This window comes from Streptomyces sp. NPDC087901 (assembly GCF_044742205.1).
Classification (GTDB): Bacteria; Actinomycetota; Actinomycetes; order Streptomycetales; family Streptomycetaceae; genus Streptomyces.
The window spans coordinates 455,426-570,768 of record NZ_JBIUUC010000002.1; the positions used below are offsets into that span (position 1 = coordinate 455,426).

At 71.3% G+C, this 115,343-nt stretch carries 92 protein-coding genes, 1 tRNA gene and 2 pseudogenes (1 of these 95 cut by a window edge); 56 read left to right on the plus strand and 39 right to left on the minus strand.

The annotated features are described in order from the left end of the window. The first annotated feature begins 19 nt into the window (after window positions 1-19). From ACIOEW_RS07545 to ACIOEW_RS07575, 7 genes are all read left to right on the plus strand, one after another. A complete protein-coding gene (locus ACIOEW_RS07545; protein WP_401962232.1) occupies window positions 20-853 on the plus strand; it encodes a M55 family metallopeptidase in 834 nt (277 codons plus the stop codon). After that, entirely contained in the window at window positions 846-2,189 is a 1,344-nt protein-coding gene (locus ACIOEW_RS07550) for a M20/M25/M40 family metallo-hydrolase (protein ID WP_401962234.1), read from the plus strand. The genes ACIOEW_RS07545 and ACIOEW_RS07550 overlap by 8 nt, the downstream gene beginning before the upstream one ends. Before the next feature lie 19 nt (window positions 2,190-2,208). Next, window positions 2,209-4,194, plus strand: a complete 1,986-nt coding sequence (locus ACIOEW_RS07555; RefSeq protein WP_401962236.1) for a prolyl oligopeptidase family serine peptidase — start codon at window positions 2,209-2,211, stop codon at window positions 4,192-4,194. Between the two features lie 26 nt (window positions 4,195-4,220). Beyond that, on the plus strand, window positions 4,221-5,195 hold the full coding sequence (locus ACIOEW_RS07560) for an LD-carboxypeptidase (protein ID WP_401962238.1): 975 nt from the start codon (window positions 4,221-4,223) through the stop codon (window positions 5,193-5,195). Window positions 5,196-5,517: 322 nt separating this feature from the next. Further along, the gene (locus ACIOEW_RS07565; protein WP_401962240.1) at window positions 5,518-7,305 is read left to right on the plus strand and encodes a CocE/NonD family hydrolase; all 1,788 of its coding nucleotides are present in this window, start codon (window positions 5,518-5,520) and stop codon (window positions 7,303-7,305) included. 123 nt (window positions 7,306-7,428) lie between these two features. Then, entirely contained in the window at window positions 7,429-7,668 is a 240-nt protein-coding gene (locus ACIOEW_RS07570) for a LapA family protein (protein ID WP_362555887.1), read from the plus strand. Window positions 7,669-7,724: 56 nt separating this feature from the next. Continuing rightward, window positions 7,725-8,282, plus strand: coding sequence for a GNAT family N-acetyltransferase (locus ACIOEW_RS07575; RefSeq protein ID WP_401962243.1), 558 nt, complete (start codon window positions 7,725-7,727; stop codon window positions 8,280-8,282). A 128-nt stretch (window positions 8,283-8,410) separates the two neighbouring features. On the opposite strand, the gene ACIOEW_RS07580 is transcribed toward ACIOEW_RS07575, so the two are convergent. Further along, the gene (locus ACIOEW_RS07580) at window positions 8,411-9,367 is read right to left on the minus strand and encodes a MerR family transcriptional regulator (RefSeq protein ID WP_401962246.1); all 957 of its coding nucleotides are present in this window, start codon (window positions 9,365-9,367) and stop codon (window positions 8,411-8,413) included. A 101-nt stretch (window positions 9,368-9,468) separates the two neighbouring features. Here ACIOEW_RS07580 and ACIOEW_RS07585 point away from each other — a divergent pair, with 101 nt between their 5' ends. Together ACIOEW_RS07585 and ACIOEW_RS07590 are read left to right on the plus strand one after the other, a co-directional pair. Beyond that, window positions 9,469-10,995, plus strand: a complete 1,527-nt coding sequence (locus ACIOEW_RS07585) for an alpha/beta fold hydrolase (RefSeq protein ID WP_401962248.1) — start codon at window positions 9,469-9,471, stop codon at window positions 10,993-10,995. Window positions 10,996-11,113: 118 nt separating this feature from the next. Next, window positions 11,114-11,755, plus strand: coding sequence for an SMI1/KNR4 family protein (locus tag ACIOEW_RS07590; protein ID WP_401962250.1), 642 nt, complete (start codon window positions 11,114-11,116; stop codon window positions 11,753-11,755). 122 nt (window positions 11,756-11,877) lie between these two features. Here the strand turns inward: ACIOEW_RS07590 and ACIOEW_RS07595 are convergent, their stop codons facing one another. Beyond that, entirely contained in the window at window positions 11,878-12,312 is a 435-nt protein-coding gene (locus ACIOEW_RS07595) for a VOC family protein (RefSeq protein WP_401962252.1), read from the minus strand. Between the two features lie 163 nt (window positions 12,313-12,475). On the opposite strand from ACIOEW_RS07595, the gene ACIOEW_RS07600 reads away from it, so the two are divergent. From ACIOEW_RS07600 to ACIOEW_RS07615, 4 genes are all read left to right on the plus strand, one after another. After that, a complete protein-coding gene (locus ACIOEW_RS07600) occupies window positions 12,476-13,177 on the plus strand; it encodes a 2-phosphosulfolactate phosphatase (RefSeq protein ID WP_401962255.1) in 702 nt (233 codons plus the stop codon). A 1,012-nt stretch (window positions 13,178-14,189) separates the two neighbouring features. Then, window positions 14,190-14,537, plus strand: coding sequence for a trypco2 family protein (locus ACIOEW_RS07605; RefSeq protein WP_401962257.1), 348 nt, complete (start codon window positions 14,190-14,192; stop codon window positions 14,535-14,537). 12 nt (window positions 14,538-14,549) lie between these two features. After that, the gene (locus tag ACIOEW_RS07610) at window positions 14,550-16,799 is read left to right on the plus strand and encodes a trypsin-like serine protease (protein WP_401962259.1); all 2,250 of its coding nucleotides are present in this window, start codon (window positions 14,550-14,552) and stop codon (window positions 16,797-16,799) included. Between the two features lie 26 nt (window positions 16,800-16,825). Further along, window positions 16,826-19,411, plus strand: coding sequence for an ATP-dependent Clp protease ATP-binding subunit (locus tag ACIOEW_RS07615; protein WP_401962262.1), 2,586 nt, complete (start codon window positions 16,826-16,828; stop codon window positions 19,409-19,411). Between the two features lie 338 nt (window positions 19,412-19,749). On the opposite strand, the gene ACIOEW_RS07620 is transcribed toward ACIOEW_RS07615, so the two are convergent. Continuing rightward, on the minus strand, window positions 19,750-20,103 hold the full coding sequence (locus ACIOEW_RS07620; protein WP_362555346.1) for a DUF6204 family protein: 354 nt from the start codon (window positions 20,101-20,103) through the stop codon (window positions 19,750-19,752). A 72-nt stretch (window positions 20,104-20,175) separates the two neighbouring features. Between ACIOEW_RS07620 and ACIOEW_RS07625 the strand changes: the two genes are divergently transcribed. Continuing rightward, entirely contained in the window at window positions 20,176-21,072 is an 897-nt protein-coding gene (locus ACIOEW_RS07625; RefSeq protein ID WP_401962265.1) for an arginase family protein, read from the plus strand. A gap of 96 nt (window positions 21,073-21,168) precedes the next feature. Further along, window positions 21,169-23,148 (plus strand): DUF5107 domain-containing protein, encoded by a 1,980-nt coding sequence (locus tag ACIOEW_RS07630; RefSeq protein WP_401962268.1) that lies wholly within the window; start codon window positions 21,169-21,171, stop codon window positions 23,146-23,148. Window positions 23,149-23,175: 27 nt separating this feature from the next. On the opposite strand, the gene ACIOEW_RS07635 is transcribed toward ACIOEW_RS07630, so the two are convergent. The 3 genes from ACIOEW_RS07635 to ACIOEW_RS07645 all read right to left on the minus strand — a co-directional run bounded on the left by ACIOEW_RS07635 (window position 23,176) and on the right by ACIOEW_RS07645 (window position 26,147). Further along, window positions 23,176-23,529 (minus strand): VOC family protein, encoded by a 354-nt coding sequence (locus ACIOEW_RS07635; RefSeq protein WP_401962270.1) that lies wholly within the window; start codon window positions 23,527-23,529, stop codon window positions 23,176-23,178. Window positions 23,530-23,633: 104 nt separating this feature from the next. Next, the gene (locus ACIOEW_RS07640; RefSeq protein WP_401962272.1) at window positions 23,634-24,443 is read right to left on the minus strand and encodes a class I SAM-dependent methyltransferase; all 810 of its coding nucleotides are present in this window, start codon (window positions 24,441-24,443) and stop codon (window positions 23,634-23,636) included. 198 nt (window positions 24,444-24,641) lie between these two features. Beyond that, window positions 24,642-26,147: a bifunctional phosphatase PAP2/diacylglycerol kinase family protein gene (locus tag ACIOEW_RS07645; protein ID WP_401962275.1), complete on the minus strand. Its 1,506-nt coding sequence runs from the start codon at window positions 26,145-26,147 to the stop codon at window positions 24,642-24,644. Window positions 26,148-26,407: 260 nt separating this feature from the next. Here ACIOEW_RS07645 and ACIOEW_RS07650 point away from each other — a divergent pair, with 260 nt between their 5' ends. Both ACIOEW_RS07650 and ACIOEW_RS07655 read left to right on the plus strand, forming a co-directional pair. Next, window positions 26,408-27,181, plus strand: a complete 774-nt coding sequence (locus ACIOEW_RS07650) for an IclR family transcriptional regulator (RefSeq protein ID WP_362555356.1) — start codon at window positions 26,408-26,410, stop codon at window positions 27,179-27,181. Next, window positions 27,178-28,029 (plus strand): SMP-30/gluconolactonase/LRE family protein, encoded by an 852-nt coding sequence (locus tag ACIOEW_RS07655; protein WP_401962278.1) that lies wholly within the window; start codon window positions 27,178-27,180, stop codon window positions 28,027-28,029. Before ACIOEW_RS07650 ends, ACIOEW_RS07655 begins: the two co-directional genes overlap by 4 nt. Window positions 28,030-28,122: 93 nt before the next feature. Here the strand turns inward: ACIOEW_RS07655 and ACIOEW_RS07660 are convergent, their stop codons facing one another. The 3 genes from ACIOEW_RS07660 to ACIOEW_RS07670 form a co-directional block, all read right to left on the minus strand. Then, a complete protein-coding gene (locus ACIOEW_RS07660; protein ID WP_401962281.1) occupies window positions 28,123-29,106 on the minus strand; it encodes a hypothetical protein in 984 nt (327 codons plus the stop codon). 113 nt (window positions 29,107-29,219) lie between these two features. Next, complete coding sequence (locus ACIOEW_RS07665) at window positions 29,220-30,248, minus strand: zinc-binding dehydrogenase (RefSeq protein WP_401962283.1); 1,029 nt, start codon at window positions 30,246-30,248, stop codon at window positions 29,220-29,222. Beyond that, a complete protein-coding gene (locus tag ACIOEW_RS07670) occupies window positions 30,245-31,399 on the minus strand; it encodes a mandelate racemase/muconate lactonizing enzyme family protein (RefSeq protein WP_362555364.1) in 1,155 nt (384 codons plus the stop codon). The genes ACIOEW_RS07665 and ACIOEW_RS07670 overlap by 4 nt, the downstream gene beginning before the upstream one ends. Before the next feature lie 286 nt (window positions 31,400-31,685). Between ACIOEW_RS07670 and ACIOEW_RS07675 the strand changes: the two genes are divergently transcribed. After that, window positions 31,686-32,936, plus strand: coding sequence for an aminotransferase class I/II-fold pyridoxal phosphate-dependent enzyme (locus ACIOEW_RS07675; RefSeq protein ID WP_362555366.1), 1,251 nt, complete (start codon window positions 31,686-31,688; stop codon window positions 32,934-32,936). Between the two features lie 39 nt (window positions 32,937-32,975). Continuing rightward, window positions 32,976-34,040 (plus strand): MBL fold metallo-hydrolase, encoded by a 1,065-nt coding sequence (locus ACIOEW_RS07680; protein WP_401962286.1) that lies wholly within the window; start codon window positions 32,976-32,978, stop codon window positions 34,038-34,040. 47 nt (window positions 34,041-34,087) lie between these two features. Here the strand turns inward: ACIOEW_RS07680 and ACIOEW_RS07685 are convergent, their stop codons facing one another. The 3 genes from ACIOEW_RS07685 to ACIOEW_RS07695 are packed head-to-tail and all read right to left on the minus strand — an operon-like array spanning window position 34,088 to window position 37,002. Then, window positions 34,088-34,714, minus strand: a complete 627-nt coding sequence (locus tag ACIOEW_RS07685) for a DedA family protein (protein WP_401962970.1) — start codon at window positions 34,712-34,714, stop codon at window positions 34,088-34,090. Then, complete coding sequence (locus ACIOEW_RS07690; RefSeq protein WP_401962288.1) at window positions 34,714-35,496, minus strand: MBL fold metallo-hydrolase; 783 nt, start codon at window positions 35,494-35,496, stop codon at window positions 34,714-34,716. The genes ACIOEW_RS07685 and ACIOEW_RS07690 overlap by 1 nt, the downstream gene beginning before the upstream one ends. A gap of 54 nt (window positions 35,497-35,550) precedes the next feature. After that, window positions 35,551-37,002, minus strand: coding sequence for a PucR family transcriptional regulator (locus ACIOEW_RS07695; RefSeq protein WP_401962289.1), 1,452 nt, complete (start codon window positions 37,000-37,002; stop codon window positions 35,551-35,553). A gap of 113 nt (window positions 37,003-37,115) precedes the next feature. Here ACIOEW_RS07695 and ACIOEW_RS07700 point away from each other — a divergent pair, with 113 nt between their 5' ends. From ACIOEW_RS07700 to ACIOEW_RS07720, 5 genes are all read left to right on the plus strand, one after another. Continuing rightward, entirely contained in the window at window positions 37,116-38,651 is a 1,536-nt protein-coding gene (locus ACIOEW_RS07700; RefSeq protein ID WP_362555374.1) for a cytosine permease, read from the plus strand. A gap of 46 nt (window positions 38,652-38,697) precedes the next feature. After that, window positions 38,698-39,105 carry a nuclear transport factor 2 family protein gene (locus ACIOEW_RS07705; protein ID WP_362555376.1) on the plus strand — a complete coding sequence of 136 codons (408 nt, stop codon included), beginning with the start codon at window positions 38,698-38,700 and terminating at the stop codon, window positions 39,103-39,105. Window positions 39,106-39,211: 106 nt separating this feature from the next. After that, window positions 39,212-40,657 carry a gamma-aminobutyraldehyde dehydrogenase gene (locus ACIOEW_RS07710; protein WP_401962291.1) on the plus strand — a complete coding sequence of 482 codons (1,446 nt, stop codon included), beginning with the start codon at window positions 39,212-39,214 and terminating at the stop codon, window positions 40,655-40,657. 152 nt (window positions 40,658-40,809) lie between these two features. Beyond that, on the plus strand, window positions 40,810-41,214 hold the full coding sequence (locus ACIOEW_RS07715; protein WP_362555380.1) for a hypothetical protein: 405 nt from the start codon (window positions 40,810-40,812) through the stop codon (window positions 41,212-41,214). A gap of 159 nt (window positions 41,215-41,373) precedes the next feature. Then, the gene (locus ACIOEW_RS07720; protein ID WP_401962294.1) at window positions 41,374-43,503 is read left to right on the plus strand and encodes an alkaline phosphatase family protein; all 2,130 of its coding nucleotides are present in this window, start codon (window positions 41,374-41,376) and stop codon (window positions 43,501-43,503) included. 143 nt (window positions 43,504-43,646) lie between these two features. Here ACIOEW_RS07720 and ACIOEW_RS07725 read toward each other — a convergent pair whose 3' ends face one another. Next, entirely contained in the window at window positions 43,647-45,077 is a 1,431-nt protein-coding gene (locus tag ACIOEW_RS07725; protein WP_401962972.1) for an MFS transporter, read from the minus strand. 223 nt (window positions 45,078-45,300) lie between these two features. Here ACIOEW_RS07725 and ACIOEW_RS07730 point away from each other — a divergent pair, with 223 nt between their 5' ends. After that, window positions 45,301-45,936, plus strand: a complete 636-nt coding sequence (locus tag ACIOEW_RS07730; protein ID WP_401962297.1) for a TetR/AcrR family transcriptional regulator — start codon at window positions 45,301-45,303, stop codon at window positions 45,934-45,936. A 9-nt stretch (window positions 45,937-45,945) separates the two neighbouring features. Here ACIOEW_RS07730 and ACIOEW_RS07735 read toward each other — a convergent pair whose 3' ends face one another. The 4 genes from ACIOEW_RS07735 to ACIOEW_RS07750 all read right to left on the minus strand — a co-directional run bounded on the left by ACIOEW_RS07735 (window position 45,946) and on the right by ACIOEW_RS07750 (window position 49,074). Further along, on the minus strand, window positions 45,946-46,254 hold the full coding sequence (locus ACIOEW_RS07735) for a hypothetical protein (RefSeq protein ID WP_401962299.1): 309 nt from the start codon (window positions 46,252-46,254) through the stop codon (window positions 45,946-45,948). Between the two features lie 94 nt (window positions 46,255-46,348). Next, the gene (locus tag ACIOEW_RS07740) at window positions 46,349-47,401 is read right to left on the minus strand and encodes a LacI family DNA-binding transcriptional regulator (protein ID WP_362555389.1); all 1,053 of its coding nucleotides are present in this window, start codon (window positions 47,399-47,401) and stop codon (window positions 46,349-46,351) included. 74 nt (window positions 47,402-47,475) lie between these two features. Beyond that, window positions 47,476-48,057, minus strand: a complete 582-nt coding sequence (locus ACIOEW_RS07745) for a DUF305 domain-containing protein (protein WP_401962302.1) — start codon at window positions 48,055-48,057, stop codon at window positions 47,476-47,478. Between the two features lie 72 nt (window positions 48,058-48,129). Continuing rightward, window positions 48,130-49,074, minus strand: coding sequence for a DUF1996 domain-containing protein (locus ACIOEW_RS07750; RefSeq protein WP_401962304.1), 945 nt, complete (start codon window positions 49,072-49,074; stop codon window positions 48,130-48,132). A 287-nt stretch (window positions 49,075-49,361) separates the two neighbouring features. On the opposite strand from ACIOEW_RS07750, the gene ligA reads away from it, so the two are divergent. From ligA to ACIOEW_RS07775, 5 genes are all read left to right on the plus strand, one after another. Further along, window positions 49,362-51,455 carry an NAD-dependent DNA ligase LigA gene (ligA, locus tag ACIOEW_RS07755; protein WP_401962307.1) on the plus strand — a complete coding sequence of 698 codons (2,094 nt, stop codon included), beginning with the start codon at window positions 49,362-49,364 and terminating at the stop codon, window positions 51,453-51,455. Window positions 51,456-51,886: 431 nt separating this feature from the next. Continuing rightward, entirely contained in the window at window positions 51,887-52,726 is an 840-nt protein-coding gene (locus ACIOEW_RS07760; RefSeq protein WP_401962310.1) for a rod shape-determining protein MreC, read from the plus strand. Beyond that, a complete protein-coding gene (locus ACIOEW_RS07765) occupies window positions 52,723-53,373 on the plus strand; it encodes a hypothetical protein (RefSeq protein WP_401962312.1) in 651 nt (216 codons plus the stop codon). Before ACIOEW_RS07760 ends, ACIOEW_RS07765 begins: the two co-directional genes overlap by 4 nt. Before the next feature lie 51 nt (window positions 53,374-53,424). Then, window positions 53,425-55,704, plus strand: coding sequence for a protein translocase subunit SecD (gene secD, locus ACIOEW_RS07770; RefSeq protein WP_401962314.1), 2,280 nt, complete (start codon window positions 53,425-53,427; stop codon window positions 55,702-55,704). Window positions 55,705-55,936: 232 nt separating this feature from the next. Beyond that, entirely contained in the window at window positions 55,937-56,680 is a 744-nt protein-coding gene (locus ACIOEW_RS07775) for a YoaK family protein (protein WP_362555437.1), read from the plus strand. Here the strand turns inward: ACIOEW_RS07775 and ACIOEW_RS07780 are convergent. After that, on the minus strand, window positions 56,670-57,479 hold the full coding sequence (locus ACIOEW_RS07780) for a helix-turn-helix domain-containing protein (protein WP_401962316.1): 810 nt from the start codon (window positions 57,477-57,479) through the stop codon (window positions 56,670-56,672). The genes ACIOEW_RS07775 and ACIOEW_RS07780 overlap by 11 nt on opposite strands. Window positions 57,480-57,540: 61 nt before the next feature. Between ACIOEW_RS07780 and ACIOEW_RS07785 the strand changes: the two genes are divergently transcribed. Further along, window positions 57,541-57,846: a 4a-hydroxytetrahydrobiopterin dehydratase gene (locus ACIOEW_RS07785; RefSeq protein ID WP_350996471.1), complete on the plus strand. Its 306-nt coding sequence runs from the start codon at window positions 57,541-57,543 to the stop codon at window positions 57,844-57,846. Window positions 57,847-57,893: 47 nt separating this feature from the next. Here the strand turns inward: ACIOEW_RS07785 and ACIOEW_RS07790 are convergent, their stop codons facing one another. After that, a complete protein-coding gene (locus ACIOEW_RS07790) occupies window positions 57,894-58,856 on the minus strand; it encodes a LysR family transcriptional regulator (RefSeq protein ID WP_401962318.1) in 963 nt (320 codons plus the stop codon). Window positions 58,857-58,945: 89 nt separating this feature from the next. Between ACIOEW_RS07790 and ACIOEW_RS07795 the strand changes: the two genes are divergently transcribed. The 3 genes from ACIOEW_RS07795 (at window position 58,946) to ACIOEW_RS07805 (ending at window position 61,701) form a co-directional block, all read left to right on the plus strand. Further along, a complete protein-coding gene (locus ACIOEW_RS07795) occupies window positions 58,946-59,686 on the plus strand; it encodes a class I SAM-dependent methyltransferase (protein ID WP_401962320.1) in 741 nt (246 codons plus the stop codon). A gap of 71 nt (window positions 59,687-59,757) precedes the next feature. After that, a complete protein-coding gene (locus ACIOEW_RS07800) occupies window positions 59,758-60,693 on the plus strand; it encodes a class I SAM-dependent methyltransferase (protein WP_401962323.1) in 936 nt (311 codons plus the stop codon). A gap of 114 nt (window positions 60,694-60,807) precedes the next feature. Beyond that, entirely contained in the window at window positions 60,808-61,701 is an 894-nt protein-coding gene (locus ACIOEW_RS07805; RefSeq protein WP_401962326.1) for a hypothetical protein, read from the plus strand. A 12-nt stretch (window positions 61,702-61,713) separates the two neighbouring features. On the opposite strand, the gene ACIOEW_RS07810 is transcribed toward ACIOEW_RS07805, so the two are convergent. The 4 genes from ACIOEW_RS07810 to ACIOEW_RS07825 all read right to left on the minus strand — a co-directional run bounded on the left by ACIOEW_RS07810 (window position 61,714) and on the right by ACIOEW_RS07825 (window position 66,390). After that, window positions 61,714-62,190: an RICIN domain-containing protein gene (locus ACIOEW_RS07810; RefSeq protein ID WP_362555412.1), complete on the minus strand. Its 477-nt coding sequence runs from the start codon at window positions 62,188-62,190 to the stop codon at window positions 61,714-61,716. A 114-nt stretch (window positions 62,191-62,304) separates the two neighbouring features. Beyond that, window positions 62,305-63,141 carry an aldo/keto reductase gene (locus tag ACIOEW_RS07815; protein WP_401962329.1) on the minus strand — a complete coding sequence of 279 codons (837 nt, stop codon included), beginning with the start codon at window positions 63,139-63,141 and terminating at the stop codon, window positions 62,305-62,307. Between the two features lie 203 nt (window positions 63,142-63,344). Beyond that, the gene (locus ACIOEW_RS07820) at window positions 63,345-65,144 is read right to left on the minus strand and encodes an AMP-dependent synthetase/ligase (protein ID WP_401962974.1); all 1,800 of its coding nucleotides are present in this window, start codon (window positions 65,142-65,144) and stop codon (window positions 63,345-63,347) included. Window positions 65,145-65,487: 343 nt separating this feature from the next. Further along, window positions 65,488-66,390, minus strand: coding sequence for a LysR substrate-binding domain-containing protein (locus ACIOEW_RS07825; protein WP_401962332.1), 903 nt, complete (start codon window positions 66,388-66,390; stop codon window positions 65,488-65,490). 115 nt (window positions 66,391-66,505) lie between these two features. Here ACIOEW_RS07825 and ACIOEW_RS07830 point away from each other — a divergent pair, with 115 nt between their 5' ends. Then, window positions 66,506-67,534 (plus strand): bile acid:sodium symporter family protein, encoded by a 1,029-nt coding sequence (locus tag ACIOEW_RS07830; protein ID WP_401962334.1) that lies wholly within the window; start codon window positions 66,506-66,508, stop codon window positions 67,532-67,534. Between the two features lie 234 nt (window positions 67,535-67,768). On the opposite strand, the gene fdhD is transcribed toward ACIOEW_RS07830, so the two are convergent. The 3 genes and pseudogenes from fdhD to ACIOEW_RS07845 form a co-directional block, all read right to left on the minus strand. Then, on the minus strand, window positions 67,769-68,644 hold the full coding sequence (gene fdhD, locus ACIOEW_RS07835) for a formate dehydrogenase accessory sulfurtransferase FdhD (protein WP_401962336.1): 876 nt from the start codon (window positions 68,642-68,644) through the stop codon (window positions 67,769-67,771). Window positions 68,645-68,649: 5 nt separating this feature from the next. Continuing rightward, window positions 68,650-68,981: pseudogene (locus ACIOEW_RS07840) on the minus strand (Fe-S-binding domain-containing protein); the annotation flags it as partial. Continuing rightward, window positions 68,981-69,487 (minus strand): annotated as a pseudogene (locus tag ACIOEW_RS07845) (2-dehydropantoate 2-reductase); the annotation flags it as partial. The pseudogenes ACIOEW_RS07845 and ACIOEW_RS07840, both read right to left, overlap by 1 nt. A 209-nt stretch (window positions 69,488-69,696) precedes the next feature. On the opposite strand from ACIOEW_RS07845, the gene ACIOEW_RS07850 reads away from it, so the two are divergent. The 17 genes from ACIOEW_RS07850 (at window position 69,697) to ACIOEW_RS07930 (ending at window position 91,637) form a co-directional block, all read left to right on the plus strand. Further along, entirely contained in the window at window positions 69,697-70,647 is a 951-nt protein-coding gene (locus tag ACIOEW_RS07850) for a beta-ketoacyl-ACP synthase III (RefSeq protein ID WP_401962338.1), read from the plus strand. Window positions 70,648-70,711: 64 nt separating this feature from the next. Further along, complete coding sequence (locus ACIOEW_RS07855; RefSeq protein WP_362555422.1) at window positions 70,712-71,389, plus strand: GntR family transcriptional regulator; 678 nt, start codon at window positions 70,712-70,714, stop codon at window positions 71,387-71,389. A gap of 341 nt (window positions 71,390-71,730) precedes the next feature. Continuing rightward, window positions 71,731-72,912 carry an ROK family transcriptional regulator gene (locus ACIOEW_RS07860; RefSeq protein WP_362555424.1) on the plus strand — a complete coding sequence of 394 codons (1,182 nt, stop codon included), beginning with the start codon at window positions 71,731-71,733 and terminating at the stop codon, window positions 72,910-72,912. Window positions 72,913-73,120: 208 nt separating this feature from the next. Further along, entirely contained in the window at window positions 73,121-74,647 is a 1,527-nt protein-coding gene (locus ACIOEW_RS07865) for a sugar ABC transporter ATP-binding protein (protein ID WP_362555426.1), read from the plus strand. Beyond that, window positions 74,644-75,693 (plus strand): ABC transporter permease, encoded by a 1,050-nt coding sequence (locus tag ACIOEW_RS07870; protein ID WP_362555428.1) that lies wholly within the window; start codon window positions 74,644-74,646, stop codon window positions 75,691-75,693. The genes ACIOEW_RS07865 and ACIOEW_RS07870 overlap by 4 nt, the downstream gene beginning before the upstream one ends. Window positions 75,694-75,766: 73 nt before the next feature. Further along, a complete protein-coding gene (locus ACIOEW_RS07875) occupies window positions 75,767-76,807 on the plus strand; it encodes a substrate-binding domain-containing protein (RefSeq protein WP_362555430.1) in 1,041 nt (346 codons plus the stop codon). Window positions 76,808-76,875: 68 nt separating this feature from the next. Further along, window positions 76,876-78,114 (plus strand): Gfo/Idh/MocA family protein, encoded by a 1,239-nt coding sequence (locus ACIOEW_RS07880; protein WP_401962343.1) that lies wholly within the window; start codon window positions 76,876-76,878, stop codon window positions 78,112-78,114. 24 nt (window positions 78,115-78,138) lie between these two features. Further along, window positions 78,139-79,143 carry a sugar phosphate isomerase/epimerase family protein gene (locus tag ACIOEW_RS07885; RefSeq protein WP_401962346.1) on the plus strand — a complete coding sequence of 335 codons (1,005 nt, stop codon included), beginning with the start codon at window positions 78,139-78,141 and terminating at the stop codon, window positions 79,141-79,143. A gap of 467 nt (window positions 79,144-79,610) precedes the next feature. Next, a complete protein-coding gene (locus ACIOEW_RS07890; RefSeq protein WP_401962349.1) occupies window positions 79,611-83,327 on the plus strand; it encodes a ThuA domain-containing protein in 3,717 nt (1,238 codons plus the stop codon). A 114-nt stretch (window positions 83,328-83,441) separates the two neighbouring features. Beyond that, entirely contained in the window at window positions 83,442-84,560 is a 1,119-nt protein-coding gene (locus ACIOEW_RS07895; protein WP_362542165.1) for an inositol-3-phosphate synthase, read from the plus strand. Continuing rightward, the gene (locus tag ACIOEW_RS07900; RefSeq protein ID WP_401962352.1) at window positions 84,557-85,441 is read left to right on the plus strand and encodes an SCO3242 family prenyltransferase; all 885 of its coding nucleotides are present in this window, start codon (window positions 84,557-84,559) and stop codon (window positions 85,439-85,441) included. Before ACIOEW_RS07895 ends, ACIOEW_RS07900 begins: the two co-directional genes overlap by 4 nt. After that, window positions 85,438-86,343 (plus strand): sugar phosphate isomerase/epimerase family protein, encoded by a 906-nt coding sequence (locus ACIOEW_RS07905; protein ID WP_401962355.1) that lies wholly within the window; start codon window positions 85,438-85,440, stop codon window positions 86,341-86,343. Before ACIOEW_RS07900 ends, ACIOEW_RS07905 begins: the two co-directional genes overlap by 4 nt. After that, complete coding sequence (locus tag ACIOEW_RS07910; protein ID WP_401962357.1) at window positions 86,322-86,990, plus strand: EboA domain-containing protein; 669 nt, start codon at window positions 86,322-86,324, stop codon at window positions 86,988-86,990. The genes ACIOEW_RS07905 and ACIOEW_RS07910 overlap by 22 nt, the downstream gene beginning before the upstream one ends. Further along, window positions 86,990-87,838: a TatD family hydrolase gene (locus tag ACIOEW_RS07915; RefSeq protein ID WP_362542154.1), complete on the plus strand. Its 849-nt coding sequence runs from the start codon at window positions 86,990-86,992 to the stop codon at window positions 87,836-87,838. Before ACIOEW_RS07910 ends, ACIOEW_RS07915 begins: the two co-directional genes overlap by 1 nt. A 4-nt stretch (window positions 87,839-87,842) precedes the next feature. Beyond that, entirely contained in the window at window positions 87,843-89,018 is a 1,176-nt protein-coding gene (gene eboE / locus ACIOEW_RS07920; protein ID WP_401962359.1) for a metabolite traffic protein EboE, read from the plus strand. Next, window positions 89,015-90,412, plus strand: coding sequence for a nucleotide pyrophosphatase/phosphodiesterase family protein (locus ACIOEW_RS07925; RefSeq protein WP_401962361.1), 1,398 nt, complete (start codon window positions 89,015-89,017; stop codon window positions 90,410-90,412). Before eboE ends, ACIOEW_RS07925 begins: the two co-directional genes overlap by 4 nt. 49 nt (window positions 90,413-90,461) lie before the next feature. After that, window positions 90,462-91,637: a sugar phosphate isomerase/epimerase family protein gene (locus ACIOEW_RS07930; RefSeq protein WP_401962364.1), complete on the plus strand. Its 1,176-nt coding sequence runs from the start codon at window positions 90,462-90,464 to the stop codon at window positions 91,635-91,637. A gap of 68 nt (window positions 91,638-91,705) precedes the next feature. On the opposite strand, the gene ACIOEW_RS07935 is transcribed toward ACIOEW_RS07930, so the two are convergent. Further along, on the minus strand, window positions 91,706-93,010 hold the full coding sequence (locus ACIOEW_RS07935; protein ID WP_401962367.1) for a DUF2254 domain-containing protein: 1,305 nt from the start codon (window positions 93,008-93,010) through the stop codon (window positions 91,706-91,708). A 247-nt stretch (window positions 93,011-93,257) separates the two neighbouring features. Between ACIOEW_RS07935 and ACIOEW_RS07940 the strand changes: the two genes are divergently transcribed. Beyond that, window positions 93,258-93,342, plus strand: a tRNA-Leu gene (locus ACIOEW_RS07940). A gap of 91 nt (window positions 93,343-93,433) precedes the next feature. Here ACIOEW_RS07940 and ACIOEW_RS07945 read toward each other — a convergent pair. From ACIOEW_RS07945 to ACIOEW_RS07975, 7 genes are all read right to left on the minus strand, one after another. Continuing rightward, a complete protein-coding gene (locus ACIOEW_RS07945) occupies window positions 93,434-95,023 on the minus strand; it encodes a hypothetical protein (RefSeq protein ID WP_401962369.1) in 1,590 nt (529 codons plus the stop codon). Between the two features lie 103 nt (window positions 95,024-95,126). Continuing rightward, window positions 95,127-96,731 (minus strand): FAD-dependent monooxygenase, encoded by a 1,605-nt coding sequence (locus tag ACIOEW_RS07950; RefSeq protein ID WP_401962371.1) that lies wholly within the window; start codon window positions 96,729-96,731, stop codon window positions 95,127-95,129. 115 nt (window positions 96,732-96,846) lie between these two features. Next, complete coding sequence (sph, locus tag ACIOEW_RS07955) at window positions 96,847-97,830, minus strand: sphingomyelin phosphodiesterase (RefSeq protein WP_401962374.1); 984 nt, start codon at window positions 97,828-97,830, stop codon at window positions 96,847-96,849. A gap of 267 nt (window positions 97,831-98,097) precedes the next feature. After that, window positions 98,098-98,742, minus strand: coding sequence for a class F sortase (locus ACIOEW_RS07960; RefSeq protein WP_401962375.1), 645 nt, complete (start codon window positions 98,740-98,742; stop codon window positions 98,098-98,100). A gap of 89 nt (window positions 98,743-98,831) precedes the next feature. Further along, window positions 98,832-99,266: a sortase-dependent protein gene (locus tag ACIOEW_RS07965; protein ID WP_401962976.1), complete on the minus strand. Its 435-nt coding sequence runs from the start codon at window positions 99,264-99,266 to the stop codon at window positions 98,832-98,834. A gap of 125 nt (window positions 99,267-99,391) precedes the next feature. Next, window positions 99,392-101,410, minus strand: a complete 2,019-nt coding sequence (locus ACIOEW_RS07970; protein WP_362542090.1) for a HAMP domain-containing sensor histidine kinase — start codon at window positions 101,408-101,410, stop codon at window positions 99,392-99,394. A 70-nt stretch (window positions 101,411-101,480) separates the two neighbouring features. Further along, complete coding sequence (locus tag ACIOEW_RS07975; RefSeq protein ID WP_401962377.1) at window positions 101,481-102,215, minus strand: response regulator transcription factor; 735 nt, start codon at window positions 102,213-102,215, stop codon at window positions 101,481-101,483. A 169-nt stretch (window positions 102,216-102,384) separates the two neighbouring features. Between ACIOEW_RS07975 and ACIOEW_RS07980 the strand changes: the two genes are divergently transcribed. Beyond that, complete coding sequence (locus ACIOEW_RS07980) at window positions 102,385-103,224, plus strand: maleylpyruvate isomerase family mycothiol-dependent enzyme (RefSeq protein ID WP_401962379.1); 840 nt, start codon at window positions 102,385-102,387, stop codon at window positions 103,222-103,224. A gap of 197 nt (window positions 103,225-103,421) precedes the next feature. Here ACIOEW_RS07980 and ACIOEW_RS07985 read toward each other — a convergent pair whose 3' ends face one another. Further along, a complete protein-coding gene (locus tag ACIOEW_RS07985) occupies window positions 103,422-105,239 on the minus strand; it encodes an AAA family ATPase (RefSeq protein WP_401962381.1) in 1,818 nt (605 codons plus the stop codon). A 284-nt stretch (window positions 105,240-105,523) separates the two neighbouring features. On the opposite strand from ACIOEW_RS07985, the gene ACIOEW_RS07990 reads away from it, so the two are divergent. Continuing rightward, a complete protein-coding gene (locus ACIOEW_RS07990) occupies window positions 105,524-107,695 on the plus strand; it encodes a tetratricopeptide repeat protein (RefSeq protein WP_401962384.1) in 2,172 nt (723 codons plus the stop codon). 13 nt (window positions 107,696-107,708) lie between these two features. Here the strand turns inward: ACIOEW_RS07990 and ACIOEW_RS07995 are convergent, their stop codons facing one another. Then, complete coding sequence (locus ACIOEW_RS07995; RefSeq protein ID WP_401962386.1) at window positions 107,709-109,001, minus strand: hypothetical protein; 1,293 nt, start codon at window positions 108,999-109,001, stop codon at window positions 107,709-107,711. 583 nt (window positions 109,002-109,584) lie between these two features. After that, window positions 109,585-110,067: a hypothetical protein gene (locus tag ACIOEW_RS08000; RefSeq protein WP_401962389.1), complete on the minus strand. Its 483-nt coding sequence runs from the start codon at window positions 110,065-110,067 to the stop codon at window positions 109,585-109,587. 246 nt (window positions 110,068-110,313) lie between these two features. Here ACIOEW_RS08000 and ACIOEW_RS08005 point away from each other — a divergent pair, with 246 nt between their 5' ends. Continuing rightward, window positions 110,314-110,964: a hypothetical protein gene (locus ACIOEW_RS08005; RefSeq protein ID WP_401962392.1), complete on the plus strand. Its 651-nt coding sequence runs from the start codon at window positions 110,314-110,316 to the stop codon at window positions 110,962-110,964. A gap of 58 nt (window positions 110,965-111,022) precedes the next feature. On the opposite strand, the gene ACIOEW_RS08010 is transcribed toward ACIOEW_RS08005, so the two are convergent. Then, on the minus strand, window positions 111,023-113,164 hold the full coding sequence (locus ACIOEW_RS08010) for a UvrD-helicase domain-containing protein (RefSeq protein ID WP_401962394.1): 2,142 nt from the start codon (window positions 113,162-113,164) through the stop codon (window positions 111,023-111,025). A gap of 108 nt (window positions 113,165-113,272) precedes the next feature. After that, a protein-coding gene (locus ACIOEW_RS08015; RefSeq protein ID WP_401962395.1) for an AIPR family protein crosses the window boundary here: on the minus strand, window positions 113,273-115,343 show its 3' portion. 98 nt of this gene lie beyond the right edge of the window; 2,071 of the gene's 2,169 nt are visible here — the last part of the coding sequence; its start codon lies beyond the right edge, outside the window; it ends in the stop codon at window positions 113,273-113,275.

Consider the following 115,343-nt stretch of genomic DNA (forward strand, 5'->3'; position numbering starts at 1 on the left):
GCGCGTACCGTGTGTCGGCATGAAGATCCTCGTCAGCGCCGACATGGAAGGCGCCACCGGCGTGACCTGGCCGGCCGATGTGCTGCCCGGCACACCCCAGTGGGAGCGATGCCGCTCCCTGTTCACCTCCGACGTCAACGCGGCCGCCCTGGGCTTCTATGACGGGGGCGCCGACGAGGTGCTCGTCAACGAGGCCCACTGGACCATGCGCAACCTGCTGCTGGAGCAGCTCGACGACCGGGTCCAGATGATCACCGGCCGGCACAAGTCGCTCAGCATGGTGGAGGGCATTCAGCACGGCGACGTCGACGCCGTCGCCTTCATCGGCTACCACACGGGCGCCGGCACGGAGGGCGTCCTGGCCCACACCTTTCTGGCCAACTCCATCACCGGCGTGTGGGTGAACGGGGTCAGGGCCAGCGAAGGGCTGCTCAACGCCCATGTGGCCGCGGAGTACGGCGTCCCCGTCGTCCTCGTCACCGGCGACGACCTGACCTGTGTGGACGCCGAGGGCTACGCCCCCGACGCGCGGACGGTCGCCGTCAAGGACTACGTGTCGCGCTACGCCGCGGTCTGCCGCACCCCCACCCGAACTGCCGCAGACATCCGTGCGGCGGCCAAGGAGGCGGTTGCGCTCGCCGGTCGGTACACACCGGTCGACGGCGGCCCGTTCACCGTGGAGCTGGAGTTCGATGCCGAACACCTGGCCGCCGCGGCCACGGTCGTGCCCGGTGTGGCGCCCTCCGGCGAGAGGCGTGTCGCCTACACGAGCGCGACGATGTACGAAGGTATCCGCACGTTCAAGGCGGTGACGACCATCGTGTCGTCCGCCGTGGAGGAACAGTATGGCTGAGGCGAGCACCCCCAAGGACAGCGTCGACGCCCTCGCGCTCGACGAAGCGGTGACGTTCACCTCCGAACTGATCCGCATCGACACCACCAACCGGGGCGGCGGCGACTGCCGCGAACGCCCCGCCGCCGAGTACGTCGCCGAGCGGCTGGCCGCCGCCGGCCTCGAACCGACGCTCCTGGAGCGCACCCCCGGCCGCACGAATGTGGTTGCCCGGATCCCTGGCACCGACCCGTCCGCGGACGCGCTCCTGGTCCACGGCCACCTGGACGTGGTGCCCGCCGAAGCCGACGACTGGACCGTGCACCCCTTCTCCGGCGAGGTGCGCGACGGGGTCGTCTGGGGCCGCGGCGCCATCGACATGAAGAACATGGACGCGATGGTCCTCGCCGTCGTCCGGTTCTGGGCCAGGGCCGGCATCCGCCCCCGCCGCGACATCGTGATCGCGTACACCGCCGACGAGGAGGCCAGCGCCGACGACGGCTCCGGCTTCCTCGCCGACCGGCACGCCGCCCTCTTCGAGGGGTGTACGGAAGGCATCAGCGAGTCGGGCGCCTTCACCTTCCACGCCGGACCGAACCTGCCGCTCTACCCCATCGCGGCGGGCGAGCGCGGCACCGGCTGGCTCAAGCTCACCGCCCACGGCAAGGCGGGGCACGGCTCCAAGGTCAACCACGCGAACGCGGTCAGCATGCTCGCAGCAGCCGTCGCCCGGATCGGCACGCACGAGTGGCCGGTCCGCCTCACCCCCACGGTCCGCGCCGCACTCACCGAGATCGCCGCACTGCACGGCATCCGCCCCGACCTCGACGCCCCCGGCTTCGACGTGGATGAACTCCTCGGCAAGATCGGACCGGCCGCCGACCTCGTCGCGCCGACCATCCGCAACAGCTCCAACCCGACGATGCTGGAAGCCGGTTACAAGGTCAACGTGATCCCGGGTCACGCCACCGCCTTCATCGACGGCCGGATGGTGCCCGGCGGTGAGGACGAGTTCCGTGCCACCCTCGACCGGCTGACCGGCCCCTCGGTCGAGTGGGAGTTCCACCACCGCGAGGTGCCCCTCCAGGCGCCGGTCGACTCGCCCACCTACGCCAAACTCCGCGCCGCGGTGGAGCGGTTCGACCCGGACGGCCATGTCGTTCCGTACAGCATGTCCGGGGGAACCGACGCCAAGCAGTTCTCCCGGCTCGGCATCACCGGCTACGGCTTCTCACCGCTGAAGCTGCCCGTCGGCTTCGACTACCAGGCCCTCTTCCACGGCGTGGACGAGCGTGTCCCCGTGGAGGCGCTGCACTTCGGCGTCCGGGTCCTGGACCACTATCTGCGTACCGCCTGAACCCTCGGGGGAATTGATCATGGTATCCACTGAGGTCTACGGAAGCTGGCCGTCACCGATCGACGCCGCGCTGGCCGCCTCCCACGACGGCCGCCCCGAGTACGTCGGGGCGGTCGGCGACGAGCTGTGGTGGACGGAACCCCGCCCGGCCGAGGGCGGCCGGCGCGCCCTGGTCCGCCGGCTGGCGGACGGGACCACGGCGGAGCTGCCCGCGCCGTGGAACGCCCGCAGCCGTGTCATCGAGTACGGCGGAAGGCCCTGGGCCGGCACCGAACGTGCCGAGGGCGGCCCGCTGGTCGTGTTCGTCCACTTCGACGACCAGCGGCTGTACGCCTACGCACCCGACGGACCCCGTGAGCCGTGGCCGCTCACCCCCGTCTCCGCCGTCGGCGACGGACTGCGCTGGGCCGACCCGCGGCTGCACCCGGACCGGGGCGCGGCGGGCGAGGTCTGGTGCGTCCTTGAGGAGTTCACCGGTGAGGCGCCCACCGAACTGCGCCGGGTCATCGCCGCCGTGCCGCTGGACGGATCGGCGGCCGGCGACCGGTCAGCGGTACGCGAACTCTCCGACGACCGGCACCGGTTCGTCACCGGCCCCGAGGTCTCGCCCGACGGGCGGAGCGCAGCGTGGATCGCCTGGGACCATCCGCGGATGCCGTGGGACGGCACCGAGGTGATGCTCGCCGACATCGGTGAGGACGGCACGTTCCACGACGCCCGGAGCGTCGTGGGCGGCCCGGAGGAATCCGTACCGCAGGTCCGGTGGACCGCCGACGGGCAGCTGCTGTTCGCCGGCGACCGCAGTGGCTGGTGGAACCTCTACCGCGTCGATCCGCAGGGGGGCGTGGTCGAACTCTGCCCGCGCGAGGAGGAGTTCGCCGGACCGCTGTGGAAGATCGGGCTCAACTGGTTCTGCCCGCTGGACAACGGGCTGATCGCCGCACTCCACGGCAAGGGGTCCACCACGCTCGGCATCCTCGACCCGGAGACGGGCGAACTCGTCGACATCGCCGGGCCGTGGACCGAATGGGCCGAGACCCTCGCCGTGCAGGGCAGCCGGGTCATCGGTATCGCGGCGAGTCCGCACAGCGCGTACGAGATCGTGGAGCTGGACACGGCGACCGGGCACACCCGGATCATCGGTGCGCCGCATGAGGACGCGGTCGACCCGGCGTACTACCCCGAGCCCGTCGCCCGCACCTTCACCGGGCCCGGCGGCCGCGAGATCCACGCGCAGGTCTACCCGCCGCACAGCCCCGACCGCACCGGCCCGGACGACGAGCTGCCGCCCTACGTGATGTGGGCCCACGGCGGCCCGACCGGTCACGCCCCACTCGTACTGGACCTGGAGATCTCCTACTTCACCTCGCGCGGCATCGGCGTCGCCGAGGTCAACTACGGCGGCTCCACCGGCTACGGCCGGTCCTACCGCAACCGGCTGCGCGAGCAGTGGGGCGTCGTCGACGTGGAGGACTGCGCTGCCGTCGCCGGGGCGCTCGCCGCCGAGGGTACGGCCGACCCGCGCAGGCTCGCCATCCGCGGCGGCAGTGCCGGGGGATGGACCACCGCGGCCTCGCTGACCGGGACCGACGTCTACGCCTGCGGCACGATCATCTACCCCATCCTCGACCTGACCGGCTGGGGCACCGGCGAGACCCACGACTTCGAATCGCAGTACCTGGAGTCGCTGGTCGGCCCGATCGCCGAGGTCCCCGACCGCTACCGCGACAGGTCGCCGATCAACCGTACCGACGGGCTCACCACCCCCTTCCTGCTCCTCCAGGGGGAGGACGACCCGATCTGCCCGCCCGTGCAGTGCGAGCGGTTCCTGGCCACGGTCGAGGGGCGCGGCACTCCGCACGCCTATCTCACCTACCCGGGCGAGGGGCACGGATTCCGGCGCGCCGAGACCATGATCAGCGCGCTGGAGGCCGAACTCTCCCTGTACGTCCAGACCTTCGGTATCGACCGGACCGACGTGCCGCGGCTGGAGCTGAAGAAGTGACAGCCGAGGACCTGACGATCGAACCAGTGACAGCTGCACCAGCGAAGGGCGAACGGGCGCACCTCGCCCCGCTGACCCGGCCCGCCCGGCTGCGCGCGGGCTCCAGGGTCGCCGTGGTGTCCCCGAGCGGTCCGGTGCCCGCCGAGCGGCTGGAGCCCGGCCTCGACCTCCTGCGCGGCTGGGGGCTCGAACCGGTCGTGATGCCGCATGTGCTGGACGTACACCCGGAGCTGGACTACCTCGCCGGCGCGGACGAGGCGCGGGCCCGTGACCTCCAGGACGCCTGGTGCGATCCGTCCGTCGACGCGGTGATCTGCGCCCGCGGGGGATACGGGGTGCATCGCATGGTCGATCTGGTGGACTGGGCGGCCATGCGGGCCGCCGGGCCCAAGGTGTTCGTCGGCTACAGCGACATCACCGTGCTCCACGAGGCGTTCGCGCTGCGGACGGGGCTCGCGACGCTGCACGGGCCGATGGTGGGTACCGAGACCTTCCTGAAGGACCCGCGGACACAGGAGTCCCTGCGCGCCACCCTGTTCGAGCCCGAGACGGTGATGACGCTGGGGCTCGACGACGCGAGAGCGCTGGTGCCCGGGCGGGCCCGGGGCATCACGTACGGCGGCTGCGTGAGCCTGCTCGCCGCCGACCTCGCCACCCCGCACGCCCGCACGTCTGCCCGTGGCGGTCTGCTCGTCATCGAGGACACCACGGAGGACCCGTACGGCATCGACCGGATCCTCACCCAGCTGCTGCGGGCCGGGGCGTTCGACGGCGTAGCCGGAGTGGTCTGTGGTTCCTGGGCGGGATGCGGACCTTACGCGCAGGTACGGGCGGTGCTCGCCGACCGGCTCGGGCGGCTGGGCGTCCCCGTCGTCGAGGAGCTCGGCTTCGGGCACGGTCCCACCGGGCTGACGATTCCGCTCGGGGTGCCTGCCGTTCTGGACGCACCGGCGGACGGCAGCCCGGCTACGCTCACGGTCGAGGTGCCGGCGCTGGTCTGAACGGATGGAGCTCGGCGAAGGCCCCGGCAGCACGCCGGGGCCTTCGCCGTGTCCGCCTGGCGCGCGTGGGTGCGCCGGGTGCGCGGGGGTGTGGCCCGAACGGGTCCGTGATGCGGAGAAGCTGAACAACCTTCAGGAAACGCTGTCCTGGGCGTTGACACCGTTATGACCTGTGTCACAGCATGAGCGCGGCCCAATACTTACCGGTCGGTAAGGTGTCCTCGGTGTGGAGGTCCTCGTGTCGCGTGCTGTCTCCGGTTCCCGCTCCCGGTTCCGGTCGAAGTCGTCGGGTTCGTCGAGTTCGTCGGGTTCATCGCGTTCGTTGAAGTCACTGTCCCGCAGACCACTCGCCTTCGTCGCCGGGGTCGCGCTTGCCGCTCCCCTCGCGCTCGCCGGCACCGCACAGGCGGGAACGGCTGCCGCCGCATCCGAATACACCGTCACCCCGCTGAAGTTCACCGTGTCCGCGGGCGGCCGTTCCTGCACCGTGGACGCCGACCTCTACCGCCCCGCCGAGGCCGACGCGCGGCATCCGGTGCCTGCCGTCCTCGCCACCAACGGCTTCGGCGGCAGCAAGTCGGACGGTTCGACCGACGGCATCGGCAAGGCGTTCGCGTCGCGCGGCTACGCCGGACTCGTCTACTCCGGCCTGGGCTTCGGCAAGTCGGGCTGCCTGATCACCCTCGACGACCCGGAGACCGACGGCAGGGCGGCCGCCGCCCTCGTCGACTTTCTCGGCGGAACACGCGCCGCCGACGACGGCACCAAGGCCGACTTCGTCACCCAGGACGCCCCCGGGGACCCCACGGTCGGCATGATCGGCGGCTCGTACGGCGGGGCCATCCAGATGGCCACCGCGGCAGTCGACCCCCGCGTCGACGCCCTCGTCCCGCTCATCACCTGGAACGACCTCGGCTACGCGCTCGCTCCCAACAGCACCGGCGCGGCAGCGGGCGTCTCCTCCGACACCGCGGGCGTCTTCAAATGGCAGTGGACCAACGGCTTCTACCTGATGGGGGAGGGGCAGACGATCCTCAGCCCCAGCCTCGACCCGTCCCGCTTCGGCAGCCTGAACTGTCTCCACTTCGCGGCTCAGGCCTGCGACACCATCCGGCTGCTCAACTCCGGCCGCTACCCGGCCGACAGGACCGCAGCCATGCTCGACTACGCACGCAGCGTCTCGCCCGTCTCGTACCTGAACCACGTCAAGGCACCCACCCTCCTGATCCAGGGTCAGGCCGACAGTCTGTTCAACCTCAACGAGGCCACCGCCACCTACCGGACGCTCAAGGCACAGGGCACCACGGCCAAGATGATCTGGCAGGCCTGGGGTCACAGCGGTGGCCAGGCGGAGGGCGAACTCGACCTGGGGCAGGGCAATCTGGAGACCAGCTACGTCGGCGGGCGTATCCTCGCCTGGTTCGACCGCTACCTCCGCCACGAGGCGAAGAGGGACACCGGATCGGAGTTCGCCTACTACCGCGACTGGCAGAGCGGCTACGGCACCGCGGATGCCGTCCCCGGCCTGACACGGAAGATGTATCTGTCAGGCGACGGCAAGCTCGTCGACAACCGGGCCGAGGTCGCACGTGGCAGCCGTCAGTACACCAACTGGCTGGTGCCCACCAGCCACTCGGAGAGCTCACTCGCCGGTCTCATCGGGCTGCCCGATCCGAAGCCGTACGACACCAAGGGCACCTACCTCGGCTGGACCACAGCACCGCTCGCCTCGGCGGTCGATGTGGTCGGGGCCCCGAAGGCCACGCTGAAGGTCGTCTCGCCGAAGACGGAGCGCGTGCAGAACAGCGGAGACGCCGCCGACAAGCTCGTCCTGTTCGCCAAGGTGTACGACGTGGCACCGGACGGCAGCAGGACGCTGGTGAACCGGCTCGTCTCGCCGGTCCGCGTGCCGGACGTGACCCGGCCCTTCACCGTTCAGCTGCCCGGAATCGTCCACCGGTACGAAGCGGGGCACCGGCTGGAATTCGCGATCGCGGCCAGCGACAGCGCGTACTTCGGCAACCGTGGCATCAAGCCCGTCACGGTCGTCAGCGCGCCCGGGGACACCGGAGTGCTGGAGCTTCCGGTGGTCGGCGGCACGGCGGAGTGAGGCGGTAGCAGCGGCAGCGGCGTCACCCGAATGGCCGTACAGCACCGCCCCTCGGCAACCGGACGGAGTCATCCTGGTGCTCCGGGGGGCGGTGGGTACCGGAACCAGGGAAGGGGCCGCTTCATGAGCCCGAAGGACGTGTCGAGCGGCAGCAAGCGCAGCGCAGGTGCGTTCACACCGGCACGCATTCTCGTCATCATCATCGCGGTCCTGTCGATCGTGTTCATCGTCGAGAACACCGAAGAGGTCGAGGTCCGGCTCATCGTCCCGCTGGTGACCATGCCGCTCTACGTGTGGCTGATCGTGATGTTCCTGGCGGGCATGGCCTGCGGGGCGTACGTCTTCCGCAGACGGCCCAAGTAGGCGTCCGTCGCAGCCCGGCCCCGGTGGGCCGGGCTGCGACGATCTACGCTGGTCCGATGTCCGACACCACCTACCTGGCCGAGGGCCCGCGCACAGCGATCCGCCCCTTCACGCACGCCGACGCGGACGAGTTCACCGCCCGGGTCCGGGAGAGCAGGGAGCTGCACCGCCCCTGGCTGTTCCCGCCCGCCGACCCCGACGCGTACGCCGCCTACGCCGGCGTGCTCATGAAGGACCCGGCCAAGGCGGGATTCCTGGTGTGCGAGCGGCACGGCGCTGCCGGGAGCCCGGCCGACGGCGCGATCGCCGGGTTCATCAACATCAACAACATCGTCATCGGTGGATTCCGCTGCGGCGCGCTCGGCTACGGCGGCTTCGCCCACGCAACCGGGCGCGGCCTGATGAGCGAGGGGCTCGGCCTCGTCATCGGGCATGCCTTCGGACCGCTCGGCCTGCACCGGCTGGAGGCCAACATCCAGCCCGCCAACGCGGGCTCGATCGCCCTGGTGCGCCGGGCGGGATTCCGGCTGGAGGGCTTCTCGCCGGACTTCCTGTTCATCGACGGGGCCTGGCGCGATCACGAACGGTGGGCGATCACGGCGGAGATGCGCTGAGGCGCGGTCCGGGACGCCTGTCCCCGCCGTCGGGTCAGTCCGGAAAGCTCGTCCGGTCGTAGGAGACGGCCCGGCCCCTGTGCAGCAGCGTTCCTTCGGCACGGCCGGCACACAGACGCGGTCGGGACTCAGCCCGTCGCGGCGGTCTGCGCGTCCAGCGCCGCGAACAGCCAGTCGTGTGCGGTCCCGGGGGTCGGCTCCGGCGGACCGCCGGGTGCGGTGATCACGTCGGCCGTCAGCTCCCAGTACCGGTCGATCCTCGGGTCGGCGGCGAGCTGACCGGCCAGCAGGCCGCGGAAGGCCGGGGTGTCCCGGCTGCTGTACGCGCTGGCGTACGCGCCCACGAAACTGTCCAGCTCCTCGCCGGAGTGCGGCTCCGCGCCCCGGCGCAACTGCGTGCCGGCCAGGTCGTAGGCCTGCGCGAGGCCCGCGTACAGAACGGCGGACGTGTGCGCCCCCGCAGCCTTGTGCGCCTCGGGCTGGGGCCGCTCGGCGCCCGTGCACGGGCGGGTCACGAGCGCGTTCAGCCGCGCGAAGGCGAGCACCTGGGCCGGAGCCGGATCGTCGGGAGGCTGAGCCACCGCCACCTCCAGAAAGGCGGCTGTCGCCCGAGCCGGCATCCGCGGCGGCAGCCAGGCGCGCCAGAACCGGGCCAGCGGGGCCGTGTTCGGCGGGGTGGCCACCGCCCCGATCAGGCGCAACCGGTCGGCCCGCTCCGCGGGCGGGCACTCCAGTACCAGCCGCATCCCCGCCTCCCGCCAGCGCAGAGCCGTGAGCTGGGATCCGAGTTCGCGCAACTGCCCTGCGACGACGTCCTCCAGCACGCTTCCGGCCCCGGCCTCCGCCCCGTCCTCCTCCTCGTCGAGGACGCGGCGCACCTCGCGCACCGGCAGTCCGAGGGTGCGCAGGGAGCGGAGCATACGCAGCCGGCCGAGGGCGTCGGGGCCGTAGCGGCGATGCCCGCCCGCGCTGCGGGACGCCTCCGGCAGCAAGCCGTTGTCGGAGTAGAAGCGGACCGCCTTGACGGTGATGCCCGCGCGTTCGGCGAGCTCACCGATGCTGCACAGGCCGTCGTCGTGCGACATGAACACTTGAACCTCCCTCAGGGGGAGCTTCTACCGTACCGGCGAGGGCGGCCGGGCGGTCGTGGACGGCCCGCCGCCGACGGATCGCAGAGGAGAGGACCATGACCGAATTCATCCTGGTGCCGGGCATGTTCACCGGCGCACATGTATGGGACGACACCGCTGCGGCCTTGGCCTCGTCGGGAGCCAACGTGCACACGGTGGCCCTCACCGGCCTCGGCGGGTCCCGCGGAGCCGCGACGGACGACGCCGACCTGGATACGCACGTCGAGGACGTGCTCGCGCTGATCGACTCGGTGAGCGCCGAGGCCGGCCGGGACCAGGAGATCGTGCTGGTCGGGCATGACTACGGCGTCCACCCGGTGCTCGGCGCCGCCGACCGCCGCGCGGAGCGCATCGGCCGGATCGTCTGCCTGGACACGGGACCGGGCCAGGACGGAGTGCCCGCGCTGGCCGCCGTCGCGGACCCGTCCGCGCGCGAGAAGGTGGTCGAGCGAGCGGGAGCGGAAGGGGCCGGCCAGGTCCTGGAAGCCCCGGCCCGGGACGAGTGGCAGCGCTGGGGCAGCACCGCGGGCATCTCCGAGGCGGCACTGGACCGGCTCACCGCCCTGGCCTCCCCGCAGCCCCTGCGCACGCTGCTCCAGCCGCTGCGGCTGACCGGTGAGGTGGCCTCGGTGCCCGTCACCGGGGTGCTGTGCAACGCGAACGGTTCGAGCATCGAGATGGTCCAGCGGCGGGTGGACCTCGGTGACCCTGTCTTCCTGGCCCTGGCCGGCCCCCAGGTGTCGTTCTTCGAACTTCCCACCGGGCACTGGCCGATGCTGTCCGTGCCGGCCGAGCTGGCCGAGGTTCTGGTGCGGGCCGCCGCAGGCGAGGGACACCGACTGGTTCCGCCCGGCTCGGCGGAGCCGCCCGCGCACCTGCGTCCGTTCCTGCTGGACGTGCCGGAATGCCCGCGGGATCGGATCGGCAACGTCGATCTGTACGTCCCGGACACTGAGGGCCCCCGGCCGGCCGTGGTGTTCGTGCACGGCGGTCCGGTGCCCGCCGGGGTCCGGCCGACCCCACGGGACTGGCCGGCCCTCAAGGGATACGCCCGCCTGGCGGCCGCGGAGGGGGTGGTCGGCGTGACCCTCGATCATCGCCTGCACGACATGGCTGACTACCCGCGTGCCGCCGCGGACGTGGCAGCCGCGGTGGAGATGGTCCGGGCCGACCCACGGGTGGACGCGGACCGGATCGCGCTGTGGTTCCTCTCGGGAGGCGGCCTGCTCGCGGCGGACTGGCTGCGGAAACCGCCGGCCTGGCTGCGCTGTCTGGCCGCCTCCTACCCGATCCTGGTTCCGGTGCCCGGCTGGGGGCCGGTCGACAGCCGCTTCCACCCGGTGGAAGCGTTGCCGGGCGCGGGCACCCTGCCCTTCGTGCTCACCCGGGCGGGGCGCGAGATGCCCGAAATCGCCGTCACCGTAGAGGAGTTCCTCGCGGCGTCCGAAAGGTGCGGGGCGAACGTCGAGGTGGTCGACGTACCGAACGGCCGCCACGCCTTCGAGACCCTCGACCCGACGGACGAGTCACGTGAGGCCGTCCGCCGCGCGATGCGCTCGGTGCTGGGACATCTGCGGGCCTGAGCGGCGGGTCCGGCGCGCCGGAGCCGCCGTCCGGGTGGTGTCGGCCCCCGAGGTCCTTGCGGGACGCTCCCTCGCCACGACGGAGTTCCGGCGGATCGCTCGCGACTACGCTTCCCTTATGACCACCGATTGGATGGCGGAAGCCCGACGCACGGTCCGGGGGCGACGCTCCGACCAGCCCGGTTCCCCCGCGAGGCCGGGCGCCTGCCCGGCGCCGCCTCTGTCCGAGACGGAGATCTGCGAAGCGGAGGCGGAACTGGGCATCGCGTTCCCGGACCAGTACCGCACGTACTTGCTCAGTCGGAGCGCGGGCGGCGTGGACGGTGCGGGCAGTGCGATGAACCGTCTGCGCCGATCCGCGGCGGGCTGGGGCTGGCAGGGGGACACGGACACCAACTACGACCTGCTCACTACTGCCTTTCCGCATCCCGACTCCTACAGTGCCGCAGAGGAGGAGCTGAACGGGCGCGAGCCGCTGACGGACGGCTACCCGGACGGGAACGCCTACCGGACAGCATGGCAACACTGGGACGCCGAGTACGAGGTGTTCCAGGAGCGCAAGACGTCCGGCGCCGTGTACATCCAGGACAACGGCTGCGGCTTCGCGACGCTGCTCGTCGTCACCGGCCCTTTCCGCGGCTCACTGTGGTTCGACGGCCGGGCCACCTGCGACCGGATCCTCCCACTGCACCTGGACGGCCGGCCTGTCTCGTTCGAGGAATGGCTCGGCCGAGGTTCCATGGACCTGGTCGGCTGGTGAAGGCCGCACCTCCCGGGCCGGAATTCACCTGTATCCGTACGGTGATGTGGTCGCCGTCGGAGAGGAACCGCGCGGATCGGTCCCTTCGGATTCCGGACCTGCACCCGGCATGTCGCCGGCTCTCAGTCGAGACAGAACTCGTTGCCCTCGATGTCCTGCATCACGAGGCACGACTCGTTGTCGTCATCGGCGGGCAGGAGTCGCACGCGCACCGCGCCGAGGGGGATCAGCCGTGCACATTCGGCCTCGAGCGCGGCCAGGCGCTCTTCACCGACGAGCCCGGTGGCGACCCGCACGTCAAGGTGCAGCCGATTCTTGACGACCTTGCCTTCGGGGACGCGCTGGAAGTACAGGCGCGGCCCCACACCTGAGGGATCACTGCAGGTGAACTCCGCCCCCTGATCCTCGGGCGCCAGTGAGCGATTGAACGATTCCCACGTGGCAAAGCCCTCCGGCGGCGGGGGTACGACGTAGCCCAGCACCTCGCACCAGAAGCGAGCGACGCGCTCAGGTTCCGCGCAGTCGAAGGTGACCTGGAACTGCCTGATCGACGCCATCGGCCCACCATAGCGCCGGGTTCTTCCGCGGTCTCCAAGGTCCGTACCCGGCCTGAGAGTTCCCCTGCCCACTGACGGTATGAGGCGCTGCGCTCCTGGACCGCCGATGTGCTGCGCATGACTCACCGGGCACCTCGGCTCGGGCATGCGTGATCATGAGCGCATGGATACTGAATTCCTTGGCATCGCCGATCTGGCCGAAGTCCCGAGGGTGGCGGTCGTGGTCGACGTCATGCGTGCCTTCACCGTTGCCGCCTGGGCGTTCGGCCAGGGGGCGGAAGAGATCGTTCTTGCCGAGTCACTGGACGACGCGTTGGCACTCAAGGAGCGCCACCCCGACTGGGTGGCGCTCAAAGACGGTCCGCCCGCGCCCGGGTTCGACACCGTCAACTCGCCGGGCACGCTGCGCTCTCTCGACCTCTCCGGTCGGACCGTCGTGCAGAAGACCACGGCGGGTACGGTCGGCGCCCTTGCGGTCAAGGAGGCGCAACTGGTGTTGTGCGCCTCCTTCGTGGTGGCGGAGGCGACGGCCCAGCTCTTGCGGACACGCGAGAGCGGCAGCGTCACGTTCGTCGTCACCGGCGAGGACGGGCAGGCCGATGAAGACCTGGCGTGCGCTCAGTACATCGCACGGCGAGTCACCGGGGCCGGGACGGACGCTGCTGAGTTCCTCCGCCGCGCTGCCGAGTCACGCGCCGCCACCGAGCTGGCGGAGGGTGTCCGTCAAGGAGTCCACCCCGACGACATCGCACTCTGTCTTGAGCTCGACCGGTTTCCTTTTGCCATGGTGGCGACCCTGGAAGGCCCGCTCATGGTCCTGCGTCCACATGCGATGCCCTCGCTGACGGACGAGGACCCGGTCTGACAGCTCGGTGCGGCCTCGTGCGACTCTTCGCCGGCCCGCGCCGCGGGTCCTGGCTCAGGGCGTCCGGCGCTCGTCCGCCGTGCGCCCCGGACGACCGAAACCCGGCGCGGTTCGAGGCCGCCGGTGAAGTCGCTTCGCTGCGGGTGAGCGACGCTCCGCAAAGCGCCCCACAAGGGTGCCCCACAAGTGCGCCCCACGAGCCGGATGGGTCCTGGGGCGCACGTGAGAGGAAGCGGTTCCTCACCGCCTTCGGTGAGACCCCCAACCGATGGCGGCAAGGATCGCGACAGCGAAGCCGGCTGCTTCGGTCGTCGTAGCTGAGCTGGTGATGACGAGTGCGGCGCCGGCCGACGACACCGCGATCACCGGAACCAACGAGATCAGCTCCTGTCTGGAGCTGTTGCGTTGGGGCATGGCTGTCTTACGCTTGCGTGGCAAAGGACTGTTCCTCTCTCGGATACCCCCGAAGGGCACAGCGCCTCGGGTCCTCAGCCGCCACCGCCAAGTAGTCGGCTGGGGGCCCTTTTTGATGGGCGCTCGCCTATGAACTCAAACCTCGTCGGCGGATACAACCCCTTCCGGAAAGTTTTTTTTGATTCCTCAGTGTTGCTACCGTCACAGCCGCATATTCGCTGGCCTCTGAGCGTGCTGGCCTTCGAGTGCAAGGAATTGTGACTCTCTGACTCGCGTAATCACACGCCGTACATGGCGTGCGCCTGTGAACATTACGTACAGAGGCCGGTCAAGGTGGTCGCCTGACCCCTCGAGGGGGCGTCCTCGCCTTCGAATCCAAGGCAGAAGCTCGATGCGACAGGCGGGTCCGTGGACCGGAAACCTGCGGCTACGCCTCCTGGGGGTGCGAACCGCTCCTCGCAACTGCTCCTCGCTCAGGCAGGGATGGGCGGAAGGCTGCTGAGGAAGTTCGCCCTTTCTGGCCGGCGTGAGTGCGGTGGCCCCGGCAGTGGGGATCATCGGCATGCGGTAGATTCCACAGCTGGCTGCGGTGACTCTCGTGGGGGAGACGGTGGACGGGTCCAGAACAGAGTTGTCCCAGGCGATCGAGGCCGTGCGCGCGGGTCTGGCCGACGCGCAACGCGCAGGCAACGCAGCGGGCGGTCTGCGGTTCACCGTTGAGCAGGTGGAGTTGGAGTTCAGCGTCGAACTGCGCCGCTCGACGCGGGGCGACGGCGGAGTAAAGGCGATGGTCGTCTCCGCGAACGCTGCGCACGACCGCGCGCACGCGGAGTCCAACCGCGTCAAAGTGGTTCTGAACGTCGCCAACGGGGAACTCATCTCGGATGACGGCGGTGCCGTCCTGCCGCCCCGGCCGTCCCCGGGCAGCACGGGCCGGGACGGATAAAGGGGCGGGGGCGTGTTCGCCAGGGCCCGCGTGGTTGAGGTTGGCGCCGCGGGATGGTCGTCTTCCGGTGGGCGAGGCGGATCGGGTTACATCGTGGCGCCCGGTCTGGTGCTGACCGCGGCACACGTGATCGGGGGTGCTGCGGGGTGCACGATCCGTCCGATGGCCCCGGCGGATTCTCCAGGGACGTCGGCCGAACCTGTATGGGTTTCGGCGGAGTTGGACGCGGCTTTGCTGCGTTACGACGGTGCGTTGCCGGCGGACTTGCGGCATACGCGCTGGGGCAGGCTCACAGGCCAGGACTCCGCGGTGCCGGCGCACTGTTCGGTGGTGGGCTTTGTCCGGGCGGACGACGAGAATGGCGACTCGGCGCGGGACACACAAGGGCTGGCAGGTCGGATAAATCCGAATACGGGCGTATTCGACGGGCATTACGAGATCGAACTGGACCGTGTTCCGCCGCAGGTGGGCGGTCGCGGTCTCGGGCGCTGGCGCGGACTGTCCGGCTCAGCTGTCTTTTGCGGAGATGTGGTCGCCGGGTTGGTGACCCGGGCGCCCCGTCGATGGAGCAGCACCAGGCTGCAGGCCCTGCCGGTCTGGCGACTCCTCGAAGTCCCCGGGTTCCGGGACCTCTTGGCCGATGCGGCGGGCCGTCCGGTACCAACGTCGGAGTCCGTGGAGCTGCAGTCGCTCTACGAGCGCCCACCACACCCTCCCAGGTCGCCTTCCTATCTGCTGGACGCGAGGCAGGCGCTCACGCCGTTCCACGGCCGCGACGCGGAACTCTCGGAGCTGCTTGCTTGGTGTCTGGACCCGGAGTCTCGGGCGCAGCCGGTACAGCTGGTCACTGGCCCCGGGGGATGGGGGAAGACCCGGCTGGCGGTCGAGCTGATCCGCGTGCTGGGCAGCATGCGCACCGGGGAGGGCCCGTGGTCCCAGCCAGGGTGGATCACCGGGTTCCTCGCCGAGCATGGCCCGCAAGACCCCGAAGAGCACCGGAAATTCTTCACCGGGGCGTTCCCCACCCTGATCGTCGTCGACTACGCGGAGGCCCGCCAGGAACAGGTGCACGGCCTGCTGCGCACCTTCCTCGCACACCACGGCGACCCGCAGGTACGCATCCTGCTCCTTGCCCGATCGGCCGGTGCTTGGTGGGAGCAACTGCGTTCGGACATCGACCTGGCCCGCGTCGGGATATGCGCGCGACGCCCCTTGGAGCTCACCGAGCCACTGGGATCGGATTCCCATGGGCTCGAGGAGCGGTACGAAAGCGTCGCCGGCCCCCTGGCCGAACACCTGGCATCCCTCCCGGCAGGGCCGTCCCGCCGCTACACACCGCCGACCCTGAAGGTTGAAGCCCTGGCGGCGCTGGCAGCCCGGCCGCGTCCATGCCGCACCTATCTGGAACTGCATGTGAACGTACTCGGGGCGCTGCTCCGGTCGCTCGACGCACGCGGGAACACGGTGCCGGTCAGCGAGACGCCGGAAGACGTGGTCATCTGGCACGAATGGAAGTACTGGAAGGCAGCCTTGGACGAGGCCGAGCTGCACATCTCGCCCGCACGGATGCGGCAGGCAGTAGCCGTACAGGCACTGCTCTCGCCGACGACCGGAACCGAGGCCGTATCCACGCTCGCGCGCCTGTTGCGCTACCCCCTCCCCGTGCGCGACGGCGACGAGTGCCCGCGCCTGGAACGGGTGCTGGCTGACTTCTATCCCCCCAGCGATCTGGCGCGCTGGGGCAGCATGCATCCGCACGTGGTGACTGCGCGCCTCCTGGCCATCGTGGACCGCGAAGCACCAGGATTCCTTCACCGCGTTCTCACCGGGGAGTCCGACCGACAACGGCTGAGCGGTATCCGGAAGCTGCTGCGGGCCGGGGACAGCGAACCGCTGCTCGCGAACACTCTGCGGCACGGAGTGATCGGCCACCCGGACCTGTTGCTCGACCCGGTCCTGCATGCGGTCGGGGAAACAGGAGACCCCCAAAATTGGCTGACCTCCCTGGGTCAGCAAGCGCGAGCTACGGGGAACGCCGACATCGCGGCAGCGGCAGACCGCAAGGCACGTGCCCTGCGGAGCATCGCCTGGCTCACTCCGGGCAACGAGGAGTTCGCGGCATCCGTCCAGAGGCTGATCGACGAAAGCTTCCTCCGTCTCGACGGGGACACCAGCCGGGACCAAGATGATGCAGACGTCGGCGATGAATGGGACGACGTGCAGGACCACGACGAGGAAGAGGGCCACGACGATGACGAGTAGTCGGGGCCGGGGGGTGCATGGGACGAGTGGATCTACAGCTGACCAACCAGGCTCGCGACGCGCTGAACGACGCGGTCCAGCGGGCAGTGTACGCAGGGCACCCCGACCTCGATCCTCTGCATCTGCTGTTGGCCCTGCTGGAACAGCAACAGGACGTGCCTGTACGACTGGTGACGGTCCAACAGGCTGATGTCTCACTCCTGAAAGCCGAGGCCGAGCGGCTGCTGGACGAACTCCCCACCGTGAGCGGCCACACCGTCAGCCCACCGCAGCCCGGACGTTCGCTGCTGGCCGCCATAGCGCATGCCACTCGGCACGCGGAGGAGCTCGGGGACGACCTGCTCTCCACTGAGCACCTGCTCATCGGCATTGCTGCGACGGACGGCCGGGCTGGGGAGCTGCTCGAGTCTCATGGAGTGAACTCCGAGTCACTGGACAGCATCTTCGGCTCCGAGCAAAGGGGTTCCTCCTCGCAAGAGCCTGAGCAGGCGACTTCGGACACTGCTCTGAGCAGGTTCGGCACGGACCTCACCGATGCTGCCCGTCGCGGCAAGCTCGACCCGGTCATCGGTCGGGACCAGGAGATCCGGCAGATCATCGAAGTACTCTCGCGCCGCACCAAGAACACCCCGGTACTCATCGGCGAACCGGGCGTCGGCAAGACGGCCCTCGTTGAGGGGCTGGCAGAGCGGATCGTGATGGGGGACGTCCCCGAACCGCTCAGGGGGCGGCGTCTTGTCGCACTCGACCTCGCCGCGATGGTGGCGGGTGCGAGAGCCCGAGGGGAGTTCGAAGAGCGATTGAAATCCGTCCTCGCGGAAATCGAGTCGAGCGACGGCCGGATCATCGGCTTCATAGACGAGTTGCACACGATCGTCGGCGCCAAGTCCGGCAGCGGCTCTGCCCTGGACGCGGCAAACATGCTCAAACCCTTGCTGGCCCGCGGCGCTCTCCGCATGATCGGAGCGACGACGCCGGACGAATACCGCGAAAAAATCGAGCAGGACCCGGCGTTGGAACGGCGCTTCCAGCGGGTTGCTGTGGCGGAGCCATCCGTCGTGGATACGGTCGCCATCCTGCGCGGGCTCAAGAGCCGCTATGAGGCGCACCACAGGGTGCTGATCGCGGACGCCGCTCTGGTTGCGGCCGCAGAGCTCTCAGACCGCTACATCCCTAACCGTTTCCTTCCCGACAAGGCCGTCGACCTCCTGGATCAGGCCGCCGCCCGCCTCCGCACGGAGATCGACACCTCACCCGTGGAGATCGACCAGCTGAGAAGGACGTTCGACAGGTTGCAGATGGAGGAGTTGGCGCTGTCGCGCGAGTCGGATCGGCAAGCGCTTGATGATCTGCGGCGCCTGCGGGCCGACAAGGAAGAGGAACTGCGCGGCCTGACCGCTCGCTGGGAGAAGGAGATGCAGTTCCTCAACCGTGTCGGTCAGCTGAAGGAGAAGCTCGACGAGCTGCGCGGCCAGGCCGAACGCGCTCAGCGCAACGGCGACCTCGACACCGCCTCCAAACTGCTGTACGGCGCGATCCCGGCCGTGGAGCAGGAGCTGGAGGCTGCGGTCGACGAGGAGCAGAGCACGGCGTATTCCATGCTCAAGGACAATGTCGGCCGGGACGAGATCGCGGGCGTGGTCGCTTCCTGGACCGGTATTCCCGTGGGCCGCCTGCTGGACGGAGAGCGCGGGCGGCTGCTGCGAATGGAGGAGGAGCTCGGCAAGCGGCTGATCGGACAGGAAGAGGCGGTACGAGCCGTGTCCCGCGCGGTGCAGCGCACTCGGGCCGGGATCGCCGACCCGGGCCGTCCGACCGGATCGTTCCTCTTCCTCGGCCCCAGCGGCGTCGGAAAGACGGAACTGGCCAAGGCTCTCGCCGACTTCCTCTTCGACGACGAGCGGGCCATGGTCCGCATCGACATGAGCGAGTACGGCGAGCAGCACAGCATCGCCCGCCTGCTGGGAGCGCCGCCCGGCTACGTCGGCTACCAGCGCGGCGGCCAACTGACGGAAGCCGTACGCCGCCGCCCGTACACCGTCGTTCTCCTCGACGAGGTGGAGAAGGCCCATCCCGAGGTCTTCCACGTGCTGCTGCAAGTGCTCGACGAAGGGCGCTTGACGGACGGCCAGGGGCGAACGGTGGACTTCCGCAACACCATCCTCACTCTCACCTCCAACCTCGGCTCCGCCTCCGCTGTCGACCCGCTGCTGACCGAGGAGGAGAAACGGGAGATAGTCCTGGACGAAGTACAAGGCTTCTTCCGGCCTGAGTTCCTCAACCGCCTCGACGAACTGCTGGTCTTCCACCCCCTTCAGCTCCAAGAGCTGGAAGGGGTAGCCAGGCTGCAACTCGACCGTCTCGCCCGGCGGCTCGCGGACCGCGGTCTCACGCTGGACGTGACCGCCGACGCTCTGCGCTGGCTGGCGGCCGAGGGCCATGACCCGGGTTACGGCGCTCGTCCACTGCTCCGGCTCATCCAACGATCAGTCAGCGACCGGATCGCCCAGGCGATTCTTGATGGCAGCATCCGCGACGGGGACAACGTCCGGGTCGATCTCGACCCCACGGTGGGCAACCTCCTGATCGGGCCGGTTCCAACGCGCCGTTGAGCCGACGATCTGGGCTTCAAGGTCGGCGACGCGGCGGTCCTGGAAGCGGAGTGCCCGTTCTTGAAGCTGCCCCGTCCCCGTCCCGATGCGCGGCAGCACGTCGGCGGCCCGCCGGACAGGCGGTCCGAGCTTGCCTCGTCTCCGTCGTGAGTGTGCGGGAGGCTCCGGAATCCGAGGTACTGCGACACCCGGAAGCGGGCTGAGCCAGGGACTTTTCAGGGACTTTCAGCCCTGTCAGAGGGATTTTCGCAGGACGATCCGGCATGCAAACCGGTAAGTCCGTGACAGAGCTGAATCTGAAGAGTCTCCTGGTCAGGGGTGCCGTCGCCGCCCCGCCGTCACCCGGCCCCCGGCCCCCGCCGTCCCTTGAAGTTGATCTTCATGGTGTCCATGTCCGTCGCGGTGGAACGCAGTTCACCGTGCCCGTAGCCGGCCTTCCGCAACGCTGTCTCCGCCCGGTCCTCGGCGATCGCGGACGCCATCTCCTCGCCGTCCTCGGCGTCCGATACCACCACGTACCGGAAGCTGAAGTGCTTGAGCACGCGGTCGTAGGTCAGCGACCCCTCCTCGCTGAACTGCATCGCGGCCAGACCGTGCTCCTCCACCTCGGCGAGCAGCCGCTCGCGGGCCTGGTCCGTGAGCCCCTGCCACGTGCCGCGCACGATCACTCGGTACGTGTGCTGCGTGCTCATCGTGTCCCGCCGTTCCTGTCGCATTCCGCAATCCGATTGAGGAGCCAGCCTACGGCGCGCAGGATGGGGCGCATGCGGAATATTGTGGTGCTCGACGCCCCCTCCAACCTGGGACTCCGTCCGCCGGCCCCCGGTACCGTACCGGGCTGCTACAAGCTCGCCGGCGCACTGCGGGAGCAGCGGATCGTGCAGCGGATCGGTGCGTCCGAGGGCGGGGTCGTCGTGCCGCCGCGCTACGACCGCGGTGCGTGGCAGGAAGGGGACGGGGTCTTCAACGCCGCCGCGATCGCCCGGTACACCCGCACCCTCGCCGACCGTGTCGAGCAGCACGTGCGCGCCGGTGCCTTCCCCCTTGTCCTGGGCGGTGACTGCTCCATCCAGCTCGGCGCCTCGCTCGCCCTGCGCCGGATCGGCCGGTACGGACTGGTGTCGGTCGACGGGTCCGCGGACTTCCGCCATGCGGGCAACGGCGGCGGGATCGGCGCCGCGGCCGGTGAGGAGCTGGCCATCGCCACCGGCCGGGGGCAGGACGACCTCGCCGGCCTGGAGGGGCTGCGGCCCTACCTCAGGGACGAGGACGTGCGGGTCCTCGGCATCCGTGACTACGACGAGGACCGCGCCGAGCTCGCCGAGTTGAAGATTCCGGTGGCAACCGTCGGGGAGATCCGCGAGCAGGGTGCCGCAGACGTGGCGGGCGGGATCGTGCGGAGCCTGGAGGGCCCGGCCGTCGACGGCTTCTGGGTGCATCTGGACGCCGACGTGCTCGACCCGTCGGTCATGCCCGCCGTCGACAGCCCCGACGACGGCGGACTGCTCCCCGGTGAGCTGGGCCCCCTGCTGCGGACACTGGTCCGCTCGCCCCGCTGCGTCGGCCTCAACGTCACGGTCTACGACCCCGATCTCGACCCGGACGGGACGGCAGGTGCGCTGCTCACCGACCTGGTGGTCGCGGCTTTTGCCGAAGTCTGACGGCCGATCCCCTGGTCCGGGCGGCTTCCAGCGTGTTCCATGGTCATCGGGGGGCGCCCGGACCTGCGGCGGCCCGCGCGAGGGAGCGAGGTTGCCTTGGCCACCACCGTACGACGCACCGTACTGACCCTGCCCGCAGCGGCGACGGGGCCGGAGAACCCGCTGCCCGCCCTGCGGCCCCTCGACGAGATGCATGTCGTCGACGACCGGGACCGGGCGGGACTGCCCCGCGACATGGCCCGTCAGATCGGCCATGAACCCCTCGCCACCGTCCTTCCCGTACGGATCCTCGACGGCTACGGTCGCGAGCGCACCTCCACGGACCTCGACGCGATCGTCATCGAGAACGACCGGCTGCGTGCCACCGTGCTCCCCGGACTCGGCGGTCGCATCCACTCCCTCTTCCACAAGCCGACCGGCCGCGACCTCGTCTACACCAACCCCGTGCTGCAGCCAGCCGACTTCGCGCTCAACGGCGCCTGGTTCTCCGGCGGCATCGAATGGAACATCGGCGCGACGGGCCACACCACCCTGTCCTGCGCCCCGGTGCACGCGGCCCGAGTACCGGCGCCCGACGGCGGCGAGATGGTCCGGCTCTGGGAGTGGGAACGGCTGCGCGACCTGCCGTTCCAGGTCGATCTGTGGCTGCCGGAGGACTCCGACTTCCTCCATGTCGGCGTACGGATACGCAACCCGCACGAACACCCCGCACCCGTCTACTGGTGGTCCAACATCGCCGTCCCGGAAGGCGAACGCACCCGGGTGCTGGCGCCCGCCGACGAGGCCTGGCACTTCGGCTACGAACGGACCCTGACCCGGGTCCCGATGCCCGAGACCGGCGGCGTCGACCGGACGTATCCGCTGCGCAGCGACTTCCCCGCCGACTACTTCTACGAGGTACCCGACGGCGCCCGCCGCTGGATCGCCTCCCTCGACGAGCACGGCAACGGACTCGTCCAGACCTCCACCGACCTGCTGCGCGGCCGAAAGCTCTTCCTCTGGGGCAGCGGGCCGGGCGGCCGCCGCTGGCAGGAATGGCTCACCGAGCCCGGCACCACCGGCTACGCCGAGATCCAGGCCGGGCTCGCCCGCACCCAGTTGGAGCATGTGCCGCTGGAGCCCGGCGGCGAGTTCAGCTGGCTGGAGTCCTACGGACCGCTCACCGCGGACCCCGCCACCGTGCACGGCGACGACTGGGCGGCAGCCCGTGCCGAGACCGAGCAGCGGCTCGCCGCTGCGCTGCCGCGCGCCGACGTGGACGCCGCGTACGAGGCATGGCGCCGCTGCGCCGACACGGAGCCGGGCGAGATCCTCGCCACCGGCTCGGGATGGGGAGCCCTCGAAGTGCGGCGTGCCGGGTACACGCTGCCCGGCACCCCGTTCGCGGAGTCCGCACTCGGCGAACAGCAGGCGCCCTGGCTGGAGCTGCTGGAACAGGGCTCGTTCCCCGAACCCCGGCGTGTGGCCCCGCCCGGGCCCAGCCTCGTCTCCCCGCACTGGCGCGACATGCTGGAGACGGCCTCCGCCGAACCTCTCACCGAGTACCACCTCGGCGTCGCCCAGTGGCATGCCGACGACCGGGCCCAGGCGGTCCGCAGCTGGGAGCGCGGCCTTGCCCTCGCCCCGTCGCGCTGGCCGCTGCTCCGCTGTCTCGCCGTCGCCGCCCAGGAGAGCGGTCAGCGGGACCGGGCGGCCGACCACTACACGGAGGCGTTCGACGACCTGTGCGCGGAGCGCCGCGACGACGGCGAGGCCTGGACCGCGGCCACGGCGGCCCTCGGCCGGGAGGCGATCGAGGCCCTGCTGGCTGCGGACCGCACCGCCGAGGCCCGCGCGGTCTGGACCGGCCTGCTTCCGGCAATCCGCCCCCGGGGCCGCTTCCGTCTTCTGGAGGCGCGCCTCCTGCTGGCGGAGGGCGACCGGCCGGCCGCCCGCGCCCTGTTCGACGAGGGCTTCGAGGTCGCCGATCTGCGCGAGGGCGCGGAGATCCTGGACGAGGTGTGGGCCGAACTCGCCGAACTCACGGGCGAGCCGCTGCCGGATGTGTACAACTACCGGATGCGGCCTCGGGGATGACGGCGGAGGGCGCGGGGAACGGACGGCTCAGACGGCCCGGTTGCGGTCGACGTACTCGAAGACCGAGCCGTCCGGGTGCATCGCGATCAGGTTGCGGCCGGCCGGGGTGGGCACCGGCCCCGCGATGACGTGGGCGCCGACCCGGGTCAGGGAGGTGTGGGCCTCGTCGACGTCCTTCACCGCGATCGTCGCGGTCACCTTGCGCAGGATCTCCAGCTCGGACTCGGGCCCGCTCATCAGCAGAAAGCAGCTGATGGCGGCGACGGACACTCCGCCGCGCTCGAAGCGCAGTGCCGAACTCGCCGTGAGGTCCTCGTAGAAGGCCACCGCGGCCTCCAGGTCGTCGACGCAGATGCGCAGCGTGGTTCCCAGGATTTCCATGCCGAACAGGGTAGTTGGCCGGTCAGCGGTGTGTGATCGATTCGGCGGAGTGGGCGGGATGCCCCGGGACCCGGCGTTTCCGGCCGGCCCCCGGGGCGGTGGGATCAGGCCCGGCAGAGGATCTCGCCGTGCGGAACCATGAACCAGCCGTCGCCCTGTTCGCCCCAGGTGCGCCAGGCCTCGGCGATCGCGGTGAGCTCCTCGGTCGTCGTGTGGCCGCCCTCGACCGCCAGCTCCGCGTAGACCGAGCCGACGGTGCGGTCCGCCCACAGACCGCTCCACCAGGCCCGGTTCTCCGGGGTGGCGAAGCACCAGGAGGCGGCGGTCGGGGTGATGTCGGTGAAGCCCGCCTCGCGCGCCCAGGAGAGCAGCCGGCGGCCCGCGTCCGGCTCGCCCCCGTTGGCCCGCGCAACCCGGCCGTACAGCTGCTGCCAGGCGTCCATGACCGGCGACTGGGGGAACCAGCTCATGGCCGCGTAATCGCTGTCGCGGGCCGCGACGATACCGCCGGGACGGCAGACCCGCCGCATCTCGCGCAGCGCCTGCACCGGGTCTCCGACGTGCTGGAGCACCTGGTGGGCGTGGACCACGTCGAACGAATCGTCGGGGAAATCCAGGGCGTGGACGTCGGCGACGGCGAACTCGACGTTGTCCAGTCCTCGTTCGGACGCGGCATCGGCCGCCTGGCCGAGGATCTCCTGGGTGGTGTCGACAGCCGTCACGCGGCCCGGGGCGACGAGCGCGGCCAGGTCCGCGGTGATGGTGCCGGGCCCGCACCCGACGTCCAGCACGCTCATGCCGGAACGGAGTTCACCGACGAGGTAGGCCGCGGAGTTGGCGGCGGTGCGCCAGCGGTGCGAGCGCAGCACCGACTCGTGGTGGCCGTGGGTGTAGACGGCGGTCTCCTTCGGCATGACCGTGCATCCTCTCTCGAACGCGAACCGCGAAACGCGGGCCGCAAAGCGCTGATCGGTACGGATACCGTATGCCCTCTCGCCGCATAGTGAGATAGGCATCTCGCGATACGGACATGCGTGGTGTGGTGCGAGCTCATGCGAAAGGGCGGCCGACTCGGCGTCGGCCGCCCTTCGCTCACCCGGATCCGGCTGGACTCACACCGGTCTCGGGCAGTAGACCGTCAGCGCCTCCGGCAGCTTGTCGATCATCAAGTCGCTCTGGCTGTGCGCCACTTCGCCGTCGTATGCGTATGGGGTGCCGGGCTTCAGGCCGGAGATACGGATGCGTTGGCGCCGGACGGCGGCGTGAATGGGGGAGCGGGTCAGGGGGCCGGCGACGGCGGCCGCCAGCAGCCTGAGGGCGGGCGTCCGGCCTCCGTGCACGACCCGCACGTCCAGCAGGCCGTCCGCGAGATTGTGCCGCCGGCCGGGCGCCGGGCCGACCCGCTGGAACAGTCCGTTGCCGACGAACAGCAGCCACAGGGGCCTTCTGCGGCCCTGCAGTTCGGCCTCCAGCGGACGCTCGCCGCGCAGCACCTCGAAGGCCGCGAGGACGCCGGCAGGCCAGCCGCCGATCCGCGGGGCCCAGCGCTCGCGGGTCCGCACCAGCTCCGGATAGACGCCCAGGCTGAAGGCGTTGAGGAAGTAGCCGTGGGCACCCCCGGGGCCGTCCGGTCCGGGCCGGAAGCGGCCCAGGTCCACCCGTACGGCGCTGCCCGCGCCGAGTGCGGCGCAGGCGTCGGCCACGGTCTCGATGCCCAGGTCGTACGCGAAGTGGTTCAGCGTCCCGCCGGGGAACACGGCGAGCGGCAGGCCGTGCACGGCGGCCACCGCCGCCGCCTGGTTGACCGTGCCGTCACCTCCGCACACCCCCAGCGCCCGGCCGCGGCCCGCCGCCTTCTCCAGCTCGGCCGAGAGCTCCGTCGGGGGGCACTCCACCACTTCGGCGTTCGGCAGGGCGTCCCGGACGAGCGACGCGGTGGCCGTCGCCGTCCCCGACTCCTGGTTGACGACGACGACCAGGTCCTGGCCGTCCGGCAGGGCGGGCGCGTCGGCGGGCGGCCGGCCCGGCGCGGGCAGCTGCCCCCGGGTCGGCACGATGCCGCGCAGGGCGAACGCCGCACCTATGCCGAGCGCGGCACCGGCCAGCACATCGCTCGGGTAGTGGACTCCGGTGTAGACGCGGGAGGCGGCCACCGACAGGGCGACCGGCGCGACGACCGCCCCCCAGCCCTTCGATTCGAGTGCCACCCCGGTGGCGAACGCGGCGGCCGAAGCGGCGTGCCCCGAAGGGAAGGACGTGGTGACCGGCTGTCGCTTCAGCTGCCGTATCACCGGAACGGCGTCCAGTATCGGCCGCTCGCGGCGGACCGCCCCCTTGCCGACCGTGTTGATCGCCGCCGAGGCCACCGCAAGCGACGCGATCCCGCGCAGCGCGGCCCGCCGGGCCCGGGCGCTGCCGCCGAAGGCGGCGATGCCCGCCGCCGCGCCGAACCACAGCAGCCCGTGATTGGCGCTGCGGCTGAGCCGAGGCAGCACGGGCCCGGCGGCCGGCCAGTGCCGCTGGGCCAGGTTCTGGAACACGGCCAGGTCGCTTCGGTGCAGAACGCCCCGCAACCCGGCGGGTCGCGGCAGATGTGAGGGGATGCTCGGAGAAGACATGGAACAGCGAATACCCTGCTCGCCCCCGCCGAACCGGCAGGCGCGCCCGGACCGTGCGCGCGAGGTCCCGCGAAGAGGGCGTCGGGTGATGCCACCCACCTGCCATCCAGGCAGATACCGGGGCAAGCACGACATATCTGTCCGGGCGTCGGGTGCCGGACATCACCTCGTCATTGCCCCCGCAAGTGCGCCACGCTTAGCCTGTGTTCGTGATGCCGGTCACTGGCCGGAATGTCGAACACGAGAGGGTGGTGCAGACCATGGGGCGACTCGTCCCTGCGGTGACCCGGGCGCTGGACGTACTCGAACTCTTCCTCCACGGCGACGGTACGCTCTCCGCGCCCGAGGTGACCCGCAAGCTCCAGCTCCCGCGCACCACCGTCCATGAGCTGCTGACCACGCTCGCCGCTCGTTCGTACCTGGTCACGATCCCCGACCAGCCCGGCCGCTACCGCCTCGGCGTCCGCACCTACCAGCTCGGCAGCCGGTACGCCGAGCAGCTCGACCTCGCCGCCGAGGGCCAGCAGGTGGCCCGGCAGGTCGCGGAGACCTGTGGGGAGACCGTCCATGTGGCGATCCTGGAGGGGACCGACGTCATCTACATCGCCAAGGTGGACTCCACCCACGCGGTCCGGATGGTTTCGGCGGCCGGCCGCAAACTGCCCGCCCACTGCACGTCGGTCGGCAAGATGCTGCTCGCGGCCCTTCCCGGCCGGGAGCTCGACGCCCGTCTCGACGGGCTCGAACTGACCGCGATGACCCCCGACAGCATCACCGACGAAAAAGAGCTGCGGGCGGCGCTCGCCTCCGTGCGGGAACGCGGCATCGCGGTGGAACACCGGGAGTCCAACCCCGACGTGAGCTGCGTCGCCGCGCCCGTACGGGACCGGTCGGGCCGGGTCGTCGCCGCGCTCTCCGTCTCCGTCCCCATGATCCGGTGGAGCGAGGAGCGCGAGGCGGAACTGGCCGCCCTCGCCGCCGAGGGCGCCGACGCGCTCTCCGGCCGCCTCGGCCACCACCGGAGGGAGATGTGAGCCGCCCGCGCCTCGACGTCGCCGTACGGGAGCACGCCGCACTCGGGGAGGGCCCGACCTGGGACCCGGTCGCCGGGCGGCTGATCTGGGTGGACATCCTCTCCGCCCGTATCCACACCTACGACCCGGCCGACGGCCGGCGGACCGTCATGGCCACCGAGCAGCACGTCGGCGCGGCCAAGCCCCGGGCCGGTGGCGGCCTCGTCGTCAACCTGCGCGACGGTATCGGGCTCTACGACGCGGACGGCGCCTTCCGCTGGCTCGTCCACGACGCCGAACCGGGACGGCGCGGCAACGACGCCGCGGTGGCGCCGGACGGGGCGCTCTGGGCGGGCACCATGCGCTACGACGAAACGCAGGTCGGTGGCAGCCTCACGCGGATCGCCCCCGACGGCACGGCCACCCGGGTGCTGCCGCTGGTGGCCTGCAGCAACGGCACCGGGTGGAGCCCGGACGGCCGGCTGATGTACTACATTGACACGCCGACCCGCCGGATCGACGTCTTCGACGTGGACGGCGAACAGGTCACCGGCCGCCGCCCGTTCGCCACTGTCGAGGAGGGCGCGGGGTATCCCGACGGCCTGACGGTCGACGCGGAGGGGGCTGTCTGGGTCGCCCTGTGGGACGGTGCCGCGCTGCGCCGCTACACCCCCGACGGCAGGCTGGACCGCGTCGTCGAGCTGCCGGTGCGACGGCCCACGGCCTGCGCCTTCGGCGGCCGCGACCTGCGCGACCTCTACATCTCCACCGCCCGCACCGGTCTCGACGCACCGCACCCGCTCTCGGGGTCGCTGCTGGTCCTGCCGGACGCGGGCCGGGGCATGCCCGGTACGGCCTTCGCGGGCTGAGGGGCCGCCGGAGGGCGCTGGGCGGGTTCGGGCCGAGGGTCCGCCCGGCGGCGGATCACCGCTTCGCCGGCCCGGCCCCCGCCCAGCGGCGGATCACCCCGTCGGGAACCGCCGCAGGGCGCCCGGCAGTCGGGAGCCCAGCGGCGACATGTTCCCGTCGGCGCTGTGCCGGGCCAGCAGGTCCAGGGCCAGCCGGCCGCGCCGGACCCGCTCGCGCGCCGTCTCCAGGGTGACATCGCGCAGATGGGCGCCGTACGGGTAGATGCCAGGTGCCTTGGACAGGCCGAACTTGAGGTAGAGCGGGGCGCCGCGCCGGATCAGCTCGGCCGCCTCGTACATCCGCACATATCCGCCGAGGTCGTCCGGGGCCTCGATGTACAGGTCCATCGGAGCGGCCGACGCCCGCCGGATCTCCGTGAAGTGAGCGAGCGTCAGATCGGACGGAATGTTGACCGAGTCCGCCCCGAGCTGTTCGTACACGGCGAATGAGGCGGGGTTCACCGGGCCGACCAGGGCCGACACCTTGAACGTCGTGTCGGCGGGCAGCACGCCCTGCTCACGCAGCCGGTGCAGGGTCCAGAGCACACCTTCGTCCGCCACCAGCAGGCACTTCACGCCCAGCGCGGAGGCCCGCAGGGCGTCCTCGACGCAGCCGGCCAGGGCGTCGTGGCCACGGGCGCGCAGCCCGGCCCCGCCCGAGTCGGTGCGGAACGAGGCCCCGGTGTCCCAGCTGCCGCGCGGACCGGTGAACAGGCAGAGCTCGATGCCGCGCTCGGCACAGCCCTCCACCATGTCGGTGATCTCGGTGTCACTGAGCATCCAGACGCCGCTGCCCTGGCTGATCCGGTGGACGGGGACATCGAGCCGCGCGCTCTCCTTCAGTACGACGGACAGCGCTTCGGGGCCCTCCACGGACGGGATCTCGGTCCGCCAGGTGCCGCCGTCGGGAAAGGTGTGCCGGGACGCGTCGGCCGGGTCCGGGGTGGGAGCGCCGAGCCCGAGCGCGGTGAGCGCGGGCTCACCCGGGCGCCGGACGCCGGTGGAGGATCGGGACGCGGCGGGGGATGCGGAGGTCATGAGCGACCTTTCGTGTTCGGTGGGTCGGACGAGGTTCGGGAGGGATGGCGGCGGGCGGGGCGGGGAGCCGGGGCGTCCGGCCGTCCGCGCTCCGGGCCGCGGGTGCGCACGTACTAGGGGCGAATCAGCACCTTGCCCGTCCCGGAGCCGCCGCCCCCGACCAGCGCCACGGCCTCCGCGAACCGCTCCAGCGGGAACTCGTGCGTGATCAGCGCCGCCGGATCGAGCAGCCCCGCGGTGAACGCCCGCACCGCGTACGACCAGGACGCGGAGGATGCCCCGAAGACGCTGCGCACCGTGAGCTGGCTCAGCGACAGATGCACCGGGTCGATGCCGACGGCCCCCGGCGCGAACATCCCCGTGAGCACGACCCGGCCGCCGCGCCGCGCGAGCAGGCAGGCATCGGCCGCGGTGGTCGCGGCCCCGGCCGTCTCCACCACCAGGTCGTACCGGCCGTGCACCTCGGCGGCCTCCTTGGGTGCCAGCGCCTCGCTCGCCCCGAAGAGCAGCGCCTGGCGGGCCCGTTCGTCCCTCGGGTCGATCGCGGTCAGCTCCCCGGGCGACACCGCGGCCAGCAGCTGGACCGCGAGCAGCCCGAGCGTTCCCGCGCCCACCACGGCGATCCGCTCGCCCGGTTCCGGCGCGCCGGCCCGCACGGCCGCGGCGATCACGGCGGCGGGCTCCAGCAGCGCGGCGGCGCGCAGGTCCGCGTCGTCGGCAAGCGGGTGCAGCAGCCGTGCGGGCACCACGACGTGATCGGCGAACGCCCCGGGCCGGGTGAAGCCCGTCTCGTCGTACCCCGACGTGCACAGCGAGGTCTCCCCGCTGCGGCACCGCTCGCAGCTCCCGCAGGAACGGAACCCCTCGGCGACCGTGCGCCGGCCGGTCAGGGCGGGATCGACGCCGGGGCCCACGGCCTCGACGGTGCCCGACCACTCATGACCGGGCACCACCGGGTAGCGCACGTATCCCGGGTCGCGATGGCCGTCGTACACCTCGCGGTCGCTCATGCAGATCCCGGCCGCGGCCACCCGCACCCGGACTTCTCCCGGGCCGGGCTCCGGTACCGGTCCGTCCGCCAGCCGGTGCGCGCCCGGCCTGTCGATCGTGATCGCCCGTGAGCGGGCGGGTCCGTCGCTCACTTGGGCTGCCTCTTCTCCCAGCCGTCGGCCCACAGGTCGAACCGGGCCTGCTGCTGCGGGAACTCGGCCGCGGCGTCCACGTCGAGTTCCACGCCCAGACCCGGGGCGTCGGACAGCTCGAAGCAGCCGGTCTCGGGGTCGACCTGCGGGGCGCCCCGTACGACCTTCTTGATGTCGGCGTCCGCGAAGTCGTTGAAGTGCTCAAGGATCTTGAAGTTGGGGGTGCAGCCCGCGACCTGGAGGCTGGCCGCCGTCAGCACCGAGCCGCCGACGTTGTGCGGGGCGATCAGCGTGTAGTGGGTCTCGGCGGTCGCGGCGAGCTTCCGGGTCTCCAGGATGCCGCCGATGTGACCGACGTCCGGCTGGATGATGTCGGCGGCCTGCGACTCGAAGAGTTCGCGGAACTCGATGCGGTCGTGGATGCGTTCACCCGTCGCGATCGGCACGTCGACCTTGCCCGCCACCTTGGCGAGCGCCTTGAGGTTCTCCGGCGGCACCGGCTCCTCCAGCCAGGCGGGCCGGAACGGGGCCATCTCGTGGGCGATCCGTACCGCTGTCGAGGGACTGAAGCGGCCGTGCATCTCCAGCATCAGCTCGGTGTCCGGGCCGATGGCGTCCCGCACCGCCTCGATCAGTGACACGGAGTACCGGGTCTCCTCCTGGCCCAGCTCGAAGTGGCCCGTCCCGAACGGGTCGATCTTGAGCGCCCGGTAGCCGCGCGCGACGACCGCCGACGCGGCCTTGTGGTACGCCTCCGGGGTCCGCTCGGTCGTGTACCAGCCGTTGGCGTACGCCTTGACCCGGTCCGTGACCTTCCCGCCGAGCAGCTGCCAGACCGGGACGCCGAGCGCCTTGCCCTTGATGTCCCAGCAGGCCATCTCGACGACCGCGATGCCCGACATCACGATCTCGCCGGCCCGGCCGTAGTCGCCGTACTTCATCCGGCGTACCAGGTCCTCCACGGCGAACGGGTCCGAACCGGCGATGTGGTTGGCCTCCGCCTCGCGCAGATAGCCGATGAGCGCATCGGTGCGGCCGAGCATCCTGGTCTCGCCCACGCCGGTGAGACCCTCGTCGGTGTGGACCTGCACATAGGTGAGGTTCCGCCAGGGTGTTCCGACCACATGTGTGCTGATTCCGGTGATACGCACGGGAGTTGCCCCTCGACTTGTTCGATATTTCGGCACTCGTTCGAAATCCTGGCGTGACCGTAATGACGCGGCAGGGCGAGTGTCAATGGGGCTGTCGCGGTGCGGTGCGGTTCCCTGGCCGCCGGGTGCCCGCGCCGAGGCCGGGCCGCGGCCGCCCGGACAGCTTCGCGTGAGCGCAGGCGCCCCGCTCCAATCCCTCGTATAAAGGGCCGGAGAGCGAAGGAACGGTCGCGGCCGGAGAACGACGCGGCGGGCCGGTCGGCGAGCGGCGGCGAAGGAGGCCCGGATGGGCCGGGAGCGGACCGGACGTCAGGGGCGCGGCATGCCCGGGGTCCGGGAGGATCGCGGGCCCGTACGGTACGGACCGCCCGCGCCCGGCCCCGGACTGCCGGTCCTGCCCGAACTGGCCGAGGTGCTGGCGGCCGCGGCGGGCCGCGGCGAACCCGAACCGGCGGGCGGGTCTGCGGACCTGCGTGAAGCCGCCCGCGCCTACTGGGACCGGCGCGGACTGCGCGGCGGCCCCGAGCACATCGCCGCCGCGCCGGGCACCTCCCCGCTGGTGCTCGCCCTGATCGCCGCGCACGGCGGCGACGTACTGATGCCACGCCCCTGCCCCGCCTCCTGGATCCCGCAGGCCCGGCTGCTGGGCAGGCCCGCCTACCAGGTCCCGACCCCCGCCGAGTGCGGCGGTGTGCCCGACCCGTACGCGCTCCTGGAGACCGTGCGCAGGGTGCGTGCCGAGGGGGGCAGGCCGCGGCTGCTGCTGATCTCGGTGGTGGACGACCCCACCGCCACCGTCGCCCCGCCGGAACTGGTGCGCGAGGCCTGTGAGGCCGCCGTCGCCGAGGGGCTGCACATCATCAGCGACGAGACGTGGAGAGACACCCTCCACCGGCCGCACGACACGGTGCTGCTCAGCCCGGCCGAGATGTGCCCCGACGACGTGACGGTCGTCTCCGACCTGGCGGGCGCACTGACCCCGTCCGCCTGGCCGGTCGCCGTCGCCCGGTTCCCGGACACCGCGCGGTCGGCGGTGCGCCACGCCCGTACGCTCGACATCCTCACCGCACTCGGCGCGCTCGTCGCGGGCCCGGTCGCGGCGGCGGCCGCCCACGCGCTGCGCGAACCGGACGCCGTCACCGAACGGGTCCGCCGGGCCGCCGCGATGCAGGCCAGGGTCGCCGCTGCGGCCCACCGGGCGGTGCTCGCCTCCGGCGCGCTGGCCCGCCCTCCGCAGGCGGGGCGCCATCTGTACGCGGACCTCGGCCCGCTCCGCTCCCGGCTCGCCGCCCGGGGCGTCACGGACTCACTGGAGCTGGAGGAGTACCTGACGGACCGGCTCGGCGTCCCGGTCCCCGGCGGCCACCGCTTCGGCGACGAACTGGGCGCACTGCGGGTGCGGCTGGGAACCGGATCGCTGCTCGGGACGACCCCGGAGCAGCAACTGGAGTCCCTCACCGCGGCGGAACCCCTCGAATTGCCGCATGTGGTGGCAGCCCTGAGCATGTTCCGAGCAGCCCTCGACGAACTCCGCTGACGCGCCGCGCCGACGCACTACGGGACGGGAGCACCCCCGATGACGGAACAGACAGAGCGCTCCCTCGCCGGGGAGCTGCGCAGGGTGTCCCGCGGCGAGGTGGTGACCCCGCGTCCCCTCGGAGAGGAGCGGTCCTGGCCCAGGAGCTTCGCCGACCGGCTCACCGCCCCCCTCTCCGGTGTCACCGGCATGTCCCGGCTGGCCCGCGAACACGCCATCCGGCCCAACGCCGAGGGACTGCGCGGCATCCACCGGCTGCCGTACGCCCCCGAGCCGCTCCCCGCCACCCCGGCCGGAACCACCTCCGTCACCTGGGCCGGGCACGCCAGCTGGATCATCCGCACCGGCGGACTGACCGTGCTCGCCGACCCCGTATGGTCCCGCCGCATCCTCGGTACCCCGGCCCGGATCACCCCCGTCGGCGTCCGCTGGGAGGACCTGCCGACCGTCGACGCCGTCGTCATCAGTCACAACCACTACGACCATCTCGACGCACCCACCCTGCGCAGGCTGCCCCGGCACACCCCGCTGTTCGTCCCGGCCGGACTGGGCCGCTGGTGCCGCCGCCGCGGTTTCGGCTGCGTCACCGAACTCGACTGGTGGGAATCGGCGGAACTGGACGGAGTCCGCTTCGACTTCGTGCCCTCGCACCACTGGTCCAAGCGCACCCTCACCGACACCTGCCGCTCGCTCTGGGGCGGCTGGGTGATCGAGGACACCGCAGGGCCCGGCCGGGGCCGGCGGATCTACTTCGCCGGGGACACCGGATACGGCCACTGGTTCACGGAGATCGGCCGCCGCCATCCCGGCATCGACCTCGCCCTGCTGCCGATCGGGGCGTACGAGCCGCGCTGGTGGCTCGCCGACGTGCACGCCGACCCGGAGGAGGCCGTGCAGGCGTACGAGGATCTCGGTGCGCACGCCATGGCGCCCATGCACTGGGCGACCTTCCTGCTCTCCGCGGAGCCCGTACTCGAACCCCTCACCCGGCTGCGCACGGCCTGGCAACGGGCCGGCCACCCACGCGAGCGGCTCTGGGACCTGCCGATCGGTGGCTCACGGGTTCTCCACCCGGCGAGCGAGCCGCGCGCGGTCAGCGGCTGATCCACCTGGTGAGCGAGCCGCGCCCGGTGAGCAGCTGACCCCGCCCGTCACCGGCCGGACCAGGAACGCAGCCGGTGCCACACCGTCGGCGCCCCGCTGATCAGCAACGTCAGGCCCACCGCCGCCACCACGCCCTGCCACGGCTCCGGGAACAGCGAGCCGCCGAGGATCCCGATCAGCTGATACGTGGCGGCCCACGCCAGACACGCCGGCACATCGCCCCGGGCGAACCGCCTGAGCGGCATCCGGCCCAGCAGACACGCCAGCATCACCGGGATCCGCCCGGCCGGCACCAGCCGGGACAGCACCAGCACCATCGCGCCGTGCTCGTCGAGCTTCCGCTGCGCCTGCGCGAGCCGCTCCGGCGCGGCCCGGTCGCTGATCGCCCGCAGCCACTTGGAGCCGTTCTTCGACCGCACCCCGCGCTGCCCCAGCCAGTACAGGCAGATGTCCCCGAGGAACGCCGCGGACGACGCCACCACGAAGACCACCAGCAGCGCGACCGGCGACGACTGATGGAAGGCCACCACGGCCGCCGAGCTCACCAGCGCACCCGTCGGCACCACCGGCACCAGGGCGCCCAGCGCCACCAGCAGGAACAGCGAGGGGTAGCCGACAGCCTGCTGCGTCGACTCCGGGGGCAGCTGAGCCGTCTGCCTGAGGAACTCGAATATCACCCGGTGGCCCCCGGCCGCACGTGTTCGCCGTGCTCCAGCCGGTGCACCGCCACCTGGGGTGCCCGCAGCGCCGCCTGGCGGACGAACTCGTCACCCGGCGAGTGGAACTCGTGGGGCCGGATCCCGTCCATTCCGATCGGCCAGTACGTGCCGTAGTGCACCGGCACCGCCGCGCGCGGCGCGAGCCGGGTCAGCGCCTCGGCGGCACGCGTCGCGTCGAGATGGCTGTGCCCCAGATACGGCCCCCAGCCGCCGACCGGCAGCAGGGCGACGTCCACCGGACCGACCGCTTGCGCCATGTCGTCGAAGAGCCCGGTGTCACCGGCGAAATACGTGCGCGCCTCGCCCTCCACGACGTATCCGAGCGCGGGGGAGCGGTGCGGGCCGACCGGAAGACGACGCCCGTCGTGCAGTGCCGGCACGGCCCTGATGCGCACCCCGCCCACGCGCACCTCGTCGCCCGCCGCCACCTCGGTGATCCGCAGCCCACGCATCCTGCGCAGCATCCGGAGCCCGGGAACCGCCCGTACCGCTCCCAGCGGGACGACCAGCCGGGCACCCGGGGCGATGCGGGCCAAGGACGGCAGATGCAGATGGTCGGAGTGCAGATGCGAGATCAGGACGACATCGGCGACCGCGGCCGCCGGACCGGGGAGCTCGCCGCGGCGGCGGCGCAGATGCGCGAAGCGCCGTACGAAGAGCGGGTCCGTCAGGACCCGCACCCTGGAGTCCTCGATCGTGCAGGTGGCATGACCCCACCAGGTGATTTCCACCGGCACGTGCCGCCTCCTGTTCTCCGGACCTGCCGACGAGCCTACGGTGCGTACGGACCGTCAGTCGGTGAGCCCCAGCGTGCCCGCTGCCTGGATCGCCAGCCAGACCTCCGCCAGCGACCCCGTCGAACCCAGGTCCCGGCCGGCCAGCACGCCGAAGCGCCGCAGGCGGTACGCAAGGGTGTTGGGATGGATGTGGAGGGCGGCCGCGGCCGTCTCCATACGGCGGTCGCGCTCCATCCAGGTGCGGACCGAGACCAGCAGTTGCGAGTCGTGGGCCGCGTCGTACCGCAGCACCTCACCGAGCACGTGCTCGACCAGCGCCGTCAGCACCGCCGGGTCGTCGGGCAGCCAGCGGCCCGTCGAGTCGTCCCCGTACCGCACCACCGGGCGGCCCGACTCGGCGGCCTTCGACACCGCCCAGAGCGCCTCCCGCTGCGCCACGCGCAGGGCGGCGCCCGGCAGGAACGGACGGCTCATCCCCGCCGCCACGTCGGGCAGCCCGCCGATCTCCCCGGACAGCTCCGGGGAGCCCAGCACATAGCGGTCCTCGCCCCACGTCAGCAGCAGATGCGGATGGTCCTGGAGACAGCGCAGCAGTGCCTCCTCCGTGGCGCGGCGGATCACGATCAGCACCGTGTCCCCCTCGATCGCGTGCCGCGCGAGCCTGCGCCGGGCCGTCTCCGGGTCGAGGGCCTCCTGCAACAGCTCCGCCAGGGTCTCCGCCCCCTCGCGCCGCAGCGTCTCGCGCTCGGTGCGCACCATCGCGACGCGCAGCGCCGCCACCGTGGCGATGTGCTGGACGACGGCCAGCCCCGCGGGCTGGGCGCCCTCGCGCTCGTACGCCACCAGGAAGCCCGCGGGACCGCCCGGCGCGGGCACCGGCAGCACGAAACCGCCCGGAATGGTCGGCGGCGCGTCCGCGGAAGCGGGCAGCACCCCCGGTTCCGGGGTCGGCACTCCGGGCAGCAGGGGCCGCCCCTGCGGCGTGCACAGATAGACGTCGTACCCCGAAAGGCGCTCCAGCCGCCGCAGCAGCGTGGGCGTGTCCAGGTCCTCCGCCACGAGCCAGCGCAGCGAGCCGAAGACCTGTAGCTGGGCGCCCAGCCGGTGCCGGGCGTCCTCCTGCACCGAGGCGGCCACCTCCTGAGCGACGGCGATGAACGGCACCGCGAGCGGCACCTCCAGCACCGGGAAGCCCCGCTCCTCGGCCGCCCGGAAGAACGCGTCGTGCAGCGGCGGCATGTGCAGCTGCGCCGACAGCGCCAGGGCGGAGACCCCGGCGTCGTCCAGCCGCTCCAGATACGCCCGCTGCCCGGCGGCCGTACGGGGCACGGCCAGGCCCGCCGTCATGATCACCTCGGCCCCGAGCAGCCACGGCGTCGGGTCGGTCAGCTCGCTCGCGTGCGCCCATGAGACGGACCTCCCCAGGCCGTCGCGGCCCGCCCTCACCGTGAGCTGGAGCGCGGGGAACGAGAGCAGGTCCTCGACCGTGAGTTTGTTGGTGGCCACAGATATCAGGGTATCCGTCTGTGACTTTCACAATTGCCCACGCCGACACGGGCCCACACACTGAGGGGCCAGCCCCCCCCGCATGAACAGCACGAACAGTAGGTGGAGCGCCCGTGACGACCTCGATCACCGAAGTCGAGACCAACGGTGTGGAGCGGATCCCCGACGCGGACCGCACCGCCCGTCCCGTCGACCTCTTCAGGCTCGCCTTCGGCGGCGCCAACACCTTCGCGACCTGTGTGCTGGGCGCCTTCCCGATCCTGTTCGGCCTCTCCTTCTGGCAGGGCCTCACCGCGACGGTCCTCGGACTCGTCGCCGGTGCGCTGCTGCTGGCGCCCATGGCTCTGTTCGGCCCGCGCAACGGCACCAACAACGCCGTCTCCTCCTCCGCCCACCTCGGTGTGCACGGCCGGGTCGTCGGTTCGTTCCTCTCCCTGCTCACCGCGGTCGCGTTCTTCTCGATCTCGGTGTGGTCCTCCGGCGACGCCCTCGTCGGCGGCGCGCACCGCCTCGCGGACGTCCCCGAGTCCGACCTCTCGTACGGCATCGCCTACGCGATCTTCGCCGGGCTCGTCCTCGTGGTCTGTGTCTACGGCTTCCGCTTCATGCTGCTGGTCAACAAGATCGCGGTGGTGGCGGCCTCGGCCCTGTTCGTCCTCGGCGCGTTCGCCTTCGCCGGAGACTTCGACGCCGGGTACGCGGGCGCGTTCACCTCGACCGCCGACCCGCTGTTCTGGCCGTCCTTCGTCGGCGCCGCACTCATCGTGCTGTCCAACCCGGTCTCGTTCGGTGCCTTCCTCGGTGACTGGTCCCGCTACATCCCGGCCGACACCCCGCGCCGCCGCGTCATGGGTGCGGCCTTCCTCGCCCAGATCGCCACGCTGCTGCCCTTCGTCTTCGGCCTCGCCACCGCGTCGATCATCGCCACGAAGGCCGCGAAGTACGTCGACCCGGCCGCGCCCAACTACGTCGGCGGGCTGCTCGCCATCTCGCCCGGCTGGTACTTCCTGCCGCTCTGCCTGATCGCCCTGATCGGCGGTCTGTCCACCGGCACGACCGCGCTGTACGGCACCGGGCTCGACGTCTCCAGTGTCTTCACCCGCTTCAGCCGGGTGCAGTCGACCTTCTTCATCGGCGCCCTGTCGATCGCCTTCATCTTCGTCGGCCGCTTCGCGCTCAACCTCGCGCAGTCCATCTCCACCTTCGCCACGCTGATCATCACCTGCACCGCGCCGTGGATGGTCGTCATGGCCCTGGGCTACCTGACCAGGCGCGGCTGGTACGACGCGGACGCGCTCCAGGTCTTCAACCGCCGGCAGACCGGCGGCCGCTACTGGTTCAACCACGGCTGGAACTGGCGCGGCATGGCCACCTGGCTGCTCTCCGCCGGGGTGGCGCTCCTGTTCACCAACCTGCCCGGCCAGTTCGTCGGCCCGCTCGGCAACCTCGCGAACGGCACGGACATCTCGCTGCCGATCGGCCTCGGCCTCGCCGCGGTCCTCTACCTCGCCCTGCTGACCGTGTTCCCCGAGCCGCGCGGTGTGTACGGGCCGGACGGGCCGCGGTTCGTCCGGGCCTCGGACACGCCCGTCCCGCCGATCAGCGGCGTCGACGAGGAGCCCGCGGCCGAACCGGCGACGGCGCTCTGAACACTGCTTCCCGCCTCCACCCGCTTTCCGTAACCAGGAGCCGTCCATGAGCACGCCCGACCGGGACACCGAAGAGATCCGGGCCGCCGCCGAGGCGCTCGTCGCCGCCTTCGCCGAGGGCCGCCTCGACGACTACTTCGGTGCCTTCGCCCCCGAAGCGACCTTCGTCTTCCACTCCACCCCGCAGCGGCTCGGCTCCACCGCCGAGTACCGCGCGCTGTGGCAGGAATGGGTGGACCAGGACGACTTCCGCGTCCTTGGCTGCACCTCGACCGGGCAGCTGATCCAGCACTTCGGGTCCACCGCTGTCTTCAGCCACGACGTGGAGACGACCGTCTCGACCCGGGCCGGACAGGAGACGGTCCATGAGCGCGAGACGATCGTCTTCGCCCGCGCCGCCGACGGCGGCTGGCCCGCCGTCCACGAGCACCTGTCCGCCCGAACGGCCGCCTGACCCGCACATCACCGCCCCCGGGCCGGGCGCCCGCAACACCGCCCGGCCACGAGGCCGGCCTGTGCGACACCGCCGCCCGACCACGAGAGAAACCGGTTCTCCCCGCATGACCCTTACGTTCCGCAACTTCATCGACGGTGTCCCGGCGGACGCCTCGGACGGCCGCACGCTCGACGTCGTGGACCCGGCCACCGGCGAGGTCTACGCGACCTCGCCGCTCTCGGGCGAGGCCGACGTCGACGCGGCCATGGCCGCTGCCGCCGCCGCGTTCCCCGTCTGGCGCGACACCACGCCCTCCGTGCGTCAGCTGGCCCTGCTGCGGATCGCGGACGCGATGGAGGACCGGGCCGACGAGCTGGTCGCCGCCGAGAGCCGCGACACCGGCAAGCCGCTGCACCTGACCCGCAGCGAGGAACTGGCCCCCGCCATCGACCAGGTCCGCTTCTTCGCGGGCGCGGCCCGGCTGCTGGAGGGCCGCTCGGCCGGCGAGTACATGGACGGCATGACCTCGATCATCCGCCGCGAGCCGGTCGGTGTCTGCGCACAGGTCGCACCCTGGAACTACCCGCTGCTGATGGCCGTCTGGAAGTTCGCCCCGGCGCTCGCCGCGGGCAACGCCGTGGTCCTCAAGCCGTCGGACACCACCCCCGCGTCGACCGCCCTGATCGCCGAGATCATCGGGGGCGTCCTGGAGTCGCTGGAGCTGCCCCGCGGCATCTTCAACGTCGTCTGCGGCGACCGGGAGACGGGCCGGCTGATGGTCGAGCACCCGACCCCGGCGATGGCCTCCATCACCGGTTCGGTCCGGGCCGGCATCCAGGTGGCGCAGAGCGCGGCCATCGACGTCAAGCGGGTCCACCTGGAGCTCGGCGGCAAGGCGCCCGCGGTGGTCTTCGAGGACGCCGACCTGGTGAAGGCGGTCGACGACCTGATCGTCGGCGGCTTCTTCAACGCCGGTCAGGACTGCACGGCCGCGACCCGCGTCCTGGTCCACGAGTCCGTCCACGACGAGTTCGTCACCGCACTGGCCAAGGCCGCCGCCGACACGAAGACCGGGCAGCCGGACGACGATGACGTGTTCTACGGCCCGCTCAACAACGCGGGCCAGCTGGCCCAGGTCAGCGGCTTCATCGAGCGCCTCCCCACGCACGCCAAGGTCGAGGCCGGCGGCCACCGGGTCGGCGAGAAGGGCTACTTCTACGCCCCGACCGTCGTCTCCGGGCTCAAGCAGGACGACGAGATCATCCAGAACGAGGTCTTCGGCCCCGTCATCACCGTCCAGTCCTTCACCGACGAGGCCCAGGCCGTCGCCTACGCCAACGGCGTCGACTACGCGCTGGCCTCCTCGGTGTGGACCAAGGACCACTCCCGCGCCATGCGGATGTCCAAGAACCTCGACTTCGGCTGCGTGTGGATCAACACCCACATGGCACTGGTCGCCGAGATGCCGCACGGCGGATTCAAGAAGTCCGGATACGGCAAGGACCTCTCCGCCTACGGCTTCGAGGACTACACCCGCATCAAGCACGTCATGACCTCGCTCGACGGCTGACGGCTGACGGCTGACGGCTGACGGCCCGACGGGCAGGCGCGCCCCCTCCGAGCGCGCGCCTGCCCCCGTACGCCCCTCCACGCCGGACATGCGCCTTCTTGTGCGGGAACCAGGCGGGTAGGGTCGGGGAACGCCTAGCACGGGGGACGGTCATGGGGGACGTACGGGTGGCGGCCATCGCCAGCCTCACACCGCTGGAGGAACTCGACAGCGATCCGTTCCTCGTGGACACCCGCAGCCAGCAGGACATGTGCGCCCGCTGGGCCGCCGAGCAGGGCTACGTCGTCACCCGGCAGCTGCGCTTCTACGAACTGCCCCCCGACCACCACGCGCTCTGGGCCGACATCGAAGGGGGCGAGGCCGAACTCTTCGTCGCCCCCACCGACCGGGTGCTCGCCCGGGCCATCGCCTCGGTTCCGCAGTTCGCCGCGGAGTGCGAGCGGCGCGGCGTACGCCTGGAGATCGCCGATCTCGACGAACCGCAGTACAGCGCCCGTACAAAAGCCGACGTGCACCGCAGGCTCTCCATGCCGACCGCCGGCTACGACGGCTGCTGACCGCCCGACCGCCCGACCGCCCGACCGCCCCTCGCCCGGCGCTCCGCGGCGCTCCGCCCCGCTGTGAAAGGCTGGGGAAGGGTCCGGAACGGCGGGGCCCGGACGTGAGGTGGCAGCGGCGTGGGTGACGGGCGATGGCGAACAGCCGGAAGCGCCCTGATGCGAGTGATTGTGGTGTGGGCGGTCTCGACGCTCACGATGCTTGTGCTCGCCGGGATTCTGCCGGACTTCCAGCTCCAGTCGGACGACGGCGACAGCGTGACCAAGACCGCGTTCACCGCGGCCTGGGGCGCGGGCGCGTTCGGTCTGCTCTCGGCGCTGGTCTGGCCGGTGCTCGTACGGGCCCTGCTCATCGTGCCGGCCCTCGTCCTCGGGATGCTGGTCTTCTTCCTCAACGGCTCGCTGCTGCTGATCGCGCTGCGACTCATCCCCGACGGGCGCGGTGCCGCCGCCCCGGAGACGGCCGTCGTCGTCGCGGCCGTGATGTCCGCCGTCGCCTCCGCGACCTCGACGGCCCTCGCCGTCCGTGACGACAACGCCTACCGCCGCAGGCTCTCGCGCCTGGCCGAACGGCGCCGCCGGCGCAGCGGCACCAGAGGTGCGGGCGGCGACGGGCCGCCCGGCACCGTCTTCATCCAGCTCGACGGAGTCGGCCACGACGTCCTCGCGCAGGCCGCCGCCGACGGGCTCATGCCGACCGTCGCGCACTGGCTGGCCGACACAGCGGGCCATCGGCTCACCCCGTGGCGCACCGACTGGTCCAGCCAGACCGGCGCCAGCCAGCTCGGCATCCTGCACGGCAGCAACCACGACATCCCCGCCTTCCGCTGGTACGAGAAGGAGACCGGCGACGTCATGGTCTCCAGCAGACCGGCCAGCGCTCTCGAACTGCAGCGCCGCGCCATCGTGCGCACGCGCGACGGCGGACTGCTCACCCTCGACGGGGCCAGCCGCGGCAACCTCTTCAGCGGCGGCGCCGACCAGCTCGCGCTCGTCCTGTCGATGGCTGCCCGACGGGGCAAGGGGCGGCGCTCCAGAGCCGGATACTTCGCCTACTTCTCCGACCCGGCCAACGCCGTCCGTACCGCGCTCTCGTTCGTCGCCGAGGTCGGCCGTGAGATCGGACAGTCGACGCGCTCCAGGATCCGCAAGGACACCCCCCGGATCAAGCGTGGCGGGCTCTACCCCTTCATCCGGGCCTTCGCGACCGTCGTCGAACGGGATGTGGTGGTCTCCGCCGTCATAGGTGACATGTTCGCCGGACGGACCGCCGTCTACGCCGACCTCGTCGCGTACGACGAGGTGGCCCACCACTCGGGGCCGTGCAGCCGGGACGCCGAGAAGGTCCTCGCCCGGCTGGACCGCTCGCTCGCCCTGATCGTCAAGGTCGCCGATCACACACCGCGCGGCTACCGCGTCGTACTCCTGTCCGACCACGGACAGAGCCCGGGGGAGACCTTCGCCGGGACGTACGGGCTGACGCTCAAGGACCTGGTGCGGGCGGGCAGCGGACTTCCGGTGCCACGCAGGGCCCAGCGCACCCGGAGCGGTTCCGAGGCACGGGACGCGGTCCGGATCGCGCTCCACCGGCCCGTCTCCGAGGGCCAGGAGAAGCAGGTGGCGAAGGCCTCCGACCCGGTCGTCCTCGCCTCCGGCAACCTCGGGCTGATCTCCTTCCCCGACATAGAGGGCCGCGCCTCGCTGGAGCAGCTCGACCGCCGTCATCCCGCACTGCTCGGCACGCTCGCCAACCACCCCGGCATCGGATTCCTGCTCGTCCGCAGCGAGCAGCACGGATCGGTGGTGCTGGGGCGCGACGGCGCGCGGATCCCCGTGGCGGAACTGAAGGACGGGCAGGGCCCGCTGGCCCCCTTCGGGCGGGGCGCGGCCGACGCGGTCCGGCGCACCGACACGTTTCCGCACGTCGCGGATGTGATGGTCAACTCTATGTACGACCCCGAGACCGGCACCGTGCACGCCTTCGAGGAGCAGATCGGCTCGCACGGCGGTCTGGGCGGCGAGCAGTCCCGGCCGTTCCTGCTGTGGCCGCGTGCGATGACGGACCCGCTGGACGCGGCCACCCCCGAGGGCGGGGACCGGCCGGCCGAACTGGTCGGCGCGGAGACGGTGCACCGGGTCCTGAGGGGCTGGCTGCGCGACGTCGCGGGACCGCAGGTGCCGGTGGGGCGGGAGGACGGGCCCGACGCCCGGACGGAGCGGCCGACCGTGCCCGGCACGGGGGACGGGGCCGGGTCCGGGAACGGCCGCCCCGGCGTTCCCGGGGTGTGACCCGGATACGGCAGACCCGCCAGCGGCTGATCAGGGAGTCGATGAGTGAGTCCTCCAGCCCGCTGGGCTCGGCGCTCTTACCTGCTCATTTGTGAGAGGGGCGGAGCGTCATCCTGTCGGCCGGGAGGCGTCCCGCCGGGGGATCATCCGGCGGGGCGCCTCCCGGCCAAGCTCGGTGTCGCCGTCAACGGCTGCTCGGATGCCTCGTTCGAGGTGGTGACCGCACCTGGGGCGGTGGAACGTCGCGGCGCCTCGGAGCCTTCCGCGGGCTCGGACGTGGTCAGCCACAGGCCCGTGAACACGGCGGTGGCCAAAGTGACGGCGCCGGCAGCGAGGAAGGCACTGTTGAGGCCGGTCTCGAAGGAGGCGCCGCCGGATTCCCGGGTGCGGACGACGGCTCCGAGTACCGCCACACCGAGCACCGCGCCGATCTGCCGCGTGGTGCTGCTGATGCCTGATGCGAGGCCGCCCTCCTGCGGGCTGACTGCCTGGATGGCGGCTCCCGTCAGCGGGGACAGTGTCAGGGCGAAGCCAACGCCGACGACTCCGAGCCGCCACCATACGTTCCCGTAGCCCGTGTCGGCGTGCACCGTGCCGAGCGCCAGCAGTCCCAGGCCGGCCAGGGTCAGGCCGGCGGTGACCACGATGCGGAAGCCGTACCGGGCGGCGAGCCGGCCCGCGTACGGGCTGACGATCACCATGCCGAGGGACATCGGCAGGGTCTGCAGGCCGGCGCGCAGGATCGAGCTGCCCTGGACGTACACGAAGAACTGGGAGAAGAAGAACGACGAACCCATGAGCGCGAACCCCACCACGACCATGGCGGTGTTGGACACGGTGAACAGGCGCTGCCGGAACAGCCGCAACGGCAGCATCGGAGAGGAACGTCGCGCTTCGACGGCGAGGAATGCGGCGAGGAGGATCACCCCGGTGGTGAAGCTGCCCAGGATCACCGGCGCGGTCCAGCCGCGGGCACCGCCCTCGATCAGTCCGTAGGTCAGCGCCCCCACCCCCAGAACGGACAGCACCGTCCCCGGGACATCGATCGCCGGGGCGCTCGGATTGCGGGTCTCCTCAAGACTGCGCAGACCGACCAGCAGAAGAGCCACGCCGATGGGCAGATTCACCAGGAAGATGGCGGGCCAGCCGAAGACATCCGTCAGGACCCCGCCGGCTACGGGGCCTACGGCCAGACCGAGTCCGCTGAACCCGGCCCACAGCCCGATCGCCTTGATCCGCTCCTGCGGCACGGGGCAGGCGGCGACGAGCAGGGCCAGCGAGGCGGGGCTCAGCGCCGCGGCCCCTACGCCCTGCAGCACCCGGCCGGCGACCAGCCAGCCGACCGAGGGTGCGAGGCTGCACAGCACCGAGGCGACGGTGAACACCGCCACGCCGGTCAGGTACACCCGCTTGCGGCCGAACCGGTCGGCGAAGACACCGCCGGACAGCAGCAGCATGGCGACCAGCAGTACGTACGCGTCGACGATCCATTGCAGACCGGTCAGCTGAGTGTGCAGCCGGTGCTGCATATCGGGGAGCGCCGCTCCAACAATCGTGTTGTCGAGAAGGACCATGAACTGACCCAGGCAGGTCACCGCGAGCAGCACGGCCCGGCTCTGCCGACTGCCTACGGACGCAGGCGATGCGGTCAAGGGAGTTCCTCTCCATCGTCGATTACGCCCCTCCATGGCCGAAGCGGCCAACAACGAGCGCACTAACGCAGCCGTCGACTGCGTTAGTCGACTGTACGGAGGATCGCCTCATAAACGCAAGCCCCAACTGCGTTAAGGTGGGGGGATGAGTGAACAACAGCGAGCCCGGCGGCCCGGCGGGCGCAGCGCGCGCGTTGCCGCGGAGGTGCACCAGGCCGTCACCGACCTGATCAATGAGCGCGGTTACGGCAACTTCACCGTCGGCGAGGTCGCGGCCCGCGCGGGCGTGGCCGACAGCAGCATCTACCGCCGGTGGGGGAGCCTTGAAACCCTGCTCACCGACGTGGCGCTCGTCCGCCTCAACACACAGTCGCCGATGCCCGACACCGGGAGTCTGGCCGGCGATCTGCGCACGTACGCGCACCAAGTGGCCCGCGAGATCACCGGACCCGACGGCCTGTTGCTGGTGCGCCTGGCCGTCGCCCTGTCGAACAATGGTCAGCAGGGGCTGCAGGCGCGTGACGCCTTCCGCGTCGAACGCACCCGGCAACTGCAGTCCATGCTCGATCGCGCCCGCGAACGCGGCGAGCGTGCACCCGACGCGCTCGACGTGCTGGACCACATCCTGGCCCCGATGTATATCCGCGTCCTGTTCGGCATGAGTCCGCTCACCCCGGACTACGTGGACGGGCTGGTCGACCGATTCCTGAGACCTCAGCCCGGTCCCCGGGACGAGCCCTCGGACGCGATGCCAGGCCTCCACGGTGACAGGGCTCCGTGAGGTGCTCCACTACGTGCCATTACGTGCCATTCCACCTCGGGCATCCGGCCCTCGGCCGGCTTGCGCGGAGGAGATGGCGCCCCGGCGCACCGACACGGCCACCCGCATCAGTTGCCGGAACCGGGACTTGATCAGGTCGAAGCCGCAGCCGCAGCCGCAGCCGAAGTCGATGACGTTGCGGCCCGGCTCGCCGAACAGGGCGTCGATGTGTACGTACTGGGCCTGATGCGCACGTACCGGGCCTGTGGGGCGGGCCGGCAGAAGGTGAGGTCCCGCCAGTTCCGGATCCTGGGCGTCAAGTAGTTGGTGCCCGTTCACGCCGCGGTTGTGCCGGGCCTCCCCGGCTCTCCCGAAAGGGGGACGGACGCGGCGCAGCGGCGCGGGGGGCTGACCGCACCGGGGAGGGCCCCGGTCAGGCCGACTGCCGCCGGACCAGCGTGGGATGGAAGATCACGGACGGCGCCGGCGTGCCGGGCCTGCCGATCTGCTTCAGCAGCAGCCGGGCCATCTCCGCGGACATCTCCTCCACCGGCTGCCGGACCGTCGTCAGCGGCGGATCGCAGGCCAGGGCCGCACTGCTGTCGTCGAACCCGACGAGGGCGACATCCCCCGGAACGTCCTTGCCGGCCCGCAACAGCACCGGTATGGCGCCCAGGGCCATCAGGTCCGACGCGATGAACACCGCGTCCAGGTCCGGACGGTCCGCGAGCAGCCGCCGCATCGCCGCCGCCCCGCCCGCATGTGTGAAGTCTCCCTCGGCGGCGGCCACGTCCTGGATGCCGTGCGCGCGGAGCGCGTCCAGGAAGCCCGTGAGCCGCGCCTGGCCGGCCGGCATGTCCTGCGGTCCCGCCACGGTGCCGATCCGGTGGCGGCCCAGCGAGGCCAGGTGATCGGCGGCCAGCTGGGCCCCGGCACGCTGGTCCGCCTCCACGTAGGTGATCGGTGTCGGCCTGCGGGGCTGTCCGGCGAGCACGGCGGGCAACCGGGTGTCGTGCAGCAGTCCAGGGAGCGGATCGTCCGCGTGTGACGAGATCAGCACCACCCCGTCCACATGCCCGTGCCGCAGATACGACAGCAACTGGTCGCGGGACTCCTGGTCGTCGGCCAGCATCAGCACCAGTTGGATGCCCGCCGGGCGCAGGACCTCGAGAAGTCCGCTGACCACCCGCCCGAAGTACGGATCGGAGAACATCCGTCCGATGAAGGGCTCGGACACGGTGCGCTGTTCCCGTTCGGACACGACGAGCGCGATCGAGTCGGTGCGCCGGGTCACCAGCGAGCGGGCCGCGCGGTTGGGCACGTAGCCGGTGGCGTCCACCGCCTCCTCGACCATCCGCCGCAGCGCCGGGTCCACGGTGGTCGCCCCGTTGATCACCCGGGACACCGTCGCCCGGGACACCCCGGCCACCCCGGCGACGTCCTCCAGCGTGGCGGGACGGGCGGGCAGCGGTGCGTCGGCAGTCATGCAGTCTTTATACCGGGTGGTACGAGCGGGGTTGAAACGGCCGTCGAGGCTTCGGGCGTACGGCGGCGGAGGCATCAGCCGGTGCGTTCCGACAGGCCTGTGAGCCGGTCGAGTTCGGACCGGCGGGCCGACACCAGCGCGGCGGCGAGCCGCCGGGCGTCCGGGCGGGTGCCGGCCTTCGTCTCGGAGCGCGACACCTGTGCGGACTGGCGCAGATGGTCGCGGATCTGCGCCACGAGGAAGCGGTCGAACGCCCGGCCCTCGACGGTGCGGGCCCGTTCGAGATCGATCTCCGTCACCATTCCCGGCATCTCGTGCCCCTCGTGCACATTGGTGTCCGGCAGCCCCATGCGGGCCAGCAGCGGCCGCAGTCGGGTGAGTTCACCGTTCTGGGCGGTCCGCAGGGTGGCAGCCCAGCTCCGTATCCGGGGGTCAGCCGCCCGTTGCCCGGCGAGTGAGAGCAGCGCCACGGCCTGCTCGTTCATCGGGGTCATCAGCTGGACCCAGGCGGCATCCGTCGGATCGGCCGGAGTGGAGAGCGGGGGAGCGGAGGCCGGGGGAGCGGATGCGGACGGGCGCGGAGCGTCCGCCGGGGCGGCGCAGCCGGCCAGAAGGAGCAGCAGGGACAGCGCAGCGGTGGTGCGGGCCGCCTTCATCAACGAGGTCCTCGGGAAAGGACCCGTCCGGGGCGGGCGGCCCCGGACGGGCATCGGATGGATGACAGAGCGTCAGGGGGTGCCGTCGGCACCGCACTTCACGATGGCGTTGATGCAGTCGCGGACACGCTGCGCCATCTCTGCCTCGGGCCACACGTTGAAGAAGTCGCCGTGCATCGTGTAGCCCCGGCCGGACGCCAGTCGCAACCGCGCCGGGTCACCGTTGACGGGATACCGCAGCACCTGGCGCAGTTTGGGAACCGGCACCGGGTGGGTCGAGGGGCATTCTCCGCCGACCGGGTAGGCCATGTGGCTCTTGTGGTCGGCCGAGTCGAGGTCCTGGCCGTTCCAGCACTGCGGGAAGTCCAGGTAGGACTCCAGCATCGCGTCCGGCGGGCAGTTCACGAAGTCGTGGGACGGGTTGACCTCTCCGTGGTGCAGGCACGACCAGCGCGAGATCGTGTTGTCGTCCGGACCGGTCGCCTTGGCGTTCCCCGCGACGATCCGCAGTCCGCGGGGAAACGGCTGGATCCGCTGGATGACGTCGTCCCGGACGCCCTCGCCCAGGTAGTAGAACGTCGTGCCGGTGGGTTCGACCTCCCTGTCGCCGTCGTACAGGGTCGGCACCCAGTACGACGACAGGTCCGTGTCGGGGGCGCAACTGGTCCTGGCCTTCTCCAGCGAGGCGAGGTCGGAGTTGCCGTTCGTCGAGTCGTTGCCGAAGAAGCTGTGCATATGCGAGGCCCCGGGCAGTCCCGGGAAGACGATCGGGTCGTCGGGAGCCCGGTGGGTGTACGGGCACTCGGCGAGGAACTCGGCGACCCGGACGACGTCCGCGGCGGCCTTGGGAGCAGGTGCGGCCCCTGTGTCCGGCCCGGCGGACGCGCTGCCGGTGGTCGCCTGGAGGAAGGACAGGGCGAGCGCGGCGGCGACGAGTGCCGCCGTGCGGTGATGCCGGGACGGAAGGGTTCTGCGGCGGCTTTCGTCGCCGGTGCGTCGATGACGGAAGAAGAGCACGGCACTCCTGTTCGGGGGAAGTGGGGGATTCCTGGACCATGCGAGAGAGCGCTCTCTCGATGGAACGTAGGAGCGCGTCCCGGGCATGTCAATAGAAGGTGCTGAGCTGCAATTCCCGTCTGGTTGAACCTAGTTGGAGTTCTTCTGTGATGGGAGAGCGCTCTCTTGAGTGAGGTTTCGACGGATGGCACCGCATAGGGGGACGGACGGGGCTCCGCGGCCGCCCCGAAGCGGCCCCCGGCCCTCATGACCAGGGCGTTGTCAGTGGTGGACGGCAGGATGGGGGCATGACGAACTCAGCTGTTGTGCTCGCCGATACCGCCGCCTACGCCGCCGCGGTCGAAGAAGCGTCGCAGGCCGCCGCCGCGTACTACGCCACGGGCGAGAGCACGCTCGACGACGATGCGTACGACCGGCTGGCGCGCGGCATCGCCGCATACGAGCAGGACCACCCGCAGGACGCGCTGGCCGAGTCGCCGACCGGCAAGGTGGCCGGAGGCGTGGCGGTCGGGGACGTGCCGCACACGGTCCCGATGCTCTCCCTGGACAACGTCTTCTCGGCCGAGCAGTTCGCCACCTGGACGGCCTCGCTGGAGCGCCGGATCGGCCGCCCGGTCACCGCCTGGAGCGTCGAGCCGAAGCTCGACGGCCTCGCGGTCGCGGCCCGTTACCGCGCCGGCAGGCTGGAGCAGCTGATCACCCGGGGCGACGGCACCGCAGGTGAGGACGTGTCGCATGCGATCGGCACCGTCGTCGGACTGCCCCGGCAGCTCGCCGAGCCGGTCACGATCGAGATGCGCGGCGAGATCCTGATGACGACCGAGCAGTTCGAGCAGGCCAACACGCTCCGCACCGAACACGGCGGCGCGCCCTTCGCCAACGCACGCAACGGCGCGGCGGGCACCCTGCGCGCCAAGGACCGCCCCTACACGGTGGAGATGACGTTCTTCGCGTACGGCGTGGTCGCGCTGCCCGAGTCGGATGAGCTCGCCGTCACACCGGCCGAGCTGCCCCACAGCGAGACCCTCGGCTATGCGGCGGGGCTCGGCGTCCACACGGCGGCGGACACGGCGGTGGCACCGCGCACCGTCACCACCGTCGAGGACGCCCAGGCGCGGATCGAGGAAGTCGCTTCGCTGCGCGCCTCGTTGCCCTTCGGTATCGACGGCATCGTCATCAAGGCGGACCTCGCCGCCGACCAGCGCGACGCGGGCTCCGGCACCCGGGCGCCGCGCTGGGCCATCGCGTACAAGCTGCCGGCCGTGGAGAAGGTCACCCGCCTGCTCGGCGTCGAGTGGAACGTGGGCCGTACCGGCATCATCGCGCCGCGCGCCGTGCTGGAGCCGGTCGAGATCGACGGATCGACCGTCAGCTTCGCCACCCTCCACAACCCGGCCGACATCACCCGCCGAGATCTGCGGATCGGCGACCACGTGATGGTCTACAAGGCGGGCGACATCATTCCCCGCATCGAGGCACCCGTCGCCCATCTGCGGACCGGAGAGGAGCAGCCGGTCGTCTTCCCCGAGGCGTGCCCGCAGTGCGGTTCCGAGATCGACACCAGCGAGCAGCGCTGGCGCTGTGTCCGGGGCCGTAACTGCCGCCTGGTGGCTTCCATCTCGTACGCGGCGGGGCGCGACCAGCTCGACATCGAGGGACTCGGCGCGACCAGGGTCGTCCAGCTCGTCGACGCCGGACTGGTCACGGACTTCGCCGATCTGTTCACCCTGGAGCGCGGGCAGCTGCTCGCCCTGGAGCGGATGGGCGAGACCAGCACCGACAATCTTCTCGAAGCGATCGACGCGGCACGTGCACAGCCGCTCTCCCGGGTCTTCTGCGCCCTCGGGGTGCGAGGCACCGGGCGCTCCATGTCCCGGCGGATCGCCCGCTACTTCGCGGACATGGACCGGATCAGAGCCGCCGACGCCGAGACGCTCCAGCGGGTCGACGGCATCGGCAAGGAGAAGGCCGCCGGCGTCGTCGCGGAGCTGGTGGAGCTTGCCCCGCTGATCGAGAAGCTGGTCGCCGCCGGGGTCACCATGACCGAGCCGGGTGCGACGCCGCCGCCGGAGCCGGGCGAGGAGGGCGACGCGGCAGCCGACGGCGAGGGCGTGGACGGGCGGCCGCTGGGCGGGATGACCGTGGTGGTCACCGGAGCGATGACGGGGGCGCTGGAAAAGCTTTCGCGCAATCAGATGAACGAGCTGATCGAGCGCGCCGGCGGGAAGTCCTCCTCCAGCGTCTCCAAGCGCACCACCCTCCTGGTGGCCGGCGAGAAGGCCGGCTCCAAGCGCACCAAGGCGGAGGACCTGGGTGTGCGGATCGCCGACCCGGAGGAGTTCGCGGAACTGATCGTGGAGTTCCTGCCGTCCGAGGCGTGACGGCGTGACGGCGTGACGGCGTGACGGCGTGACTGTGCAGCTGTGCAGCTGTGTGGCTGTGTGAGTGCGTGAGAGTGCGGCCGCGTGACCGTGCGGCCGCCGGACTAGAGGTGTGTCCGGCGGCCGGGTGGCGGCCGGTCGCGTGTGGGGCCGTCGGTGCGGACGTGTCCCGTGGCGCGGGCGCGGGCGTGGACCACGCCCGGGCCCACGCCCGCGCCACACCCATGCCCGGTCGGCCACGGGTGTCCGGGCCGCGCGCGAGGACACCCATGTCCGGCGCCGCGCTTACCTGCTGCGCCGAGTCCTTCGATTCGGTGCGGGAGTGGCTTTCTTTGCCTCCCTATTGCATAGTGATGGTTCGGCCATGCCTCGCTATCTGCGGGTCAATGGGTGTGTGAACGGCCGCAGTAGCGGGCCGGGGGTGAGGGGCGATGCGTTCTTTGCGCGACGGACAGCGAGAGGCTCGCTCCGTTCACCGGCAGCACCGGCAGCATCCACAGCACCGCGGGATCACCCGCGGGCTCGCGATCGACCTCGGCAGCTCCCGGACCCGAGCCTGGATCCCCGGGCAGGGTGTCGTCGCGGACACCGGAGCCGACCCGGCCGGTGACTACGGGCACGGCGGCCGTCCGGTCCGGCGCGGACGCATCGTCGACACGGAGTCCTGCGGCCGGATGCTCGGCCGGATCGCCGACACCGCCCTGGGCGCCGACCGCAGCGACACGGTGATCGTCCTCAGCCGGCCCGTCCTCGCCGGAGCAGGACACCGCACCGCCGCCCGGGACATCCTCACCGCGCTCGGCCCGTCGAGCGTCATCGTCCTGGACAGTGCCAGAGCCGCTGCCGCCTGCGCCGGACCGCAGGGCGGCGGCCCGCTCCTCGTCGTGGACATCGGTGCCGAACTGACCGAAGCGACCCTCCTCGTCGACGGAAGGGTCCGCGACGCGCGCCTGGCCGAAACCGGTACCAGCGACCTGGAACCCGGCGAGGCACCCACCGCCGTCGTCCGCGCCGTCCTGGACATGGTCATGGAGATGTGGCACCAGGACCGGCACGGGGCGCTGCTCGGAGCCCTGCGCCGAGGTCCGTTGCTCGCCGGAGGCGGTGCGCTGCGCCCGGACATCACCCATCGGATCGCGGTCCGCCTCGGCGCCCCCGTCCGGCTCACGGACGATCCGGCGACCACGGTCGTGCGCGGTGCCGGGCTGATCCTGAGCTCCGTACTCCGTCACGCCTCCGCCGCACCGGCCCTGCCCGGCCGATCCGGGTGACCCCCCTCCCGGGGCCGCCCCGGGGGAACGCGCCTCCCGGGAGCCGGCCGGACGGCCCGGCGCACCCCGGACGCACGGCGGCGGCGCGGCAGTTCCTTGTCGCGCTGCTCCTGGCCGTCCTCGCCGTGGCGGGCGGCGCACCCGCAGCGGCCGGGGCCGGACTCCCCATCCGCTCGTCCGCCGGTACGGCGCCCACCGCCGACAGCCCGGCCGGAATCCGGCCGTTCGCCCTCGGTACCGACCGCTCCCTCCGCACGGACCGTACCGTGCGGACCCACCCGACCGGCCGGGCGCCGGGCGACCGCGACACCCGTACCACCCCCGGCCGGTCCGGGGCGGTCACCGCTGCCGGCGTCCACCGCCCCGGACCGGCGACGGCACCCCAGCCGTGGGCCGCCGCAGAGCATCCCCGTACCCCGCAGCACCTGCCACCACCCGGTCCCGGCTGCCTGCCACCGCTCCCGCCCGGAGTCCCGCTCCACCACCCCGTCCCAGGGCCCGCACCTGCCGCACCCGCCGGCTCCGCCGACCGTTTCCGCGCCGCGCTCCCCGGCGTGCGCGGGCCTCCGAGGACCGCCGCTCACCGGTCCGGGGACCCGTCACCGGTCCCGCCCCTCATCACTGCCGTGCCGTTCACGCCGTCCTAGCGCCCTTCAGGGTGCCGGGCCGTGTCCGGCCGCCCCTCGGAGGAAACACGCATGACCCGCGCCACCACGGTGCGGGCGGTTCTGGCCGCGGCCGTACTGCTCGCCTCCGTGCTCATCACGCTGACCATGTCCCCCAGACTCGGCCTCGATCTCCAGGGCGGCACCCGCATGGTGCTGCAGGCCAAGGACTCCGACACGGCCAAGGCCGACCGGGAGAGCACCGACCGCACCCTGGAGGTGCTGCGCAAGCGCATCGACTCGCTCGGCGTCACGGAGCCGACCCTGACCCGCTCCGGCGAGGACCGGATCATCGTCGAACTCCCGGACGTCCAGGACCCGCGCAAGGCCGCCGAGGTCATCGGCAAGACCGCCCAGCTCACCTTCCACGCCGTACAGGGACCGGGCACCCCGGGCGGCGAAGGCCTGACGCTCCCCGACGAACAGGACCGCACCCTCGCCCTCGGCCCCGCCGCGCTCTCGGGCGCGGGCGTCAAGGAGGCCTCCGCCGCGTTCGACGCCCAGCAGGGCGCCGGCTGGAGTGTCTCCCTCGACTTCCACAAGGACGCCGGCCGGGACTGGACCCGGCTGACCGGTGAGGCGGCCTGCCACCCCGTCCAGGACGAGCGGCGCCGCGTCGCCATCGTCCTCGACAAGCAGGTGATCTCCTCGCCGCAGGTCTCCCCGACCGTCGCCTGCGACACCGGGCTGCCCTCCGGATCAACCCAGATCACCGGCTCCTTCAGCGCCGACGAGGCCCGTGAACTCGCCCTGCTGATCCAGGGTGGAGCACTGCCCGTACCCGTCGAGATCGTCGAGCAGCGGACCGTCGGCCCGACGCTCGGCGCCGCCGCCATCGACGCCAGTGCCCGCGCCGCCGTCATCGGCGCCGCGGCCACGGCGCTGTTCATCACCGTCGTCTACCGGCTCTTCGGCGCCCTCGCCGCCGTGGCTCTCGGCGCCTACGGAGTCATCTCGTACGCCGCGCTGGTCGCGCTCGGCGTCACACTCACGCTGCCCGGACTCGCCGGGTTTGTTCTGGCCATCGGGATGGCGGTCGACGCGAACGTGCTGGTCTTCGAACGGGCGAGAGAGGAATACGCGCTCCGCCCGGGCAAGTCCCTGCGCACTTCGCTCACCGCTGGCTTCCGGCACGCCTGGAGCGCCGTCGCGGACTCCAACGTGACGACGCTCATCGCGGCGGGCCTGCTCTTCTTCCTCGGCTCCGGCCCGGTCAAGGGCTTCGGCGTCACGCTCGGCATCGGCGTCCTCGCGTCGATGTTCTCCGCGCTCGTCATCGCCCGAGCCCTCACGGAGACGGCGGCCCGTTCCCGGTTCGTCAGTGACTACCGGGGCGTCAACGGCATCGCGAGCCCCGGCCGGGTACGGACCTGGATCGCCCGCCGCGATCCGCAGCTGATGCGCTCCCCCCGGCGCTGGCTGCTGTTCTCCGCCGTCCTCATCGCGGTCGCGGTCGCGGGCATCCTGGTGCGCGGCGTCAACCTGGGCGTCGAGTTCACCGGTGGCCGGCTCGTCGAGTACGCCACCAGCCGCCCCGTCGACGTGGAGAGTGCACGCACCGCGCTGGCCGGTGCGGGCTTCGGCGACGCGGAGGTCACCACGGCCGGCGCCGGCGACATCTCGGTGCGGACCGGAGACCTGGACAACGACGGCGAACACGCACTGCGCGCCGCCCTCGCCGCGGAGGGCGGTGAGACCACCAAGGTCCGCGACGAACTCATCGGCCCCAGCCTGGGCGACGAACTGCGGCGCAACGCGCTGATCGCCCTGGCCATCGCCGTGCTCGTCCAACTGGGCTATCTGGCGATCCGGTTCCGCTGGACGTTCGCCGTGGCCTCCGTCGGGGCGCTCGTCCATGACGTGATCATCCTGGTCGGGGCCTTCGCCTGGCTGGGCCGCACCGTCGACGGCATCTTCCTGGCGGCGCTCCTCACTGTCATCGGATACTCCGTCAACGACTCGGTCGTCGTCTTCGACCGGGTCAGGGAACTGTGGGCGAAGGCCCGCAGACAACCCCTGGCGGACGTGGCGAACCGGGCCGTCCTGCAGACCGTCCCCAGAACCGTCAACACCGGTATGGGTGCCCTGTTCATCCTCGTCGCGCTGGCGGTGCTGGGCGGCGACTCGCTCGCGGACTTCGCCCTCGCCCTGCTGATCGGCATCGTCGTCGGTACGTACTCCTCGGTCATGACCGCCGTACCCGCCGCCCTTCTCCTGGAGCGCGGCAGCAAGGCCCCGCCGCCCGCCCGCACCCCGCGCAGGAAGTCCGGGGCGGGGCAGCGTGACCCGCTCGACAACGGGGCGCGCGTGTAGCCCGCTTCCCCGACAACGAGCGCGCGTGGAGCCGCCCGCGTCCTCGGCGACGGGCGCGCGTGATGCCCGCGTCCTCCACCGATCCGGCCATGTGCCGGTCCGTCGCCCCTGCGCCGTTCGAGCGGAACAGGGGCGACGCGCATCGGCCATGGCGTTCGGCCCTGGTCACGACGGCACAATCCTGATCACCCCATTTTGCGATCGGAGCGTGCCGGTGCCCATGCCCATGCCCGTGCCCGTAGTGCTGCGTGAGGCATGGACCACCCTCGTACCGGACATGAACGACCGGCACGGACCGCTGCCGCCATTGATGCTCGCCCTGACCGTCGTCACCGGACTGGTCGACGCCGTCAGCTATCTCGAACTGGGCCGGGTATTCGTCGCGAACATGACCGGCAACGTGGTCTTCGCCGGGTTCGCGTTCGCCGGAGCTCCGGGCTTCTCCCTGGCCGCCTCGTTCGTCGCCCTCGGCGGGTTCGTGGTGGGGGCGGTGACCGGAGGGCGGATCGTCCACCGCTCCCACGCCCACCGCGGCCGCATGCTCCTGCACGCCCTGTGCGCGGAAACGGCGTGCGTCCTGGCCGCTCTGGTCGTCACGCTCTTCTCAGGCAGCCCCTACACCGGCGGCGTGCGCTTCACCCTCATCGTGCTGCTCGCCCTGGGCCTCGGCCTGCAGAACTCCCTCGCGCGGGCGCTCGCCGTCCCCGATCTCAAGACGACCGTGCTGACCCTGACCATCACCGGCATCGCCTCCGACGGCCGACTGGCCGGGGGGCCCGGCAGCAAGGCCGGCCGCCGGGTCCTCTCGGCCGCCGCCATGCTGGCCGGAGCCCTCGTCGGGGCCGTGGCCGTCCTGCACGGTCATCCGATCCTGCCGCTCCTGCTGGCCGTCTTGATCCTCGCCGTGGTGTGCCTGGCCGCGCAGGTCCTGGCCAGGGCGGACGCCCCGTGGGCCCTGCCCGTCGTCAGCAAATGAGCGACCTCAGATACGCGGCGGTGGCCGCGTCGGCCGGCAGCAGCGTCTCGATGGCCAGCTCCGCGACCGTCACGTCCATCGGGGTGTTGAACGTCGCGATGGACGCGATGAAGGAGAGCAGCTGCCCCCCGTGCTCGATCACCAGGGGCAGGGCGAAGGGAACCGAGGACGAGGGCGCGGCACGGTCCGCGTCGCCATCGGCTCCCGCCGGTACGGGATAGTCCGCGACCTCCTCGTACAGGGCACGCAGCTCCGCCGAACGGACCAGGGCGATCTGACGCTCCATCTGGGCCAGCAGATCGGCCCGCCACTCCCTCAGATTGCGGATCCGCGGAGCCAGCCCCTCCGGGTGCAGCGTGAGCCGCATCGCGTTCAGCGGTGGTGTGAGCAGATGCTCCGCCACCCCGTCCAGTATCCGGGTCATCCCCTGATTGGCCGCCACCACGGTGTACAGGCCGTCGACGACGAACGCCGGATACGGGTCGTAACCCTGGAGCAGCCGGTCCATGCCCTCGCGCAGCGCACCCATCGCGGGGTCGTCGAGCGCGGTCTCCGTGTACCGCGGGGCATAACCGGCCACCACCAGAAGGGCGTTGCGTTCCCGCACCGGCACGTCCAGATGGCCGGCCAGCCGCAGGACCATCTCCTCGCTGGGCCGGGAGCGGCCTGTTTCGATGAAGGAGATGTGCCGTGCCGATGAGTCGGCACGCAGCGCCAGCTCCAGCTGGCTGATCCGGCGACGCTCCCGCCAGCTGCGCAGCAGCGGCCCTACCCCCGTGTCAAGCGCGACAGTTGTCATACCGAGACCGTAACGTCACCGGCATCATCGACCAGCAAGGCCCTAGCGAGGGAGCCACCGCATGCCTGCCGCACCGCTGCCCCAGGACGAGATCGAGAACCGGCTGCGCGAACTGCCCGGCTGGACGCTGGAAGGGGACCGGATCACCCGCACCTACCGCCTCCCGTCGCATTTCGCCGCCGCCGGCCTCACCGTGCACGTCGCCCAGATCCAGGACGAGCTGAACCACCACTCCGATCTCACGCTCGGTTACAACACCGTCGCCCTGTCCGTGAACTCCCACGACGCGGGCGGAAAGGTCACCGAGAAGGACCTGGGGCTGGCCGCCAGGGTCGAGGCCGTCGCTCCGGGACACGGTGCGGAGTAGCCGGGGCCGCCTGCCTGGAGACGTTACAAAGCACCACTCAGGGCCCGTCAGGAAGCGGCGCCGAAGCGGGGATGCGCGGCGAGCCAGCGCGTGTAGGTGTCGCTCCGCTCCACCGCCTCGGCGTAGGCCGCCCGGGTGTGCCCGCTCACCGCTCCGGCCGCCGCCGACGCGGCCGCCGAGCGGGGGTGCCAGCCCAGCAGATGGCGCCAGCTGAGCGGCGAACCGGTCACCGGACGGGTCACCACACCCGGCGTCGGCGGGAACGTCGCCCGGCACAGCCCGACCGCGCGCCCCACCTGCACCAGATGGACGACCGACGCGGTGTCCGTCTCGTACACCGACACCGGGCTGAAGCCGGCCCGCGCGCAGGCGGCCACGAAGCAGTCCGCGAAGCAGCCGTCCCCTGGCACATCCGCCCAGCACTCGTCCGCCAGCGCGGAGAGCTCCAGCTCCGCCTCCCCGGCCAGCGGATGGCTCTCCGGTAGCATCACGAAGACCGGATCGATCCCCACGACCTGCCATTCCAGCCGGTCGGCGACCGGCGGCGGGCTCTCGCCACAAGTCCCGATGAGGACGAAGTCAAGCCTGCCGTCCACCAGTTGGGCTGCCAGCTCCGCAACCGACCATGAGGTGTACGTGGACACCGGCGCTGCCGGGTGCGCCGCGGCCAGCCGGTCGACGAGCCCGCCGAGCAGCGGTCCGTGCGTGCCCCCCAGCCGGAACCGCTCCATGGCCCCCCACGCGTTCGCGAACCGCACCGCCTCCTCCTGGAGCTCGCTGACGGCCGGCAGCACCACCCGTGCCCGCTCCAGCACCAGTTCGCCCAGGAGCGTCGGCCGCGCGCCCGTGTGGTCCCGGTCGAACAACGGGCCGCCCAGTGCCTTCTCGATCCGCCGCAACTGTGCGCTCAGAGCGGGCTGGGCAAGTCCGAGAGAGGCGGCGGCCTTGGTGAGGCTTCCGGTGTCGGCGATGGCACGTACGGTCCGTAGGTGGCGCAACTCCAGCTCCATAACGGCAAGTTATGGCCCAGGTGGCCCACCGGCAATACGGACGTCAGCCCTGCGCCCTGTGCCCGGGGGCATGTCGTACAGTCGGCCGGATGCTTGACTACGACGACGAGGCCGCGACCTACGACGCCACCCGCGGTGGAGTGCCCCGGGCGGAGGCGGCCGCCGGTGCGGTGCTCGGCCTCGTCCCGCCTGCTGCCCGCACGCTGCTGGACATCGGCTGCGGTACGGGACTGGTCACCGAGCGAATCGCGGGCGGCCGCCCCGGTCTGCGGGTGTTCGGCTCCGACGCCGCCCACGGCATGGCCCGCGTCGCGGGGCAGCGCGTCGGTGGCGTGGTGCTCGCCGACGCTCGCCGGCTGCCCCTGCCCGATGCGGCGGTCGACGCGGTGACGGCGGTCTGGCTGCTGCACCTGCTGCGCGAGGAAGGAGCCGCGCGAGCGGTGGTGGCCCAGGCGGCGCGCGTGCTGAGGCCCGGCGGTGTGTTCGTGACCACCGTCGACAAGGACGCGGCGCACGATGTCGGCAGCGACATCGACGAGGCGTTCGCCCCGTACCTGGCGCCGAGCCCGTCCGATGCGACGGAGCGGATCATCGAGTACGGCGCCGCACACGGCCTCGATGTGGCGGGCAGTGCCGTCTTCCGTGGCCATGGACAGGGGCGGACGCCTTTGAACGCTGCCCGGGGCGTGCGGCGCGGCTACTTCGTCTCGCGCCTGGCCCTGTCCGGGCCGGATGCCGAACAACTCGCCCAGGTCCTGACCGCGCTGCCCGGGCCCGAGTATCGGCGCGCGGATCCGGAGTACCGGCTGCTGGCATTTCGCCGCCGGTAGGTCCCGGGGCGCGGCTTGCCGTAACGGCAACAAAGTTTGCCCCATGGATGAGGTGTGGTGAGTCTGATCCCATGAGCAACCACACGGGACACGGACACCACCACGACAGCAACCACGGGCACGATCACGGGCACGGTGGTGCGCACGGGCAGCACCAGGACCCGGCCGACTTCGACTGGGACGTCATGGGTCCGCTGCTGGAGCAGAACGCCGAACTCAGCAGCGAGCAGTACACGGAGGCGGCCCGTTGGGTCGCCGGTCTGCCCGATGCCCCGAAGGTGCGCCGGGTCCTGGACATCGGCAGCGGGCCGGGCGTGATCTCCTGCCTGCTCGCCGAGGTGTTCCCGGAGTCGGAGGTGGTCGCCGTCGACGGCACCCCGGCCCTGCTGGAGCGCACCCGCGAGCGCGCGCAGCGGCTCGGGCTCGGAGACCGGGTCACCACCCTCCACGCCGACATCCCGGACGGTCTGGCGGAGCTGGGGCAGGCGGACTTGGTGTGGGCCGGCAACGCCCTGCATCACATGGGGGACCAGCGCGCCGTGCTGGCCGGCTTCGCCGGGCTGCTGAACCCCGGCGGCACCGTCGCGCTCGTCGAGGGCGGGCTGCAGCCGCGCCAGCTCCCGCGCGACCTCGGCTTCGGCCGGCCGGGGCTGGAGGCCCGGATGGAGGCGGTGCAGGCCGAGGCCTTCGAGGAGATGCGTGCGGTCCTGCCCGACACCCGGCGGGAGAACGAGGACTGGGCCGCGCTGTTCACCGCGGTGGGCCTCGCCCCGCAGGGCACCCGCAGCTTCCTGCTCGACCTGCCCGCACCGCTCGGCGAGGTGGCGCGTGAGCACGTCATCGCCGAATTCGCCCGCCGCCGCGACGGGCTGCGCGACCGGCTCGACGCCGACGACAACGCCGTGCTCGACCGGCTGCTCGACCCCGAGGACCCGGCCGGACTGCACCGCCGCCGCGACACCTACCTCCTCATGGCCCGTACGGTCCACCTGGGCAGCCGCGCCTGAGCGGGGAAGCCCGTCCGCGAGGGTGCCCAGATCCGGCCCGATGGAGGAGGATGCGGGGCGGAGGGGATTTGAATGCGTTCAGAAACGTGGAATCCGGGGCCGGGGCAGTCGCGTGTGAGGGACAGGTTCGGCGCGGTGCTGATGACGTCGATGTCGGTGCTGTTCGTCGAGGCCGTGATCGGGGCGATCGCGCTGTTCGTGTGGGACCTGGCCGCGGAGAGCCCGAGCGCCCCGTACAACACCCTGGGGCTCTTCTTCCTGATCGTGCTGGCGCCCATCCTGGCGGCGGTCGGTGCAGTCCTCGGCTACCTGCTGTCCGTCGCGGTGGTGATGCCGCTCCTGGTCCTGGCCGGGTGGTTCGGCCGCAGGTACTCCGGGCGCGAGCCGTGGTGGTGGGTTCCGGCGCTGACGGCTGCCGCAACCGCGCTGCCGTTCCCGGCCGTCGTGGCGCTCACCGAGTTCGGCCTGCTGGCCTGCCTCGGGGGATGGCTCGCGACGACGGTGGGGCTCGCCGCTACGGCGCTGGTCGCACGCAGACTGCTGTTGCCGGACCGTCCGCGGCTGTCCGCCGGCGTGATGTTCTCAAGGGTGGCCTGGTACGGGGCGCTCGCTGTCGTCGTCGCCGGTCTGCTCGCAGGGATCGGCCTGTACGCCGGGATCGGGTACGAGCCTCCGCAGCTCAGCATGGAACGGGTCGCCGGGACGTGGGCCGACGACAAGGACGGCACGCTCACCCTCACGGCAGACGGCAGCGCCATGGCGGACCGCGTCGAGACGTCCGACTACGGCGATTCCTTGGAACCCGTGGTGCACCGGTGCACCGGCATCGGAAGCTGGGAGTACGTTCCGGGTGTTGCCGGACCGCGGTCCCAGACGGTGGTCGTGTCCATCCCCGAATGCCCCATGGACCCGTGGGAGGTGCTCGGCACCCCCGGACATCCGAAGCTCTACGTCTACGTCGGCGACCCCGACTCCTGGGACCTGTACATCCTGCAACGCCGCGCCTGACCGGAAGCCGCCCTACAACGTGCCGGACACCGGCTCCAGCCGCCACCACTGGCCGGGGGAGTCGGTGTCCTCCCACTGCTGGACGGACGCGCCCTTCGCCGTGCTGCCGTCGGCGACCTCCAGGACCAGCCCGCTCACGAAGCTGACGAGCGTCACGGTGCCCGGCGCCTCCAGATGGCGCTCGATCAGCCACTCCTGCGCACCGAAGTTGTTCGCGCGCCACTGCTGGATCACGGCCCCGTTCTCCGTGGAGGCGCCGCGCACGTCCAGCCGCTTGCCGCTGTGGGCGTTGACCACGTGGTGCAGGGCCGCGCCCTCGTGGACGGGGGTGAACTCCCAGTGCTGGGCAGCCGATCCGTCGGCGTCGTTCTGCTGCACCGGTGCGCCGCCGCCCTTCGCGGCGTCCCGCACCTCCAGCACCAGCCCGCTGCCCACGTTGCGCAGCCGGTAAAGACCCGCCCCGACAGCGGGCGCGGTGTCCCCGGTCATGTCCCGGTCCCTTCGGTGGGGCTCGTACTGCTCGTACGGCTCGTACTGCTACACCGCCGCCCGGCTCCGGGCCGGGCGGCGGTCACAGGTGGTGCAGCGGCGGTACGCCGGGCCTCAGGCGCCGAGGTTGAACTCGCCCGGGTTCGGGCCGAGCCGCTTGCCCTCGTCCAGCGCCGCGAACGCGGCCAGGTCGTCGGCGTCCAGCTCGAAGCCGAACACGTCGATGTTCTCCGCGATCCGCGACGGGGTAACGGACTTGGGGATCACCACGTTGCCCGTCTGAAGGTGCCAGCGCAGCACCGCCTGGGCCGGGGTGCGGCCGTGCTTCCGCGCCACCGCGACGACGGTCGGGACCTCCAGGAGGCCCTTGCCCGAGCCGAGCGGCGACCAGGCCTCGGTCGCGATGCCGTGCTGGGCGTGCAGCGCACGCGACTCGGCCTGCTGGAGCTGCGGGTGCAGCTCGATCTGGTTGAGCGCCGGGACCACGGACGTCTCGCCCAGCAGACGCTCCAGGTGCTCGGGGAGGAAGTTCGAGACACCGATGGCCTTCGCGCGGCCGTCGGCGTAGATCTTCTCGAACGCCCGGTACGTGTCCACGTACGCGTCCTTGGCCGGCACCGGCCAGTGGATCAGGTACAGGTCGACGTAGTCGAGACCCAGCTTGTCGAGGGAGGCGTCGAAGGCGCGCAGCGTCGCATCGTAGCCCTGCTCCGTGTTCCACAGCTTCGTGGTCACGAAGAGCTCCTCGCGGGCGACACCGGAGGCCGCGATCGCCTTTCCGGTGCCCACCTCGTTCCGGTAGACCGCGGCGGTGTCGATGCTGCGGTACCCGGACTCGATGGCCGTGGCGACCGCCGCCGTGGCCTCGTCGTCCGGCACCTGCCAGACTCCGAAACCGAGCTGCGGCATCTCGACGCCATTGTTGAGGGTGAGGGAGGGGACCTTGCTCACGAGCGGTCGATCCTAACGTTGGGGGGTGGGACTCCCAGAGTGAACGATCAAGACGGCCCGCACATTCCCCGTCCGCGCGCCGTTTTCACCGGAACGGTACTCCCGGGCGCGCCGCAGCGGCGGCACCTGCGCGGATCCGCGGGTACCGTCCGCGCATCCGCGCAGGTGCCGTCCGTGCGGTGTCCGTCCCGGACCGGGCCCGGTCAGCGGTAGAGCGCGTCCACCTCGGCGGCGTACGCCGTCTCGATCGCCTTGCGCTTCAGTTTCAGCGACGGCGTGAGCAGACCGTGCTCCTCGGTGAACTGGTGGGCCAGGATCCGGAACGTACGGATCGACTCGGCCTGGGAGACCGCCGTGTTCGCGGCCACCACCGCGCGCCGGACCTCCATCTCCAGATCCGGGTCCCGCACCAGTTCCCCCGGGGACAGCGCCTGCCGCCCCTGCATCGCGAGCCAGTGCTCCACGGACTCCTGGTCGACGGTGACCAGCGCCGCGATGTACGGCCGGTCGTTGCCGACCACGATGCACTGCGCCACCAGCGGATGCGCCCGCACCCGCTCCTCCAGACCGGCCGGCGAGACGCTCTTGCCGCCGGACGTCACCAGGATCTCCTTCTTGCGCCCGGTGATCGTCAGATAGCCGTCCTCGTCCAGCGCCCCCAGGTCGCCGGTGGACAGCCAGCCCTCGTTGAGCACCGCGTCGGTGGCCTTCGGGTCGCCCAGATACCCGCCGAACACATTGGCGCCGTACACCCATATCTCGCCGTCGTCGGCGATGTGCACCGACGTGCCGGGGATCGGCTGCCCCACCGTGCCGTACCGGGTGCGCTCCGGGGGGTTGGCCGTGGCCGCGGCCGTCGTCTCGGTCAGCCCGTAACCCTCGTACACGGTGACGCCCGCGCCCGCGAAGAACAGCCCGAGCTGCCGCTCCATCCCCGAGCCGCCCGACATGGCGTGCCGGATCCGGCCGCCCATCGCCTCGCGCACCTTCTTGTACACGACCTTGTCGAAGAACTGGTGCTGCATCCGCAGCCCGGCGGACGGCCCGGGACCCGTGCCGAACGCCCGCGCCTCCATCGCCTCCGCGTACTTCACCGCGACGTCGACGGCCTTGTCGAACGGCCCGATCCGGCCCTCCGCCTCGGCCTTGCGCCGGGCACCGTTGAAGACCTTCTCGAAGATGTACGGCACCGCCAGGATGAAGGTGGGGCGGAACGTCACCAGGTCCGGCATCAGCGCCTTCGCCGACAGCTCCGGCTGGTGGCCGAGCTTCACCCGTCCGCGGATCGCCGTGATCTCCACCATCCGTCCGAAAACGTGCGCCAGCGGAAGGAAGAGCAGCGTCGACGCCTCGTCACCCGGCTTGGAGTGGAAGACCGACTCCCAGCGCAGGGCCATGGTGTCAGTCTCGAACATGAAGTTGGCGTGCGAGATCACACAGCCCTTCGGGCGCCCCGTCGTGCCCGAGGTGTAGATGACGGTCGCCGCCGACTCGGGCGTCACCGCGCGCCGGTGCCGGTGCACGACCTCGTCGTCGATATGGGCGCCGGCCTCGACCAGCTCGGTCACCGCGTCGGCGTCCAGCTGCCACAGCCGCTTCAGCTGCGGCAGCCGGTCGATCACCGACGCGATCGTCATCGCGTGGTCCTCGTGCTCGACCATGACCGCCGACACCTCGGCGTCGTGCAGCATCCACAGGACCTGCTCGGCCGAGGACGTCGGATAGACCGGCACGGACTGCGCGCCGACCGCCCACAGGGCGAAGTCGAAGAGGGTCCACTCGTAACGGGTGCGCGACATCAGGGCGACCCGGTCGCCGAACCGCACCCCGTGCGCGATCAGCCCCTTGGCCAATGCCAGCACCTCGTCGCGGAACGTCGCCGAGGTGACATCCCGCCAGCGTCCGGCCGCGTCTTTCCGGCCGAGAGCGACCCGGTGCGGATCCTCCTCGGCGTAGTCGAACACGACATCCGCGAGCCCGCCTACGTGGGGCGCGGCCGCCATGGGTGGGACAGTGAACTCACGCAATGACCTGCTCCTTGTGGCGCTCCGCACAGCGCCGTGACGCTACCCCACCGGGCGCCGCTGCGGGAGAGCCGCACGCTGTCCGTACCAGGTGCCTCTGCACGCGTCGGGTGGTGAAATCCGGCCAGATGGGCAAGGCCCGGGCACGCTTCTGACCATGGAGTAAGTAGCTCGCGCGGGAATCTCCACCGAATCTGTACGCCGCGATCACCGCATTCTGTCCGGGTACGGGCGATCGGTCCGGATCCGTCGAGCCGACCGGGCCGGGCCGAGCCGGCCGGGTGTGCCGCGTCCCGTCCATTCTCCCCCTCCCGGCACCCCGTCATGCACGGCTCTGCGTGCCGATCGCACCGATTCCGCCGCGCGGGCGGATCAGCCGGTCGCCGCCCGCCAGGATTGCCGCCGCCAGCGCGTCCGCCGCCTGCTGCGCACCGTCCCGCCGGCGGCCGTGCAGCAGGACGAAGTCCACGTCGCCCAGGTCCGGCAGCCCCGCCCTCGCCGCCACCGGGGCCAGTCCGGGCGGCACCAGGCCGCGGCTGTGGGCCATCACGCCGAGCCCCGCGTGGGCGGCCGCGATCAGCCCGCTGAGGCTGCCGCTCGTGCACGCGACCCGCCACGAGCGGCCCTGCTCCTCCAGGACCTCCAGCGCGCGGGCCCGGGTGATGCCCGGCGGCGGGAAGAGGATCAGCGGCACCGGGCGGTCCGGGTCGATCCGCAGCCGCGGCGCCCCGATCCAGATCAGGGCGTCCTGCCAGACCAGCTCCCCGTGGGTGTCGCCGGCCCGCCGCTTGGCGAGCACCAGATCGAGACGGCCCGCAGCCAGCTGCTGGTGCAGCGTCCCCGACAGCTCCACCGTCAGCTCCAGCTCGACCTCCGGATGGTCCCGGCGGAACGACTGCAGGATCTCCGGCAGCCGGGTCAGCACGAAGTCCTCCGACGCCCCGAAGCGAAGCCGCCCGCGCAGCCGGGTCCCGGTGAAGAACGCCGACGCCCGTTCGTGGGCCTCCAGGATCGTCCGGGCGAATCCGAGCATCGCCTCGCCGTCCACCGTGAGATCGACCCGGTGCGTGTCCCGGGTGAACAGCTGACGCCCGGTCGCGTCCTCCAGCCGTCGCACGTGCTGGCTCACCGTGGACTGCCGGACCCCGAGCCGACGGGCGGCCGCGGTGAAACTGAGGGTCTGGGCGACGGCGAGGAAGGTGCGCAGCTGTGCGGGGTCGTACATGGCGCCAGGCTATCGCGATTCATGATGACAGTCAGAGCGGTATGCGGGATTCCCGATGTAGCTGATCAGGAGCAGGATGAGGAGGGCACGACTGAACGAGAGACACGTGGAGCACATGAGCCGCCGCACCCTGCAGTTGCCGTCCTGGCTGCCGATCGACCCGTACATCCTGGCGTTGATCGGCACCGTCGTACTCGCGGCGCTGCTGCCTGCCTCCGGCGCTGCCGCCGATGTGGCGGGCGGGGCCTCCACCGGGGCGGTCGCGTTCCTCTTCTTCCTCTACGGCGCGCGGCTCTCCACCGCCGAAGCCCTCGACGGGGTCAAGCACTGGCGGCTCCACCTCACCGTACTGGCCTGCACGTTCGTCGCCTTCCCACTGCTGGGCCTGGCGAGCAGGGGGCTCGTGCCGTACGTGCTGACGCCCCAGCTGCAGAGCGGATTCCTCTTCCTCTGCCTCGTCCCCTCGACGATCCAGTCGTCGATCGCCTTCACCTCGATCGCCCGCGGCAACGTGCCCGCCGCGATCTGCGCGGGCTCCTTCTCCTCGATCGCCGGGATCTTCGTCACCCCGCTGCTCGCGGCGGCGCTCCTCGGCAACAGCGGCGGCGGGTTCTCCGCGGACGCCCTGCTGAAGATCGGCGTCCAGCTGTTGCTGCCGTTCGTCGCGGGACAGCTGCTGCGCCGCTGGATCGGCGGCTTCATCGCCCGGCACAAGAAGGTCCTCGGCTATGTCGACCGCGGCTCGATCCTGCTCGTCGTCTACACGGCGTTCAGCGAGGGCATGGTCGCGGGCATCTGGCACCAGGTCACCCCGGCCCGCCTCGGCGCGCTGCTCGCCGCCGAGGCGGTGCTGCTCGCGCTGATGCTCGCGGTGAGCTGGTACGGGGCGAAGCGGCTCGGTTTCGGCCGCGAGGACCGCATCGCCATTCAGTTCGCCGGCTCCAAGAAGAGCCTCGCGTCGGGGCTGCCGATGGCCAGTGTCCTGTTCGGCGCGCAGGCAAGCCTCGCCGTGCTTCCGCTGATGCTCTTCCACCAGATGCAGCTCATGGTGTGCGCGGTGATCGCGAAGCGGCGTGCCCGCGACCCGCAGGAAGCGCTCGCGGACGGCGCCGGGGTCGCGCGGGAGGTCGCACCGGTGGGCTGAGGCCGGCCGGCGCAGGGGGCGCTCCCCGCCGGCCGGGCCCCTCAGGGGCTGTCGGGTGACCTCTGACCGGGCGGCCGCGCCCCGGCACGCGCGCTTCCGGCGTAGTCGTCGGTCGGCGACTTCCCCATAGCCCTGAGGGCATGGGGGCCCCTTCGCTTCGCCTTCCTCATCCGCCTTGGAATCGCACGCACCGGACCGCGTCCGCTTCCCGGTCCGAGGCCACCCGACAGCCCCTCACCCGTGCAGCGGGCGGGGCGCCCCCTCGCCCTGGACGGCCGTCGCCTCCAGGGCGATGCGGTGCTCTCCCGCGTACACGTTCATGGACGGTCCCCGCAGGAAGCCGACCAGCGTCAGGCCGGTCTCCGCCGCCAGGTCGACCGCGAGGGACGACGGCGCCGAGACGGCCGCCAGCATCGGGATGCCGGCCATCACCGCCTTCTGTGCCAGCTCGAAGGAGGCCCTCCCCGAGACCAGCAGGACCGACCGGGACAACGGCAGCCGGTTGTCGGTGAGGGCGCGGCCGACCAGCTTGTCGACCGCGTTGTGCCGGCCGACGTCCTCCCGTACGTCGATCAGCTCGCCGGTCTCGGAGAACAGCGCCGCCGCGTGCAGACCCCCGGTCCGGTCGAAGACCCGCTGCGCGGCGCGCAACCGGTCGGGGAGGGCGGCCAGCAGCTCGGGACCGACCCGGACCGGGGGAGTGTCGGCGATCGGGTGCCGGGTCGTGGTGCGCACCGCGTCCAGGCTGGCCTTGCCGCACAGACCGCAGGAGGACGTCGTGTAGACGTTGCGCTCCAGCGTGATATCGGGGACCGCGACACCGGGCGCGAGCTTCACGTCCACGACGTTGTACGTGTTCACCCCGTCGGTCGTCGCCCCGGCGCAGTACACGATCGACTGCACCTCGGAGCCTTCACCGATCACGCCCTCGCTCACCAGGAAGCCGGCCGCCAGCGCGAAGTCGTCGCCCGGGGTGCGCATCGTGATGGCGAGCGGCTTGCCGTTCAGCCGGATCTCCAGGGGCTCCTCGGCGACGAGGGTGTCCGGGCGGGTGGAGACGGCCCCGTCCCGGATGCGGATGGTGCGGCGGCGCTCGGTGACCCGTCCCATGACAGTCAGACCCGATTCTGTACGTGTTGGAAGCCGAAACGGCCCTTGATGCAGAGGTTGCCGTGGGTCGCCGGGTTGTCGTGCGGCGAGGTGACCTTGACGATCTCATTGTCCTGCACATGGAGCGTGACGTTGCAGCCGACTCCGCAGTACGCGCAGCCGGTGGTGGTCTCCGTCTGCGCCGGCTCGTCCCACGTCCCGGCCGCCCACATGCCGAACTCGGTCTTGAAGGAGAGCGCCCCGGCCGGCACACCTCGATGCAGTTGCCGCAGTACACGCACGCCGAGTCGGTGAGCGGCACCCCGTGCTCGGTCGAGACACGGGCGTCGAAGCCGCGGCTGCGAGCAGCACGTCGAGCTCGAGGGGCTCGCCCTTCTCCAGGTCCTGGAGGGTGGTGGTCTTGTGGTCGCCGACGTGCTCGGCGCCCGCGATGCGCCGTTCCACGGAGATCTCGGGGCGGCAGCCGACCGCGGCCGCGACGTCGAGGGTCTCGCGCATCATCGACTCCACGAGTGCGCGGGTGTCCGGGTGGCGGCAGATCCGGCCCATGGTGGCCCGGGACAGCGCGCTGATCGGGTTGAACGAGATGTTGCCGATCAGCTTGATCCAGATGTCCTTGCGCAGATCCGCCTCGACGGGGCACTTGAGCCCGCCCGCGACCATGGCCTCGCCGAAGTCGTGGCAGCGCCGCGACAGGGTCAGGTCGGGCTCCCCGATGGAGAACCGGGTCCCTTCGAGATGGCGGACGACGCCGGGCGCCCCGATCTCCGTCGCCGCGTAGACGACGCAGCCGATGGCCCGCTCGGGCGACAGCGTGGAACTGACCGCGCCGGCCGGGTCCACGAAAAAGCAGCGGGGATGTGCGGGAGAAGAAGCGGGAGGCGCTGTCAAGTCGACAGAATACTGTCTACAGTATGCCGTCCAAGGGGGCAAGGCTGTTGTCAAGCCTCCAACCTCCGGCCGGGAATCCTGTGGGATCACGTGCCCCTGTACCGGGCGGTAGCGACCAAGACTGGATGGTTCCTGCCATATGTAGCGAGGGGAATCTGAATATGACCGGCTCACGTGTCGTGGCGCTCGGCCACTATCAGCCCGCCAAGGTGCTCACCAACCACGATCTGGCGGCGATGGTCGACACCAGCGACGAGTGGATCACCAGCCGCGTCGGCATCAAGACGCGGCACCTCGGTGGCCCCGATGAGCCGGTGGACGAACTCGCCGCGCACGCGGCGGCCAAGGCGCTCGCCGCGGCCGGCCTGCAGTCGGCCGACATCGACCTGGTCCTGGTCGCCACCTCCACCGCGATCGACCGCTCGCCGAGCATGTCGGCACGGGTCGCCGCGCGCCTCGGCATGTCCTCGCCGGCGGTGATGGACATCAACGTGGTCTGCTCCGGTTTCACCCACGCCCTCGCCACCGCCGATCACGCCGTCCGGGCGGGTGCCGCCACGCGCGCCCTCGTGATCGGTGCCGACAAGATGGGCGACATCGTCGACTGGACCGACCGCTCCAGCTGCGTGCTGATGGGTGACGGTGCCGGTGCGGCCGTCGTCGTCGCCGACTCCGGGGCCGAGGGCAGGCCCGGCATCGGGCCGGTGCTGTGGGGGTCCGTGCCGGGGATGGGGGACGCGGTACGGATCGAGGGGACGCCGCCGCGCTTCGCCCAGGAGGGGCAGTCCGTCTATCGCTGGGCCACCACTCAGCTGCCGCCCATCGCGCGCAAGGTGTGCGAGAAAGCGGGAATCACCCCAGAGGACCTCGCCGCGGTGGTGCTGCATCAGGCCAATCTGAGGATCATCGAACCCGTCGCCAGGAAGATCGGCGCCGTCAACGCGGTCATCGCGCGGGATGTGGTGGATTCGGGCAATACGTCCGCGGCCTCGATCCCGATGGCCCTGTCCAAGCTGGTGGAGCGCGGCGAGGTCGCCAGCGGTGCTCCGGCCCTGCTTTTCGGCTTCGGCGGGAACCTCAGTTATGCGGGACAGGTGATCCGCTGTCCCTGAGGGGCGTTGTGCTCGGTAGACTGTAGACGATAAGCAATTGCTCGTCGCCCGGAGGGGGACCGCGATGTTGTCCACAGGACTGCCGCAGGGGGCTGTGCCGAAGCTGGAACGGCCCGGTCCGCTGCGCGAGCGCGTCTATGAGGCGCTGCTCGAACTCATCACCACCCGGGCGCTCCGCCCCGGCCAGCACCTGGTCGAGAGCGAGCTGGCCGGGCACCTCGGCGTGTCCCGGCAACCGGTGCGTGAGGCGTTGCAACGGCTCAACACCGAGGGGTGGGTCGATCTGCGTCCCGCCCAGGGCGCGTTCGTCCATGAGCCCACGGAGGAGGAGGCGGACCAGCTGCTTTCGGTCCGTACGCTCCTGGAGGCGGAGGCCGCCCGGCTGGCCGCCGCCAACTCCGGTACGGCGGGCATCGCCGCCCTGGAGGAGCTCTGCGCCAAGGGGGAACAGGCCGTCGCCGACGACGACGTGGACCTGGCGGTGGCGACCAACGCTGCTTTCCACGCCAAGGTCATGGAGCTGGCCGGCAACGTCGTCCTGTCCGAACTCGCCGGACAGGTGGATGCTCGGGTCCGCTGGTACTACACCCCTGTCGCCCGGCAGCGCGGTACCCAGTCCTGGATCGAGCACCGCTCCCTGATCGCCGCGATCTCCTCGCGCGACGAGCAGCGGGCGACGGCGGTCATGCGGGCCCATACCGAGCACACCCGCAAGACGTACCACCAGCGCGAACAGGGCTGACCCCGCGCTCCCGTCGCTCTCCATGCCCTCGACCGCCGGCTGAGAACCATGCCGCTGCCGGTCGGGGGCATGCGTGTGCCCGTCGGGCGATGCCGTTCGGCGTCGGGTCCGGTGGGGATGCCGTTCGGCGTCGGGCCAGGGGGTGTTGACGTTCATCGCCGGTCCGGTGGGTGTGCGTCCGCCCGGCCGTGTCGCGTGACGGCATCCCCCTTTGTCCTCAGGGTGGAGAAAGTTGTGGTGGATTCCTGCGCAACTTCTTCCCACTCCCGGCAACCGCTGCTACGTTCCCCTCCAAAGCCCGACGGACAGGCCGATGTGGCGGGGAGGGGCACGTGAGACGTATGACGGCACGACCCGCGAATGCGCATCAGGCGCGACTGCTCCGGCTGTTGCGCGACGGCGGGCCCAACTCACGGGCACAGCTGGGGGATCAGGTCGATCTCTCCCGCTCCAAGCTCGCCGTCGAGGTGGACAGACTGCTGGAGACCGGCCTTGTCGTGGCCGACGGACTCGCCGCATCCCGCGGCGGGCGTCGCTCGCACAACATCCGGCTCGCCCCGGCACTGCGCTTCCTCGGCGTCGACATCGGCGCCACATCGATCGATGTGGCGGTCACCAACGCGGAGCTGGAGGTCCTGGGCCACCTCAACCACCCCATGGACGTACGCGAAGGCCCCGTCGCCATCTTCGAGCAGGTGCTGTCCATGGCGGCCAAGCTCCGGGCCTCCGGGCTCGCCGAAGGGTTCGACGGCGCGGGCATCGGCGTACCGGGACCGGTCCGCTTCCCCGAAGGCATCCCGGTCGCGCCGCCGATCATGCCCGGCTGGGACGGCTTCCCGGTCCGCGAGGCGCTCAGCCAGGAACTGGGCTGCCCCGTCATGGTCGACAACGACGTGAACCTGATGGCGATGGGGGAGCAGCACGCGGGCGTCGCCCGTTCCGTGGGCGACTTCCTCTGCGTCAAGATCGGCACCGGCATCGGCTGCGGCATCGTCGTCGGCGGAGAGGTCCACCGCGGTACGACGGGCAGCGCCGGCGACATCGGGCACATCCAGGTCGAACCCGACGGGCGCCCCTGCGCCTGCGGCAACCGGGGCTGCCTGGAAGCACACTTCAGCGGCGCCGCACTGGCCCGCGACGCCGAGGACGCGGCACGCGCCGGACAGTCCACGGAGCTCGCGGCCCGGCTGGAGGCGTCCGGGAAACTCACCGCCGCCGACGTGGCAGCCGCCGCGGCCGCCGGCGACCCCACCTCGCTCGACCTGATCCGCGAAGGCGGCAACCGGGTCGGACAGGTCATCGCGGGCCTCGTCAGCTTCTTCAACCCCGGTCTGGTGGTGATCGGTGGCGGGGTGACCGGACTGGGCCACACGCTGCTGGCCAGCGTCCGGACCCAGGTCTACCGGCAGTCCCTGCCGCTGGCCACCGGCAACCTCCCGATCGTGCTGGGCGAGCTCGGACCCGCCGCCGGAGTCATCGGCGCGGCCAGGCTCATCAGCGACCACCTCTTCTCACCCGCCTGATCCTCCACCCGCCCAACACCCTTCACCAGCCCCGCTCTTCACCGGCCGCATCACTGCCCGCCGGCAACCAAGGCACCGCCCCGCGCTCCACGCCGGGGTCCGGGGAACAACCCCGGGACAGCACTGCGCCCTGCCCGCTCACCGGCCCTTCCCCACGCTCCCGCCTCCGCCCGAGCAAGGGACACCCCATCCGCCGAGGGGATTTGTCATGGCTCCAGAACCACCGCTGCTCACCATGTCCGGCATCACCAAGTCCTTCCCCGGTGTGCGCGCCCTCGACGGCGTGGACCTGGAGGTCCAGGCCGGCGAAGTCCACTGCCTCCTCGGCCAGAACGGCGCCGGCAAGTCCACCCTCATCAAGGTGCTCGCCGGGGCCCACCAGCCCGACGACGGCGAGATCACCTGGTGCGGCGCGCCCGCCGTACTGAAGTCCCCGATTACCGCGATGCGCCTCGGGATCGCCACCATCTACCAGGAACTCGACCTGGTCGAGGGCCTGTCGGTCGCCGAGAACGTCTTTCTGGGCCATGAACCCACCAGCGCCGGCTTCGTCGTCCGTACCCGCGAGGGCCGCACCGCGGCCGCCGCCCTGCTGAAACGGCTCGGCCACCCGGAGATCGACCCCGCCCGCGCGGTGGGCGAACTCTCCGCGGCCCAGCAGCAGATCGTCTCGATGGCCCGGGCGCTCTCCCACGACGTACGCCTCATCGTGATGGACGAGCCGTCCGCCGCCCTCGACCCCGACGAGGTCGACAACCTCTTCCGGATCGTCGCCTCGCTGACCGCCGACGGCGTCGCCGTCGTCTACATCTCGCACCGCCTGGAGGAGATCCGCAGGATCGGCGACCGGGTGACTGTGCTCAAGGACGGCCGGGCCGTCGCCGTCGGACTTCCCGCCGAGTCCACACCGACGCGCGACATCGTTGCCATGATGACCGGCCGCAACGTCGAGTACGTCTTCCCGCCCCGGCCGGACGCCTCCCCCGAGGAAGCCCGGACCGCCCCCGTACTCACGGTCGAAGGCCTCACCAGGAAGGGCGAGTTCGACCCGGTCGACCTGGAGCTGAGGCCCGGCGAGATCGTCGGCCTGGCCGGACTCGTCGGCTCGGGACGCTCCGAGATCCTGGAGACGATCTACGGCGCGCGCAAGCCCACCGCCGGACGGGTCACGGTCGCGGGGAAGCCGCTGCGGTCCGGCAGCGTGCGCGCCGCCGTCGCCGCCGGCATCGGCCTCGCACCCGAGGAACGCAAGGCGCAGGCCCTGCTGATGCTCGAGTCCGTCACCCGCAATGTCTCGGTCTCCTCCATGTCCCGCTTCTCCAAGGCAGGTTGGCTCGACCGGGGCGCCGAGCGCGCAGCGGCCCGCGCCGCCACCCGTGAACTCTCCCTGCGCCCCGACAACCCGGACACCCCCGTCCGCACCCTGTCCGGCGGCAACCAGCAGAAGGCGGTACTCGCCCGCTGGCTGCTGCGCGGCTGCCGGGTGCTGCTGCTCGACGAACCGACCCGCGGGGTGGACGTCGGCGCCCGCGCCGAGCTCTACGCCGTGATCCGCCGGCTGGCCGACGAAGGCCTCGCCGTTCTGCTCGTCTCCAGCGAAGTGCCCGAAGTCCTGGGCCTCGCCGACCGGGTGCTGGTCCTCCGTGAGGGCCGCGTCGTCCACACGGCGCATGCCGGGGAGCTCGACGAGCACCGCGTACTCGACCTCGTGATGGAAGGGAGCCCGACGTCATGACGCAGCCCGTCTCATCGGCGCAGCAGAGCGGGCCGGACAAGGGTGCCGCGCCCGTGTCCGTCCCCGCGTCCCCGAAGAAGGACGGATCCCCGCGTGCCTTCGGGCTGCGCGCGGACGTCCGCAATCTCTCGCTGCTGGGCGTTCTCGCCGTGCTCATAGCCGTCGGCGGGATCACCGAACCCGACGCGTTCCTGGACACCGGGAACCTTCAGCTCATCCTGACGCAGTCGTCCGTCATCGGCGTCGTCACCGTCGGCATGACCTTCGTCATCATCAGCGGGGGCATCGACCTCTCCGTCGGCGCCATGGTCGCCCTCGCCTCCGTCTGGGCGACGACGCTCGCCACCCAGGACTTCGGCTTCGCGGGCATCCTCTTCACCGCCGTCCTGGTCGGTCTCGGCGCCGGACTCGTCAACGGCGTGCTCATCGCGTACGGCAGGCTGGTGCCGTTCATCGCGACGCTGGCGATGCTCGCGTCCGCCCGCGGACTGGCCCTCCACATCACCGACGGCAAGACGCAGATCGTCACCGTCAAGTCGGTCCTCGATCTGGGGCTGCCGGACGCGTACGTCCTCGGCATCCCACCGCTGGTCATGATGTTCGCCGCGGTCACCGTCGTCGGCTGGCTGGTGCTGAACCGTACGACCTTCGGCCGGCGCACCGTCGCCGTCGGCGGCAACGCGGAAGCGGCCCGGCTGGCCGGGATCGACGTGCGCAGGCAGCGGCTCTATCTCTACCTGCTGTCAGGGCTCTGCTGCGGCATCGCCGCCTTCATGCTGATCATCCTGTCCGGCTCCGGCCAGAACACCAACGGCAACCTGTACGAGCTGGACGCCATCGCCGCCGCGATCATCGGCGGCACCCTGCTCAGCGGCGGCCGCGGCACCATCGTCGGCTCCGTGCTGGGTGTCCTCGTCTTCACCACGATCACCAACATCTTCGCGCTCAACAACCTGCAGAGCGATGTCCAGCAGATCGCCAAGGGCGCGATCATCGTCGCCGCCGTCCTCGTCCAGCGCCGGACGTCGGCCCACGGGGAGACCTGACCCTCCGTCTCCCTCCCTCTCGATTTCCCCTGTTCCGCATCCCACGCCGCACCGGATGAAGGGTTTGACAGCCATGCCAGAAACCAGCCGCAGAGGACTGCTCTTCGGTACCGCAGCCATCTCCGCAGGCGCACTGCTGACCGCCTGCACCAGCAACGATCCCAAGGAGAAGGACACCGCCTCCCAGAACAACGCACCCGCCGCCGACGACAAGCCGGGCAAGCCCGTCACCATCGGCTTCGCGGGCCCGCAGGCCGACCACGGCTGGCTCAACGCGATCAACGAGAACGCCAGGTCACGGGCGAAGAAGTACTCCGAGGTGACCCTGGAGACCACCGAGGGCTCCAACGACACCGCCGCCCAGATCGGCCAGGTCAAGACCCTCATCAACAAGAAGGTCGACGTCCTCGTCATCCTCCCGGCCGACGGCAAGGCACTCACCCAGGTCGGCCTGGAGGCCATGCGGGCGGGTATCCCCGTCATCAACCTGGACCGCGTCTTCGCCTCCCCGCAGGCCTACCGCTGCTGGGTCGGTGGCGACAACTACGGCATGGGTCTCAACGCCGGTACGTACATCGGCGAACAGCTCAAGGACAAGCCGAACGCCAAGGTCGTCGAGCTCGCGGGCATCGACAACCTGGAGCTCACCAAGCAGCGCAGCCAGGGCTTCGCCGACGCGCTGAAGAACTACTCCAACATCAAGCTGGTGGCCCGTCAGGCGGCCGACTTCACCGTCGAGTCCGGCCAGGCGAAGATGGCCCAGCTCCTTCAGGCGCAGAAGCAGTTCGACGCCCTCTGGAACCACGACGACGACCAGGGCGTGGGCGCGCTCCGCGCCATCCAGCAGGCCGGCCGCGACGAGTTCCTGATGGTCGGCGGCGCCGGTGCCAAGTCCGCCATGGACGCCATCAAGGCGGACAACAGCGTGCTCAAGGCCACCGTTCTCTACCCGCCGACCATGGCGGCATCGGCCATCGACCTGGCCCGAGCGCTCGGTCAGGCCAAGGGGGTGGCAGGGCTCGCCGAGCTGGAGATCCCGACCAACGTCACCCTGTACTCGGCCGTGGTCACCAAGGAGAACATCGACCAGTACCTGCCGACGGGCTTCAGCTGAGCTGTCCCGCAGGAGGGTGCTGACCCTCCCGCCGTACCCACCGAACCACCGATGAGGAGGAAGTCCGGATGGCCCGTAGGGAAGAGACGGAGCAGGAGGCGGCCGCGCCGCCGACGTACCGGCCGATGGCGAGCGTGCCGACGCTCGGGGTCGGCATGGTCGGATACGCGTTCATGGGCGCCGCCCACTCGCAGGGGTGGCGCACCGCGGGCCATGTCTTCGAGCTGCCGATGAGGCCGGCTCTCGCCGCGATCTGCGGGCGCGACCGGGCGGCGGTCGACGCCGCCGCCGACCGGCTCGGCTGGGCTGCGGCGGAGACCGACTGGCGGGCCCTGATCGCCCGGGACGACGTTCAGCTCGTCGACATCTGCACCCCCGGTGACAGCCATGCGGAGATCGCCATCGCGGCCCTGGAGGCGGGCAAGCACGTGCTGTGCGAGAAGCCGCTCGCCAACACGGTCGCGGAGGCGGAGGCCATGACCGAGGCGGCGCGGCGAGCCGCCGCCCGCGGTCAGGTCGCGATGGTCGGCTTCAACTACCGCAAGGTGCCCGCCATCACCTACGCCCGCAGGCTCATCGCCGAGGGCCGGCTCGGCCCCCTGCGGCACGTCCGGGCCACCTACCTCCAGGACTGGCTGGTCGATCCCGCCTCCCCGCTCACCTGGCGGCTGAAGAAGGAGCACGCGGGCTCCGGGGCGCTCGGAGACCTCGGCGCGCACATCGTGGACCTCGCCCAGTACCTGGCGGGGGAGCTGCTGGTGGGGGTCTCGGCGGTGAGCGAGACCTTCGTCCGCGAACGCCCGCTGCTCGGCGGTCCCTCGGGGGGCCTGGGCGGGGTCGCGGCCGACGGGGAACTCGGCGCGGTGACGGTGGACGACGCGGCGCTGTTCACCGGGCGGCTCGCCTCCGGCGCCCTGGCCTCCTTCGAGGCGACCCGGATGGCGGCGGGCCGCAAGAACGCGCTGCGGCTGGAGATCAACGGGGAGCGCGGCTCGCTCGCCTTCGATCTGGAGCGCCTCAACGAACTGTCCTTCCACGACCACACCGAGCCCGCCACCACGGCCGGCTTCCGGCGCATCCTGGTCACCGAGCCCGAGCATCCCTACCTGGAGGCGTGGTGGCCACCGGGGCACGCACTCGGCTACGAGCACACGTTCATCCACCAGGCCCGTGACGTGGTGCGGACGATCGCCGAAGGGGCCCCGCCCGTACCGTCGTTCGCCGACGGGCTCCAGGTGCAGCGGGTGCTGGCGGCGGTGGAGGAGAGCGCCGCGAAGAACTCCGTACTCACCCCCGTACAGCTCTAGATCCAGCTCCAGGAGGTCCTGCGCATGCCCCGTCCCTTCACCCTCTTCACCGGCCAGTGGGCCGATCTTCCCCTGGAGGAGGTCTGCCGGTACGCCCGCGACTTCGGCTACGACGGCCTCGAACTGGCCTGCTGGGGCGACCACTTCGAGGTGGACAAGGCCCTCGCTGACCCCGGCTATCTGGAGAGCCGTCACCAGCTGCTCGACAAGTACGGGCTGAAGTGCTGGGCGATCTCGAACCACCTGGTCGGCCAGGCCGTCTGCGACAGCCCGATCGACGAGCGTCATCAGGGCATCCTGCCCGCCCGGATCTGGGGCGACGGGGAGCCCGAGGGGGTGCGCCGGCGGGCCGCCGATGAGATCAGGGACACCGCGCGGGCCGCCGCGGCCTTCGGGGTGGACACGGTCATCGGGTTCACCGGCTCGTCGATCTGGCACCTGGTCGCGATGTTCCCGCCGGTCCCGCCGCACATGATCGAGCGGGGGTACGAGGACTTCGCCGAGCGCTGGAACCCGATCCTCGACGTGTTCGACGCGGAGGGGGTGCGGTTCGCCCACGAGGTGCACCCCAGCGAGATCGCGTACGACTACTGGACCACGCACCGCGCGCTGGAAGCGGTGGATCACCGGCCGGCGTTCGGGCTGAACTTCGACCCGAGCCACTTCGTGTGGCAGGACCTGGACCCGGTGGGCTTCCTGTACGACTTCCGGGACCGGATCTACCACGTGGACTGCAAGGAGGCCCGCAAGCGCCTGGACGGCCGCAACGGCCGGCTCGGCTCCCACCTGCCGTGGGGCGATCCGCGTCGCGGCTGGGACTTCGTCTCGGCCGGGCACGGGGACGTGCCCTGGGAGGACGTGTTCCGGATGCTGCGGTCCATCGGGTACGAGGGGCCGGTGTCCGTGGAGTGGGAGGACGCCGGGATGGACCGGCTGGCGGGGGCGCCGGAGGCGCTGGCATCGCTGAAGCGGTTCGACTTCGACCCGCCGAGCGCGTCGTTCGACGCGGCGTTCGGCGGCAACGGCTGAGGAGCCGGGGGCGGGAGCCCCTCGGGGGCTCCCGCCCCCGGACCCCCGCGCCTCAATCGCCGGCGGGGCTTGGTTTCGTGTTGGGGTCAGGGATTGCGCTCGGCGCTTGACGTGCCGCGGGGCAAATCCAGCCCCGCCGGCGATTGAGGCGCGGGGTCTGGGGCGGAGCCCCAGGTTCGGGAAGGGGCGGGTAGGGGAACAGCCCCCAGCCCAGCGGCATCCGCACACGCCGCCGGGCCGGTCCCCCCTGCCCACATCCCCCTTTGTCCTGGGCAAGGAAAAAGTTCAACAACAGCGCCGCACAAGGGCTTTCCGTCCCGGACGAACAGGTCTACCGTCCAAGACGTGTACATGACATGACTCTCGTCACCGGAGCCGCACAGGCCCCGGCTGACCTGCGCGGCAGTCCCCGCGCTCCACGGCACGGCAGCACCCCCCGTACCACCGGCACTCTCCGGAGGACACTCGTGCACAGAACCCGCAGCAGGACCCGAACAAGGCTCCGCGTCCGCAAATCCCTCGCTCTGTTCACCGGCGGCCTCCTCGCAGCCGCCACCCTCAGCCTGAGCGCCGCCTCGGGCACGGCCGCCGCCCACGAGGAACCCGCGCCGGCCCCGGTCGCCGAGGACTTCCAGCAGGTCACGCTCGCCAAGGGCGCCGCCGAGACCGGCGAGCCCATGTCGCTGGCCGTGCTCCCCGACCGCAGCGTGCTGCACACCTCGCGCAGCGGCGAGCTGCGCATCACCGACAGCGCCGGCAACACCCGGATCTCCGGCGTCATCCCCGTCTACTCGCACGACGAGGAAGGCCTCCAGGGCATCGGCGTCGACCCGGACTTCAGTGAGAACCGGGCGATCTACCTCTACTACGCGCCTCCGCTGGACACGCCCGCGGGAGACGCCCCCGAGACCGGAACCGCCGCCGACTTCGCCCCGTTCGACGGGGTCAACCGCCTCTCCCGCTTCGTCCTCAACGAGGACGGCACGCTCGACCTCGGCAGCGAGAAGAAGGTCCTGGACGTCAAGACGTCCCGCGGCATGTGCTGTCACGTGGGCGGTGACATCGACTTCGACGCCGACGGCAACCTGTACCTGTCGACCGGCGACGACACCAACCCCTTCGCATCCGACGGCTTCACACCCATCGACGAGCGCCCCGACCGCAACCCGGCGTTCGACGCCCGCCGCTCCGCCGGCAACAGCAACGACCTGCGCGGCAAGATCCTCCGCGTCAAGGTCGCCGACGACGGCTCGTACACCGTGCCCGACGGCAACCTCTTCGCGCCGGGGACGGACAAGACCCGCCCCGAGATCTACGCGATGGGCTTCCGCAACCCCTTCCGCTTCTCCGTCGACAAGGCGACCGGCATCGTCTACGTCGGTGACTACGGGCCGGACGCCGGCGCGGCCGACCCCAAGCGCGGACCGGCCGGACAGGTCGAGTTCGCCCGGGTGACGAAGGCGGCCAACTTCGGCTGGCCGTACTGCACCGGCGCCAACGACCCGTACATGGACTACGACTTCGCCACCAAGACCTCCGGAGCCGCATTCGACTGCGCGGCCCCGAAGAACACTTCGCCGCACAACACCGGCCTCGTCGACCTGCCCCCGGCCCAGGCTGCCTGGATCCCGTACGACGGCGCCTCCGTCCCGGAGTTCGGCACCGGTTCGGAGTCCCCGATGGGCGGACCGGTCTACCACTACGACGCGGACCTCGACTCGCCCGTGAAGTTCCCCGAGGCCTACGACGGCGACTTCTTCGCCGGTGAGTTCGGCCGGCAGTGGATCAAGCGGATCGAGCAGGACGCCGACGGCGCCGTGCAGTCCATCAACGACATCCCGTGGTCCGGAACCCAGATCATGGACATGGCCTTCGGACCCGACGGTGCGCTGTACGTCCTGGACTACGGCCTCTCCTGGTTCGGCGGCGACGAGCACTCCGCGCTCTACCGCATCGAGAACGCCACAGGGGGGCGCTCTCCGATCGCCGAGGCGGCCGCCAGCAAGACTTCGGGCACCGCCCCGCTGAAGGTGCAGTTCTCCTCGGACGGCACCGCCGACGGGGACGGGGACGCCCTCACGTACGCCTGGGACTTCGGCGACGGAGGAACGTCCACGGCCGCGAACCCCGCGTACACGTACAAGAAGAACGGCACCTACACCGCCACCGTCACCGCTGAGGACCCCTCCGGGCGCACCGGTTCGGCCAGCGTCCATGTGACCGTCGGCAACACGGCACCCGTGGTGAACCTGGAACTCCCCGGCGACGGGCAGCTGTTCACCTTCGGTGACGACATCCCGTTCAAGGTGACCGTCACCGATCCCGAGGACGGCACCATCGACTGCTCCAAGGTCGAGGTCCGCTTCGTGCTCGGCCACGACAGCCACGGCCACCCGATCACCACGGAGCACGGCTGCACCGGCACCATCAAGACCGAGATGGACGGCGGGCACGACCCCAACGCCAACATCTTCGGGGTCATCGACGCCTCGTACACCGACGGCGGGGGCGGCGGCCAGGCCGCACTGACCGGCCACGACCAGTCGCAGCTCCAGCCGCGCCACCGCCAGGCCGAGCACTTCAACGACTCGTCCGGCATCAAGACGTACGACAAGGCGAACGCCGAGGGCGGCAAGACCGTCGGCGACATCGACAACGACGACTGGATCTCCTTCAAGCCGTACATCCTCGGCGACTCCACCAAGCTCACCGCCCGGATCTCCTCCGGCGGCGCGGGCGGCTTCCTCGAGGTACGGTCCGGCTCGGCGACGGGGAAGATCCTCGGCTCCGCACCCGTGCCGGTGACCGGTGGCTGGGAGACCTTCCAGGACATCGACGTACCCCTGCGGGGCGTACCGAAGAAGGCCACCGAACTCTTCCTGGTGTTCAAGGGCGGCGAAGGCGCGCTCTACGACATCGACGACTTCGAGCTCTCCAACACCCCGCCCGACAAGACCGCCAAGCGCGTCCTGGTCTTCTCCAAGACCGCCGGCTTCCGCCACGACGCGATCCCCGAGGGCATCGCCGCACTGAAGGAACTCGGCAAGGACAGCAACATCACGGTCGACGCCACCGAGGAGGCCGGCCAGTTCACCACGGCCAACCTGGCCCGCTACGACGCCGTCGTCTTCATGTCGACGACCGGTGACGTCCTCAATGCCGACCAGCAGAAGGCCTTCGAGAACTACATCGCCACCGGCGGCGGCTTCATGGGCATCCACGCCGCCGCCGACACCGAGTACGACTGGTCCTTCTACGGCGGACTCGTCGGCGCCTACTTCTCCGGCCATCCCGCCATCCAGCCCGTCACCGTCCGCGTCGAGGACCACAAGCACCCGGCCACCGCCCACCTGGGTGACGCCTGGGAGCGGACCGACGAGCTGTACAACTACCGCACCAACCCGCGCGACAAGGTGAAGGTCCTCGCCACGCTCGACGAGACGACCTACACCGGCGGCACCATGAAGGGCGATCACCCGATCACCTGGTGCCAGACCTACCAGGGCGGCCGCTCCTTCTACACCGGACTCGGCCACACCAAGGAGTCGTACGCCGACGCGGACTTCCGCAAGCTGCTCCTCGGCGGGGTGCGCTACGCGGCCGGCCAGGTCAAGGCCGACTGCAAGCCGGACACCGGCTACCGGTCGATCTTCAACGGCAAGACACTCGAAGGCTGGAAGCAGGCGGGCCCCGGCACCTTCGACGTCGTGGACGGCGAACTGCGCTCCCAGGGCGGCATGGGCCTGCTGACCTACCAGGCCAAGGAGCTGAAGTCGTACTCCCTGAAGCTCGACTGGAAGCTGGCGGGCGACGACAACTCCGGAGTCTTCGTCGGCTTCCCGGAGTCCGACGACCCCTGGTCCGCGGTGAACAACGGCTACGAGGTCCAGATCGACGCCTCCGACGCCGTCGACCGCACCACGGGCTCCGTCTACACCTTCAAGGCGGCCAACATCAAGGCCCGCGACCAGGTGCTGCGGCCGCCCGGCCAGTGGAACAGCTACGAGATCAAGGTCCAGGGTGAACGGCTCCAGATCTTCCTCAACGGAGTGAAGATCAACGACTTCACCAACACCGACCCGGCCCGCAGCCTCAAGGACGGCTACATCGGCCTCCAGAACCACGGCGCGGACGACCAGGTGTCCTTCCGCGACATCCAGCTGAAGGAACTGCCGTCGGCGTAGGGCGGCCACCCGGTCGGCGGTGGGCGGGGCAGCACGCCCCGCCCACCGCCTCCTCCCTCATGTTCAGCGCCACCAGATCTGCCCAGCCAGGACCCCCAGCCAGGGAGGCAGCCCGTGTCAACAACCGGCGTTCGTACCGGAGTCTGGTTCATCGGAGCACGCGGCTCCGTCGCCACCACCGCCACGGCGGGATGCGCAGCGGTCGCGGCGGGCCTCCACCCGGGGGCGGGCATGGTCACCGAGACCGCCCCGTTCGCCGACAGCGGCCTGCCACCCGTGACCTCCCTGGTCTTCGGCGGCCACGACACCCTGGACTGCCCCCTCCCCAAACGGGCCGAAGCACTCGCCGCCGGGGGAGTGCTGCCGCACGGCCTTCCCTCGGCCGTACGGTCCGAACTCGCCGCCGCCGACGCGGAGATCCGCATCGGCGGCCCCCTTCCCGGCGACACGCGCACAGATGAGGAGCTCATCACCGCGTTCGCCGCCGACCTCACCGACTTCGGCCGCCGGGGCGGCCTCGCCAGGACCGTCGTCGTCAACGTGTCCTCCACCGAACCGGCGCCCGCCGCCGACGCCACACGGCTGCCGGCCAGCTCGCTCTACGCCGCCGCCGCGCTCCGGGCCGGCTGTCCGTACGTCAACTTCACCCCCTCCACCGGGCTGCGCACCCCCGCCCTCCAGGACGCCGTCGCGGCCTCGGGGCTTCCGCACGCGGGACGCGACGGCAAGACGGGGCAGACACTGCTGCGGTCCGTGCTGGCCCCGATGTTCGTGCAGCGCGCGCTGCCCGTACGGGCCTGGTCGGGCACCAACCTGCTCGGCGGCGGGGACGGGGCGGCGCTCGCCGACCCGGCCGCCGCCGCGGCGAAGAACGCCGGCAAGGAACGCGTCCTCGCCGACACACTCGGCGCCGCCCCCGAGGGCGAGGTCCACATCGACGACGTTCCGGCACTCGGGGACTGGAAGACCGCCTGGGACCACATCGCGTTCGACGGGTTCCTCGGGGCGCGCATGGTGCTCCAGACCACCTGGCAGGGCTGCGACTCGGCCCTTGCCGCGCCCCTGGTGCTCGACCTGGCCCGGTTGCTGGCCCGCGCCCATGAAAAGGGCCTGAGCGGCCCGCTTCCGGAGCTCGGCTTCTACTTCAAGGACCCGGACGGCGGACCCGCCGCACTCTCCGAGCAGTATCTGGCGCTGCTCGCCTTCGCCGAACGGCTGCGGGGCGGGAAGTGACGGCACGCGCCTGGGCGGAACTGCTGAGGGTCTCCGCGCTGTTCACCGTCCCCGGAGACGCCCTCGCGGGCGCGGCGGCCGTCGGGCGGCGCCCCGACCGCTCCACCGCGCTGGCCGTGGGCGCCTCGCTCTGCCTGTACGAGGCGGGCATGGCGCTCAACGACTGGGCCGACCGCGACGAGGACGCCGTCGACCGCCCGCACCGGCCGATCCCGTCGGGCCGGATCACGCCCCGCGCCGCGCTCACGGCGGCCGGCGCCCTGACAGGCGCGGGCCTGGTCCTCGCCGCCCGGGCGGGCCGCCCGGCCCTGGGTGTGGCCACCGGTCTCGCGGCCACGGTGTGGGCGTACGACCTCCGTCTCAAGCACACCCCGGCGGGGCCGGCCGCGATGGCGGCCGCGCGCGGCCTGGACCTGCTGCTGGGAGCGACGGCGACGGGGCAGGCTCCAGCGCCCCGAGCGGCCCGCGCCGCCCTGCCCGCCGCTGCCCTGCTGGGCGCGCACACCTACGCGGTCACCACCGTCTCGCGCCACGAAACCCAGGGCGGGTCCACCACCGCGCCCCTCGCCGCCCTCGCGGCCGCGGCCGGAATCAGCGGCACCGTGGTGCATGAGCGGCAGCCCCCGCGAAACGCTCCCGCCCGCCTCCTCCTCACCGCACTCACCGGCGCCTACCTCCGCACCGCCGCACGCCCTCTCGTGCACGCCGCGCTCAACCCGTCACCACCCCTCACCCAACGCGCCGTGGGCAGCGGTATCCGGGCGATGATCCCGCTCCAGGCCGCCCTCGCCGTACGGGCCGGAGCCGCCGGAACGGGGCTCGCCGTGATGGGCCTCGTCCCGCTCGCCCGCGCTCTCTCCCGGAAGGTGAGCCCCACATGACGCTCCGCCTCGGCTACGGCACCAACGGGCTCACCGACCTCCGCCTGGACGACGCCCTCGGGCTCCTCGCCGACCTCGGCTACGACGGTGTCGGCCTGACCCTCGACCACATGCACCTCGACCCGATGGCCCCGGACCTCGCCGCCCGTACCCGCCACGTCGCCGCCCGGCTCCAGGAGCTGGGACTCGGTGTCACCGTGGAGACCGGCGCCCGCTACGTCCTGGACCCGCGCCGCAAGCACGGCCCCTCGCTCCTCGACCCGGACCCCGGGGCGCGCGCGGCCAGGACCGCACTGCTCGTCCGGGCCGTCGACGTCGCCGCCGGGCTCGGCGCCCACGCCGTGCACTGCTTCAGCGGCATCACGCCCCCGGACACCACCCCCGACACCGCCTGGCAGCGGCTCACCGGCGCCCTCGCACCGGTCCTCGACGCGGCGGACCGAGCCGGGGTACCGCTCGCGATCGAGCCGGAGCCCGGACACCTCCTCGCCAACCTCACCGACTTCCACCACCTCCGGGTGCTGTGCGGCGACCCGGAACCCCTCGGACTCACCCTCGACATCGGCCACTGCCAGTGCCTGGAGCCCGCCCTGCCCGTCGACTGCGTGCGCGACGCCGCCCCCTGGCTGCGCCACGTCCAGATCGAGGACATGCGCCGCGGCGTCCACGAGCACCTCCCCTTCGGCGACGGCGAGATCGACTTCCCGCCCGTCCTCGCCGCACTCGACGCCCTCGGCGACAGCGGATACGCCGGACTCACCGTCGTCGAGCTGCCCCGCCACTCCCACGCGGGTCCCGAACTCGCCCGCACCTCCCTCGACTTCCTGAACAAGCACCGCCCGTCGAGCCACCTGGGTCCTGCCGCCGAAGGGAGCACATCATGTCGCCCACCCCACTCCTGAGCCGCAAGGAACTCGACACCCGGCTCGGCGGAGCCGCGCGCGCCTGGCTCGACGAAGCCCTCGCCGAGGCCGCCCACGCCGCCGCCCATCCGGACACCGCCCCCGCGGACAGCTACGCCGTACCACCGTGGGAGCTGCGGTACGCCGCCGCCGGCCGGCACTGCGGACTCGAACACGCCGACTCCGTACGCGTCCTGCTGATCGCCGAGGCGGGGGCCGGGCTGCCCACCGTGACCCGGCTGTACGAACAGGGCACCGCCGCCGAACGCCGCGCCGTCCTGCTCACCCTGCCCGCACTCGGCCTCGGCCCTACCGCCCTGCCGCTCGTGGAGGACGCCCTGCGCACCAACGACACCACGCTGGTCGCCGCGGCCGTCGGCCCGTACGCCGCCGCCCACCTCGACCCCCACGACTGGCGCCACGCCGTCCTCAAGTGCCTGTTCACCGGCGTCCCCGTCGAGGCCGTCGCCGAGCTGGCCCGGAGATCGCGCGGCGACGCCGAACTCGCCCGGATGCTCGGCGACTTCGCGTCCGAACGCATTGCGGCCGGCCGCCCCGTCCCCGCCGGTCTGCACCGCGTACTCGCGCTCACCGCCCCCGGTCCCGCCGCCCCCACGGCCCCCACGGCCTCAACGGAGGAGTCCTGATGCGCATCTTCGACCCCCACATCCACATGACCTCCCGCACCACGGACGACTACCGGGCGATGTACGACTCCGGGGTCCGCGCCCTGGTCGAGCCCTCCTTCTGGCTCGGCCAGCCCCGCACCTCGCCCGCCAGCTTCTTCGACTACTTCGACGCCCTGCTCGGCTGGGAGCCCTTCCGCGCCGCCCAGTACGGCATCGCCCACCACTGCACGCTCGCCCTCAACCCCAAAGAGGCGAACGACCCCCGCTGCACCCCGGTCCTCGACGCGCTGCCCCGCTATCTCGTGAAGGACTCCGTCGTCGCCGTCGGCGAGATCGGCTACGACTCGATGACGCCGGCCGAGGACCACGCACTGGCCACCCAGCTCCAGCTCGCCGCCGACCACGGGCTGCCCGCACTCGTCCACACCCCGCACCGCGACAAGCTCGCCGGGCTGCGCCGCACCATCGACGTCGTACGCGAGTCCCACCTCGCCCCGGAACGGGTGCTGCTCGACCACCTCAACGAGACGACGGTGAAGGACGCCCTGGAGAGCGGCTGCTGGGCCGGCTTCTCCATCTACCCCGACACCAAGATGGACGAGGACCGCATGGTGGCGGTCCTCAAGCTCCACGGCACCGACAAGGTCCTCGTCAACTCAGCCGCGGACTGGGGCAAGAGCGACCCGCTGAAGACCCGCCGGGTGGGCGACGCCATGCTCGCCGCCGGATTCAGTGAGGACGACGTCGACCAGGTGCTGTGGCGCAACCCCGTCGCCTTCTACGGCCAGAGCGGCCGCCTCCACCTCGACACCGCTGCCCCAGAACCGCTCCACGAGGGCAACTCCATCCTGCGCGGCGGGGAGTGAGGCCATGCGCTTCCGTCACCCCGACGGCACCGTCGTCCACCTTGCGTACTGCACCAACGTCCACCCCGCCGAAACCCTCGAAGGCGTCCGCACCCAACTGCGCGACCACTGCGAACCCGTACGCAAACGGCTCGGCCGCGACCGCCTCGGCATCGGGCTCTGGCTCGCCAGGGACGCCGCCCGCACTCTGATCAACGACCCTTCGCAGCTGCGCTCGCTGCGCGCCGAGCTCGACCGCCGCGGCCTCGAAGTCGTCACTCTCAACGGCTTCCCGTACGAGGGGTTCGGCGCCGAGGAGGTCAAGTACCGGGTCTACAAGCCGGACTGGACCGACCCCGAACGCCTCGCCCACACCACCGACCTCGCCCGGCTCCTTGCCACGCTGCTGCCCGACGACGTCACCGAGGGCACCATCTCCACCCTTCCCCTCGCCTGGCGCACCCCGTACACGGGCGACCCCGAAGCGTCCCGCACCGCACTCGCCGCGCTCACCACCCTCGGTGAACGCCTTGACGCGCTCGCCGAGCTCACGGGCAAATCCATCCGCGTCGGCCTCGAACCCGAACCCGGGTGCACGGTCGAGACCACCGCCGACGCCATCGCCCCCCTCACCGCGATCGGCCACGCACGCATCGGCGTCTGCATCGACACCTGCCACCTCGCCACCTCCTTCGAGGACCCGGACACCGCACTCGACGCGCTCACCGCGGCCGGCATCCCCGCCGTCAAGGCCCAGCTCTCCGCCGCCCTGCACGCCGAACATCCCCACCTTCCCGAGGTGCGCACCGCACTCGCCGCCTTCGCCGAACCCCGCTTCCTCCACCAGACCCGGATCGCCACCGCCGCCGGACTGCGCGGAACCGACGACCTCGACGAGGCGGTCAGCGGCGAGACCCTGCCCGACAGCGCCCCTTGGCGCGCCCACTTCCACGTACCGCTGCACGCACCGCCCGCACCGCCACTCACCTCCACGCTGCCCGTGCTCCGCGCCACGCTGACCCGGCTGGTGGGAGGGGCGCACCCGCTCACCCGCCACCTGGAGGTCGAGACGTACACCTGGCAGGCACTCCCCGCCGAGCTGCGCCCCCGCACCCGCGCCCAGCTCGCGGACGGCATCGCCGCCGAACTCACCCTCGCCCGCGACCTCCTGACCGACCTCGGCCTCAAGGAGCTGCCATGACCACCGACGGGAAGACCCGCACCCCCACACCCCTCCTCGTCCTCGACGTCGTCGGCCTCACCCCCCGCCTCCTCGACCACATGCCGAACCTCAAGGCACTGGGCCGGTCCGGCACCCACGCCCCGCTCGGCACCGTGCTGCCCGCCGTCACCTGCGCCGCCCAGTCCACCTTCCTCACCGGCACCACCCCCGCCGAGCACGGCATCGTCGCCAACGGCTGGTACTTCCGCGAGCTCGGCGACGTCCTCCTGTGGCGCCAGCACAACGGACTCGTCGAGGGGGACAGACTCTGGGACGCGGCCCGCCGCTCCCACCCCGGCTACACCGTCGCCAACATCTGCTGGTGGTACGCCATGGGCGCCGACACCGACTTCACCGTCACCCCGCGCCCCGTCTACTACGCCGACGGCCGCAAGGAACCCGACTGCTACACCCGCCCGCCCGCCCTCCACGACGAACTCACCGACAAGCTCGGCACCTTCCCCCTCTTCCACTTCTGGGGACCCGGGGCCGACCTCGTCTCCTCGCAGTGGATCATCGACGCGACCCGGCACATTCTCGACACCCGCCACCCCGACCTGGCCTTGTGCTACCTCCCGCACCTCGACTACGACCTCCAGCGCTACGGCCCCGACGACCCTCGCGCCTTCAAGGCAGCCGCCGACCTCGACCGGGCCGTCGCCCCGCTCCTGGACGACGCCCGCCGCGAGGGCCGCACCGTCGTCGCCCTCTCCGAGTACGGCATCACCCGCGTCGACCGGCCCGTCGACATCAACCGGGCGCTGCGCCGCGCCGGACTTCTGGAGGTCCACACCCAGGACGGCATGGAGTACCTGGACCCGATGGCCTCCCGCGCCTTCGCCGTCGCCGACCACCAGATCGCGCACATCTACGTACGCCGTCCCGAGGACCTCGAAGCGGCCCGCACTGCCCTGGCGGACCTCCCGGGCATCGAGCAACTGCTCGACGACGAGGGCAAGAAGGCGCACGGCCTGGACCACCCCCGCTCCGGCGAGCTGGTGGCCGTCGCCGACCCGGATGCCTGGTTCACGTACTACTACTGGCTCGACGACGACCGCGCGCCCGACTTCGCCCAGCTCGTCGAGATCCACCGCAAACCCGGCTACGACCCCGTCGAGCTCTTCATGGACCCGCAGGACCCGTACGTACGGGTCAAGGCGGTCACGGCCGTCGCCCGCAAGAAGCTCGGAATGCGCTACCGCATGGCGGTCGTGCCGCTCGATCCTTCACCCATTCGCGGCAGCCACGGCCGCCTCCCCCTGAGCGACGAAGAAGGTCCGCTCATCCTCTGCTCCACCCCCCACGCGTTCACCGGACCCGTCCGGGCCACCGAAGTGAAGTCCCTGCTCCTCACGTTGGCCGGCCTCGCATGAGACCGGTCCGTTCACAGCGTGGCGAGCATTTTCGAGAAGGAGAGAGACCGTGACCGAGTACAACGATGCATCCGGAACGGACGGCGCGCTGCGCCGCAGCCTCGGCATCGACCGCCGCCGCTTCCTCAGCACCTGCACGGCCGTCGGGGCGGCGGCGGTCGCCGCGCCCGTCTTCGGCGCATCGCCGGCCTTCGCCCAGCCGGCTTCCCAGCAGGGGCACGGCCACGGACACGACCACGGTCATGGCCACGGCCAGGCGCTGGTCCCGGCGGCGAAGCGCGGAATCATCCTCTACACCGTGCGCGACGCCACGGGCCGGGACCCGCTCAGCACCAGCCTTCCCTCGGGCTTCCGAGACGTCTTCAAGGAGCTGGCCCGCTACGGCTACAAGCAGGTCGAGTTCGCCGGGTACGGCCAGCACGCCAACGCACCCGGCGGAAACAACCTGGAGACGGTGGAAGGTGCGAAGCTGCTGCGCTCGTGGCTGGACGACTACGGACTGCGCGCCCAGGGCAACCACGGCTTCATCCCGGGGTCCTGGCCGCTGAGCCAGAGCGACCTGGACCAGTTCAAGCGGCACCTCGAAATAGCCAACATCCTCGGCATGGACCACATGGGCACCGGTGGCGACCCCACCGGCAGCGCCTACCGCGCCGACTGGGACGTGGCCGCCGACAAATGGAACGCGCTGGGGCAGATCGCTCACCGCGCGGGCATCAAGCTGTACACCCACAACCACGACGCGGCCTACGGCTTCCTGCTCGACGGCGGTCCGCTGGACGCACAGGGACGGCCCACCCGCAGCTCGGGCATCCGCAAGCTCGAGTACTTCCTCAAGGTGACCGACCCGAAGACCGTATGGCTGGAGATGGACGTCTACTGGGCGCACGTCGCCCAGTACAAGTTCCACACCTACACCGCGCTCGACGGATCGGTGCGGGAGAACGTTTTCGACCCCGCGGCCGTGGTCCGCAGCCACAACAAGCGGTACCCGCTGTTCCACGCCAAGGACGGCATCGTCAACACGGCCAGTGGCGACGGCTACGACATGGTCCCGTTCGGCACCGGGGTCATCGACTACCGGACCTTCTTCCGCCGCGTCGGAGAGGCGAACTACCGCAACCCGATGGTCGAGCAGGACACCGCCCCGAGCTCGACGGACCTCGCGCAGTCGCTGAAGCAGGCGCGGATCAGCTACGAGGGCATGGCGGCGTTGCGCAAGTAGAACCAACGTGCGGTCTGCCCCTTCCCCATGAGGTACGGAGGGGGCGGGCTGCACCGCACCCCGTCCCCTCAGCCGATCCCCTGCCGGTCGGGCAGCAGGGCGAACTCCCGCTCGGCGGCATCCGGCACCGTGCGCTCCACCGCCTGCACGAGCAGCGCACGGTGCCGGAGCAGCGGCCCCTGCCTCTCCGGCCCGGCCAGCAGCACCAGGTCATCGATGCCGGCCAGCAGCCGCCGGGTGACCTGGGGGCTGTCCGTCGCGCACCGCCGAATCTCCTCGAACCCGAGATCCACGAGGTCCTCCCACCCAGGCACGTCCTGAACGAGCCGCACCACCCCGTCGCGGTCCCGGTGGTGGACGACACCGAGGGGGAGCTGGGCCACGGCCGCGAGGAACTGCACGATCCGGTCGAGACACTGCACGGCGGTGGTCGGATCGTTCACCGCCGAAGACAGGGCCCGCAACGCGATGTCCGACAGCTGGCGCAGCCCGAACGCCAGGTCCTGGTGGAGCGTGCGCTCAACCCCGACGAACACCCTGTACCGCAGCCGGTGCCGGGTCGGCACGGACCCGCCGTGCACCGCCAGCACCGGCGTACCCGGCACGACGAAGTCCCCGAGTCGCGGGATGAGCCGCAGCACCATGCCCTGCCTCCGCGCGACCCGGACCAGCCGCGCCACGTTCACATCCCGCAGCACGCCGGCCCGCCCGCCGTGCAGGATCTGCCCGGTCTCGGCGGGAAGCCCGCCTTCCTGCGGCCCGCCGACGGGCATCCGGCGCAGCACATGGAAGGAGTCCCGGGTGATCCGGTCGACCACGGGACCGACCTGCATCAGCCGCAGCGTGGAGCTCACGTACGCGATGAAGAGCAGCAGGCTGAGCCCGACGAGCCCGGCGGTCAGCAGGCTCTGCAGAAAGGGGACGGACACGACGCGGCGCGGATCGACCGTGCTCTCGTACGAGCTCAGGACCAGCAGCGAGAACACGAAGGTCGCCAGGAAGGCGGACAGTGTGAGCTTGCTGATCCTGCTCCGTACGAAGATCCGCACCACCCGGGGTGTGAGCTGCCCGCTCGCCATCTGCACGGCCACCAGCGAGATGCTGAAGACCACACCGATGAAGGTCATCATCGCCGAGCTGACCGTGACGACGATCGTCTTCGTGTCCTCGGCGATCGCGACGAGGTCCTTGATCTCGTCGTACGCCTGCTCGTCCTTCAGATAGGTCACGATCTGCTCGTCGAGGGCCGAGGCGACGAGCCAGAGCAGGACGGCGCAGATCAGCGTCAGGGTCGGGGCGAACCAGAAGGTCTCGCGCAGATGCTCGCGCAGGGGCGACAGCGCGCGGGGTGGCCGGTAGCCGCGATCACTCATGCCCGCGAACGTAACCCGGCCCGCCCGCGCACCGGTGGAAGCCGTCACCGACCCTCCGGGCGCACTGTACGTGAGCGATCGGATACGGACCGTGCGTGATCGCTCGACGCGGGGCCCGCCCCCGTCCCGCCGAAGCCCGCGCACCGCACTGACCAGGGCGATGACCACCGGATATGCAGGTGAGAGCCACCCCAAACCCCTGGTATTGTTTTCTTTGTCGCCGCGGGAGACCGGGGCCGACCACCTAGTCCGGGTGGCGGAATGGCAGACGCGCTAGCTTGAGGTGCTAGTGCCCTTTATCGGGCGTGGGGGTTCAAGTCCCCCCTCGGACACAAGCAAGCTGAGACCCCTGTTCATCAGGGGTCTTTTGCTTTTCCACGCTGAGCCGAGCCCGGGCGTCCCGGCCTGGGCCGCTTCTCCCGGTCAGGCCGAGGACAGCTGCTCCGCGATCTCCTTGACCCAAGCGGCGCTCTTCGCCGGGTCGTTGAGGGAGTTCTCCCACTCCTCCTGGGTCTGCCGGAGCTTGGCGGGGCCTGCTTTGAGGGCGACGAGAAGGGCTCTGGCCGATTCCCGCACCTGGGGTGTGGTGCCGCTGCTTCCCTCGACGCCCACGCCCGCCGCCAGTCCGTAGATCTTGCGCGCCATGGCCTGGCGTTCCCCGTTCTCCACCTTCTTCCAGAACTTCAGGGCCTCCTTCAGTGCGTCCTCGCGGGAGGCGGGCTCCTTCTGGGTCTCACCCTCCGCCCAGCGTTCGGGGTGGCGGGCCCCGTCGTAGCGCTTCTTGCCCGCGCGACCGGCCTTGTAGGCGGTGACGCCGAGGATGAGGCCGGCCGCACCCGCGGCGAGGCCCCAGCCGACGGGGTTGCTCGCGAGTCCGGCTCCTCCCGCTGTGGCGGCGACCGCCGTCACGATGCCGCCCGCGGCCTTGGTGGACTCGCCCACGGCGGTGAACGCCTGCTTGCCCATCTTGTTGCGCTGCTTGCCGAGCGCGTATGTGTGCACCGTGTTCATCGCGTTCATGTCTTCGGCGCGCCGGACTGCCATGGCGGCGTCACGGGTTCTGCCCATCGCCGCCCAGGCCACATCGATGGCCTCGGAGACGCGCTCCATCCGGTCCTCGCCCTCGTGGTCCCAATGGGCATCCAGCGCGACGTACGCCTCGTCCGAGGCCGCTTCGGTGTTCTGCCGCTCCTGGTTCAGCCGGGCCACTGCGTCCTCGTCGGTGCGGTCGGCCGTTCCGAGCTCTTTCAAAGCACGGTATTTGCGTGCCGTCAGCCCGAAGCGGGTCGCCGCACGGGCGCCCTTCACCGCGCCGACAACGCTGGAGCCGATACCGCTCACCTCGGAGGCGGTCGCGGCGTGTGCCACCTTCTGGGCCTTGGTCAGCTCCTTGGCGATTCCGAGCGCGTAGTTCCCGGCTCCGGCGGCGCCGATGACCGCGTCGGCCGTCTTGGTGTTGGCCTTCTTGTCCGCCCCGTGGAAGGCAGCCCCGCTCTGGTGCTTCTCGGCGTCCTTCCTGGCCTTGGCCGCGTCCATGCCACTGAGTACGGCGCCGGCGGCCTCCGTGACGAGATTCTCCGAAGCGGCGGCGGTACCCGAGGAGCCTGCGGAGTGTTTCAGGGCGTCGCTCGCCGTCGCGGAGGCTTGCTGGGAGAAACCTGCGTTGGCGGGGACGTGGACGCCCTTGACGAAGGTGTCGATGAATTCGAGATTCTTCTTGACCTTGTCGAGGGCCGCGGCGATGCGGTCGCGATAACTCTTCGCTCCCGCCGGCGGCTTGACGTTCTCCGGCCCCTGCCCCTTCCCCTTCCCCTGCCCCTCCTCCGCGCTCCTGGCGCGCTGCACCGCCGCGGTGGCGGCTCGGTTGCCGATGCCGGCCTGGATCTCGAGGAGGGGGCGCCCCACAGGGAGGTGGGACGGGCTCCCGGCCCGGCTTCGGTCCCGGCCCTGCCGGGCGGGTGTCAGAGCAGCCACGGACTGGCGAGGAGAGGTGCGGTGGACCGGGGTGCTCATGACGTACCTCTCCTGTGCCTTACCGGGCGAGTGGAGCGTAGCCAGGCATGGCCAACAGAAGGGGAACGGCGGGCAGATCCTGCACGTACGCCGGCCGAGTGGATCAGCGCGCAGGATCGGACAGGGCAGCGAAGTAGCCTGACACGGCCTCCGCGGTGCCGGCGAGCGGGAAGCGTGCGCCAAGGTGGCCGTCCGGGCGCACGATGAAGCCGGTCGGGCCGTCGGGGCGGTAGAGCCGCGCGAACTCACCGGCGGCATCGCGGTACGCGGGAGTGTCCGGCGGGCAGTCCCGGCCGACGACGGTGACCGTGTGCAGCCCGCCTGCCTCGCCCGCATCCCACCCCTCGACGTCGGCGCCCTTCTCCGCGTACAGCAGCAACACATGTCCCGTGAGTCCTCGCAGGACATCGAGCAGGCGCAGCGGGTAGGTGGCCACCGGTGTGGTCAGGCCCGCGCAGTCCGGGGCCCGGTCGCCGGGCTGGGGCGCGTCGTCCGGCCCGTACGGGGCACCTGCGAGCGGGCTGCCCCGGTATCCCACGAGCAACTGGGCCTCGCGGAGCATCAGAGTCTCCATGTCGTCGGCGTCGTTCTCGATACCCCGTGTGGCGTGCCGGACGGTCCGCCCGACGACCTCCTCGCCGACCGGACGGCGCTCGGCGTCATAGCTGGGCAGCAGGGCGGGACCGGCTTCCCCGCGGACGACGAGGGCGAGTTTCCAGGCCAGGTTGCAGGCGTCCTGGATGCCGGTGTTCATGCCCTGCGCCCCGGTGGGCGGGTGGATGTGGGCGGCATCGCCCGCGACGAAGACCCGGCCCTCGCCGTACCGGTCGACGATGCGGTGGCTGATGCGGAAGACGGAGGCCCAGCGCATCCCGGACAGGGTCGCCCGCCGGGGGGCCAGACGGTCGACGACGGCCTGGATGTGGGAGAGCTCCGGGACGCTTCCCCCCTCCAGCCCGTGGGCCACCTCGCTCCCGCCCTTCGTCCCGGCGGAGAGCTCGGGCGGGACCAGCATGGACATCCGGTAGCGCCCGGCGCCGGGGAGCGGGATGCAGACCAGCAGGTCATCGGTGGAGCCGTCGGCGGCGGTGTGGCTCGCGCGCACACCGTAGCCGTGCGGCAGGTCCCAGTCGGCCACGACATCGGCCAGCATGTACTCCTCGGCGAAGGCCTCGCCCTCGAAGGAGAGCCCCAGCCCCTTGCGTACGGTGCTGTGCGCCCCGTCGCAGCCGATCAGGAACCGGGCGCGGACCTCCTCGGGTCCGGAGCCGCCGTCAAGCCGCGCCGTGACCCCGTCCGCGTCCTGGGTGAACGACAGCAGCTCGGTCCCGCGTTCGACGCGGGTGTCCAGACCCGCCACGTACTCCTCGAGGATGCGCTCGGTCTCGTACTGCGGAAGCGCGGCGAAGCCGTACGGCACCTCCGGCGGCAGCGCGAGAACGATCCGGGCCACCTCGCTGCCGTTGACGTGGATCAGCTGGCCACGCATCGGGACGGCGGCCTCCAGCACGGTTCGCACCAGGCCCATCCGGTCCCAGATCTCCAGGGTGCGCGGTTGGATGCCGACGGCCTTGGCATACGGAAGCCGGGCCGGCAGCCGCTCGACGACGCGGCACGACACGCCGCGACGGCGAAGCTCGGCGGCAGCACTCAGCCCCACCGGACCGGCGCCCACGATCAGTACGTCAGTGGTGTGGTCGCGTGCCACGGATGCCTCCCGCCTTGCCCCCCGGCCGGTCCCTCCTCCATGGTCGCCCGACACGGAACGGGCTGCGAGCCGGGGGAGCGAAGCGCCGGGGTGCAGGCCGGAGCCGTCTGCCTTGCTACTGCGCGGCTGCGACGACCGGATAGTGATCCGAGAGGTTCGTGTACGTGTAGTCCGTGCCCCAGCTGGACACGGTCCAGGGCACGCTCTCCTCCTTGACCACCTCGTTCGTCCACCCCACAGGCTTCGCGTGGCCGGTGCGGTGCAGCACGTAGTCGAGGTCCTCGCGCGGGTCGTCGGGGTAGCGGTCGGCGGCGATCGAGTTGTCCCGCGTGTCGAAGGAGTACGGGTGCCCGGTACGGGCGTCCGCCCCGGCAAGCCCCGCGTTCGCGAGCAGCGACGCGTACTCGGGGGAGTGGGAGTCGACGTTGAGGTCACCGGCCACGATGACCTGCTCGGAAGCCGGGATGTTCCTGGCGTCGAGGAACGCGTCGATCTGCCGGAACTGCCGGCCCCGGATCTCCGCCGCCTCGCCCGCACCGCATCCCGGATCGGTCGACTGGGTGTGGGTGCCGACGATATGCACCCGGGTGCCGTTCACGTTCAGTTCGGCATAGGCGAAGCCCTTGTTGGACCACCAGTCGCTGCCGCAGGCGTCCTTGTAGATGTGCTGTTCCTGCCGGACGATCGGCCACTTGCTGAGGACGGTGACGCCGCCGTCCTCGGGTGTCGTGGCGGAGTACGACCCGCTCGTGGCGTCCCACCCGTTCCTGCTCCGGCCGACCATCGGGGTGTGGAACGGGTACTGGGCCGAGGCGTTGGCCGTCAGGGCGTCCGACGACGCATTGTCGAAGGCTTCCTGGAGTACGACGACGTCGTTGCCACGGAAGAAGGCGGTCTTCGGTATCTCCGCCGCGCGGTGGGCCTGGCCCCAGTTCGGGTAGAGGTTCGTGCTCATCAGGAACGTGTTGTATGTGAGCACCCGCAGGGACGGGGTGCCGGCGGCCGCCGACGCGTGCGGGGCGCCGACGGTCAGGGTGACGGCGGCGAGCGCGGCGGACAGGGTCACGCCGGAGATGCGGCGAAGCGCGGAGTGGGGCACCTGGACTCCTGGTTCTGCTGCTGCAGTTGGGGGGTGGTGAGGTCCTGGCCCCATGAAAGCAGGCGGAGTTACCCATGGGTAGACGGCGGATGCCGGGAGCCCCTCCCGCCGCTGTCCATCAGGTGACGGCCCTGCCCCGGCCGGTTCGCGCCGGGAGCGGTCCTACTGCATCACCTGGTCCGAGGCCGGGACCAGCCCTCCGTCAGTCTGCGACGCAGCTTCCGAAGGTCCTCCTGTCGGTAGCCGACGCCCGCGCCCCGGCGTCCGTCACGTCCTCTTCGCGTACACGATCAGGTTGTCCACGGGGTGACCCTGGGCGTCGAACGCGCCGTCACAGGTGATCAGGCGCAGGGCCCGGTCATCGGTGTTTCCGTAGACCCGGGCGGTCGGGAACGCGGTCTTGCTTGCCGTCTCGCGGCCGGTGACCTCGAAGTGGACCTCGGTGCCGCGTTCGTCGCGGACGGTGATGTCCGCACCCTTGGTGATCTTCTTGAGGTCGTGGAAGACGGCGCGGCCGAGGCGGGTGTCGTTGTGGCCGATCAGTACGGCCGGTCCCGGTTCGCCGGGTACGGCGCCGCCGGTGTACCAGCCGACCGTCATGCCCTTCTCGGCGGGCGGGACTTCGACCGTTCCATCGGTGTTGAGACCGAGGCGCATGATGTCGCTGTTCACCCCGATGGAGGGAATGGAGACGTGGACGGGTGCCTGGGCGGTGGCCTTCGCCGGGGGCGTGTCCGTGGCTTCGGCATCAGGCGTGCCGACCGTGGTGGGCGCCTGCGCGGCGGCCGCCGGGGACTTCGACGGTGAGGCATCGGAGCAGCCCGTGAGTGCGGGAAGCGCGGTCAGCGCGAGGCAGGCGTACACCGGCAGCGCGGTGCGGATTCGCCAAAGAGAGTGGGGCGTACGGGACATGGGAACGGGCTCCATAAGGGATCGGGTGACGGCAGTGGCGCCGCCCCGGTGAAGGGCGGCGCCACTGCGTGCTGTTCGGCTACGGGTGGTCAGCCGTTGCGGCGGCCGGTGTGGCGACGGCGCACAACGACCGTTCCGGCGCCGGCGACCAGCAGCGCGGCCACGACGGAACCCGTGACGGCGGCGGTGTTGCCGGTCGACGTACCGGTCGGCTCCTCACCGGCCGCGACACCGCCCCGGGGCGCGACCGTCGGGGCCTCCGACGGCGCGGCCGACGGGGTGGCCGTGGGCGTCGGGTTGTCGCCCGCGGCCACGCCGCCACGCGGCACCGCGGACGGAGTGGCGGTGGAGGGCACCCGGGTCGGTGCGGCGGAGGGTTCGTCCCTCGGCGAGGCGGGCGAGACCGACGGCACGGCCGTCGGCGTGGGCGAGGAGTCGGCGAACGCGGCGGTGGCGGGCACGCAGACCGCGCCGACCGCGACAGCGGTGAGGACGGCGGTACGCAGAGACGTACGCAGGGGCATGGACATGGCTCCGTTCCAGGTCGGCCTCGACGGCGCCGCGGTGCGGGGGCGCATCGCGGCGCGAGGCGTACCGACAGGCTGGCGCGAAGTTATGAAGAAGCTGTCAGAACGCTGTGGTCATCGCATCAGGGCTGCGCGGGGTGGTTCGGAGGGCCGACGGCGGAGCCGGCCACGACTGCGTCACCCGGGCGATCGGCCGGAAGGCGCAGAGTGAACACCGACCCCTCGCCCGGCACGCTCGCCGCCGTCGCCGACCCACCGTGCGCCTCCACGAGCTTCCGTACGATCGCCAGCCCGAGCCCGCTGCCTCCCGTGCGGCGGCTGCGGGACTTCTCGCCGCGCCAGAAGCGGTCGAAGACATGGACGAGGTCGGCGGCAGGGATGCCGGTGCCCGTGTCCGTCACGTCCACCAGGACCGCGTCGCCCGACTCGGAGCCGTACGTGCGCAAGGTGACTCTCCCGCCGGACGGGGTGTGGCGGACCGCGTTCGACACCAGATTGCCGATGGCCTGGCGGAGCCGCACCGGATCGGCGGTCAGTCCCGGCACGGGGCGGTCCGGTGGTGAGGGTGGCACCATCAGCGTCACCCCGGCCGTCTCGGCTCGGGCCTGGTGCGCGGCGGCGACCTGGCCCAGCAGCTCCTCGATCCGTACCGGTTCGGGATGCAGCCGCAGGGCGCCCGCGTCGGCCTGGGCCAGGTCCTGGAGGTCGTCGATGATGTGCTGCAACTGCACGGCCTCCTCGTGCAGGGAGGCGATGAACGCCGGGTCCGGATCGGCCACTCCGTCCTGTGCGGCCTCCAGCCAGCCGCGGATGTTGCTGAGCGGGGTGCGCAGCTCATGGGCGACGTCGCTGACCATGGCCTTGCGCTGGGCCTCCAGCCGTGCGCGGTGGGCGGACATGTCGTTGAACGTGGCGGCGAGCCGCCCGATCTCGTTGTCGGCGGTGACCAGCACCGGCGCGGTGTCCTCCCCGTCACGCATCCGCTGGGCGGCACCCGTCAGGGCACGCAGAGGGCGGACGAGCCGGGCGCCGACGAGCACCGACGCGCCGACGGTGAGGGCCAGGACGAGGGCGGCCGCGCCGGCGATCCTGGCGGTGTTCGCGGGGGAGAGGTCGAAGCCGGGAACGGTGGTGCCGCCGGTGTCGCTGATGAACAACAGGGCGGGCGAGGCGACGTACGAACTGAGCTGTTCCCGGCGGGCCGTGCCCACGCAGGAGGCGATGGCCCGGTCGTCCTCGCTGGTGCCGACGGCCGGTGAGGGGCCGATGCCCGGCATGACGCTGGGCGTCTCGGTCGGCGTGGTGGCCGGCGCGGCGCTCGGCGCGGCTTCCGGTTCGATGCCGGGCGCGGTGCGGGGCGCCTCGCTCGGCGGCAGGGTGGGTACCGCCGTGGGCACGGGTTCCGCGCTCTGCCCCCAGGACAGATCGAGCTTCAGGTCCACGCCGCTGCGGTCCTGGCGCTTCAGACAGGCGTCGGTCAGCTGGTTGAGTGCCTTCAGGGCCTGCTTCTCGGTGGCCGTCGGGGTGTCGAGGGCGTCCGTGGTGCAGCGGGTTCCCTGGAGTCGGTCGGGGTCGTTGCCCACCACCTGGATCACCGGGCGCCCGCTCGCGGTCCGGACGACGTCCGACGCGATCCCGGAGTCGCTGAGGCAGGCCACGCCCCGGTCCGCGATCTGCCGCAACGCCGTACGTTCCGCGTCCGGCAGCCGGAACGGCCCGACCGCGCGCGGATCGACCCGGTCCGCCGGGGTGCCGGACGGGCCCGCGTTCTCGGCCGCGAGCGCGGTGTCCACCGCCAGCGGGTCCACAATCGCCGACGCCTGGGCCGGCAGCGCGGCGGCCTTCTCCGGGGCGGCGGAGTCGGCGAGCGGCGCACGCTGCTCGGTGGTCAGCGTGATCCGCCGGCCGGACTGCTCGGCCAGGTCACGCACGGTCTTCTCGACGCCCTCCCAGGTGGGATGAGCCGCCGCGTAGCCGAGCAGGCTGTGGTAGATCCGGGCGTCGGCGGTGAGGTTCTGCCCCTGTTCCTGAAGGATCGCGCCGGACGTCGTCTGGACGGCGAGCCAGGCCGTGGCGGCGACCGAACACGCTGCCACCAGAGCGGATACGGCCAGCAGCCGGGCGAAGAGGCTCTTGCGCAACGGCAGTCGCGTGCGCGACGCCCCGGACGTCGGCGGCGTCCTGCGCGTTCCGCGCCGAGGGCGCCCTTCGCTACGACGACGCACGGGCCGCGGCCTTCGCCGGGTCGGTCAGTTTGTAGCCGACACCGAAGACGGTGAGCAGCCGGGCGGGCCGGCGCGGTGCGGGCTCGATCTTCTTGCGCAGGTTCATGACGTGCACGTCGACCGTGCGGTCGCTGATGTACCGGTCGAAGCCGTGCAGTTCCGCGAGCAGTTGCTGCCGGGAGAAGACCCGGTCGGGCTCGGCCGCCAGCGCGGAGAGGATCCTGAACTCGCCCGGGGTGCACTCCACCGCCTCGCCGCCGACCGACACCAGGTGCCGGGTGGGATCGACCACCAGCGACCCGACCTTCAGGACGGCCTCATCCGGCGGGCCGGCCTCGGTGGCGCCCGCGGCGCGCCGGTTCCGGCGCAGAAGCGTACGGACCCGGGCCATCAGCTCGCGTGGGCTGTACGGCTTGGTCACATAGTCGTCCGCACCGAGGTCGAGGCCAAGCAACAGGTCGTCCTCCGTGGTGCGGGCCGTCAGCATCAGCACCGGCAGCTCCCGGTGCTCGGCGCGCAGCACACGTACCACGTCCAGACCGTCGGCCCGGGGCATCATCACATCGAGGACCAGCAGGTCCGGCTCCCGGTGCCGGACCGCGTCGAGGGCTGCGAGGCCGTCGCCGACGACGGTGACGGCATGCCCCTCCCGTTCCAGGTAGCGGCGGAGGAGTTCCGCCTGTTTCTCGTCGTCCTCGGCGATGATCACGTTTGCGCACACGCGCTCGATCGTAGAGGGGTTCGAACGAAGAGCGTCGACCTCTTGCCGGGAGGCCGGGTGAGCTGCTCTTCTGTACCCGCAGGTAACAGGCGCGGGCGAGGGCTCGGGCGACAGCCGCGGGCGACGGGCTCGGGCGAATGGCACGGCGTTCACGGGAGCGGCAGCACAAATGGGCTCAGCGGCAGATCAGGGGCAGGCGTTCCGGGACAAGCTGCCTGAAAGCCTGCCCGAAGGGCTGGCCGAGGCGATACGCACGACGGCCGGGGAGATCGCGGAGCTGTTGCGCGCCGCCCCCGACACCGGCGCTCCCGTGCCGGGGCTGACGTGGACGGTGGGGGAGGTGGCCGCGCACCTGGTGCAGGCCAACGCGCTGATGGCCGATGTGGCTGCCGGGCGCCCGCAAGTCCACGGTGACGGCACCCCGCAGGGCATCGCCGCAGCCAACGAAGAGGGCCTCGCGGCATTCGGGGAGCGCGCGGCCGAGCCCTTGGCCGCGTTGATCGTTTCGCACGCGGCAGCCTGCCTGGACGCGGTGGCCGGACATCCGGCGGACGAGACGCTGATGACACCGATGGGCCCGATGAACCGCGTGGTCCTCGGTTCGTACCTCCTCACGCACATGCTGGGCCACGGCTACGACCTGGCCCGTGCACTGAAGCGCCCGCACATGGTCGACCCCGCCCGGGTGCGTCTGGCGCTCCCCTTCATGATCCAGGCCATGCCCCGGGTGACCGACGCCGCCGCCACGGCAGGGCTGAACGCCCGCTACTCGGTACGGCTGTGGGGCGGCGGCCGCTTCGGCGTGACGTTCACCGAAGGCACGGCGGCGGTGGACCACGAGCTGCCGGACCGCCCGGACTGCACGATCTCCATCGAGCCGGTCACGTTCCTGCTGATGGCGCTCGGCCGCAGCTCGCCGGTGGGCGCCATGGCCCGGGGACGCGTCTTCGCCTGGGGCCGAAAGCCGTGGATGGGGCCGCGGTTCCCGGCGTACTTCAAGGCGCCCTGAGGCGGGGGCGGACCAGGCGGCCGGCTTCGGGCATCCGCCGCCGTTCCCGCGGCGGGGCCGGGCCGGGGGCCGGTGTCGGTCGTCCGTCGTTCCCGGGCGGGGCCGGGGGCCGGTGGGGTCATCCGTCGTTCCCGGGCGGGGCCGGGGGCCGGTGGGGTCATCCGCCGTTCCCGGGCGGGGCCGGGGGCCGGTGTCGGTCAGCCGCCGTTCCCCCGCCCGCCCTCACTCTCGCTTGCGGGCTCGTGGGACTCCATCAGCTCGTCGTGTGCCGCGACCACGTCCCAGGCGAGCACCGTGACCATTTCCTCCCGGGTCGGTGTGCCGCCGGCGTGTGCGGAGTACAGCCGCAGGTCCCGTTGCGCGGAGGCCTTCTGGCAGAGCTCGCGCGCGAACCGCGCATTGCCCACGGTGTCCGCCTTGCCGCCGTCCACGATCGCCGCACAGAGTGAGGAGAGGACATCGACGGCGCCCGCATCGGGTTCGTCACCCTGGGCGGCCAGCACGGACCGGGCGATGAGGACCAGCTCCTCGGCGGAGTACGAAGGGAAGTCCACCCGCGTATTGAAGCGGGAGACCAGACCGGGGTTGGCCGACAGCAGTTCGGTCATCTCGGAACGGTATCCGGCGAGTACGACGACGAGCCGGTCCCGGTCGTCCTCGGCCCGCTTCAGGAGCACCTGCAAGGCCTCCTTGCCGAAGGCGTCCCCGCCGCTGATCCCGGCGTTGGACAGCGCGTATGCCTCGTCGATGAACAGCACACCGTTCAGTGCCGAGTCGATGACCGCGCTGGTCTTGATGGCCGTGGACCCGAGGTGCTGCCCGACGAGATCGACGCGCTGGGCCTCGACGACATGACCCGAACTCAGCAGCCCGAGCCCGGCGAAGACCTTGCCGATGATGCGGGCGACGGTCGTCTTCCCGGTGCCGGGCGGTCCCGCGAAGACGAAGTGCCGGGGCCGCGCACCGCTGGGAAGACCTTGCTCCTGCCGCAGTGCGGACATACGCAACTGGGCGATGAGAGTGAGTACTTGCCGCTTCACCGGTTCGAGGCCGATCATGGCCTCGAGCGACTGCTGGGCCTCGGCGAGCAGCCGGGCACGCGCCTCGGCGGACAGCCCGCCGGAATCGGGCTCTGCGCCTCCGGTGCCGCCCTGGGGAGGCTGGGCTCCGGCCGGAGCCGGCACCGTGGCGGGCGGCGTCTCGGGCCGCGCCGGCCTCGGCGGGACCAGATCAGCTGCGACCGGGGCAGGGGTCGTGGCAGGCGCGGGACGGGCCTGCGCGCGAACATCGACATCGAAGAGCCCCGGAGCGCACCGGAAGGCGTACTGGTACCGCTTCAACGCCTCCTCCTGTCGCCCCAGTTCCTCCAGGGAGCGCCCCATGAAGTACTTGGTCTCGGCGTCGAACCGGCTGCCCGTCTCCAGCTTCCGGGGCAACGGCGCCAGGACGTTCAGGGCCTCGTGGTAGACACCCTGGGCGAAGAGCGCCGCACCGACGTACAACTGCGCCTCGTCGTAAAGGAACGCGTCACCGATCCCGGTCGCGAACCTGAGCACGAGGGCCCAGTCCTCCTTGACGAACGCGTAGCGCGTACAGACGAACTTGGTCTCGTCACAGTCGAGTTGGGCGGTGGAGAGCCCGGCCCACGCCTCGTCGACCCGCTTCCTGTCCAGCAGTGAGGACATGGCCGCCAGCCACAGGTCGCGCGCGTTCTCCAGACGGAAGGTGACGTAGTGGCCGATCTGGAACGTGGACCGCAGCGGCAGCCCGATCTTCGTCCGCAGCGCGCCGAACGTCCCGGAGCACCGGAGCATGGCATCCAGCGCCTCCTGCTGCCGCTGACCGGTCGCGTGCAGCCCCAGCCACGCGTCGGCGGCGGAGGGATCGTGGGTCGTGGCGAGCGCGAACTGTGCGCCGGCACCCGCGGTGTCCCCGCGCTGCATCAGCGCCATCGCCTGGCTCCACGCCTGCTCGGCCTTCCTGACCGAACCACGGCTCGCGGCTGGACCCTGCACGTGCTCTCCCCTCGACGGGCGCGCAGCCCGCGCCGACGGCCGACGGGGCCACCGTGATGACCTGGAGCGCTGACCCGGATGGACGGGGCCACCCTGATCACCTGGAACGCTGGTCAGGATAACCAACCTTCACGCGCCACGCGCTGACGTGCGTGCGCCGCGCGTTCGGTATCCGGGATGCCGCCCGACGGGGTGAATTGTCGATAGATTGCAGTCGCACGGTGGCAGCGGCGGTGCCGGGGAGGGCGCATCGCGCGGAACACCGGGAACGGGGAGTGCGATACATGCTGGATCCCATTTCGCTGTCGGCCGTATCGGCTGTGACGACGGTGCTCGGCGCGGTCGGTTCGGGGATGGCCAACGAGGCGGGGAAATGGGCATGGGAGTCGACCGGCGGATTCGTCCGTCGCATCGCCGGCCGCGAGGTACCGGCACCCACCACTCCGGGCGAACTGGACGACGTGGCACGGCTGATGGTGGACCAGTTCCGCCGCGACCCGCGACTGGCCGCCTCCTGGACGGCGTTCGCGGCCCGGATGAACGGCGGCATGCACGGGGCGGGCGGCGGAACCGCCTTCGGGTCCTGCCGGCCGTCACTCCCCGTGCCGACCAGGTTCTTCACCGACCGCAAAGAGGCACTGAAGGCCCTCGACCGTGAGGCCTCCCGCCGTGCGGACGGAACCCCGAGACTGGCCCTCGTGCACGGCGCCGAAGGCATGGGCACCAGCGAGCTCGCGGTGCACTGGGGCACGCAACAGGCCGGAAGGTTCCCCGACGGTCAACTGCACACGGACCTGGGAGCCGCCTCCGGCCCGGAAGGCGTGCGCGAGCCGGGGGCGGTACTGCGCGATCTTCTGCGCCAACTCGGAGTGCCGGCCGAGGAGATGCCCACATCTGCCGCCCGCCTCAGCGAGTACTTCCGCCGCTGCGTGGCGGACCGGAAGCTGCTGATCATCCTAGACCACGCGCACTCGGCCGCCCAGGTCCGGCCGCTCCTCACCTCGGCACCCGCGGTGTTCGTGATCGTGGTGGCCCGCAACCCGTTCCCGGGCCTCGACGCGGTACGTGTCCCCGTCGGCCCGCTCGCGGACAAGGACGCTGTCCGGTTGCTGGCCAAGCTCCTCGACAAGCCCGCCCTCGCCGAGGCGCGGGCGGCCCTGCCCTCCGTCCTCGCGCGGTGCGGTGGATCGCCGTACGCCCTGCGCGCGGCAGCGCCCCGCCTCACCGTTCCGGTGTCCGACAGTTCCGCCGGCGGCGACCCCGTGCGTGGAGCGGCAGAGGACACTTACCGCTTGCTGGAACCCGCGACGGCGAAGCTGTACCGACTGATGGCGGTGCGTGCCTGGCCCGCCATCGACGCGGCCTCGGCCGCCCACGTGACGGGCACGACCCCTGAGGAAGCGGCGGCCCACCTGGAGAAGCTGGCGGAGGTCCTACTCCTGGAGTGCGGCACCACGGCCGACGGCCACGCCCGCTACCACTACCGCGCCGCGGTCCGCCGCCACGCGGAGGCCGCCGCCGTGCAGGAGGACGGCATCGCCGGCTGCTCGGCCGCGATGGCCCGGATGCTGAAGCGTTACGTCGACCTGTCGACATCTGCGGCCCATCAGGCACTGCCGGAGAGCTGGCGCGTCCCCGCCCCCTCCGGGGCGCGCAGGGGCCGCACGTACGAGAGCCGGGGCCAGGCCCTGGACGCGCTGATCGCGGAGTCGGGCAACCTGGTCCAGGCGGTGCACTGCGCGGAGGAGTCGGGCGACCCGGCATCCGCCGTACGGATCTGCCGCTCCCTCTGGCCGCTGCAACTCAAGGCGGGCCACCACGAGATGCTGCTTCCCGCCCTCCGTATCGGAGCCCGTCTCGCGGACGCCCACTGGCCGGGCACGGCGGACGCGGGTGCCCTGCACGCGCAACTGGCCCACACATTCACTGAGTTGTACCGCTGGGACGAAGCGGAGTCGGAGGCGCTCGCGGCGGCCCGGGCGGAGGAAGCGTCCGGCCACCGTCGCGGCCACGCATCGGCCACGGAGTTCCTGGGTCTGCTCCGCCTGCGGCAGTGGCGCTGGCAGGAGGCCCACGCGTGCTTCGACGAGGCGGGTACCGTCCTGGACGCCATGCTGCCGACGGACGCGGGAACAGCCGACGTCCCGCGCGCGCAGGCCCTGTTGGAGCGCCACCGAGGCAGGGCCCTGCGCGGACTGGGCAGGACCGAGGAGTCACGGGGACGGCTGGAGACGGCACTGCGGTACTTCCGGGACCACGGCGACACGTACAACACGGCCAGGACCCTCACCGACCTGGCCGAGACGTACCTGGACACGTCGGAGTCCGGGGCCGCGCGCCCCTTGATCGAGGAAGCGATCATGACGCTCGACGGGCAGAGCGCCGAGTACCACGTGGCTTACCTGCGGGGCATGCGTGAGCGCTGCACGGCTGAGGAACGGCGCGACACCATCTGAAGCGCGTCGCTGTTCACTGCGCCGGGGCCACGCGTACGCGTGCGTCCCGGCCTTTGACGCGTACCAAGAACCCGTCCTCCACCAGCCGCGCGAGCCGCATACGTACATCCTCGCCGCCTCCGTCTCCAGGCCCCAGCAGCGCATGGAGAGCCGAGGCGCAGGCGCCGGGATCCACTCCGACCCCCACCAGCCGTAGGAGGTCACCCCGCCGCGGGCGGACCACGCAGGTGTCCGGTCCGATGACGAATGCGGCCAGCGAGCACCCCTGGTACCGCTGCAAGACCTCGTCCGTCCACATGGACGGGGACCCGAAGCGAGGATCGTCGGGCAACCCGTCCCGGTAGATGACGTCGGCGAGTTCCAACTGATCCACGTCACGGGTGTCCTCATGCACCGCCATGTGTACGTCCCCGGCGGCGGAAGGGGCGCCGGGCCACCGGGTGACGGACACCTCACCCGGACGGTCGACGCGGGTGAGCACGTGGAGGGGAGCGGTGACGGTGGCCGCCTCGAGCCGCGGCAGCGGCAACGGCTCCAAGGTGGCGGCCCACTCCGGCTCCGGTGCACCCATCATCGAGTAGAACAACGCCCGCAACCGGACCGCCGCCTCACCCGGTACGGAGGTGGTGAACTCGGCCGGCCCGGACAGCGGCCGATGACGATCCACGAGCTGCTCGACCTGCCCGCGCAGCGGCGCACCGGGATCGAGCCGGGGGGCCTCCCGCATGAAGGCGGAGATCGGCGCATCGGGATCGAGCTCGTGCAGCGGGGCGGCCGCCAGCAGTACCGGGGTGCCGAGAGCCGCCGCGTAGTACGTCACCGAACCGTGGTCCCCGATCACGGCATCGGCGGCGAGCAGCGCCTGCCGCCAGCCCTCCAGCGGATCGATCAGCACCAGCCCGCAACGCCGCGCCCGGTCGAGCCACGCACGGATCTGGCCGGGGCCGTGCCCGTGCCAGATGTTGGGATGCAGGACGGCGGCGAACCGGTACTCGTCCACGGGGAACTCCCGCGCGAGCCGGGGCAGCAGGGCGGGCAGCACATCATCCGCGCCCGAACCCCCATCCGTCCCCCCGTCCCCGAAGAGGGACGCAGGATTCCAGGTGGAACTGAGGACGACCAGCCGCTGCCCCGCCCGCACGCCGAGCGCGCGCCGGAACCGCTCGCGGTAGGGGCGGGCGGCGAGCATCCGGTCGAAGCAGGGGTCACCGGCAAGGACAGCGGTCGGCGCGGCTTCGGGGCACGCGGCACACAGCCGGTCGACCTGCTCGGGATGGGACAGGACGAGGGCGTCGGCGAGGGGCACACCGTCGTCGGACAGGACCCACTGGGGCGCGTTCCCGAAGACGGGCGCTGCGGGTGCGGCTGAGGCCCCCGACCCCGGCCCGGTGTCCGGTGTCCGGTGTCCGGTGTCGCCAGCCTTTTAGTGTATCCAACGCCGTGCGAGAGGATGGCCAACTTCCCGCGAAAGACATCGAGTTGGCCGCCGAAGCTGGCGGAGACGACCAGGTCGACCGGCGTCGCCGCAGCCTGCTCCCACGGCAGGACGGGCACGCCGGTTTCGGCGAGCAGCTCGGCCGTGCCTGCGGAGAACGCCGAGGATTCGGGGCAGGTGGCGAGGAGCTGGATCCGCAGATCGTCGTCGAAGAGCGGCAACACGTCGAGGAGCCGTGTGGCGGCGGTGACATTGTGGACGACGACCAGGACCCGCAGGCACGCCCCACGTGTGGCCCACCGCGCCGCATCGCCCCCGACGGGCACCCGCACCCACCCGTCCAGCCCCTGTGCCACTTGCGCCCCCGCTCGACTCACGGGCCGCGCAGCTGCCCGGCCGACCCGTCACGATAGCCAATGGGCGGGGCTGACGACCGAGCCGCGGGGAACCGCACTCAGGCGGCCATGGCCACGGCCGCCTTGCCGAGCGACGCCTCACGCGGTGTCCCGTCCACCTTGCGCTCCCCGAAGACGACCACTCGCAGCAGCGCGAACCGCCCGGCGCCGGCGATCGCCGACGCCGAGAGGTAGACGCTCTGCTGAACGAGCGCCGAAGGCTCGGACCGGACCGCGTACAGGCAGAACAGGGCACCCGTCGTGAAGGCGTAGCTCACGGCGACGGTCAGCCCGGACTGGAGGTGGACACCCCACCCCCTGCGGTCACTGCGGAACGAGACCCGGCTGTGCAGCTCGGTCGCGATCACGGTGGACACGACGGTGACGAGCGCGTTGGCGAGGACCAGCGGCATCCGGTCGTGGAGGAGGACCAGAACACCACTGGAGGCAACCCCGACCCCGCCACCGCAGATCACAAAGCGCACGAAGGCCGCCAGGGCCGGGTGAAGCGTGCGCGTCGGCTGGAGCGAAGGGGCGGTCACGAGGGGGCCTCCGAAGGCTGTGTGAAGCGGTGTGCCTATTCCACTCCAGAACCTACGGACCCGGCGTCCTCCGCACGAACCGGTTTCCCCCCTACCTTCCTGGGGGTTGTCCCCCAGGGGGGCCTGGGGGACAACCCCCACCCGAGAGGCGGGAGCGGACCGGATCGGACTCGGACATTCGAGTCTCCGAACTGCGGCGAGCGCCCCACAGGCGCAGACTGGTGGATGGTCGGAAGGAACCTTGCCATGTACCAAGGACGAGGCAGGCCCCGTAATCGCGTCCCGCTGCTGATGGCGGTGGCCGCCGCAAGCTGCATGCTGGTGGGGTACGGCGGGCCGGAGGCTGCCGCAGGACCAGCGCCCGGAACCGAGATGGCCGCTCCGGTGGCTGAGGCCTCCTCCGCCACCCCGTCCCCGGATGACGTGCGGACGCTCAAGGAGGGCAAGACCCTGCCTGTGGCGGTCACGCCCAACGAGGTGCTCGACATCCCGGCGAGTTCAGCCGAGGTGACACTGACGGACGTGAAGCAGGCGCATCGGATCTCGCAGGGTGAGTACCTGTCACCGGCGACGGCCGATCCGGGGACGACGTACATCTGCCTTGAGTTCAAAGTGAAGAACACGAGCAACCAGACGTTCAAGACGACGTACCTCGCCGACGCACGCTGGACCGGCAAGGACGGCGAGACCGAGAACGTCGACCAGGCGATCGGAGTCGACTGCGCCGAACTCGGGCTGGAGAAGAAGAGCTTCCTCGACGCGCCGGAGCCCAGGCCCGGAGAGTTCGTCCGTGCCACGACAGTCCTCATGGTGCCCGACGATCAGCCCGGGGTCCTCGAGTTCGACGAGGCTCTGGAGCACGCCATGTTCAAGGTCGAAACGTCTCCCACCACCTGACAGCGGCCGGTCCTGGACGGCTCGACGCGCGGGCCCTGCGGGGAGGGACGCCCGCCACTCAGGCCACGGCCCCCGACTCGACCAGGAACGGACTCGGACTCCCCGACCAGGACACGTACAGCCCGTCCCGGGCCCGGGTGCAGGCGACGAAGAGCAGGCAGCGCTCGGCCATGAGATCGGCCTCGTGCTGGAGCCGGTCCACATCGGCCGACGTGACGGCCCCGGGGTAGGGCAGGGCCCCGTCGTGCACGCCGATCACTGCCACGCAGCGGAACTCCAGCCCCTTGAAGGAGTGCATGGTTCCGATGCGTACGGTGGGCGCGTCCTCGGCGGCTCCGGACCGCAGTGGTGCTGCGGGGATGCCTGCGGCCGTCAGCCGTTCGATCGCCTTGGCGCAGTTCTTGTTGAAGCGTGCGCTGACGCCGATGTCGCCGGGGCTGACACCGGCCTCCGTCCAGGCACGGATCTGCGCGACGAGCGCGTCCAGTTCCGCGTCTGCCGAAGCGGCCCCGTGCACCACCGGACCGTTCCCGTGGAGTGCGGAGCGGTAGCCCAGCAGCGTCTCGTTGCGGTCGTCGTCCTCCAGCTGTGCGAAGGGCCGGCCGACGAGTAGTGCGGTGGACCAGCTCAGGATCTCGTGCGTACTGCGGTAGTTCTTCCGCATCTTCGTCGAACGGCCCGTGACCTTGATGCCGAGCGTCTTCAGCGACACCTTCGAGTCGTAGATCCGTTGGTGGGGATCGCCGGCGATGAACAGATCGTCGGGGCGTGGCGGTGCGGCGGCGCGCAACAGGCGCCACTGTGCCGGGTGGAGGTCCTGGGCCTCGTCCACGACGATGTGCCGGTAGAGCGGTGGCCGCCCTTCGAGGAGGTCGGCGGCCTCCGCACACGTCCCCAGGTAGGTGCGCAGGCCGTCGGCGGCAAGGCCGTCGGAGAACGCCTGGAACGTGCGCCACACGTCGAGCCGCTGGGCGACGGGGAGCCGGCTGCCCCGCCCCGGCCGGTCGGCCGCTTCGTACTCCTCCACACTCCGCAGGTTCTGGGCCAGGACGACGTGCTTGTACTCCTGGGCGAGGAACTGTGCCGTGCCGGTGAAGCCGGTGGCTCGCGCGGCCTGTTCCCAGCGGGTCTGCTCCTCACCGGCCCGCAGCGGACGGCGGGACGTGGCGACGATCCGGCTGGCCAACGCGTCGACCGTCGTGATGTCCACCCGGTCGCGCAGGTGCACGTCCTCGACGAGGGCGTCGAGACCGCTGCGCAGGGAGTCGACGAGAGCATTGGTGTACGTGGTGAGCAGGATGCGCTCGCCGTCGCGCAGGAACCCGAGGAGATGGCGAACGCGGTGCAGCGCGACGACGGTCTTGCCGGTGCCCGGCCCGCCGGTGACCTGGGCAGGGCCTGAGTAGCTGGCCCGGTAGGCGACCTTGTGCTGGGAGGGGTGCAGGAAGACCCGCCAGGCGGCGAACGGCTTGTCGAGGATGTCGCGGAGCTCGTCGGACGCGGTGATGAGGGCGATGCGGGTGCCGGTGCGGTGGATCGCGGTCGCGAAGTCTGCGGTGTCCACGGGCGTGGTGTCGGCGGGGGCGGCGGAGAGACCGACCGACACCACGTCCCGCCACACCTCCTCCACGGTGAAGCCCGCGGCGAGATATTCGAGAACCTCGCGCTGGTCCTGGGGAAAGTACGGCGCGAAGACCTCCAACTGCTCGAGGTTGGTGAGGGCGCGGGCCTGACGCAGCGTCGTCCCGTCGATCCCGAGCGCGGTCAGGTCCCCGTCGGACACCTTCGCGAACAGCCGCTGGTCGGGAGCGGGCGCGATGCGCTCGTACGCGGGGGTGAGCTCGTCGAGCATCGCGATGTCGCGGATCTCGACGGCCCGGGTCACGGTGTTGATGCTGGCCTTCTGCTTGATGGCCCAGTCGATCGCCTTGTCGTGCGGCATCACGCGCAGCAGCACGAACGTGTCGCCGCTGTCGGGCGCGAGGACGACACCCCGCGTCCCCTGGTCGATCCGGATGGTCCGGATATGAGGATCACGGGCGCGCTTCAGGCTTTCCAGCTTCAGACCGGGGTCCTTGAACAGCTGGTCCAGGGTGAGGTGTTCGAACTTCTCCCACGCGCTGAACACACCCTCCTTCACACTCCCCTGGAGCTTGCCGAGCTGAGCGCAGAAACCGACGTCGAACGCGAGGTGGGGCATGGTTCAGTTCTCCATACTCAAGTACGGGGCGCGGTGGCGGGTGGGGTCGCCTGGGCGGCCGCCTTGTGGACGGCGCGCCGCGGCTCACCCAAGGGACGTCCGTCAGACTCAGTCGACGGGCTCCGCACCTTCGTCCGGCTCGTCCAGTTCGTCGAGAATCCGCCAGGCCAGGTCGGCGAGCGTCTCCCCCGAAGCAGTCGACCACCGTGCTGTTCCTTGGTTGGCCACGGGCCGTTGCTCCCACTGCGCGAGCTTCCACATGAGGGACACCAGTCCGGAGGGTGAGTACGGTTTGCCGTCGGCGGCCCAGAGAATCGGTTTGGTGCGGTGTGGGCGCCACGTTGCTCGCGACCGCCTCTCGTCCTCAGCCAGCCAATTCCGCAGGGCTTCGGCTTCCAGCGGGTACCCGGTCGTGAGGGTGAGCGGGTCACCCTCGGAGAGCACAGCCTTGTCGATCAAGACGGAGACGGCGTTTGGGCGCCGACGCTTGCGCTGCGCCGGTGTCCGGCGGTACTTGTCCGGGGGCGCGGTGCCCTCCGCCGCTGTAGCGGCGCCGAGTACCTGATCCGCGATCTCGCGGCAGCGGCCGGCATCCGCGCACACGGCCCGGATCTGCGAGCGCTCGGTATAGAGCTCGTCGATCGTGGAGGCTACGGCGGGCAGTAGCTCACCCACCAGTTGCGGAGTCCGTGCGACTGCTTGAGCGGCCCACTCCAATTTTGGGTCAGGCTCGTCGATGGCCTCGGTGTCGAGCCGGCGGAAGACCAGGTGAGTGAGCAGATAGGCCCCATGCTCGGTGAGGGCGACCCCTCGCCCCTCGTAGCGAGGCCGTAGTTGATGAAGGTTGCGACGGACCTCCCTGAGGACCTGCACCGTGTTCCACAGAAGGTAGGCACTCGGCTGCGGTCGGAACAGGGTGTCGTAGATCCCCTGCGTTCCCCGCTCCCACAACACGTCCAGGGTTGATGCGATGCGAGCCGCGTACTGGCTGTCAGGATGCGCGCAGGCTAGTGCACACGCCCCTTCGACGACCGAGCATCCGGTGTCCGGATGCGGGTCCAGTTCGCTGCGTCGGACGCTGTATTCCAGTCCGAGTTCGGCTCGCATCTCGTCAAGGATGGCAGCCTGCACCGAGTCGAGAGCGATGAAATCACGTGCCTCCACACGGTTCTGACGGTTATTTGCCAGAGTTGTTTGTCTGGCGAAGTCTGCGGCTTTGCCCGTCACGATGATCCGCACGCCGACCTGCGCCGAAGCGGCGGCATCATCTCCGGCGACCGCCTCGGCGACGGATCTGACGGTCTGAGCACCGTTGACAACACTGGCGTTGTGCAGCGTCAGACTGAGCGGTCGCGTGTGGGGCGTTCGCATGGACTGCTGCGTCTTCTCAACCGACTCGCACAACACGGTGACGCCATTGTTGAAGTACCAGAAGTGAGCCGGTTGCTCATTCAGGGTGTCGATCAGTTCATTGTTGATCGGAGTTCTGCCGAGCGGATTGCGGATGTTGAGATTGAAGAGGTTGGATCCGTGATTTACCCACTGGGCTACCTGCTCAGCCTCGATGACACCTTGATACGACTCGTACGGAGCGCTGATCGCGAACCATGGGAACAGATCGGCCGTGAGCTCAACCGGCCGGGGAGCTAGGTCCTTGCGGACCGATGCCCACACTTCCGGGGCAAGGATGATGCGATGGTTCAGCACGTCCCCGTGGCGGTTGAACTCTTTCTCTCCATCGATCAAGGCATGACGGAACCCGTCACCCACGTCGTCTGCCCGCATGAGAACGACAACCTGAGTGACCGGGACAGGACCTTTGGACATGACGGTCTTGGCGAGCTCCGCCAGCTGGCGGCCGCGCGGATTGAACGCGGCGAAGTCCTCGTCGTCGATGAGCCGCAGACCAGCCAGCAGCTCCATGACAGCCAGCCGCTCACCCTTTGCTGCGCCGTTCTTGCTCCACTTACCTTGAACCAGATAGACGTGCGGATCTGGCCCGTCGACGACAGCGATGGCATCGATGCCCTTGTCGGCCTGGCCGTCAATGACCGTGCCGGCTGCTTCCCGCGGACTGAACCCTGTAACCATGCGCACGGCCTGCGCTGTCAGCGCGCGTGACAACAGGCGTGGCTCCCGCTCGTCCGGCCGCATGCCTTCCAGGTCACTGGCATCGAGC

What these genes read in the sequence shown, in the direction of transcription:
- ACIOEW_RS07545 (WP_401962232.1), top strand. Translation starts at nt 20, where the DNA reads ATGAAGATCCTCGTCAGCGCCGACATGGAAGGCGCCACCGGCGTGACC.
- ACIOEW_RS07550 (WP_401962234.1), top strand. Translation starts at nt 846, where the DNA reads ATGGCTGAGGCGAGCACCCCCAAGGACAGCGTCGACGCCCTCGCGCTC.
- ACIOEW_RS07555 (WP_401962236.1), top strand. Translation starts at nt 2,209, where the DNA reads ATGGTATCCACTGAGGTCTACGGAAGCTGGCCGTCACCGATCGACGCC.
- ACIOEW_RS07570 (WP_362555887.1), top strand. Translation starts at nt 7,429, where the DNA reads ATGAGCCCGAAGGACGTGTCGAGCGGCAGCAAGCGCAGCGCAGGTGCG.
- ACIOEW_RS07575 (WP_401962243.1), top strand. Translation starts at nt 7,725, where the DNA reads ATGTCCGACACCACCTACCTGGCCGAGGGCCCGCGCACAGCGATCCGC.
- ACIOEW_RS07580 (WP_401962246.1), bottom strand. Translation starts at nt 9,367, where the DNA reads ATGTCGCACGACGACGGCCTGTGCAGCATCGGTGAGCTCGCCGAACGC.
- ACIOEW_RS07585 (WP_401962248.1), top strand. Translation starts at nt 9,469, where the DNA reads ATGACCGAATTCATCCTGGTGCCGGGCATGTTCACCGGCGCACATGTA.
- ACIOEW_RS07590 (WP_401962250.1), top strand. Translation starts at nt 11,114, where the DNA reads ATGACCACCGATTGGATGGCGGAAGCCCGACGCACGGTCCGGGGGCGA.
- ACIOEW_RS07595 (WP_401962252.1), bottom strand. Translation starts at nt 12,312, where the DNA reads ATGGCGTCGATCAGGCAGTTCCAGGTCACCTTCGACTGCGCGGAACCT.
- ACIOEW_RS07600 (WP_401962255.1), top strand. Translation starts at nt 12,476, where the DNA reads ATGGATACTGAATTCCTTGGCATCGCCGATCTGGCCGAAGTCCCGAGG.
- ACIOEW_RS07620 (WP_362555346.1), bottom strand. Translation starts at nt 20,103, where the DNA reads ATGAGCACGCAGCACACGTACCGAGTGATCGTGCGCGGCACGTGGCAG.
- ACIOEW_RS07625 (WP_401962265.1), top strand. Translation starts at nt 20,176, where the DNA reads ATGCGGAATATTGTGGTGCTCGACGCCCCCTCCAACCTGGGACTCCGT.
- ACIOEW_RS07635 (WP_401962270.1), bottom strand. Translation starts at nt 23,529, where the DNA reads ATGGAAATCCTGGGAACCACGCTGCGCATCTGCGTCGACGACCTGGAG.
- ACIOEW_RS07640 (WP_401962272.1), bottom strand. Translation starts at nt 24,443, where the DNA reads ATGCCGAAGGAGACCGCCGTCTACACCCACGGCCACCACGAGTCGGTG.
- ACIOEW_RS07645 (WP_401962275.1), bottom strand. Translation starts at nt 26,147, where the DNA reads ATGTCTTCTCCGAGCATCCCCTCACATCTGCCGCGACCCGCCGGGTTG.
- ACIOEW_RS07650 (WP_362555356.1), top strand. Translation starts at nt 26,408, where the DNA reads ATGGGGCGACTCGTCCCTGCGGTGACCCGGGCGCTGGACGTACTCGAA.
- ACIOEW_RS07660 (WP_401962281.1), bottom strand. Translation starts at nt 29,106, where the DNA reads ATGACCTCCGCATCCCCCGCCGCGTCCCGATCCTCCACCGGCGTCCGG.
- ACIOEW_RS07675 (WP_362555366.1), top strand. Translation starts at nt 31,686, where the DNA reads ATGGGCCGGGAGCGGACCGGACGTCAGGGGCGCGGCATGCCCGGGGTC.
- ACIOEW_RS07680 (WP_401962286.1), top strand. Translation starts at nt 32,976, where the DNA reads ATGACGGAACAGACAGAGCGCTCCCTCGCCGGGGAGCTGCGCAGGGTG.
- ACIOEW_RS07705 (WP_362555376.1), top strand. Translation starts at nt 38,698, where the DNA reads ATGAGCACGCCCGACCGGGACACCGAAGAGATCCGGGCCGCCGCCGAG.
- ACIOEW_RS07710 (WP_401962291.1), top strand. Translation starts at nt 39,212, where the DNA reads ATGACCCTTACGTTCCGCAACTTCATCGACGGTGTCCCGGCGGACGCC.
- ACIOEW_RS07715 (WP_362555380.1), top strand. Translation starts at nt 40,810, where the DNA reads ATGGGGGACGTACGGGTGGCGGCCATCGCCAGCCTCACACCGCTGGAG.
- ACIOEW_RS07720 (WP_401962294.1), top strand. Translation starts at nt 41,374, where the DNA reads ATGCGAGTGATTGTGGTGTGGGCGGTCTCGACGCTCACGATGCTTGTG.
- ACIOEW_RS07725 (WP_401962972.1), bottom strand. Translation starts at nt 45,077, where the DNA reads ATGGTCCTTCTCGACAACACGATTGTTGGAGCGGCGCTCCCCGATATG.
- ACIOEW_RS07730 (WP_401962297.1), top strand. Translation starts at nt 45,301, where the DNA reads ATGAGTGAACAACAGCGAGCCCGGCGGCCCGGCGGGCGCAGCGCGCGC.
- ACIOEW_RS07740 (WP_362555389.1), bottom strand. Translation starts at nt 47,401, where the DNA reads ATGACTGCCGACGCACCGCTGCCCGCCCGTCCCGCCACGCTGGAGGAC.
- ACIOEW_RS07745 (WP_401962302.1), bottom strand. Translation starts at nt 48,057, where the DNA reads ATGAAGGCGGCCCGCACCACCGCTGCGCTGTCCCTGCTGCTCCTTCTG.
- ligA (WP_401962307.1), top strand. Translation starts at nt 49,362, where the DNA reads ATGACGAACTCAGCTGTTGTGCTCGCCGATACCGCCGCCTACGCCGCC.
- ACIOEW_RS07760 (WP_401962310.1), top strand. Translation starts at nt 51,887, where the DNA reads ATGCGTTCTTTGCGCGACGGACAGCGAGAGGCTCGCTCCGTTCACCGG.
- secD (WP_401962314.1), top strand. Translation starts at nt 53,425, where the DNA reads ATGACCCGCGCCACCACGGTGCGGGCGGTTCTGGCCGCGGCCGTACTG.
- ACIOEW_RS07780 (WP_401962316.1), bottom strand. Translation starts at nt 57,479, where the DNA reads ATGACAACTGTCGCGCTTGACACGGGGGTAGGGCCGCTGCTGCGCAGC.
- ACIOEW_RS07785 (WP_350996471.1), top strand. Translation starts at nt 57,541, where the DNA reads ATGCCTGCCGCACCGCTGCCCCAGGACGAGATCGAGAACCGGCTGCGC.
- ACIOEW_RS07790 (WP_401962318.1), bottom strand. Translation starts at nt 58,856, where the DNA reads ATGGAGCTGGAGTTGCGCCACCTACGGACCGTACGTGCCATCGCCGAC.
- ACIOEW_RS07795 (WP_401962320.1), top strand. Translation starts at nt 58,946, where the DNA reads ATGCTTGACTACGACGACGAGGCCGCGACCTACGACGCCACCCGCGGT.
- ACIOEW_RS07800 (WP_401962323.1), top strand. Translation starts at nt 59,758, where the DNA reads ATGAGCAACCACACGGGACACGGACACCACCACGACAGCAACCACGGG.
- ACIOEW_RS07810 (WP_362555412.1), bottom strand. Translation starts at nt 62,190, where the DNA reads ATGACCGGGGACACCGCGCCCGCTGTCGGGGCGGGTCTTTACCGGCTG.
- ACIOEW_RS07820 (WP_401962974.1), bottom strand. Translation starts at nt 65,144, where the DNA reads ATGGCGGCCGCGCCCCACGTAGGCGGGCTCGCGGATGTCGTGTTCGAC.
- ACIOEW_RS07825 (WP_401962332.1), bottom strand. Translation starts at nt 66,390, where the DNA reads ATGTACGACCCCGCACAGCTGCGCACCTTCCTCGCCGTCGCCCAGACC.
- ACIOEW_RS07830 (WP_401962334.1), top strand. Translation starts at nt 66,506, where the DNA reads ATGAGCCGCCGCACCCTGCAGTTGCCGTCCTGGCTGCCGATCGACCCG.
- fdhD (WP_401962336.1), bottom strand. Translation starts at nt 68,644, where the DNA reads ATGGGACGGGTCACCGAGCGCCGCCGCACCATCCGCATCCGGGACGGG.
- ACIOEW_RS07850 (WP_401962338.1), top strand. Translation starts at nt 69,697, where the DNA reads ATGACCGGCTCACGTGTCGTGGCGCTCGGCCACTATCAGCCCGCCAAG.
- ACIOEW_RS07855 (WP_362555422.1), top strand. Translation starts at nt 70,712, where the DNA reads ATGTTGTCCACAGGACTGCCGCAGGGGGCTGTGCCGAAGCTGGAACGG.
- ACIOEW_RS07860 (WP_362555424.1), top strand. Translation starts at nt 71,731, where the DNA reads ATGACGGCACGACCCGCGAATGCGCATCAGGCGCGACTGCTCCGGCTG.
- ACIOEW_RS07865 (WP_362555426.1), top strand. Translation starts at nt 73,121, where the DNA reads ATGGCTCCAGAACCACCGCTGCTCACCATGTCCGGCATCACCAAGTCC.
- ACIOEW_RS07870 (WP_362555428.1), top strand. Translation starts at nt 74,644, where the DNA reads ATGACGCAGCCCGTCTCATCGGCGCAGCAGAGCGGGCCGGACAAGGGT.
- ACIOEW_RS07875 (WP_362555430.1), top strand. Translation starts at nt 75,767, where the DNA reads ATGCCAGAAACCAGCCGCAGAGGACTGCTCTTCGGTACCGCAGCCATC.
- ACIOEW_RS07880 (WP_401962343.1), top strand. Translation starts at nt 76,876, where the DNA reads ATGGCCCGTAGGGAAGAGACGGAGCAGGAGGCGGCCGCGCCGCCGACG.
- ACIOEW_RS07885 (WP_401962346.1), top strand. Translation starts at nt 78,139, where the DNA reads ATGCCCCGTCCCTTCACCCTCTTCACCGGCCAGTGGGCCGATCTTCCC.
- ACIOEW_RS07905 (WP_401962355.1), top strand. Translation starts at nt 85,438, where the DNA reads ATGACGCTCCGCCTCGGCTACGGCACCAACGGGCTCACCGACCTCCGC.
- ACIOEW_RS07910 (WP_401962357.1), top strand. Translation starts at nt 86,322, where the DNA reads ATGTCGCCCACCCCACTCCTGAGCCGCAAGGAACTCGACACCCGGCTC.
- ACIOEW_RS07915 (WP_362542154.1), top strand. Translation starts at nt 86,990, where the DNA reads ATGCGCATCTTCGACCCCCACATCCACATGACCTCCCGCACCACGGAC.
- eboE (WP_401962359.1), top strand. Translation starts at nt 87,843, where the DNA reads ATGCGCTTCCGTCACCCCGACGGCACCGTCGTCCACCTTGCGTACTGC.
- ACIOEW_RS07925 (WP_401962361.1), top strand. Translation starts at nt 89,015, where the DNA reads ATGACCACCGACGGGAAGACCCGCACCCCCACACCCCTCCTCGTCCTC.
- ACIOEW_RS07935 (WP_401962367.1), bottom strand. Translation starts at nt 93,010, where the DNA reads ATGAGTGATCGCGGCTACCGGCCACCCCGCGCGCTGTCGCCCCTGCGC.
- ACIOEW_RS07945 (WP_401962369.1), bottom strand. Translation starts at nt 95,023, where the DNA reads ATGAGCACCCCGGTCCACCGCACCTCTCCTCGCCAGTCCGTGGCTGCT.
- ACIOEW_RS07960 (WP_401962375.1), bottom strand. Translation starts at nt 98,742, where the DNA reads ATGTCCCGTACGCCCCACTCTCTTTGGCGAATCCGCACCGCGCTGCCG.
- ACIOEW_RS07965 (WP_401962976.1), bottom strand. Translation starts at nt 99,266, where the DNA reads ATGCCCCTGCGTACGTCTCTGCGTACCGCCGTCCTCACCGCTGTCGCG.
- ACIOEW_RS07980 (WP_401962379.1), top strand. Translation starts at nt 102,385, where the DNA reads ATGGGCTCAGCGGCAGATCAGGGGCAGGCGTTCCGGGACAAGCTGCCT.
- ACIOEW_RS07990 (WP_401962384.1), top strand. Translation starts at nt 105,524, where the DNA reads ATGCTGGATCCCATTTCGCTGTCGGCCGTATCGGCTGTGACGACGGTG.
- ACIOEW_RS08005 (WP_401962392.1), top strand. Translation starts at nt 110,314, where the DNA reads ATGTACCAAGGACGAGGCAGGCCCCGTAATCGCGTCCCGCTGCTGATG.
- ACIOEW_RS08010 (WP_401962394.1), bottom strand. Translation starts at nt 113,164, where the DNA reads ATGCCCCACCTCGCGTTCGACGTCGGTTTCTGCGCTCAGCTCGGCAAG.